105 protein-coding genes and 1 tRNA gene are annotated in these 107,115 nt (G+C 63.8%); 62 read left to right on the top strand and 44 right to left on the bottom strand.

All coding sequences use genetic code 11. From position 1 onward, the window contains the following. Window positions 1-318 precede the first annotated feature (318 nt). Both DM373_RS10560 and DM373_RS10555 read right to left on the bottom strand, forming a co-directional pair. Window positions 319-552, bottom strand: coding sequence for a hypothetical protein (locus DM373_RS10560; RefSeq protein ID WP_110993510.1), 234 nt, complete (start codon window positions 550-552; stop codon window positions 319-321). 543 nt (window positions 553-1,095) lie between these two features. Beyond that, window positions 1,096-1,180, bottom strand: a tRNA-Leu gene (locus DM373_RS10555). Between the two features lie 108 nt (window positions 1,181-1,288). Between DM373_RS10555 and queA the strand changes: the two genes are divergently transcribed. The 6 genes from queA to DM373_RS10525 all read left to right on the top strand — a co-directional run bounded on the left by queA (window position 1,289) and on the right by DM373_RS10525 (window position 7,362). Further along, the gene (gene queA / locus DM373_RS10550) at window positions 1,289-2,338 is read left to right on the top strand and encodes a tRNA preQ1(34) S-adenosylmethionine ribosyltransferase-isomerase QueA (protein ID WP_110993513.1); all 1,050 of its coding nucleotides are present in this window, start codon (window positions 1,289-1,291) and stop codon (window positions 2,336-2,338) included. A 14-nt stretch (window positions 2,339-2,352) separates the two neighbouring features. Continuing rightward, entirely contained in the window at window positions 2,353-3,468 is a 1,116-nt protein-coding gene (gene tgt / locus DM373_RS10545) for a tRNA guanosine(34) transglycosylase Tgt (protein WP_167409821.1), read from the top strand. 43 nt (window positions 3,469-3,511) lie between these two features. Then, complete coding sequence (gene yajC / locus DM373_RS10540) at window positions 3,512-3,847, top strand: preprotein translocase subunit YajC (RefSeq protein WP_008092587.1); 336 nt, start codon at window positions 3,512-3,514, stop codon at window positions 3,845-3,847. A 64-nt stretch (window positions 3,848-3,911) separates the two neighbouring features. Then, a complete protein-coding gene (gene secD, locus DM373_RS10535; RefSeq protein ID WP_110993508.1) occupies window positions 3,912-5,774 on the top strand; it encodes a protein translocase subunit SecD in 1,863 nt (620 codons plus the stop codon). 10 nt (window positions 5,775-5,784) lie between these two features. After that, entirely contained in the window at window positions 5,785-6,693 is a 909-nt protein-coding gene (gene secF / locus DM373_RS10530; protein WP_110993507.1) for a protein translocase subunit SecF, read from the top strand. Between the two features lie 120 nt (window positions 6,694-6,813). Further along, the gene (locus DM373_RS10525; RefSeq protein WP_110993506.1) at window positions 6,814-7,362 is read left to right on the top strand and encodes a glycine zipper 2TM domain-containing protein; all 549 of its coding nucleotides are present in this window, start codon (window positions 6,814-6,816) and stop codon (window positions 7,360-7,362) included. A gap of 234 nt (window positions 7,363-7,596) precedes the next feature. Here the strand turns inward: DM373_RS10525 and suhB are convergent, their stop codons facing one another. Further along, window positions 7,597-8,415, bottom strand: a complete 819-nt coding sequence (suhB, locus tag DM373_RS10520) for a type III secretion system regulator SuhB (protein ID WP_110993505.1) — start codon at window positions 8,413-8,415, stop codon at window positions 7,597-7,599. A gap of 151 nt (window positions 8,416-8,566) precedes the next feature. Between suhB and trmJ the strand changes: the two genes are divergently transcribed. From trmJ to DM373_RS10415, 21 genes are all read left to right on the top strand, one after another. Then, a complete protein-coding gene (gene trmJ, locus DM373_RS10515) occupies window positions 8,567-9,322 on the top strand; it encodes a tRNA (cytosine(32)/uridine(32)-2'-O)-methyltransferase TrmJ (protein WP_110993512.1) in 756 nt (251 codons plus the stop codon). Between the two features lie 3 nt (window positions 9,323-9,325). After that, window positions 9,326-10,114 (top strand): serine O-acetyltransferase, encoded by a 789-nt coding sequence (cysE, locus tag DM373_RS10510; protein WP_110993504.1) that lies wholly within the window; start codon window positions 9,326-9,328, stop codon window positions 10,112-10,114. A 168-nt stretch (window positions 10,115-10,282) separates the two neighbouring features. Next, entirely contained in the window at window positions 10,283-10,774 is a 492-nt protein-coding gene (iscR, locus tag DM373_RS10505) for a Fe-S cluster assembly transcriptional regulator IscR (protein WP_110993503.1), read from the top strand. Between the two features lie 43 nt (window positions 10,775-10,817). Further along, on the top strand, window positions 10,818-12,032 hold the full coding sequence (locus DM373_RS10500; RefSeq protein ID WP_110993502.1) for an IscS subfamily cysteine desulfurase: 1,215 nt from the start codon (window positions 10,818-10,820) through the stop codon (window positions 12,030-12,032). A gap of 46 nt (window positions 12,033-12,078) precedes the next feature. Beyond that, a complete protein-coding gene (gene iscU, locus DM373_RS10495; protein WP_010452756.1) occupies window positions 12,079-12,465 on the top strand; it encodes a Fe-S cluster assembly scaffold IscU in 387 nt (128 codons plus the stop codon). A 28-nt stretch (window positions 12,466-12,493) separates the two neighbouring features. Further along, on the top strand, window positions 12,494-12,817 hold the full coding sequence (iscA, locus tag DM373_RS10490; protein WP_011532338.1) for an iron-sulfur cluster assembly protein IscA: 324 nt from the start codon (window positions 12,494-12,496) through the stop codon (window positions 12,815-12,817). A gap of 8 nt (window positions 12,818-12,825) precedes the next feature. Then, complete coding sequence (hscB, locus tag DM373_RS10485) at window positions 12,826-13,347, top strand: co-chaperone HscB (protein ID WP_110993501.1); 522 nt, start codon at window positions 12,826-12,828, stop codon at window positions 13,345-13,347. 43 nt (window positions 13,348-13,390) lie between these two features. After that, window positions 13,391-15,253 carry a Fe-S protein assembly chaperone HscA gene (hscA, locus tag DM373_RS10480; protein WP_110993500.1) on the top strand — a complete coding sequence of 621 codons (1,863 nt, stop codon included), beginning with the start codon at window positions 13,391-13,393 and terminating at the stop codon, window positions 15,251-15,253. Between the two features lie 3 nt (window positions 15,254-15,256). Further along, window positions 15,257-15,598: an ISC system 2Fe-2S type ferredoxin gene (gene fdx, locus DM373_RS10475; RefSeq protein WP_110735783.1), complete on the top strand. Its 342-nt coding sequence runs from the start codon at window positions 15,257-15,259 to the stop codon at window positions 15,596-15,598. Between the two features lie 11 nt (window positions 15,599-15,609). Further along, the gene (gene iscX, locus DM373_RS10470) at window positions 15,610-15,810 is read left to right on the top strand and encodes a Fe-S cluster assembly protein IscX (RefSeq protein WP_110699949.1); all 201 of its coding nucleotides are present in this window, start codon (window positions 15,610-15,612) and stop codon (window positions 15,808-15,810) included. Window positions 15,811-15,899: 89 nt separating this feature from the next. Then, entirely contained in the window at window positions 15,900-16,325 is a 426-nt protein-coding gene (gene ndk, locus DM373_RS10465; RefSeq protein ID WP_011532343.1) for a nucleoside-diphosphate kinase, read from the top strand. 28 nt (window positions 16,326-16,353) lie between these two features. Then, entirely contained in the window at window positions 16,354-17,496 is a 1,143-nt protein-coding gene (gene rlmN, locus DM373_RS10460) for a dual-specificity RNA methyltransferase RlmN (protein ID WP_110993499.1), read from the top strand. A gap of 14 nt (window positions 17,497-17,510) precedes the next feature. Then, window positions 17,511-18,272, top strand: a complete 762-nt coding sequence (pilW, locus tag DM373_RS10455; protein ID WP_110993498.1) for a type IV pilus biogenesis/stability protein PilW — start codon at window positions 17,511-17,513, stop codon at window positions 18,270-18,272. Continuing rightward, window positions 18,269-19,297 (top strand): RodZ domain-containing protein, encoded by a 1,029-nt coding sequence (locus tag DM373_RS10450; protein ID WP_110993497.1) that lies wholly within the window; start codon window positions 18,269-18,271, stop codon window positions 19,295-19,297. The genes pilW and DM373_RS10450 overlap by 4 nt, the downstream gene beginning before the upstream one ends. 3 nt (window positions 19,298-19,300) lie before the next feature. Next, window positions 19,301-20,410, top strand: a complete 1,110-nt coding sequence (gene ispG / locus DM373_RS10445) for a flavodoxin-dependent (E)-4-hydroxy-3-methylbut-2-enyl-diphosphate synthase (RefSeq protein ID WP_110993496.1) — start codon at window positions 19,301-19,303, stop codon at window positions 20,408-20,410. Between the two features lie 25 nt (window positions 20,411-20,435). Next, on the top strand, window positions 20,436-21,725 hold the full coding sequence (hisS, locus tag DM373_RS10440; RefSeq protein WP_110993495.1) for a histidine--tRNA ligase: 1,290 nt from the start codon (window positions 20,436-20,438) through the stop codon (window positions 21,723-21,725). Window positions 21,726-21,763: 38 nt separating this feature from the next. Then, window positions 21,764-22,405 (top strand): tetratricopeptide repeat protein, encoded by a 642-nt coding sequence (locus DM373_RS10435; RefSeq protein WP_110993494.1) that lies wholly within the window; start codon window positions 21,764-21,766, stop codon window positions 22,403-22,405. After that, window positions 22,380-23,549, top strand: a complete 1,170-nt coding sequence (bamB, locus tag DM373_RS10430) for an outer membrane protein assembly factor BamB (RefSeq protein WP_110993493.1) — start codon at window positions 22,380-22,382, stop codon at window positions 23,547-23,549. Before DM373_RS10435 ends, bamB begins: the two co-directional genes overlap by 26 nt. 117 nt (window positions 23,550-23,666) lie before the next feature. Beyond that, the gene (gene der / locus DM373_RS10425; RefSeq protein ID WP_110993492.1) at window positions 23,667-25,130 is read left to right on the top strand and encodes a ribosome biogenesis GTPase Der; all 1,464 of its coding nucleotides are present in this window, start codon (window positions 23,667-23,669) and stop codon (window positions 25,128-25,130) included. A gap of 203 nt (window positions 25,131-25,333) precedes the next feature. Beyond that, window positions 25,334-26,482, top strand: a complete 1,149-nt coding sequence (locus DM373_RS10420) for a pyridoxal phosphate-dependent aminotransferase (RefSeq protein WP_110993491.1) — start codon at window positions 25,334-25,336, stop codon at window positions 26,480-26,482. Continuing rightward, the gene (locus tag DM373_RS10415) at window positions 26,470-27,261 is read left to right on the top strand and encodes an amidohydrolase (protein ID WP_110993490.1); all 792 of its coding nucleotides are present in this window, start codon (window positions 26,470-26,472) and stop codon (window positions 27,259-27,261) included. Before DM373_RS10420 ends, DM373_RS10415 begins: the two co-directional genes overlap by 13 nt. A gap of 103 nt (window positions 27,262-27,364) precedes the next feature. Here the strand turns inward: DM373_RS10415 and DM373_RS10410 are convergent, their stop codons facing one another. Together DM373_RS10410 and DM373_RS10405 are read right to left on the bottom strand one after the other, a co-directional pair. Then, on the bottom strand, window positions 27,365-29,920 hold the full coding sequence (locus tag DM373_RS10410) for a PepSY domain-containing protein (RefSeq protein ID WP_110993511.1): 2,556 nt from the start codon (window positions 29,918-29,920) through the stop codon (window positions 27,365-27,367). A 99-nt stretch (window positions 29,921-30,019) separates the two neighbouring features. Continuing rightward, on the bottom strand, window positions 30,020-32,323 hold the full coding sequence (locus DM373_RS10405; protein WP_110993489.1) for a TonB-dependent receptor: 2,304 nt from the start codon (window positions 32,321-32,323) through the stop codon (window positions 30,020-30,022). 220 nt (window positions 32,324-32,543) lie between these two features. On the opposite strand from DM373_RS10405, the gene DM373_RS10400 reads away from it, so the two are divergent. The 3 genes from DM373_RS10400 to DM373_RS10390 are packed head-to-tail and all read left to right on the top strand — an operon-like array spanning window position 32,544 to window position 34,573. After that, entirely contained in the window at window positions 32,544-33,224 is a 681-nt protein-coding gene (locus DM373_RS10400; RefSeq protein WP_110993488.1) for a Fe2+-dependent dioxygenase, read from the top strand. A gap of 3 nt (window positions 33,225-33,227) precedes the next feature. Beyond that, window positions 33,228-33,998, top strand: a complete 771-nt coding sequence (locus tag DM373_RS10395) for a tetratricopeptide repeat protein (RefSeq protein WP_110993487.1) — start codon at window positions 33,228-33,230, stop codon at window positions 33,996-33,998. Window positions 33,999-34,051: 53 nt separating this feature from the next. Further along, window positions 34,052-34,573: a hypothetical protein gene (locus DM373_RS10390; protein WP_110993486.1), complete on the top strand. Its 522-nt coding sequence runs from the start codon at window positions 34,052-34,054 to the stop codon at window positions 34,571-34,573. Between the two features lie 47 nt (window positions 34,574-34,620). On the opposite strand, the gene DM373_RS10385 is transcribed toward DM373_RS10390, so the two are convergent. Then, the gene (locus DM373_RS10385; RefSeq protein WP_110993485.1) at window positions 34,621-35,784 is read right to left on the bottom strand and encodes a type III PLP-dependent enzyme; all 1,164 of its coding nucleotides are present in this window, start codon (window positions 35,782-35,784) and stop codon (window positions 34,621-34,623) included. Window positions 35,785-36,368: 584 nt separating this feature from the next. Here DM373_RS10385 and DM373_RS10380 point away from each other — a divergent pair. The 3 genes from DM373_RS10380 (at window position 36,369) to DM373_RS10370 (ending at window position 40,363) form a co-directional block, all read left to right on the top strand. Further along, the gene (locus DM373_RS10380; RefSeq protein ID WP_110993484.1) at window positions 36,369-36,857 is read left to right on the top strand and encodes an RNA polymerase sigma factor; all 489 of its coding nucleotides are present in this window, start codon (window positions 36,369-36,371) and stop codon (window positions 36,855-36,857) included. 17 nt (window positions 36,858-36,874) lie between these two features. Beyond that, window positions 36,875-37,837, top strand: coding sequence for a FecR family protein (locus DM373_RS10375; RefSeq protein ID WP_110993483.1), 963 nt, complete (start codon window positions 36,875-36,877; stop codon window positions 37,835-37,837). Window positions 37,838-37,945: 108 nt separating this feature from the next. After that, window positions 37,946-40,363 (top strand): TonB-dependent siderophore receptor, encoded by a 2,418-nt coding sequence (locus tag DM373_RS10370; protein WP_110993482.1) that lies wholly within the window; start codon window positions 37,946-37,948, stop codon window positions 40,361-40,363. Between the two features lie 134 nt (window positions 40,364-40,497). Here DM373_RS10370 and DM373_RS10365 read toward each other — a convergent pair whose 3' ends face one another. From DM373_RS10365 to DM373_RS10350, 4 genes are read right to left on the bottom strand one after another with little or no spacing between them, the layout of a single operon-like run. After that, on the bottom strand, window positions 40,498-41,655 hold the full coding sequence (locus DM373_RS10365; RefSeq protein WP_110993481.1) for an osmoprotectant ABC transporter ATP-binding protein OsmV: 1,158 nt from the start codon (window positions 41,653-41,655) through the stop codon (window positions 40,498-40,500). After that, on the bottom strand, window positions 41,652-42,305 hold the full coding sequence (locus tag DM373_RS10360) for an ABC transporter permease (RefSeq protein ID WP_110993480.1): 654 nt from the start codon (window positions 42,303-42,305) through the stop codon (window positions 41,652-41,654). Before DM373_RS10360 ends, DM373_RS10365 begins: the two co-directional genes overlap by 4 nt. Further along, on the bottom strand, window positions 42,302-43,213 hold the full coding sequence (locus DM373_RS10355; protein WP_110993479.1) for a glycine betaine ABC transporter substrate-binding protein: 912 nt from the start codon (window positions 43,211-43,213) through the stop codon (window positions 42,302-42,304). The genes DM373_RS10360 and DM373_RS10355 overlap by 4 nt, the downstream gene beginning before the upstream one ends. A gap of 12 nt (window positions 43,214-43,225) precedes the next feature. After that, window positions 43,226-43,939 (bottom strand): ABC transporter permease, encoded by a 714-nt coding sequence (locus DM373_RS10350; RefSeq protein WP_110993478.1) that lies wholly within the window; start codon window positions 43,937-43,939, stop codon window positions 43,226-43,228. A 607-nt stretch (window positions 43,940-44,546) separates the two neighbouring features. Between DM373_RS10350 and DM373_RS10345 the strand changes: the two genes are divergently transcribed. Next, window positions 44,547-46,130, top strand: a complete 1,584-nt coding sequence (locus tag DM373_RS10345) for a peptide chain release factor 3 (RefSeq protein ID WP_110993477.1) — start codon at window positions 44,547-44,549, stop codon at window positions 46,128-46,130. Window positions 46,131-46,248: 118 nt separating this feature from the next. On the opposite strand, the gene DM373_RS10340 is transcribed toward DM373_RS10345, so the two are convergent. From DM373_RS10340 to DM373_RS10280, 13 genes are all read right to left on the bottom strand, one after another. Next, window positions 46,249-47,328, bottom strand: a complete 1,080-nt coding sequence (locus tag DM373_RS10340; protein WP_110993476.1) for a polyamine ABC transporter substrate-binding protein — start codon at window positions 47,326-47,328, stop codon at window positions 46,249-46,251. Window positions 47,329-47,380: 52 nt separating this feature from the next. Continuing rightward, window positions 47,381-47,722 carry a cupin domain-containing protein gene (locus DM373_RS10335; protein ID WP_110993475.1) on the bottom strand — a complete coding sequence of 114 codons (342 nt, stop codon included), beginning with the start codon at window positions 47,720-47,722 and terminating at the stop codon, window positions 47,381-47,383. 32 nt (window positions 47,723-47,754) lie between these two features. Continuing rightward, entirely contained in the window at window positions 47,755-49,161 is a 1,407-nt protein-coding gene (locus DM373_RS10330) for an NAD(P)/FAD-dependent oxidoreductase (protein WP_110993474.1), read from the bottom strand. 64 nt (window positions 49,162-49,225) lie between these two features. Continuing rightward, window positions 49,226-50,035 (bottom strand): helix-turn-helix domain-containing protein, encoded by an 810-nt coding sequence (locus DM373_RS10325; protein WP_110993473.1) that lies wholly within the window; start codon window positions 50,033-50,035, stop codon window positions 49,226-49,228. 355 nt (window positions 50,036-50,390) lie between these two features. After that, the gene (locus DM373_RS10320) at window positions 50,391-51,359 is read right to left on the bottom strand and encodes a peptide ABC transporter ATP-binding protein (RefSeq protein ID WP_110993472.1); all 969 of its coding nucleotides are present in this window, start codon (window positions 51,357-51,359) and stop codon (window positions 50,391-50,393) included. Beyond that, the gene (locus DM373_RS10315; RefSeq protein WP_110993471.1) at window positions 51,359-52,327 is read right to left on the bottom strand and encodes an ABC transporter ATP-binding protein; all 969 of its coding nucleotides are present in this window, start codon (window positions 52,325-52,327) and stop codon (window positions 51,359-51,361) included. The genes DM373_RS10320 and DM373_RS10315 overlap by 1 nt, the downstream gene beginning before the upstream one ends. Window positions 52,328-52,337: 10 nt before the next feature. Beyond that, window positions 52,338-53,264, bottom strand: coding sequence for an ABC transporter permease subunit (locus DM373_RS10310; RefSeq protein ID WP_110993470.1), 927 nt, complete (start codon window positions 53,262-53,264; stop codon window positions 52,338-52,340). Between the two features lie 10 nt (window positions 53,265-53,274). Continuing rightward, window positions 53,275-54,285, bottom strand: a complete 1,011-nt coding sequence (locus DM373_RS10305) for an ABC transporter permease subunit (protein ID WP_110993469.1) — start codon at window positions 54,283-54,285, stop codon at window positions 53,275-53,277. Between the two features lie 74 nt (window positions 54,286-54,359). Then, entirely contained in the window at window positions 54,360-55,955 is a 1,596-nt protein-coding gene (locus DM373_RS10300) for an ABC transporter substrate-binding protein (RefSeq protein WP_110993468.1), read from the bottom strand. Between the two features lie 71 nt (window positions 55,956-56,026). After that, complete coding sequence (locus DM373_RS10295) at window positions 56,027-57,391, bottom strand: OprD family porin (protein ID WP_110993467.1); 1,365 nt, start codon at window positions 57,389-57,391, stop codon at window positions 56,027-56,029. Between the two features lie 175 nt (window positions 57,392-57,566). Then, complete coding sequence (locus DM373_RS10290) at window positions 57,567-59,159, bottom strand: ABC transporter substrate-binding protein (protein WP_110993466.1); 1,593 nt, start codon at window positions 59,157-59,159, stop codon at window positions 57,567-57,569. A 216-nt stretch (window positions 59,160-59,375) separates the two neighbouring features. Further along, complete coding sequence (locus tag DM373_RS10285; protein ID WP_110993465.1) at window positions 59,376-61,001, bottom strand: ABC transporter substrate-binding protein; 1,626 nt, start codon at window positions 60,999-61,001, stop codon at window positions 59,376-59,378. Between the two features lie 312 nt (window positions 61,002-61,313). Beyond that, complete coding sequence (locus DM373_RS10280) at window positions 61,314-62,030, bottom strand: SIMPL domain-containing protein (RefSeq protein ID WP_110993464.1); 717 nt, start codon at window positions 62,028-62,030, stop codon at window positions 61,314-61,316. A gap of 199 nt (window positions 62,031-62,229) precedes the next feature. On the opposite strand from DM373_RS10280, the gene DM373_RS10275 reads away from it, so the two are divergent. Beyond that, complete coding sequence (locus tag DM373_RS10275) at window positions 62,230-63,486, top strand: ATP-binding protein (RefSeq protein WP_110993463.1); 1,257 nt, start codon at window positions 62,230-62,232, stop codon at window positions 63,484-63,486. Then, window positions 63,486-64,046, top strand: a complete 561-nt coding sequence (locus DM373_RS10270; protein ID WP_110993462.1) for a response regulator transcription factor — start codon at window positions 63,486-63,488, stop codon at window positions 64,044-64,046. The genes DM373_RS10275 and DM373_RS10270 overlap by 1 nt, the downstream gene beginning before the upstream one ends. A 73-nt stretch (window positions 64,047-64,119) precedes the next feature. Here the strand turns inward: DM373_RS10270 and DM373_RS10265 are convergent, their stop codons facing one another. Next, entirely contained in the window at window positions 64,120-64,311 is a 192-nt protein-coding gene (locus tag DM373_RS10265; RefSeq protein WP_110993461.1) for a hypothetical protein, read from the bottom strand. Window positions 64,312-64,325: 14 nt separating this feature from the next. After that, window positions 64,326-65,960, bottom strand: a complete 1,635-nt coding sequence (locus tag DM373_RS10260) for a phospholipase (RefSeq protein ID WP_110993460.1) — start codon at window positions 65,958-65,960, stop codon at window positions 64,326-64,328. A 190-nt stretch (window positions 65,961-66,150) separates the two neighbouring features. Here DM373_RS10260 and DM373_RS10255 point away from each other — a divergent pair, with 190 nt between their 5' ends. Next, on the top strand, window positions 66,151-67,092 hold the full coding sequence (locus tag DM373_RS10255) for an AEC family transporter (protein ID WP_110993459.1): 942 nt from the start codon (window positions 66,151-66,153) through the stop codon (window positions 67,090-67,092). 51 nt (window positions 67,093-67,143) lie between these two features. Next, window positions 67,144-68,499 (top strand): amino acid permease, encoded by a 1,356-nt coding sequence (locus tag DM373_RS10250; protein WP_110993458.1) that lies wholly within the window; start codon window positions 67,144-67,146, stop codon window positions 68,497-68,499. A 73-nt stretch (window positions 68,500-68,572) separates the two neighbouring features. On the opposite strand, the gene DM373_RS10245 is transcribed toward DM373_RS10250, so the two are convergent. The 6 genes from DM373_RS10245 to gatC all read right to left on the bottom strand — a co-directional run bounded on the left by DM373_RS10245 (window position 68,573) and on the right by gatC (window position 73,741). Next, window positions 68,573-68,950, bottom strand: coding sequence for a carboxymuconolactone decarboxylase family protein (locus tag DM373_RS10245; protein WP_110993457.1), 378 nt, complete (start codon window positions 68,948-68,950; stop codon window positions 68,573-68,575). Between the two features lie 10 nt (window positions 68,951-68,960). Next, window positions 68,961-70,004, bottom strand: a complete 1,044-nt coding sequence (locus tag DM373_RS10240) for a calcium/sodium antiporter (RefSeq protein WP_110993456.1) — start codon at window positions 70,002-70,004, stop codon at window positions 68,961-68,963. Between the two features lie 61 nt (window positions 70,005-70,065). After that, entirely contained in the window at window positions 70,066-70,440 is a 375-nt protein-coding gene (locus tag DM373_RS10235; protein WP_110993455.1) for a septal ring lytic transglycosylase RlpA family protein, read from the bottom strand. A gap of 89 nt (window positions 70,441-70,529) precedes the next feature. After that, window positions 70,530-71,975, bottom strand: coding sequence for an Asp-tRNA(Asn)/Glu-tRNA(Gln) amidotransferase subunit GatB (gene gatB, locus DM373_RS10230; RefSeq protein WP_110993454.1), 1,446 nt, complete (start codon window positions 71,973-71,975; stop codon window positions 70,530-70,532). A gap of 11 nt (window positions 71,976-71,986) precedes the next feature. Continuing rightward, window positions 71,987-73,438 carry an Asp-tRNA(Asn)/Glu-tRNA(Gln) amidotransferase subunit GatA gene (gatA, locus tag DM373_RS10225; protein WP_110993453.1) on the bottom strand — a complete coding sequence of 484 codons (1,452 nt, stop codon included), beginning with the start codon at window positions 73,436-73,438 and terminating at the stop codon, window positions 71,987-71,989. 15 nt (window positions 73,439-73,453) lie between these two features. Next, window positions 73,454-73,741 carry an Asp-tRNA(Asn)/Glu-tRNA(Gln) amidotransferase subunit GatC gene (gene gatC, locus DM373_RS10220; RefSeq protein ID WP_110993452.1) on the bottom strand — a complete coding sequence of 96 codons (288 nt, stop codon included), beginning with the start codon at window positions 73,739-73,741 and terminating at the stop codon, window positions 73,454-73,456. 207 nt (window positions 73,742-73,948) lie between these two features. Between gatC and mreB the strand changes: the two genes are divergently transcribed. The 8 genes from mreB to tldD all read left to right on the top strand — a co-directional run bounded on the left by mreB (window position 73,949) and on the right by tldD (window position 85,021). Next, entirely contained in the window at window positions 73,949-74,986 is a 1,038-nt protein-coding gene (gene mreB / locus DM373_RS10215; RefSeq protein WP_003255163.1) for a rod shape-determining protein MreB, read from the top strand. A gap of 215 nt (window positions 74,987-75,201) precedes the next feature. Further along, window positions 75,202-76,185, top strand: a complete 984-nt coding sequence (gene mreC / locus DM373_RS10210) for a rod shape-determining protein MreC (protein WP_244215055.1) — start codon at window positions 75,202-75,204, stop codon at window positions 76,183-76,185. Then, on the top strand, window positions 76,185-76,673 hold the full coding sequence (gene mreD / locus DM373_RS10205) for a rod shape-determining protein MreD (protein WP_110993450.1): 489 nt from the start codon (window positions 76,185-76,187) through the stop codon (window positions 76,671-76,673). Before mreC ends, mreD begins: the two co-directional genes overlap by 1 nt. A gap of 32 nt (window positions 76,674-76,705) precedes the next feature. Continuing rightward, entirely contained in the window at window positions 76,706-77,305 is a 600-nt protein-coding gene (locus DM373_RS10200; protein ID WP_110993449.1) for a Maf family protein, read from the top strand. Window positions 77,306-77,358: 53 nt separating this feature from the next. Further along, complete coding sequence (gene rng, locus DM373_RS10195; RefSeq protein ID WP_110993448.1) at window positions 77,359-78,816, top strand: ribonuclease G; 1,458 nt, start codon at window positions 77,359-77,361, stop codon at window positions 78,814-78,816. 88 nt (window positions 78,817-78,904) lie between these two features. Next, window positions 78,905-82,714 carry a YhdP family protein gene (locus DM373_RS10190; protein ID WP_110993447.1) on the top strand — a complete coding sequence of 1,270 codons (3,810 nt, stop codon included), beginning with the start codon at window positions 78,905-78,907 and terminating at the stop codon, window positions 82,712-82,714. A 13-nt stretch (window positions 82,715-82,727) separates the two neighbouring features. Continuing rightward, window positions 82,728-83,579, top strand: coding sequence for a carbon-nitrogen hydrolase family protein (locus DM373_RS10185; RefSeq protein ID WP_110993446.1), 852 nt, complete (start codon window positions 82,728-82,730; stop codon window positions 83,577-83,579). Window positions 83,580-83,581: 2 nt separating this feature from the next. Further along, on the top strand, window positions 83,582-85,021 hold the full coding sequence (gene tldD, locus DM373_RS10180; RefSeq protein WP_110993445.1) for a metalloprotease TldD: 1,440 nt from the start codon (window positions 83,582-83,584) through the stop codon (window positions 85,019-85,021). A gap of 62 nt (window positions 85,022-85,083) precedes the next feature. On the opposite strand, the gene yjgA is transcribed toward tldD, so the two are convergent. After that, entirely contained in the window at window positions 85,084-85,605 is a 522-nt protein-coding gene (yjgA, locus tag DM373_RS10175) for a ribosome biogenesis factor YjgA (RefSeq protein ID WP_110993444.1), read from the bottom strand. A 109-nt stretch (window positions 85,606-85,714) separates the two neighbouring features. On the opposite strand from yjgA, the gene pmbA reads away from it, so the two are divergent. From pmbA to DM373_RS10145, 6 genes are all read left to right on the top strand, one after another. Beyond that, complete coding sequence (gene pmbA / locus DM373_RS10170) at window positions 85,715-87,061, top strand: metalloprotease PmbA (RefSeq protein ID WP_110993443.1); 1,347 nt, start codon at window positions 85,715-85,717, stop codon at window positions 87,059-87,061. A gap of 138 nt (window positions 87,062-87,199) precedes the next feature. Further along, window positions 87,200-87,601 (top strand): FagA protein, encoded by a 402-nt coding sequence (locus DM373_RS10165; RefSeq protein WP_110993442.1) that lies wholly within the window; start codon window positions 87,200-87,202, stop codon window positions 87,599-87,601. Continuing rightward, complete coding sequence (locus DM373_RS10160) at window positions 87,594-88,970, top strand: class II fumarate hydratase (RefSeq protein ID WP_110993441.1); 1,377 nt, start codon at window positions 87,594-87,596, stop codon at window positions 88,968-88,970. The genes DM373_RS10165 and DM373_RS10160 overlap by 8 nt, the downstream gene beginning before the upstream one ends. A 25-nt stretch (window positions 88,971-88,995) precedes the next feature. Next, window positions 88,996-89,457 carry a hypothetical protein gene (locus DM373_RS10155; protein ID WP_110993440.1) on the top strand — a complete coding sequence of 154 codons (462 nt, stop codon included), beginning with the start codon at window positions 88,996-88,998 and terminating at the stop codon, window positions 89,455-89,457. A gap of 1 nt (window position 89,458) precedes the next feature. Continuing rightward, on the top strand, window positions 89,459-90,070 hold the full coding sequence (locus tag DM373_RS10150; protein WP_110993439.1) for a superoxide dismutase: 612 nt from the start codon (window positions 89,459-89,461) through the stop codon (window positions 90,068-90,070). 11 nt (window positions 90,071-90,081) lie between these two features. Continuing rightward, complete coding sequence (locus DM373_RS10145; protein ID WP_110993438.1) at window positions 90,082-90,975, top strand: ZIP family metal transporter; 894 nt, start codon at window positions 90,082-90,084, stop codon at window positions 90,973-90,975. Window positions 90,976-90,978: 3 nt separating this feature from the next. Here DM373_RS10145 and DM373_RS10140 read toward each other — a convergent pair whose 3' ends face one another. From DM373_RS10140 to DM373_RS10085, 12 genes are all read right to left on the bottom strand, one after another. After that, on the bottom strand, window positions 90,979-91,299 hold the full coding sequence (locus DM373_RS10140; protein ID WP_110993437.1) for a helix-turn-helix domain-containing protein: 321 nt from the start codon (window positions 91,297-91,299) through the stop codon (window positions 90,979-90,981). Next, window positions 91,292-91,663 carry a type II toxin-antitoxin system RelE/ParE family toxin gene (locus DM373_RS10135; protein WP_110993436.1) on the bottom strand — a complete coding sequence of 124 codons (372 nt, stop codon included), beginning with the start codon at window positions 91,661-91,663 and terminating at the stop codon, window positions 91,292-91,294. Before DM373_RS10135 ends, DM373_RS10140 begins: the two co-directional genes overlap by 8 nt. Before the next feature lie 92 nt (window positions 91,664-91,755). Then, window positions 91,756-92,028, bottom strand: a complete 273-nt coding sequence (locus tag DM373_RS10130) for an HPr family phosphocarrier protein (RefSeq protein ID WP_110993435.1) — start codon at window positions 92,026-92,028, stop codon at window positions 91,756-91,758. A gap of 20 nt (window positions 92,029-92,048) precedes the next feature. Then, window positions 92,049-92,903: an RNase adapter RapZ gene (rapZ, locus tag DM373_RS10125; protein WP_110993434.1), complete on the bottom strand. Its 855-nt coding sequence runs from the start codon at window positions 92,901-92,903 to the stop codon at window positions 92,049-92,051. A gap of 2 nt (window positions 92,904-92,905) precedes the next feature. Then, complete coding sequence (ptsN, locus tag DM373_RS10120) at window positions 92,906-93,370, bottom strand: PTS IIA-like nitrogen regulatory protein PtsN (protein WP_110993433.1); 465 nt, start codon at window positions 93,368-93,370, stop codon at window positions 92,906-92,908. 12 nt (window positions 93,371-93,382) lie between these two features. Further along, the gene (gene hpf, locus DM373_RS10115) at window positions 93,383-93,691 is read right to left on the bottom strand and encodes a ribosome hibernation-promoting factor, HPF/YfiA family (protein WP_110993432.1); all 309 of its coding nucleotides are present in this window, start codon (window positions 93,689-93,691) and stop codon (window positions 93,383-93,385) included. 78 nt (window positions 93,692-93,769) lie between these two features. Continuing rightward, on the bottom strand, window positions 93,770-95,263 hold the full coding sequence (locus tag DM373_RS10110; RefSeq protein WP_110993431.1) for an RNA polymerase factor sigma-54: 1,494 nt from the start codon (window positions 95,261-95,263) through the stop codon (window positions 93,770-93,772). 184 nt (window positions 95,264-95,447) lie between these two features. Then, complete coding sequence (gene lptB, locus DM373_RS10105) at window positions 95,448-96,173, bottom strand: LPS export ABC transporter ATP-binding protein (protein ID WP_110993430.1); 726 nt, start codon at window positions 96,171-96,173, stop codon at window positions 95,448-95,450. Further along, window positions 96,174-96,698 (bottom strand): lipopolysaccharide transport periplasmic protein LptA, encoded by a 525-nt coding sequence (gene lptA, locus DM373_RS10100; protein ID WP_110993429.1) that lies wholly within the window; start codon window positions 96,696-96,698, stop codon window positions 96,174-96,176. It lies immediately after the preceding gene. Further along, window positions 96,685-97,257 carry an LPS export ABC transporter periplasmic protein LptC gene (lptC, locus tag DM373_RS10095; protein WP_110993428.1) on the bottom strand — a complete coding sequence of 191 codons (573 nt, stop codon included), beginning with the start codon at window positions 97,255-97,257 and terminating at the stop codon, window positions 96,685-96,687. The genes lptA and lptC overlap by 14 nt, the downstream gene beginning before the upstream one ends. An 8-nt stretch (window positions 97,258-97,265) precedes the next feature. Beyond that, window positions 97,266-97,790: a 3-deoxy-manno-octulosonate-8-phosphatase KdsC gene (kdsC, locus tag DM373_RS10090; protein WP_110993427.1), complete on the bottom strand. Its 525-nt coding sequence runs from the start codon at window positions 97,788-97,790 to the stop codon at window positions 97,266-97,268. Then, window positions 97,791-98,765, bottom strand: coding sequence for a KpsF/GutQ family sugar-phosphate isomerase (locus DM373_RS10085; protein ID WP_110993426.1), 975 nt, complete (start codon window positions 98,763-98,765; stop codon window positions 97,791-97,793). A 246-nt stretch (window positions 98,766-99,011) separates the two neighbouring features. On the opposite strand from DM373_RS10085, the gene DM373_RS10080 reads away from it, so the two are divergent. The 10 genes from DM373_RS10080 to hisC all read left to right on the top strand — a co-directional run bounded on the left by DM373_RS10080 (window position 99,012) and on the right by hisC (window position 106,939). Further along, on the top strand, window positions 99,012-99,821 hold the full coding sequence (locus DM373_RS10080) for an ATP-binding cassette domain-containing protein (RefSeq protein ID WP_110993425.1): 810 nt from the start codon (window positions 99,012-99,014) through the stop codon (window positions 99,819-99,821). After that, window positions 99,821-100,618: a lipid asymmetry maintenance ABC transporter permease subunit MlaE gene (gene mlaE / locus DM373_RS10075; RefSeq protein ID WP_110993424.1), complete on the top strand. Its 798-nt coding sequence runs from the start codon at window positions 99,821-99,823 to the stop codon at window positions 100,616-100,618. The genes DM373_RS10080 and mlaE overlap by 1 nt, the downstream gene beginning before the upstream one ends. Then, window positions 100,618-101,103: an outer membrane lipid asymmetry maintenance protein MlaD gene (gene mlaD / locus DM373_RS10070; RefSeq protein ID WP_110993423.1), complete on the top strand. Its 486-nt coding sequence runs from the start codon at window positions 100,618-100,620 to the stop codon at window positions 101,101-101,103. The genes mlaE and mlaD overlap by 1 nt, the downstream gene beginning before the upstream one ends. Window positions 101,104-101,112: 9 nt before the next feature. Further along, window positions 101,113-101,766, top strand: a complete 654-nt coding sequence (locus tag DM373_RS10065; RefSeq protein WP_110993422.1) for an MlaC/ttg2D family ABC transporter substrate-binding protein — start codon at window positions 101,113-101,115, stop codon at window positions 101,764-101,766. Continuing rightward, window positions 101,763-102,065 carry an STAS domain-containing protein gene (locus DM373_RS10060; RefSeq protein WP_110993421.1) on the top strand — a complete coding sequence of 101 codons (303 nt, stop codon included), beginning with the start codon at window positions 101,763-101,765 and terminating at the stop codon, window positions 102,063-102,065. Before DM373_RS10065 ends, DM373_RS10060 begins: the two co-directional genes overlap by 4 nt. 118 nt (window positions 102,066-102,183) lie before the next feature. Beyond that, a complete protein-coding gene (locus DM373_RS10055) occupies window positions 102,184-102,423 on the top strand; it encodes a BolA family protein (protein WP_110993420.1) in 240 nt (79 codons plus the stop codon). 23 nt (window positions 102,424-102,446) lie between these two features. Continuing rightward, the gene (gene murA / locus DM373_RS10050; protein ID WP_110993419.1) at window positions 102,447-103,712 is read left to right on the top strand and encodes a UDP-N-acetylglucosamine 1-carboxyvinyltransferase; all 1,266 of its coding nucleotides are present in this window, start codon (window positions 102,447-102,449) and stop codon (window positions 103,710-103,712) included. 93 nt (window positions 103,713-103,805) lie between these two features. Then, entirely contained in the window at window positions 103,806-104,441 is a 636-nt protein-coding gene (gene hisG / locus DM373_RS10045; protein WP_011532429.1) for an ATP phosphoribosyltransferase, read from the top strand. 126 nt (window positions 104,442-104,567) lie between these two features. Beyond that, on the top strand, window positions 104,568-105,890 hold the full coding sequence (gene hisD / locus DM373_RS10040; RefSeq protein ID WP_110993418.1) for a histidinol dehydrogenase: 1,323 nt from the start codon (window positions 104,568-104,570) through the stop codon (window positions 105,888-105,890). Between the two features lie 2 nt (window positions 105,891-105,892). Next, the gene (gene hisC / locus DM373_RS10035; protein WP_110993417.1) at window positions 105,893-106,939 is read left to right on the top strand and encodes a histidinol-phosphate transaminase; all 1,047 of its coding nucleotides are present in this window, start codon (window positions 105,893-105,895) and stop codon (window positions 106,937-106,939) included. Window positions 106,940-107,115: the final 176 nt, after the last annotated feature.

Below are 107,115 nucleotides of genomic sequence, written 5' to 3'. Positions count from 1 at the left end.
CGTCAAGATTCATTTCGCAAAACCCCTATCTGCGCATGCAGATAGGGGTTTTGTCTTTTCCGCGACCATGCCAGGCTGGCGTAGAGCACTTGTCGGAGCGGGCTTGCCCCGCGATAGCTCTGGTAAGGCAACACTCAGGCAGTGAGGTTAGCTGGGCGGGCCTCATCGCGGGGCAAGCCCGCTCCCACGCTCTATGCATGAGGCGTTGGTGTTGCAGTGGCCAGCAAGGCGTCCAGGAGCCTCATACAGGGCCGTTTAGAGCTTATGCAGCTGTTGCCCCGCGGGGCAGTCCTGTCGTCGCTCACGGTCTCTCCCTGGTCAGTGCTTGACCTGCAGTTTGCTCAATGCCAGTTCCGCCAATTGACGGGCGGCTTCGATCTCGTGGGTGGTCGTCAGCGACAGGCCTCGGCCCAAGGGCGTGACATGGGCCGGCGTGTGCAGGTGGATGATGGAAAGGGCGCAGAAGAGCCTCTCCGAGATCTGGACCAGGAGGTCTTCCAGGGAGTGGGACTTCTCAGGGGAAAGCGGTGGGTCGGGGACAATTTTTATCATGGTGTATCTCTCCGCTAGTTCAGTCGGAGCTACCACCATTGGCTGTCAAACAAATGGGTGGCAGCTATACGCGGGTTGACAGACCGAGAGCAGAGAAACCCGGCGCACACGAGGTGCCCCACGTACAGCCGCCAGAAAGGCGAAGCCATAAGAGGTATCTGCAAGTCAGCCTGTCAAAGCCGGTCGTTGATTTGGCAACGACCGGCCGAGACTAAAACCCGACCCAGACCACCGCAATGGCTTGAAAGGGGTTTGGAGTATGTTTGGGAAATGGACTACAGGGAATGGGGAAAGTCTTAAAGACGTGGGGGCAAGATTGAATCAGTGAAGCGGGCGCCGCTGTCGCAGCGTATCGCTGGCAAGCCAGCTCCCGCCTTGGGCGGTACAGGGTTCAGGCCTGGCGCTCCGGCAAGCCAGCTCCCACAGCGGACGTGCAAGTTCACAGTGTGGGCTTTCCGGCGATGAAGCCGGTACGGTCTGCCCAGCTTTCCCCGAATTCCAGGCACAAAAAAACCGACCATAAGGTCGGTTTTTTCTGGATTTTGGTGCCCCGAGGGAGACTCGAACTCCCACTCCTTTCGAAAACGGATTTTGAATCCGCCGCGTCTACCAATTCCGCCATCAGGGCTTGTCGCGGCGCAGTATAGAGAGGCGCATGAGGTCGGTCAATCGTCTTTCATGGTCAATTTTCATGCATTGGGCTAAACTTCCCGGCCCTGTCGAACCGAACATCATCATGCGCGTCGCCGATTTTTCTTTCGAACTCCCAGACTCCCTCATCGCCCGCCACCCGTTGGCCGAGCGTCACGGCAGCCGCCTGCTCGTGCTCGACGGCCAAAGCGGCGCGCTGGCCCACCAACAGTTCACCGACCTGCTCGACTATCTGCGCCCCGGCGACCTGATGGTGTTCAACAACACCCGGGTGATTCCGGCACGGCTGTTCGGCCAGAAAGCTTCCGGCGGCAAGCTGGAAGTGCTGGTCGAGCGGGTGCTGGACAGCCATCGCGTGCTGGCCCATGTGCGCGCCAGCAAGGCGCCGAAAGAAGGCGCGGTGATCCTCATCGACGGCGGCGGCGAGGCCGAGATGGTCGCGCGCCACGAGACGCTGTTCGAGCTGCGCTTCACCGAAGAGGTGCTGCCCCTGCTCGAACGTGTCGGCCATATGCCGCTGCCGCCCTACATCGACCGCCCGGACGAGGGCGCCGACCGTGAGCGCTACCAGACGGTCTATGCCGAGCGCGCAGGCGCCGTGGCTGCGCCCACCGCCGGGCTGCACTTCGACGAGGCGCTGCTGGAAAAGATCGCTGCCAAGGGCGTCGAGCGCGCCTTCGTCACGCTGCATGTGGGCGCAGGCACCTTCCAGCCGGTGCGGGTCGACAAGATCGAAGACCACCACATGCATAAAGAGTGGCTCGAAGTGAGCCAGGATGTGGTCGATGCCGTCGAAGCCTGCCGTGCTCGTGGTGGCCGGGTGATCGCCGTGGGTACCACCAGCGTGCGTTCGCTGGAAAGCGCAGCGCGCGATGGCGTGCTCAAGGCGTTCAGCGGCGACACCGACATCTTCATCTACCCAGGCCGGCCGTTCCATGTGGTCGACTGCCTGGTGACCAACTTCCACCTGCCGGAGTCCACGCTGCTGATGCTGGTCTCGGCCTTCGCCGGTTACCCCGAGACCATGGCTGCCTATGCGGCGGCGGTGGCGAACGGTTACCGCTTCTTCAGTTACGGTGATGCCATGTTCATCACCCGCAATCCGGCGCCACGCGGCCCAGAGGATCAAGCATGAGTCGCACCTGTCGAATGTCGTTCGAACTGCTGGCCACCGACGGCAAGGCCCGTCGCGGTCGGCTGACCTTCCCCCGTGGCACCGTGGAGACCCCGGCGTTCATGCCGGTGGGTACCTATGGCACGGTCAAGGGCATGCTGCCGCGCGACATCGAGGCCATCGGCGCCGAGATCATCCTTGGCAACACCTTCCACCTGTGGCTGCGCCCGGGCACCGAGGTGATCAAGAAGCACAACGGCCTGCACGATTTCATGCAATGGAAAGGCCCCATCCTCACCGACTCCGGTGGTTTCCAGGTGTTCAGCCTGGGCGCCATGCGCAAGATCAAGGAAGAGGGCGTCACCTTCGCCTCGCCCGTGGATGGCTCGAAAGTGTTCATGGGCCCGGAAGAGTCCATGCAGGTGCAGCGCGACCTGGGCTCGGACATCGTGATGATCTTCGACGAATGCACGCCGTACCCGGCCGAGCACGACGTGGCGCGCACCTCGATGGAGTTGTCGCTGCGTTGGGCACAGCGCTCGAAGAACGCTCACGCCGACAACACCGCGGCGCTGTTCGGCATCGTCCAGGGCGGCATGTATCAGGACCTGCGCATGCGCTCGCTGGAAGGCCTGGACAACATCGGCTTCGATGGCCTGGCCATCGGTGGCCTGTCGGTGGGTGAACCCAAGCACGAGATGATCAAGGTACTGGACTACCTGCCAGGCCAGATGCCGGCTGACAAACCTCGTTACCTTATGGGGGTAGGCAAACCGGAGGATCTTGTAGAGGGTGTGCGCCGCGGCGTCGACATGTTCGACTGCGTGATGCCCACGCGCAATGCGCGCAACGGCCATCTGTTCATCGACACCGGGGTGATCAAGATCCGCAATGCGTTCCATCGTCATGATGAATCGCCGCTGGATCCGACCTGCGATTGCTACACCTGCACCAACTTCTCGCGCGCCTACCTGCACCACCTGGACAAGTGCGGCGAAATGTTGAGCAGCATGCTCAATACCATCCACAACTTGCGCCACTACCAGCGCTTGATGGCCGGTTTACGCGAGGCTATTCAACAGGGTAAATTGGCCGCCTTTGTCGACGCCTTCTACGCCAAACGCGGGCTCCCTGTGCCGCCTTTGGACTGACTGTTTGCATCCATTATTAGAAAATTTGCATTAGGAGTGCACAATGAGCTTCTTGATTCCCGCCGCCTACGCGGACGCTGCAGCCCCTGCCGCCGGTCCAGCCGGTACCGGCTTCGAGTGGATCTTCCTGGTCGGCTTCCTGGTCATCTTCTACCTGATGATCTGGCGCCCGCAGGCCAAGCGTGCCAAAGAGCAGAAGAACCTGCTGAGCAACTTGCAGAAGGGTGACGAAGTTGTCACCAACGGCGGCATCGCCGGCAAGATCGTCAAGGTTTCCGATGATTTCGTGGTTCTGGAAGTGTCCGACACCGTCGAGCTGAAGTTCCAGAAGGGCGCGATTGCCGCGACCCTGCCAAAAGGTACGCTCAAGGCTATCTGAGTTACCGGTTTCATTTTTCCAGTCGGGGCGCGCAAAGCGCCCCGCGTCTTGAACGGGCGGCGTGATGCTGAACAAATACCCTCTGTGGAAATACCTGCTGATCGTGGCGGTACTTGCGATCGGTTTTATTTATTCCGCACCCAACCTCTACCCGGATGATCCGGCGGTGCAGATCAGCGGCGCCAGCTCCGCGCTGCATGTCAGCCAGGCTGACCTCGATCGCGTCACCAAGGCGCTGACCGATGCCGGCATCGCGGTGAAAGGCGGCAACCTGGGCGAGAAGGGCAGTGCGCTGGTGCGCCTGACCAACCAGGAAGACCAGCTGCCAGCCAAGGATGTGGCGCGCAAGGCCCTCGGCGATGACTATGTCGTGGCCCTGAACCTGGCCCAGACCACCCCGCAGTGGCTGCGCAACCTGGGTGCCAGCCCGATGAAGCTGGGCCTGGACCTGTCCGGTGGTGTGCACTTCCTGCTGGAAGTGGACATGGACAAGGCCATGACTGCCCGCATGAAAGTCTACGAAGGCGAGGTCAAGACCTTGCTGCGCAAAGAGCGCGTCCGCTACCGCAGCCTGCCTCAGCAGGATGGCGGCATCATGCTGGGCTTCGCCGACGACGCTACCCGCGAACAGGCCCGCAGCCTGATCCGCAAGAATTTCAATGATTTCGAACTGACCACCACCGAGCGCAACGAGCTCGCCGTGCTGCGCCTGGCGCTGACCCAGGCCAAGGTCGCCGAAATCCGCGAATACTCCATCAAGCAGAACCTGACCACCGTTCGCAACCGTGTGAACGAGCTGGGCGTGGCCGAGCCGCTGGTACAGCGCCAGGGCGCCAACCGCATCGTGGTCGAGCTGCCGGGTGTGCAGGACACCGCCGAAGCCAAGCGTATCCTCGGCAAGACCGCCAACCTGGAGTTCCGCTTCGGCGCCGAGCCGGGTGCGTCCAAAGCCACCACCGAGGTGTTCGAGTTCCGCGAAGGCGGCCGCTCCGCCCCGGTCGAGCGCGGCCTGATCATCACCGGTGACCAGGTCACCGACGCCCAGGCCAGCTTCGACGAGCACGGTCGCCCGCAGGTGAACATTCGCCTTGACGGCCACGGCGGCGAGCTGATGAGCCGCGCTACCCGCTCCAACGTCGGGCGCAGCATGGCGGTGATCTTCATCGAGCAGAAGCCGGTCACTCACTACGAGAAGCAGACGGTCAACGGCGTCGAGAAAGACGTTGCGGTCCAGAGCTTCAAGGAAGAGAAGAAGATCATCAGCCTGGCGACCATCCAGTCGCCGCTGGGCAGCCAGTTCCGCATCACCGGCCTGAACGGCCAGGGCGAATCGTCCGAGCTGGCCCTGCTGCTGCGTGCCGGTGGTCTGGCTGCGCCGATGTACTTCGCCGAAGAACGTACCATTGGCCCGAGCCTGGGTGCCGACAACATCACCAAGGGTATCGATGCATCCCTGTGGGGCATGCTGTTCGTCTCGCTGTTCATCATCGCCATCTACCGTGGCTTCGGCGTGATTGCCACCGTCGCCCTGGCGGGCAACATGGTGCTGCTGCTGGCATTGATGTCGCTGCTGGGCGCCACGCTGACCTTGCCGGGTATCGCCGGTATCGTGCTGACCATGGGTATGGCGGTCGACGCCAACGTGCTGATCTTCTCGCGTATCCGCGAGGAGCTGAACGCCGGCATGTCGGTGCAGCGTGCCATCCACGAAGGCTTCAACCGTGCGTACACCGCGATCATCGACGCCAACCTGACCAGCCTGCTGGTGGGCGGCATCCTGTTCGCCATGGGTACCGGCCCGGTCAAAGGCTTCGCGGTCACCATGTCCCTCGGGATTTTCACCTCGATGTTCACCGCCGTCATGGTGACCCGTGCAATGGTCAACCTGACCTGCGGCGGGCGTGACATCAAGAAGCTGTGGGTTTGAGGGAGCTGCGATGAAAACCATCAACTTCATGGGCGTGCGCAATGTCGCGTTCGCCATTACCGTGCTCCTCACCGTGCTGGCGTTGTTCAGCTGGTGGCAGAAGGGTCTGAACTTCGGTCTGGACTTTACCGGCGGTACGCTGATCGAGCTGACCTACGAGCGCCCTGCGGACCTCAAGGCCGTCCGTGCCGAGCTGGTCGAGTCGGGCTTCCACGAGGCCGTGGTGCAGAGCTTCGGCGCCACCACCGACCTGCTGGTGCGCATGCCGGGCGATGATCCGCTGCTGGGCAACAAGGTCGCGGCGGCGCTGCAGAAGGCCGGCGGTGACAACCCGGCCACCCTCAAGCGCGTCGAGTTCGTCGGCCCCCAGGTGGGTGAAGAGCTGCGTGACCAGGGTGGCATGGGCATGCTCCTGGCCCTGGGCGGCATCCTCATCTACCTGGCGTTCCGCTTCCAGTGGAAGTTCGCCGTGGGTGCCATCGTCTCGCTGATCCACGACGTTGTGGTGACCCTGGGTATCCTGTCGTTCTTCCAGATCACTTTCGACCTGACGGTGCTGGCAGCGGTACTGGCGATCATCGGTTACTCGCTCAATGACACCATCGTCGTGTTCGACCGGGTGCGTGAGAACTTCCGGGTGATGCGCAAGGCTTCGCTGATCGAGAACATCAACGTCTCGACCACCCAGACCCTGCTGCGGACCATCGCCACTTCGGTGTCGACCTTGCTGGCCATCGCGGCGCTGCTGTTCTTCGGTGGCGACAACCTGTTCGGCTTCTCCCTGGCGCTGTTCATCGGCGTCATGGCGGGTACCTACTCGTCGATCTACATCGCCAACGTGGTGCTGATCTGGCTGAACCTGAACAGTGAAGACCTGATCCCGCCGGCCAAGAACGAGGGCGTGGACGAGCGTCCGTAAACGATCGTTCAGCGCCGTTCGGCGTAATGAAAGGCGCGAGTGTTGAACTCGCGCCTTTTTTTTTGCTCCAAGGCTGGGAGAAGGCGGGCTGGAACCCGCAAGGAAGATCAGGAGGTTCAGGTGAATAAATCAATGCTGGTGGGTGCGGTACTGGGTGCTGTCGGTGTGACTGCCGGAGGTGCTGTAGCGACCTACAGCTTGGTGAACAAGGGGCCTGAATACGCCCAGGTCACCGACGTGCAGCCAATCAAGCAGCAGGTGAAGACACCGCGCGAGGTGTGCAAGGAGGTCGCTGTGACCCGCCAGGCACCGGTCAAGGACCAGCATCAGATTGCCGGTACCGTGGTCGGCGCCATTGCCGGCGGTCTGCTGGGTAACCAGATCGGTGGCGGTACCGGCAAGAAGATCGCCACGGTCGCAGGCGCGGTAGGCGGTGGCTATGCGGGCAACAAGACCCAGGAATACATGCAGGAGCGTGACACCACCACGACCATGCAGACGCGTTGCAGCACGGTCAACGACATCAGCGAGAAGGTAGTGGGGTACAACGTCACCTATTCCCTCGGTGACCAGGTGGGCAAGGTGAAGATGAACCACGAGCCGGGCTCAACCATCCCTGTGGACAAGAACGGCAAGTTGATTCTGAGCCAGAACCAGGCGGGGCAGTGAGCCGTATGCCGGCCGCTCTTATGGATTTAATCGGTTAGCAGCAACAGCGTGGGAGCGGGCTTGCCCCGCGATCACCGGCGAAGCCGGTGCCATACATCGATCGCATCGCGGGGCAAGCCCGCTCCCACGCTTTACTCTGCGCGACAGCGCAGTCCAAACAGCTACCGATTTCCCATGAAAACGGCATAAAAAAAGCACCTCGAGAGGTGCTTTTTTGTGCTCCGCAATCGGCGCTTAGCGCTTCATGCTCTCGGGCAGGTGCGGCTGGATGGCAGTCAGCACGGCCTTGAAGCACTTGATGTTGCCGGCAACGATATGACCCTTCTCGAGGAAGTCATGGCCACCGTTGAAGTCGCTCACCAGGCCGCCTGCTTCCTGGATCAGCAGCACGCCTGCGGCCATGTCCCACTCGGACAGGCCCGACTCCCAGAAGGCGTCGAAGCGGCCGGCGGCCACGTAGGCCAGATCCAGGCTGGCGGAGCCGGCGCGGCGGATGCCGGCGGTCTGGCCGGTCAGTGCGCGGAACATGCCCAGGTAGTTGTCCAGGTCGGCCAGCTGGTTGTCACGGAACGGGAAGCCGGTGCCCAGCAGGGCGCCTTCCAGGCTGGTGCGCGAGCTGACGCGCAGGCGACGGCCATTGATCTGGGCGCCACGGCCACGGCTGGCGGTGAATTCTTCCTGGCGAACCGGGTCGAGGACCACGGCGTGTTCCAGGCGGCCGCGGTATTTGCAGGCGATGCTGACGGCGAAGTGCGGGATGCCGCGCAGGAAGTTGGTGGTGCCGTCCAGTGGATCGATGATCCACAGGTAGTCCTTGCCTTCTTCGCCGGTGCCAGCGTGCAGGCCGGTCTCTTCGCCCTGGATCGAGTGGTTCGGGTAGGCTTTGCGCAGGGCCTCGACGATGACCTTCTCGGCGGCACGGTCGACCTCGGACACATAGTCCTTGGCCTGTTTTTCGTCGACTTTGATGCTGTCCAGGCGTTCGATGGAGCGGAAAATCAGTTCACTGGCGCTGCGAGCGGCGCGCAGGGCGATATTCAGCATAGGCTGCATGGGAAGGTCACCTGGAGATGTTAAAGAAGAAAGCCGCACATTCTAGCAGAAATCTTTGACGGAAGAAGTGTCACATTTGCTTTCATGGCGTTACGCTGGTCGGTTCTGTAAGATCGAAACCTTCTTCATCCGCGTCTGTGAGCACAACACCTTGCTGCAAAATATTCGTGTTGTTCTGGTCAATACCAGCCACCCCGGCAACATCGGCGGCGCTGCGCGTGCCATGAAAAACATGGGCCTGGCGCGTCTGGTGCTGGTGCAGCCAAAAGAATTCCCGGCCGCCGATGCCTCGGCGCGCGCCTCGGGGGCCGACGATGTACTCGACAACGCCCAGGTGGTCGACAGCCTCGAGCAGGCACTGGTCGGTTGCAACCTGGTAATGGGCACCAGCGCCCGCGAGCGCAGCATCCCCTGGCCATTGATCGGCCCCCGGGAGTGCGGCACCAAGGCGGTGGAACATGCCCTGGCCGGCGAGGAAATCGCCCTGGTGTTCGGTCGCGAGCACGCCGGGCTGACCAACGAAGAACTGCAGCGATGTCACTTCCACGTGCACATTCCCTCCAATCCCGACTTCAGCTCGCTGAATCTGGCCGCCGCCGTCCAGGTGCTCTCCTACGAGGTGCGCATGGCCTCGCTGGCGGTACCGGGCGTGGCGCCCAAGGTCGAGAAAGCGGACGCCAACGAGCTGGCGACCATGGACGAAATGGAGCTGTTCTATGACCACCTTGAAAAAACCCTGGTGGACATCGGCTTCCTCGACCCCGCCAAGCCCAAGCACCTGATGCCGCGCATGCGCCGGCTGTATGGGCGCAGCTCGGTCGAGCGTACGGAAATGAGCATTTTGCGCGGCATCCTCACCGAGACCCAGAAAGTCGTCCGGGGCGAGCCGCATAAACGGAAGGACTGAACGATGTTCGAGCGTCTGCGTGAAGATATTCAAAGTGTTTTCCATCGTGATCCGGCGGCGCGCAACGCCTTCGAGGTCCTGACCTGCTACCCGGGCATGCACGCCATCTGGCTGCACCGTTTGGGCAATGCCCTGTGGAAGCGCGATTTCAAATGGCTGGCACGCCTGGTGTCCAACTTCGGGCGCTGGATGACCGGTATCGAGATCCACCCGGGTGCGACCATCGGCCGGCGTTTCTTCATCGACCATGGCATGGGCATCGTCATTGGCGAGACCGCCGAGATCGGTGACGACGTGACGCTGTACCAGGGCGTGACCCTGGGAGGCACCAGCTGGAACAAAGGCAAGCGCCACCCGACCCTCGAAAACGGCGTGGTGGTGGGGGCGGGCGCCAAGGTGCTGGGGCCGTTCACGGTCGGGGCCGGGGCCAAGATCGGCTCCAACGCCGTGGTCACCAAGGCGGTGCCGGCCGGCGCCACGGCGGTGGGCATCCCAGGGCGCATCATCGTCAAGAGCGAAGACGATGCCGTCGAAGCCAAGCGCAAGGCCATGGCCGAGAAGATCGGTTTCGACGCCTATGGTGTCAGCGGCGACATGCCTGACCCGGTGGCCAGGGCCATCGGCCAGATGCTCGACCACTTGCAGGCAGTCGACGAGCGCCTGGAGGGGATGTGTGGCGCCCTGACCAGGATGGGCAGTGACTACTGTGCCAAGGAGCTGCCGGCACTGCCCGCCGATGACTTCGCCGATGCGTGCGCAGAGCGCAAGCAGGGCGACACTCAGCCGCATTGATTCCGCCAGCCCGACACAAGGGGCGTGTGCTCGCGCCCCTCGTCTGCTACACTCGCGCCCGCCTCCCGTATGCATACCCGACTAAAGCACTAGGTCTAATAGTTGACTTAAATGCTCGGGAATCGCATACTCGCACACATTCTGTAACTCCCGTGGTAACCATACGCCATGCGACTGACTACCAAAGGCCGATACGCCGTGACCGCCATGCTTGACCTGGCGTTGCACGCGCAGCATGGGCCGGTGTCACTGGCCGATATTTCCGAGCGCCAGGGCATTTCCCTTTCTTATCTGGAGCAGCTGTTCGCCAAGCTGCGCCGCAGCAGCCTGGTATCCAGCGTTCGCGGCCCGGGCGGCGGCTACCAGCTGTCGCGCGGCATGGAAACCATCCAGGTGGCCCAGGTCATCGACGCGGTCAATGAATCGGTCGATGCCACTCGCTGCCAGGGCCTGGGCGACTGCCATGCCGGTGATACCTGCCTGACTCACCACCTGTGGTGCGACCTGAGCCAGCAGATCCATGAATTCCTCAGTGGCATCAGCCTGGCCGACCTCGTCAAGCGCCGTGAGGTGCAAGAAGTCGCCCAGCGCCAGGACCTGCGCCGTGTTGCAGGCCGTACCGCCATGCTGGACAAGATTGAGACGTCCGCCGTCGACTGAAATTCAGCGCCGAGCGACGCCAACGCCTGATAGGAGATACTCAATGAAGTTGCCGATCTACCTCGATTACTCCGCGACCACGCCGGTCGATCCACGTGTGGCCCAGAAAATGGCCGAATGCCTGCTGGTCGACGGGAACTTCGGTAACCCGGCCTCGCGTTCCCACGTGTTCGGCTGGAAAGCCGAAGAAGCGGTCGAGAATGGCCGTCGCCAGGTGGCCGAGCTGATCAACGCCGACCCGCGCGAGATCGTCTGGACCAGCGGTGCCACCGAGTCCGACAACCTCGCCCTCAAAGGCGTGGCGCACTTCTATCAGACCAAGGGCAAGCACATCATCACCTCCAAGATCGAGCACAAGGCGGTCCTGGACACCGCTCGCCAGCTCGAGCGTGAAGGTTTCGAAGTCACCTACCTCGAGCCAGGCGAAGACGGCATCGTCACCCCGGCCATGGTCGAGGCTGCCCTGCGTGACGACACCATCCTGGTTTCGCTGATGCACGTGAACAACGAAGTCGGCTCGATCAACGACATCGCCGCCATCGGTGAGCTGACCCGTTCGCGCGGTGTGCTGTTCCATGTCGATGCCGCGCAGTCGGCCGGCAAGGTCGAGATCGACGTGCAAAAGCTGAAAGTCGACCTGATGTCGTTCTCGGCGCACAAGGTCTACGGCCCCAAAGGCATCGGCGCGCTGTACGTCAGCCGCAAGCCGCGTGTACGCCTGGAAGCCATCATCCACGGTGGTGGCCATGAACGTGGCATGCGTTCGGGCACCCTGCCGACCCACCAGATCGTCGGCATGGGCGAAGCCTTCGCCATTGCCAAGCAGGAAATGGCCAGCGAGAACGCGCGCATCAAGGCCCTGAGCGACCGCTTCTTCAAGCAGGTCTCCGACCTCGAAGAGCTGTACGTCAACGGCAGCCAGACCGCCCGCGTACCGCACAACCTGAACCTGAGCTTCAACTACGTCGAAGGCGAGTCGCTGCTGATGTCGCTCAAGGACATCGCCGTTTCGTCCGGTTCGGCCTGCACCTCCGCTTCGCTCGAGCCGTCCTACGTCCTGCGCGCCCTGGGCCGCAACGACGAACTGGCGCACAGCTCGATCCGCTTCTCTTTCGGCCGCTTCACCAGCGAAGAAGAAGTCGACTACGCCGCGCAGAAAGTCTGCGAGGCCGTCAACAAACTGCGTGAGCTGTCGCCCCTTTGGGACATGTACAAAGACGGCGTCGACATCTCCAAGATCGAGTGGGCCGCCCACTAAGCAGTCGCCGGAAAGAGTGGCTCCCTGATGAGGAAGGAATTGCACCATGGCATACAGTGAAAAGGTCATCGACCACTACGAAAACCCACGCAACGTCGGCAAGATGAACGCCGAGGATCCGGATGTCGGTACCGGCATGGTCGGCGCCCCAGCGTGCGGTGACGTGATGCGTCTGCAGATCAAGGTCAACGAGCAAGGCATCATCGAAGACGCCAAGTTCAAGACCTACGGCTGCGGTTCGGCCATCGCCTCCAGCTCCCTCGCCACCGAGTGGATGAAGGGCAAGACCCTGGACGAAGCCGAAACCATCAAGAACACCCAGCTGGCTGAAGAGCTGGCACTGCCGCCGGTCAAGATCCACTGCTCCGTGCTCGCCGAAGATGCCATCAAGGCAGCCGTTCGCGATTACAAGCAGAAGAAAGGCCTGGTCTAAGTCGCCTGTTGCAAGCTAAGGAGTTCCGATGGCCATCAGCATGACAGAAGCCGCCGCCAACCACATTCGCCGCTCCCTCGACGGGCGCGGCAAAGGTGAAGGCATTCGCCTGGGCGTGCGCACCACCGGTTGCTCGGGCCTGGCCTACGTGCTGGAGTTCGTTGACGAACTGGCCGAAGAAGACCAGGTGTTTGAAAACCACGGCGTGAAGGTCATCATCGACCCGAAAAGCCTGGTGTACCTCGACGGCACCGAGCTGGACTTCGTCAAGGAAGGGTTGAACGAAGGCTTCAAGTTCAACAACCCCAACGTGCGCGGTGAATGTGGCTGCGGCGAAAGCTTCAACGTTTGAGGCTGACCGTGGGTACTCCTTGTCATTACGCACTGTTTGACCTGCAACCGAGCTTTCGCCTGGACCTCGACAAGCTGGCCACTCGCTACCGCGAACTGGCCCGCGAGGTCCATCCGGACCGCTTCGCCGATGCCTCCGAGCGCGAACAGCGCGTTGCCCTGGAAAAGTCGGCGGCCCTGAACGACGCCTACCAGACCTTGCGCAGCGCACCGCGCCGTGCCCGTTACCTGCTGGCCATCGGTGGCCATGAGGTGCCCCAGGAAGTCACCGTGCACGACCCGGCCTTCCTGTTGCAGCAGATGCAGTGGCGCGAAGAGCTCGAAGAGCTGCAGGACGAAGCCGACCTCGACGGCGTGGCCGTGTTCAAGAAGCGGCTCAAGGCCGCCCAGGACACGCTGAACGAAGATTTCGCCGCCTGCTGGAATGTTGCAGCCGAGCGTGACCAGGCCGAACGCCTGATGCGCCGCATGCAGTTCCTCGACAAGCTCGCCCAAGAAGTGCGCCAACTCGAAGAGCGCCTCGACGATTAACCCCGGCGTTACCCGTGATGACGCCTAAGGTACTCAGATAAGCATGGCCCTACTGCAGATCGCCGAACCCGGTCAGAGCCCCCAGCCGCACCAGCGCCGCCTGGCGGTGGGCATCGACCTGGGCACCACCAATTCTCTCGTCGCCGCCGTGCGCAGTGGGCGCAGCGAGCCGCTGCCCGATGCCCTGGGCCGGGTCATCCTGCCCTCCGCGGTGCGCTACCTGGATAACGGCGTCGACGTTGGTCTGAGCGCGCGCGAGGCTGCGCCCAGCGACCCGCTCAACACCATCGTCTCGGTCAAGCGCCTGATGGGGCGCGGCCTGGCCGACGTCAAGCAGCTCGGCGAGCAACTGCCGTACCGTTTTGTCGGTGGTGAGTCGCACATGCCGTTCATCGACACCGTCCAGGGGCCGAAGAGCCCGGTGGAAGTGTCGGCCGACATCCTCAAGGTGCTGCGTGCGCGTGCCGAAGAGACGCTCGGCGGTGAGCTGGTAGGCGCGGTGATCACTGTTCCTGCGTATTTCGACGACGCCCAGCGTCAGGCCACCAAGGATGCCGCCAAGCTGGCTGGCCTCAACGTGCTGCGCCTGCTCAATGAGCCGACCGCTGCTGCCGTGGCCTATGGCCTGGATCAGAACGCCGAAGGCGTCGTGGCGATCTTCGACCTGGGCGGCGGTACCTTCGATATTTCCATCCTGCGCCTGACTGCTGGCGTCTTTGAAGTGCTGGCCACCGGCGGCGACACCGCCCTGGGTGGCGATGACTTCGACCACGCCATTGCCGGCTGGATCATCGAGCAGGCCGGCCTGTCCGCCGATCTCGACCCCGCCACCCAGCGCCTGTTGCTGCAAACCGCCTGCGCGGCCAAGGAAGCCTTGACCGATGCCGACGTGGTCAGCGTGCAGCACGCTGCCTGGCAGGGCGAGCTGACCCGCGCCGCCTTCGACGCCATGATCGAGCCGATGATTGCCCGCAGCCTCAAGGCCTGCCGCCGCGCCGTGCGCGACAGCGGTATCGAGCTGGAGGAAGTGGGTGCGGTGGTGATGGTCGGCGGCTCTACCCGTGTGCCGCGTGTGCGCGACGCCGTGGGTACGTTGTTTGGCCGTACCCCGCTGACCTCCATCGACCCGGACCAGGTGGTCGCCATTGGCGCCGCCATCCAGGCCGACACCCTGGCCGGCAACCGTCGCGAAGGCGGCGAGCTGCTACTGCTCGACGTAATCCCGTTGTCGCTCGGCCTTGAGACCATGGGCGGGCTGATGGAAAAGGTGATTCCGCGCAATACCACCATTCCGGTGGCCCGCGCCCAGGAATTCACCACCTATAAAGACGGCCAGTCGGCCATGATGATCCACGTGCTGCAGGGCGAGCGCGAGCTGATCAGCGACTGCCGCTCGCTGGCGCGCTTCGAGCTGCGCGGCATCCCGGCCATGGTTGCCGGCGCCGCGAAGATCCGCGTCACCTTCCAGGTCGACGCCGATGGCCTGCTCAGCGTCGCCGCGCGAGAGCTGGGTTCGGGCGTGGAGTCGAGCATCCAGGTCAAGCCATCCTACGGCCTGACCGATGGCGAAATCGCCCGCATGCTCAAGGACTCGTTCGAGCACGCAGGCTCCGACAAGCAGGCGCGCCAGCTGCGCGAGCACCAGGTCGATGGTGAGCGTCTGCTCGAAGCGGTACAGGGCGCCCTGGACGCCGATGGCGAGCGCCTGCTCAGCAGCGACGAGCGCGACGCCATCCAATTCCAGATGCAGGAACTACGTGATTTGCTGAGCGGCACCGATGGCGCCGCCATCGAGCAACAGACCAAGCGTCTGTCGCAGGTGACCGATGCATTTGCCGCCCGTCGCCTTGATTCGACGGTCAAAGCCGCACTGGCCGGGCGCAACCTGAATGAGATCGAGGAGTAATCGATGCCGCTGGTGACATTCCTGCCGCATGAAAAATTCTGCCCCGAGGGGCTGACCGTGGAAGTGCCTGCCGGGACCAACATCCTGGAGCTGGCCCACGATCATCACATCGAGATGGAAAGCGCCTGCGGCGGCGTCAAGGCCTGCACCACTTGCCACTGCATCGTGCGCAAGGGTTTCGACTCTCTCGAAGAGGCCGACGAGCTCGAAGAAGACATGCTGGACAAGGCGTGGGGCCTGGAAGCGCAATCGCGCCTGGGTTGCCAGGTGGTGGTGGCCGATGAAGACCTCACCATCGAAATCCCCAAATACTCGCTCAACCACGCCGCCGAAGCGCCGCACTGAGGTTTGTCCCCATGAGCCTGAAATGGATTGATGTACTTGAGATCGCCATCCAGCTTGCAGAAAGCAAGCCCGACGTCGATCCTCGTTACGTGAATTTCGTCGATCTGCACCGCTGGGTGCTGGCACTGCCAGAGTTCAGCGACGATCCGTCACGCGGCGGTGAGAAAGTGCTCGAGGCCATCCAGGCGGCCTGGATCGACGAAGCCGACTAAGCGCACGCTGCAGGTTAGGCAATCCCCTGGAACCCGCGTATAATTCGCGGGTTTAATTTTTCGCAACACTCATATTTCTGGAGTTCTCCATGGCTGTTCAACGTACTTTCTCGATCATCAAGCCTGACGCCGTCGCCAAAAACGTCATCGGCAAGATCACCACTCGCTTCGAAGAAGCCGGCCTGAAAATCGTTGCCTCGAAAATCAAGCAACTGTCCAAAGCCGAAGCCGAAGGCTTCTACGCCGAGCACAGCGCTCGTGGCTTCTTCGGTGACCTGGTTGCCTTCATGACTTCCGGCCCAGTTGTTGTCCAGGTTCTGGAAGGCGAAAACGCCATCGCTCTGAACCGTGAGCTGATGGGCGCCACCAACCCTAAAGAAGCTGCTCCAGGCACCATCCGCGCCGACTTCGCCGAGTCGATCGACGCCAACGCCGTTCACGGCTCGGACTCCGAAGCTGCTGCTGCTCGCGAAATCGCTTACTTCTTCGCTGCTACCGAGGTAACCACTCGCTAAGCGAAAGCTTACGGGTGAGGGTGAATCCATGACGACATCTACTGGCAAGATCAACCTGCTGGGGCTGACCCTGGCGGAAATGGAACAGTTCTTCGACTCAATCGGGGAGAAGCGCTTCCGCGCCGGTCAGGTGATGAAATGGATTCACCATTTTGGCGTCGATGATTTCGCCGCCATGACCAATGTCGGCAAGGTCTTGCGCGAAAAGCTCGAGGCCGTTGCCGAGATTCGGGGCCCGGAAGTGGTCAGTGAAGACATTTCCGCCGACGGCACCCGCAAGTGGGTGGTCCGCGTTGCCTCTGGCAGCTGCGTCGAGACCGTCTACATCCCCACCGACGATCGCGGTACGCTCTGCGTGTCGTCGCAAGCCGGCTGTGCCCTGGACTGCAGCTTCTGCTCCACCGGCAAGCAAGGCTTCAACAGCAACCTCACCGCCGCCGAAGTGATCGGCCAGGTGTGGCTTGCGAACAAATCCTTCGGGACCGTTCCTGCCAAGATCGACCGCGCGATTACCAACGTGGTCATGATGGGCATGGGCGAACCCCTTCTGAATTTCGACAATGTCATCGCCGCCATGAAGATCATGATGGAAGATCTGGGCTATGGCATTTCCAAGCGTCGCGTCACCCTGTCCACCTCGGGCGTGGTGCCGATGATCGACGAACTGGCCAAGCACATCGACGTGTCCCTGGCCCTGTCGCTGCACGCACCGAATGACGAGCTGCGCAACCAGCTGGTACCGATCAACAAGAAGTACCCGCTGAAGATGCTGCTGGAGTCGTGCATGGGCTACATGTCCACGCTCGGCGGCAAGCGCGTGCTGACGATCGAATACACCCTGCTCAAGGACGTCAACGACCAGCCCGAGCACGCGGCCCAGATGATCGAACTGCTGCGCGACGTGCCGTGCAAGATCAACCTGATCCCATTCAACCCGTTCCCGCACTCGGGCTACGAGCGGCCGAGCAACAATGCCATTCGTCGCTTCCAGGACCTGTTGCACCACGGTGGTTTCAACGTCACCACCCGCACCACCCGCGGTGACGACATCGATGCCGCTTGCGGGCAGCTGGTCGGCCAGGTCAATGACCGCACCCGCCGCAGCGAGCGTTACATCGCCGTGCGCCAGCTGGCTGCCGACGAGCCGCAAGACAGCGCCGCGCGCCCCTGACGAGCACCCGCCCCATGACCCTGCGCGCTGCGCTGTCGATCCTCACGCTTGCGCTGCTGGCTGGCTGCGTTTCCAGCGGTGGGGGCGACCCGCTGGCCAGCCGCCAGGGGCGTGACGAGGCTGTGCGGGCTTATGTGCAACTGGGGCTGGGGTATTTGCAACAAGGTTTGACCGGGCAGGCCAAGGCACCATTGGCCAAGGCACTGGCATTGGACAGTACCGATGCCGACGCCCATGCGGCACTGGCGCTGGTGTTCCAGGCCGAGGCTGAGCCGCAACTGGCAAGCCAGCACTTCCGTAAAGCGCTGGCTGCACGCCCGGATGACACGCGAATCCGCAACAACTACGGCAGTTTCCTATATGCTCAGGGCCGTTTTGCCGACGCTGAAGCGATGTTTCGCCAGGCGGCCGCCGATACCTTGTACCCTGAGCGTTCGCGGGTGTACGAGAACCTCGGCCTGACCGCGCGCAAGCTGGGGCAGGGCGAGCAGGCCCGCGAATACCTGGAAAAGGCACTGCGCCTCGATCAGCGGCAACCGAAGGCGTTGCTTGAAATGGCTGAGTTGTCCTACGAAAACAGGCATTATGTGCCGGCCCGGGACTACTACGATCGTTTCAGCCAGCTGAGCGAACAGGACGCCCGCAGCCTGTTGCTGGGCAGCCGCTTGGCCCGCGCCCTTGATCAACAGGGTGATGAGGCCCGGCTGGGCCAGCAATTACAACGACTTTATCCCGGTACGCCGGAATATCAGCAATACCTGTCGGAGCAACGATGAAAGCCGCGCAATCAGAAGTAGCAGCGACTCGCCAGAACCCCGGTGACGTCTTGCGCCAGGCCCGTGAACAGCGGGAATGGAGCCAGGCCGAAGTCGCGCAAAAGCTCAACCTCACGGTATCTTCGCTGAACAACCTGGAATCCGGCGCCTTCGACAAGCTGCCCGGGCACACCTTCGCCCGCGGTTACATCCGTGCCTACGCCAAACTGATGGGCATGGACCAGGCTCCGCTGGTGCAGGCGTTCGACAACATCACCGGTACCCACGCCCAAGGCAGCGACGTGCACGCACTCGGTCGCATCGAAGAGCCGGTCCGCCTGTCGCACAACATCATGCGCGTGGTCAGCCTGCTGTTGCTGGTGGCCGTGGTGGGCGGTGGCTTCTTCTGGTGGCAGGACCAGGGCAGCCTGCGCGGCAAGGACCTGGCCAAGATTGCCCTGGAGCACGTCGAGGTCGAGAGCGCCGACGGCACCACCCAGATTCACCCGCTGGACGAGCCGGAAGACCAGGCTGTCAGCGAAGCCCAGCAACCTGCCAGCGAAGCGCTGCCATTGGAACCTGTGGCCAGCGAACAAGCTCCGGCAGCAGCCGTTGAAACCCCGGCACCGGCAGTGGCCGTGGCTCCGGCCAACAGCGTGCCGGCGCCAGCGCCAAGCACGGCTCCTGCGCCGGCTGCGGCTGCAACCGTCGCCCCGGTCACCCAGCCTGCGCCAGCCAGCCCCGTGGCCGTCGCTCCGGCCCCTGTGGCCCCGGCGGCAGCGGCTCCGGCGCCAGTAGCGGCCGGCAGCGGCAGCGTACACATCCAGTTCACCGCCGATTGCTGGACCCAGGTCTCCGACGGCAACGGCAAGGTGCTGTTCAGCGCCATCAAGCGCAAGGGCGACAGCCTGGAACTGACCGGCAAGCCACCGTTCGCGGTACGCCTCGGGTTCGCCCGCGGCGCCCAGGTGAGCTACAACGGCCAGGCGGTCGATGTCGCCCCGTTCACCAGTGGCGAAACCGCTCGCCTGAAGTTGGGACAGTAAGTCATGCACGGCGAATCTCCGATCAAACGTCGCGAATCCCGCAAAATCTGGGTCGGCAATGTGCCGGTGGGCGGCGATGCGCCCATCGCGGTGCAGAGCATGACCAACACCGACACCAATGACGTCGCCGCCACCGTGGGGCAGATCCAGCGCCTGGTCGATGCCGGCGTCGATATCGTGCGTGTCTCGGTACCGGACATGGACGCCGCCGAGGCGTTCGGCAAGATCAAGAAACTGGTCAGCGTGCCGCTGGTCGCCGACATCCACTTCGACTACAAGATCGCCCTGCGCGTGGCCGAACTGGGCGTCGACTGCCTGCGCATCAACCCGGGCAACATCGGCCGCGAAGACCGCGTGCGTGCGGTGGTCGATGCCGCCCGTGACCGCGGCATCCCGATCCGCATCGGCGTCAACGCCGGTTCCCTCGAGAAAGACCTGCAGAAGAAGTACGGTGAACCGACCCCGGCCGCATTGGTCGAGTCGGCGCTGCGCCATGTCGAGCACCTCGACCGCCTGGATTTCCAGGACTTCAAGGTCAGCGTCAAGGCCTCCGACGTGTTCATGGCCGTCGAAGCCTACCGCCTGCTGGCCAAGCAGATCATCCAGCCGCTGCACTTAGGCATCACCGAAGCCGGTGGCCTGCGCTCGGGGACAGTGAAATCCGCCGTCGGCCTCGGTATGCTGCTGGCCGAAGGTATCGGCGACACCATCCGCATTTCGCTGGCCGCTGACCCGGTCGAAGAAGTGAAGGTCGGCTACGACATCCTCAAGTCGCTGCATCTGCGTTCCCGTGGCATCAACTTCATCGCCTGCCCGAGCTGCTCGCGGCAGAACTTCGATGTGGTCAAGACCATGAACGAGCTGGAAGGGCGCCTGGAAGACCTGCTGGTACCGCTGGACGTGGCAGTGATCGGTTGCGTGGTCAACGGCCCGGGTGAAGCCAAGGAGGCGCACGTCGGCCTCACCGGCGGCACGCCGAACCTGATCTACATCGATGGCAAGCCATCGCAGAAGCTGAACAACGACAACCTGGTTGATGAGCTGGAAAAACTCATCCGCCAGAAAGCGGCCGAGAAGGCCGAGGCCGACGCGGCGCTGATCGCCCGTGGCTGATACACAGAATTCGTAAGGACTACTCGTGAGCAAATCGCTGCAAGCCATCCGTGGCATGAACGACATCCTGCCCGACCAGTCGCCGCTGTGGCGCTACTTCGAGGGCACCGTGGCCGGCCTGCTGGACAGCTACGGCTACAGCCAGATCCGCACGCCGATCGTCGAGTTCACCGAGCTGTTCAAGCGCTCGATCGGTGAAGTCACCGATATCGTCGAAAAAGAGATGTACACCTTCGACGACCGCAACGGCGATTCGCTCACCCTGCGCCCTGAAGGCACCGCCGCCTGCGTGCGTGCGGTACTCGAGCACGGCATCACCGGCAACGGCCAGGTGCAGAAGCTCTGGTACATCGGCCAGATGTTCCGCCACGAGCGCCCGCAGAAGGGCCGCTATCGCCAGTTCCACCAGATTGGCGTGGAGGTGTTCAACCTCGACGGCCCGGACGTCGATGCCGAGCTGATCATGCTGACCTGGCGCCTGTGGGGCCTGCTGGGCATCCAGGACGCCGTGGAGCTCCAGCTCAACAGCCTGGGCACCAGCGAAGCCCGTGCGCGCTACCGCGATGCGCTGGTCGAGTTCCTGTCCGCGCGCCTCGAGCAACTGGACGAAGACAGCCAGCGTCGCCTCAAGAGCAACCCGCTGCGCATCCTCGACAGCAAGGATGCCAACACCCAGGCGGTGCTGGTCGGCGCGCCGAAGCTGGAAGACTACCTGGACGAAGAATCCCGCGTGCACTTCGAGGGCCTCAAGGCTCGCCTGGACGCTGCCGGTATCCCGTTCGTGATCAACACCAAGCTGGTGCGTGGCCTCGATTACTACAGCAAGACCGTGTTCGAGTGGGTCACCGACAAGCTCGGCGCCCAGGGCACCGTCTGCGCCGGTGGCCGCTATGACGGCCTGGTCGAGCAGATGGGCGGCAAGCCGACCCCGGGCGTTGGTTTCGCCATGGGCATCGAACGCCTGATCCTGCTGCTGGAGACCCTGGGCAAGGTGCCCGAGTCGATCAGCCGCACCATCGACGTCTACCTGTGCGCCTTCGGCGAGCAGGCGGAGCTGGCCGGCCTGCGTCTGAGCGAAAGCCTGCGCGACCGTCTGCCGGGCCTGCGCCTGGCGGTCAACGCTGGTGCCGGCAGCTTCAAGAGCCAGTTCAAGAAGGCCGACAAGAGTGGCGCGCTGTTCGCCCTGATCCTCGGCGACGACGAGCTGGCCAAGCAAGAAATCGGTCTGAAGCCCCTGCGTGGCCAGGGTGAACAACAGAACATTGCCTGGGATGCTCTTGCCGAGCACCTGGAAACCGCGATCGCCCAGGCGTAACGCGGTTCAACAACGAATAGGCGAAAAGGAGTATTGGGGTGTCGAGTACCGATGATGACGACCTGGCTGGGGTCAAGGACTGGTGGAACCGCAACGGCAAGCCGCTGCTGACCGGCGCGCTGCTGGCCGGTGTGGTGGTGATGGGCTGGCAGACCTGGCACAAGTACCAGGCCAACCAGTCGCAAGGCGCCTCGGCGCTGTACCAGGCCCTGCTGGAAACCTCGCTGACGCCGTCTGGCCAGCCTGATGCAAGCAAGGTCGCCGAGCTGTCCGGCAAGCTCAAGAGCGAGTTTGGCGGTAGCGCCTACGCCCAGTACGGCAGCCTGTTCGTGGCCAAGGTTGCGGTCGACAGCGGCAAGCTGGACGACGCCGCCGCCGAGCTCAAGGCCGTGATGGACAAGCCGGCCGACGCCACCCTGGGTGAAATCGCCCGTCAGCGCCTGGCCCGCGTGCTCGCGGCACAGGACAAGGCCGAAGAGGCCCTGAAACTGCTCGACGGCGATGCCGACAAAGCCTTCCTGGCCAGCCGCGAGGAGCTCAAGGGCGACCTGCTGGTGCAGCTGGGCCGTGCCGACGACGCGCACGGCGCCTACGAGAAAGCCAAGGCCGCGCTGTCCGACGACGCCGCGATCGGTGGCCTGCAACTGAAGCTGGATGACCTGGCCAAAGGGGACGCCTGAAGTGAAGGGTTGGAAACAAGCAGCAGTGCTCACCCTCGCCGTACTGGCAGCGGGTTGCAGCAGCAACAGCAAGAAGGAACTGCCCCCGGCCGAGCTGACCAAGTTCACCGAGGAAGTGGTGCTGAAGAAGCAGTGGAGCCGTTCGATCGGTGACGGCCAGGGCGAGACGTACAACACCCTGGTACCGGCCATCGAGAACGACCGCATCTACGCTGCCGACGTCACCGGTGAAGTCTTCGCCCTCGACCGCCTCAACGGCGACGTGGTGTGGAAGAAGGACCTCGAGCTGCCGGTTTCCGGCGCGGTTGGTGTGGGCTATGGCCTGGTCATGCTGGGCACGCTCAAGGGTGAGGTGATTGCCCTGGATTCGAGCACCGGCGAAGAGCGTTGGCGTTCGCGCGTCACCAGCGAAGTCCTGGCACCGCCCGCCAACAACGGCGACGTGGTGGTGGTACAGACCCAGGACGACCGCCTGATCGGCCTCGACGCCGCCACCGGCGACCGTCGCTGGATCTACGAAAACACCCCGGCGGTGCTCACCCTGCGTGGTACCGGCGCGCCGATCGTCACCAACCGCCTGGCCGTCGCCGGCCTGTCCACCGGCAAGGTGGTGGCGGTGGACATCAACAACGGTGTACCGGTGTGGGAAAGCCGTGTGGCCATCCCGCAAGGTCGCTCCGAGCTGGATCGTGTGGTGGACATCGACGGCGGCCTGCTGCTGTCCGGTGGCACCTTGTACGTCAGCACCTACCAGGGCCGCGTCGCCGGCCTGGACCTGGAAAGCGGCCGTGTGCTGTGGCAGCGTGATGCCTCCAGCTACGTGGGTGTCGCCCAGGGCTTCGGCAACGTCTACGTGAGCCTGGCTTCGGGCACCGTCGAGGGTGTTGACGAGCGTTCCTCCAGCGCCCTGTGGAGCAACGACAGCATGGCCCGTCGCCAGCTATCGGCGCCGGAAGTGTTTTCCAGCTACGTGGCGGTGGGTGACTTCGAGGGTTACCTGCACCTACTGAGCCAGGTCGATGGCCGCTTCGTCGGCCGTGAGCGTATCGACAGCGATGGCCTGCGCGCCCGCCCCCTCGTGGTCGGCGACACCATCTACGTCTTCGGCAACAGCGGCAAGCTCGAGGCACTGACCATCCGCTGAAGCTATGCTTGAGCCCGTTCGCGGGCTCAGGTAGCGGCGTAGGAAACGCCGCCCGAACTCCGGCCGCTGCCTTGCAGCGGCCTTTGCATTTTCAAGAATTCAAGAGTGGAGAGCCGCATGGTTCCCGTAATCGCCCTGGTGGGCCGCCCGAACGTCGGCAAATCCACCATGTTCAACCGCCTGACCAAGACCCGCGATGCCATCGTCGGTGACCTGTCGGGTTTGACCCGTGACCGCCAGTACGGCGATGCCAGCTGGCAGGGTCGTTCCTTCATCCTGATCGACACCGGCGGTATCACCGGTGACGAAGTGGGGATGGACGAGAAGATGGCCGAGCAGTCGCTGATGGCCATCGAAGAAGCCGACTACGTCCTGTTCCTGGTGGATGCCCGCGCCGGCATGACCGCCGCCGACCAGATGATCGCCGACCACCTGCGCAAGCGGAACAAGGCGGCCGTGCTGGTGGCCAACAAGATCGACAACATCGACCCCGACATTGCCCGCGCCGAGTTCTCGCCGCTGGGCATGGGCAACGCCATCCCGGTGGCCGGCTCCCAGGGCCGTGGCATCAACGCCCTGATGGAATCGCTGCTTGGCCACATCCCGCGTGATGCCGAGGAAGAAGCCCTCGACCTGAACGTCGCCGAAGGCGAAGAGGCCGTGCGCATTCCCGGCCCGAGCGAGAAGGACGGCATCAAGATCGCCATCATCGGCCGCCCGAACGTGGGCAAGTCGACCCTGGTCAACCGCATGCTCGGCGAAGAGCGCGTGGTGGTGTACGACCAGCCGGGTACCACCCGCGACAGTATCTACATCCCGTTCGAGCGTGATGGCGAGAAGTACACCTTCATCGACACCGCCGGCGTGCGCAAGCGCGGCAAGATCCACGAGGAAGTCGAAAAGTTCTCGGTGGTGAAGACCCTGCAGGCGATCAAGGACGCCAACGTGGTGGTCTTCGTCATGGACGCCCGCGAAGGCGTGGTCGACCACGACCTCAACCTGCTGGGCTTCGCCCTCGAAGCCGGCCGGGCCATCGTCATCGCGCTGAACAAGTGGGATGGCATGGAAGCGGGCGAGCGCGATTACGTGAAGACCGAGCTGGAGCGCCGGCTGTTCTTCGTCGACTTCTGCGACATCCACTTCATCTCCGCCCTGCATGGCACCGGCGTTGGCCACCTGTACAAGTCGGTGCAGGCCGCGTTCAAGTCGGCGGTCACCCGCTGGCCGACCAGCCGCCTGACGCAGATCCTCGAGGACGCCATCAGCGAGCACCAGCCGCCGCTGGTCAACGGCCGCCGCATCAAGCTGCGCTATGCCCACCTCGGTGGCGCCAACCCGCCGCTGATCGTGATCCACGGCAACCAGACCGAGAAGGTGCCCAAGTCCTACTCGCGTTACTTGGAGAACACCTACCGCCGGGTGCTCAAGCTGGTCGGCACGCCGATCCGCATCGAGTACAAGGGCGGTGAGAACCCGTACGAGGGCAACAAGAACACCCTCACCGATCGCCAGGTCAACAAGAAGCGCCGCTTGATGTCGCACCACAAGAAGGCCGAGAAGAAGCGCCGCGACAAGCGCTAGTCAACGCCGGGCTTCATGATGGCCTTTCGCGGGTAAACCCGCTCCCACAGGTACAGCGCTGTACCTGTGGGAGCGGGTTTACCCGCGAAGAGGTCCGTTGATCCAACGCAATGCCCCTATTGTTTCAACCTTTTTCCTGACTGCTTGATCCGCTATGCTCGGGCTCCACCCCGTGCCGGACAAACCCCAGGAAAGAGGGCTCCATGATCCGCAGCAAACTGCCGAACGTCGGCACGACCATCTTCACCACCATGTCGCAGCTCGCCATGCAGACCGGTGCGCTCAACCTGTCCCAGGGCTTCCCTGACTTCAACGGCCCCCAGGCCCTGCTCGATGCCGTTGGCCGCCATGTAGCCGCCGGGCACAACCAGTATTCGCCGATGACCGGCCTGCCAGCCCTGCGCCAGCAAGTGGCGGCCAAGATCGCCCGGCTGTACGGCGTGGCGGTGGACGCGGACCAGGAAGTGACCATTACCCCCGGCGCCACCGAAGCGATCTTCTGTGCCATCCAGGCGGTGATCCACCCCGGCGACGAGGTGATCGTCTTCGACCCGTGCTACGACAGCTACGAACCCTCGGTGGAGCTGGCCGGTGGCCGCTGCGTGCACGTGCCGCTCGCCGACGGCAGCTTCAGCATCGACTGGCAGAAGTTCAGCGACGCCCTCAGCCCGCGCACGCGCATGGTCATACTCAACTCGCCGCACAACCCCAGCGGCGCGCTGATCAGCCGCGACGACCTGGACCAGCTGGCCGCGCTGATTGCCAACCGCGACATCTACCTGGTCAGCGACGAAGTCTACGAGCACCTGATCTACGACGGCGTGCGCCACGCCAGCGTGCTGGCCCACGAACAGCTGTACAGCAGGGCCTTCGTCATCAGCTCGTTCGGCAAGACCTATCACGTCACCGGCTGGAAGACCGGCTACGTGGTCGCGCCACCGGCGCTCAGCGCCGAACTGCGCAAGGTTCACCAGTACGTCAACTTCTGCGGCGTCACGCCCTTGCAGTGCGCCCTGGCCGACTTCATGGCCGAGCACCCGGAACACATCGACGAGTTGCCGGCCTTCTACCAGGCCAAGCGTGACCTGTTCTGCGACCTGTTGCAGGCCTCGCGGTTCAGCTTCACCCGCACCCCGGGCACCTATTTCCAATTGGTGGACTATTCGCAGATCCGCCCCGACCTGAACGACGTCGACATGGCCCTTTGGCTGACCCGCGAACACGGCGTGGCCAGCATCCCGGTGTCGGTGTTCTACCAGCAACCCATCCCCGAGCAACGCCTGGTGCGCCTGTGCTTTGCCAAACGTGAGGAGACGCTGCGACACGCGGCGCAAAGACTATGCGCGATCTGAGTGAACTGCCGAACCTGAAAATCGCCCTGGTGCAGACCACCCTGGCCTGGCACGACCGCGAAGCCAACTATGCCCATTTCGAGGAACTGATCGGCCAGGCCGGCGATGTCGACCTGGTGATCCTGCCGGAGATGTTCACCACTGGTTTTTCGATGGAGTCGCAAAGCCTGGCGGAGCCGGAGAACGGCCCGACCTACAAATGGCTCAAGGCCCAGGCGAAGAAACGCAATGCCGTGATCACCGGCAGCGTGATCATCCAGGCCGCCGATGGCAGCCACCGCAACCGCCTGCTGTGGGCGCGGCCCGATGGCGAGATCCTGCACTACGACAAGCGCCACCTGTTCCGCATGGCCGGCGAACACAAGCACTACACCCCCGGCGAACGCCAGGTGCAGTTCGAGCTCAAGGGCTGGCGCATTCGCCCGCTGATCTGCTACGACCTGCGCTTCCCGGTGTGGAGCCGCGACGCCCAGGACACCGACCTGCTGCTGTACACGGCGAACTGGCCCGCGGCACGGCGCACCCATTGGAACCGGCTGCTGCCGGCGCGGGGGATCGAGAACCTGTGCTTCGTGGCGGCGGTGAACCGGGTGGGCACCGATGGCAAGGGCTTTGCCTATTCCGGCGACAGCCAGGTGCTGGATTTCCAGGGCGAGAGCCTGTTGAGCGCGGGCGAGGCCGACGGGGTGTTCACCGTGGTGCTGCGTGCCGCGGAACTGGCGGCGTACCGGGCGCGATTCCCGGCCAACCTGGACGCCGATACCTTCGAATTACATTGAGGGCCAATCGCGGGGCAAGCCCGCTCCCACGCTACGGGCTGCCTCCAAGGATTGGGGCAGTTCACAGCGTGGGAGCGGGCTTGCCCCGCGATGTTTTCAGGCTTCAGTACACATCCCGCCGGTAGCGCCCATCCTCGATCAGCTGCTGCACCTGCGTTTCACCGAGCATGCCCTGCAGCGCCGCATCCACCCCTGCAGCCATGCCGTGCAAACTGCCGCACACATACACACAGGCGCCCTCATCAATCCAGCGCTTGAACTCGGCGGCCTGCTGCAGCAGCACATCCTGCACATAGACCTTCTCGGCCTGGTCGCGTGAAAACGCCAGGTCCAGCCGCTGCAGGTCGCCCTTGGCCAACCAGCCCTGCAACTCTTCGCCGCACAGCAGGTCGTGGGCACGATTGCGCTCGCCAAACAGCAGCCAGTTGCGCTGCTCGCCTGCGCCAATACGTGCCTTCAAGAGGCTGCGCAAACCGGCAAGGCCAGTGCCGTTGCCGATCAGTACCATCGGCGCGGCGGCGTCGGGCAAGTGGAAGCCGCCGTTACGGCGCAGACGAGCGCTGACCGTGCCGTCCAGCGCCAGGTACTCGGTCAGCCAGCCGGAACCCAGGCCCAGGTTGCCATCGGGGTGGCGTTCCTGGCGCACGATCAACTCCAGCTCGCCATCGCTGGCAATGGAGGCGATCGAATATTCACGGGCACTCAGCGGGATCAGCGCATCGACCAGCGCCTGGGCATGCAGGCCCACCAGGTGCTCGCGGCTGGCCGGCAGCTGTCGGCTGGCCAAGGCCTGGGCCAGCGTTTCTTCGAGGCCGCCCAGTTGCACCGGGCTGTGCGGATCGAGCCCGAGGCCTGCCAGCAACGCCGCCACGCGGTGCTGGCCATTGCGCGGCAGGATCTCTACCAGGTCGCCGGCCGCCCAGCTTGCCGGGGTTTGCGCCTGCAACCCCAGCAGGAACACCGGTGCGCCCTGGCTGCCCGGGTTGAGCAGTTCACGGCGGGTCAGGCGCCAATTGCCGAAACTGGCGGGCTGCCACGCGGCTACCGGATGCGCGCCGGTCAGTTGGGCCAGCTCTTGTTGCCACAGTTGCAGCGCGGCGGGGTCTGCGTTATCCACTTCGATCGCGCTGAAGGCGCTGCTGGCGCCACGCTCACTGAGCCAGGCCTGCAGGCGGCGGGCAAAGCCGCAGAAGTGCGGGTACTGGCGGTCGCCCAGTGCCAGCACGGCATAGTCCAGGTGTTCCAGTGCCCAAGGCTTGCCGATTACCTTGCGCTCGAAGGCCCGAGCGCTGTCCGGCGCTTCGCCGTCGCCGAAGGTACTCACCACGAACAGCGCGCGGTTGGCCTGGCGCAGTTCGGCTTCGCCCAACTGGGCCAGCGGGCGCACCTGCACCGGCAAGCCGGCGGCCTGCAGCTGGCCGGCGCTCTGCCAGGCCAGTTGCTCGGCGAAGCCGCTCTGGCTGGCGAAACCGATCAGCCAGCTGTCGCCGTTGCCGGCGGCGGCAGATACCGCGCCGCGGGCGGCACGCACCTGGCGCTTCTTGCGCCGACGGTCGAGGTACAGCAGCCAGCCGGTGACGAAGAACAGCGGCATGGTCAGGCTGGCCACGGTGACGATGATTCGCCCCGGCAAGCCAAAGTAGCTGCCCACGTGCAGGGCGTAGACGCTCTGCAGCAGTTGGGCCTTGAACGAGCTGTCGCTGTAGCGCTGGTGGCGCTTGATCTGGCCGGTGGCTGGGTCGAGGGTGAGGGTGTTGAAGGCGCGCTCGTGGTCGGCGCCCTGCAACAGGTAGAACAGGGTCGCCGGCTGGCCGCCGGCCGAGGGCAGGCGCAAGTTGTAGCTGGACAGGCCAGGGCCCGCCGCGTCCTTGAGGTTGGCCCAGATGGCGTCGTAGTCGACCACCAGTGGCGGGGCGTCCTTGTCGACCTTGGGCGGGCCATGGCGGCCACCGCGGCCTTCACCGCGCTTCTGCTCGCCGGCCGCCGGTGGGTCGGCCAGCAACTTGTTCAGGCCCGCGCGGTACCACTCATAGGACCAGAACAGCCCGGTCAGGGCGAACAGCAAGTAGAACAGCAGGCACCAGGTGCCGAACACCGCATGCAGGTCCCAGTTGAACGCGCGGCCTTTCTTGGCCCAGTCCAGGGTCAGCCAGGTCCGCCAGTTCAGAGCCTTGCGCGGCCAGCGCAGGTACAGGCCGGACAGGCAGAAGAAGATCAGCATCAGGGTGCAGGCACCGGTGATCTGCCGGCCGGTGTCGCCCACGGCGAGGAAGCGGTGCAGCTGCAATACGAAGTTGAAGAAGCCCAGCCCGCTCACTTCGCCCTTGAGCTCGCCGGTGTAGGGGTCGGCATAGCGCAACTCGCCACGGCGCTCACCGGGCGCGGGGGTGAAGAAGATCCGCGCGGCATTGCCCTCGCGGGTGTCCACCCACAGCATCGAGACCTTGTCGCCTTGCGCGGTTTCGACCCGGCGCACCAGCTCGGCCGGCGGCAACACGCCCTCCTGGCGAACCTCGACCTTGAGCACCTCGGCGTTGAACGCGCGCAGCAGCTCCTCCTGGAACGACCAGATCGCCCCGGTGATGCCCATCAGCGCCAGCACCAGGCCAGCGGTGATGCCGAACAACCAGTGCACCTGGAACAGCGTCTTCTTCAACACATCGATCACCTTGTCTGGCCGCCTACCGCGCGGCGTGCATTATGCCTTGATACGCAAAAGCCCCGTTCAAGCAAATGAACGGGGCTTGGGCTGCATCCTTTAGAAGTGGACGCTGGTGGTCAGCAATGCGGTCCGGCCCGCCGCCTGGTTGGCGAAGTGGGTGGAGAACGCCTTGTCGTAGTAGACCTCGTTGGTGAGGTTCTGCACGTTCAACTGCAGGTCGATGTTCTTGGTCAGCTTGTAGGCGGCCATGGCGTCGTAACGTACGTAGCTGTCGACCATAGTAGTGTTGGCCACGCTGCCGAATACGTCATCGACGTAGAAGGCGCCGCCGCCGACGGTGAACTTAGGCGTGACCTGGTAGGTGGTCCACAGGCTGGCACTGTTGTTCGGGGTGTTCGGCAGCTGATTGCCGTCGTTGGCCTTGCCCAGCGGGCCGCCGTCGATCTGGCGGGCCTGCATGTAGGTGTAGCCGGCGAATACCTGCCACTTGTTGGTCAGCTTGCCGCTGGCCGACAGCTCGATGCCTTGCACGCGGGTTTCGCCGACGTTCTCGTAGCTGGTGGTACCCACCTGCACACGGGCGTTTTCTTTCTCGGTGCGGAACAGCGCGGCGGTGAGGGACAGACGCTCTTCGAGCAGGTCCCACTTGGTGCCGATCTCGTAGTTGGTGGTTTCTTCCGGCTCCATGTCGCTGGAGAGCAGGTTGCCGGAGCGGTCGGTGCTGTTGCCCAGCGGGTTGGCTTCCATGCCCTCGTTGAGCAGTGCGCCTGGTGGCGTTGCGGAGGTAGCGTAGGAGACATAGATACTGCCGTTGTCGGCCGGTTTCCACACCAGGCCCAGTTGGCCGGTGATGAACTCGCTGGTGTCCTTGCCCTTGGCGGCGACACCCTTGCTGTTCACCGTGGTGGTGCCGTTGGCGTTGTAGCCACGGTACTCGGTGTCGAAGTGGTCGTAGCGCAGGCCCATGTTCAACAGCCAGGCCGGGGTCAGCTCAAGGGTGTCGAACACGTAAAGGGCACGGGTGTTGCTTTTGGTGTCGGTGCCGGCGTAGTTGCGCGAGATGGCGCCGTTCCACGGATCATCCGGGTTCGGGTTGCCCAGTGAGGTGCAGTTGTAGCCACTGCCAGGGCCGATCAGGCCTGGGTTGCAGGTGGTAGCGGTTGCGCCTTTGGTATTGGTGTCGACGTTGTAGCTTTCGCGCTTGCTCTCTTCGCGGCTCAGTTCAATGCCGGTAGAGAAGCTGTTCTTCAGGCCACCCAGGTAGAACTCACCGAACAGGTCGGTCTGGTTGGTAGTGGTGGCGGTGTTACCAACTCGGGTGTTGGCGCGGCGCCAGACGCTGCCATTGTTGACGTTACGCTGGCTGTCATCCGGCTGGGTCAGGATGTAGTCCTGCATGCTGTTGCCGTGGCGCAGCGTGTTCTTGATGGTCAGCGCGTCGGTCAGGTCGTGCTCGATGGCGAAGGTGGCGATGTCCACCCGCGACTTGCGGAAGTCACGGTCGGTCAGGCCATAGAAATTGTCGCTGTCGCCACCGTCATACGGCTTGCTCGGGTGCGCCGAGGTGCGAGCGTTGCCGCCGCCGGCTGGGATAGTGTACGGAATACCCGAATCCGGCAGGTCGTCGCTTTCCAGGTGGTAGTAGTCGAGGTTGACGCGGGTCGGCGTACCCAGGCCGAAGGCCAGCGACGGGGCGATACCCCAACGGTCGTAGTTGACCTTGTCGCGGCCGGCGACGTTGCTTTCGTGGGTCATCAGGTTCAGGCGCCCGGCAACGGTATCGCTGAACTGGTAGTTGCCGTCGAAGGTGTAGCGCTGGGTCTGGTCGCTGCCCCAGGTCCAGGCACCGTCCAGCGAGTTGCCCAGGTGCGCGCGCTTGCTCACCAGGTTGATGGTGCCGCCCGCCGCGCCGCGGCCACCGATGGCCGAGTTCGGGCCCTTGGCCACTTCCACCGATTCGATGGCGAAGATCTCACGGGTTTGCGCGCCAGTGTCACGCACGCCGTCCAGGTAGGTATCGCCCTGGGCGTCGAAGCCACGGATGAACGGGCGGTCGCCTTGCGGGTTGCCGCCTTCGCCAGCGCCGAAGGTGATGCCGGGCACTGTGCGCAGGGCGTCCTGCAGGTTCAGGGCGTTGGTGTCCTTGATCACCTGCTGCGGGATCACGGTGACCGAACGCGGCGTGTCCACCAAGGGTGCGGTGTACTTCTGCGAAGAGACTTTCTCGACCTTGTATTCGGTGTTCGCCTGCTCGGCCTTGCCGTTGACGCTGGTGGCGTCGAGGGTGATGGCGGTGTTGGCGGCCGGGTCGGCAGCGTAAGCGGAAGTGGCAGTGATCGCCAGGCCGATGGCGGAGGCGAGCAGACGTGGTGAACTGACGGCGGTTGGCACGTGACGCATTGTTATTGACCTTCCCCAAGGTTTGAAGGCCGCGGATGTTAATGTAAGCGAATGTAAGGAACAATTGAGAAGCGTTACCATTCGTTAGAAATTTACATTCTTTACATTTTCACCTTACGGTTTTTACGGGTTCGTGCGTTGATTGGTCCGAAAGGGGCTTGTGATTGGTAAAAGGGAATCAATATCATTGGCGCCCCTAACCCGCGCCAGGTGCCACCCCATGCTGCTTCACATTCCCGGGCTGTTCGACGCCGACGAAATCTCGCGTATTCGCCAGGCCCTGGAGCAGGCCGACTGGGCCGACGGCAAGGTCACGGCGGGTTACCAGTCGGCCAAGGCCAAGCACAACCTGCAGTTGGCCGAAGGCCATCCGCTGGCCAAGGAGATCGGCAGCGCGCTGATCGAGCGGCTGTGGCGCAACCCGCTGTTCATGTCGGCGGCGCTGCCGCACAAGGTGTTCCCGCCGCTGGTCAACTGCTACCGCGAAGGCGGCAATTTCGATTTCCACATCGATAACGCCTTGCGCCAGCCCAAGGGCAGCGCGGAGCGGGTGCGCACCGATCTGTCCTCGACGCTGTTCCTCAGCGACCCGGGCAGTTACGACGGCGGCGAACTGGTGATCCAGGACACCTATGGCGTGCAACAGGTCAAGCTGGCGGCGGGCGACATGGTGCTGTACCCCGGCACCAGCCTGCACAAGGTCAACCCGGTCACCCGTGGCGAACGCTACGCGGCGTTCTTCTGGACCCAGAGCCTGGTGCGCGAGGACAGCCAGCGCACCTTGCTGTTCGAGATGGACAATGCCATCCGCCAGCTCACCGCCGATGTGCCGGAGCACCCGTCGCTGCTGCAACTGACCGGCACCTACCACAACCTGCTGCGCCGCTGGGCCGAGGTCTGAGCCGTGTCCTATCAGTTGCGTCGTGAACAGGTGGTGGACCTGGCCGGGCTGCAGGCCATGCTCGAACACAGCCCAGGCCAGGCCGCCCAGGCCATTCTCGCGGCGGCAGGGCAGGGCGTGGTCGAGGCACAGTTGCTGCTGGGGCAGATACTGCTCGACGGGCGTGGTATCGAACAGGATGCCGAAGTAGCCCGGCGCTGGTTCGGCATCGCCGCCCAAGGGAGCAGTGCGATGGCCCACAACATGCTCGGACGTTGCCTGGAGCATGGCTGGGGTGGCGAGGTGAACCTTGCCCAGGCGGCCATTCATTACGCGCGCGCAGCTGACGCTGGCCTGGACTGGGGCCTCTACAACCTGGGGAATCTGCTGGCCACCGGGCGGGGATTGCCGGCAGACCAAGTCCAGGCATTGGCCTGCTACGAGAAGGCCGCGCAACAGGGCCATGCCAAGTCGATGAACCTGTACGGGCGCTACCTGGAACAGGGCATCGCCACGGCGGCGAGCCCGGCCCGTGCCGTGCGCTGGTACCGGCGTTCGGCGCAGGCGGGGGATTTTCGCGGCATGTTCAGCCTGGCGATGGTGCTGGTGGAGCGTGGCCAGATGGACGAGGCGCAGCCCTGGTTCGAACGAGCCTGCCGTGAGGGCAACCTGAACTTCCTGCGCAGCAGCCAGGCGCTCCTGCTGGCGGCCGGACCGCTGCTGTCTGCTCAGGCGGCCCGTTATACCGGCGAGCTCGAGCTGCGTGCCGGTGCAGGGGAAAACCTTCGATCTTAAGTGTGCGTGGGGTGACGAGCATGCTGAGGCGACTTTCCCACAGGAGTTGCACCATGGCTGAACCCTACATCATCGAACACTCCTTCATTGCCCGTCTGAACGTGCTCAACACCAAGTATCCGGGGCCTGTAGGGCGCTGGGAGTACAGCCCGGGCTACAACGGCAGCGTCCGCTGGCATCAGAACACCTGGCTGACCACCTCCCGCCAGGACCGCGATGCGCTGAAGCTGTGGTTCGGCGCCGTGGAGTACGGCGACGAAGGGCATGTCTACGAGGTCCGTCTGTGGAGCAGCAACAGTGCGCATCCGATGTACAACCAGCGGGTCGACATCAGCACCAACGGTTACCTCGGCTTCTATGAGCTCACCCCCATCGTGGGCCCACTTTGGCGCGTGGCGCAGACCGATGACGGCAAGGTGCGTATGACCACCCTCGATGGCACAGGGGTGGGGGTGCGCTGGGACAAGGCTGCCTGGACCACCGGGCGCATGGGCAGCTACCTGTGCACGGGCGCGGGTCCGTCTGCCCTGTTCGATGTGGAAATTCTGCAGATGGGTGTCGAAGAGCCGCTTTAAGTCTTTATCGCACATGTGAAAACGGGGCCTTGCGGCCCCGTTTTCAGTTACAGGTAGTAAGCCTTCAGCGGCGGGAAGCCGTTGAATTCCACCGCGCTGTAGCTGGTGGTGTAGGCACCGGTGGACAGCCAGTACAGGCGGTCGCCGATGGCCAGGTTCAGTGGCAGGCCGTACTTGTAGTTCTCGTACATGATGTCGGCGCTGTCGCAGGTCGGGCCGGCGATGACCACTTCTTCGGTTTCGCCTTTCTTCTCGGTCCAGATCGGGAACTTGATGGCCTCGTCCATGGTTTCGATCAGGCCGGAGAACTTGCCCACGTCGGTGTAGATCCAGCGCTCGACCGCGGTGCGCGACTTGCGTGCCACCAGCACCACTTCGCTGACCAGGATGCCGGCGTTGGCGATCAGCGAGCGGCCTGGCTCGAGGATGATTTCCGGCAGGTCGTCACCGAAGTCTTCCTTGAGGAAGCGAATGATCTCTTCGGCATAGGTCTCGAGGCTGTTGGTGCGGGTGATGTAGTTGGCCGGGAAGCCGCCACCCATGTTGATCAGCTTCAGCTCGATGCCGTCTTCTTCCTTCAGGCGCTCGAAGATCACCTTGACCTTGGCGATGGCGGCGTCCCACACGCTGATGTCGCGCTGCTGCGAGCCAACGTGGAAGGAGATGCCGTACGGCACCAGGCCCAGGTCGCGGGCGAGGATCAGCAGGTCCATGGCCATGTCGGTCTGGCAGCCGAACTTGCGCGACAGCGGCCAGTCGGCGGTGGTGGAGCCCTCAGTGAGGATACGCACGTAGACTTTCGAGCCCGGCGCGGCCTTGGCGATGTTGCGCAGGTCGGCTTCGGAGTCGGTGGCGAACAGGCGCACGCCTTTATCGAAGAAGTAGCGGATGTCCTTGGACTTCTTGATGGTGTTGCCGTAGCTGATGCGGTCGGGGCTGACGCCACGGCCAAGCACTTTGTCCAGCTCGTAGATCGAGGCGATGTCGAAGCTCGAGCCTTTCTCTTTGAGCAGGTCGATGATCTCGACGGCCGGGTTGGCCTTGACTGCGTAGTAGACCTTGGCGAATTCGAACCCGGCGCGCAGGTCGTCGTAGGCCTGGCTGATCATCTGGGTGTCGATGAGTACGAACGGGGTTTCCTGCTTGTCGGCGAACGCCTTCATTTTCTGGAAGGTGTCACGCGCGAAATAGTCTTCGACCTGGATCGACATGCTCAAGGGCTCCATGGGCAAACTGAAAGAATAAGTGGCTGCAAACTGAACGTCCTCCGTATCCCCACTTTGGTTCGCCTACTTCCCAAGGCATGTCGCCGAAAGCAAAAAGGTCAACCGTGCCAGGGTGTGGCTGCGGGTGACCTTGCTGTCTCGTCGTCAGTACTTGAGCCGGATGGATCGTTTCCAGCATGGACGTTCGGCGCGCACTTTAGGGCGTGATTCCAGCAAGATCAACAGGCAATCCCGGTGGGTTCGCCGTGGATCGACGAGCAGCTACCTGAATAACCGACTCGTGTGACCGGCAGATGTTCCCCGGGATGTTTGAAGCGTTAAATATTGTGGAATAGACCGGGTTGGTCCCTTCGCGGGTGAACCCGCTCCCACAGGGATTGCGCGATTACTGTGGGAGCGGGTTTACCCGCGAAGGGGGCCGAGGTGTTCATATTTATGGCCACGGTTTCCTGGCACTCACGTGCATGAAACTCGTAATAAATTTTTTGTTACCGACTGGTGGAATTGCCGCTTTTGATGAGAAACATTACTATTCGCACCCTTATCTGCCTGCCTGATGATCACCTACCGTGTCCGGACACAAAGGCTTCCTCGACCACTATCACGAGCTGATCGGCACCTGGACGCGCAAGTTGCGCAGTCGTCAGCAGGCCGAGGACCTCACCCATGATGCCTTCGTGCGGGTTCTGGAAAATCCGCGCGATCAGGTCGAGCAACCACGCGCCTACCTGCACCAGACCGCACGCAATATCGCTGTCGATGGCTATCGCCGCGAAGACCGCCGCCAGGCCCTGGTGCTGGAAGGTTTCGACGACGAAGCGGCGGCGGGTGATGATCCGGAAGCCTACGTGCATGCCCTGGAGCTGGCCGACAGTGTCGAGCGGGCGCTGGCCGAGCTGCCACTCAACTGCCGGCAGGTGTTCGTCTGGCAGAAGCTCGAAGGCCTGAGCCAGGCCGAGATCGCCGAGCGCATGGGCTTGAGCAAGAACATGGTCGAAAAGTATATGATCCGCACGCTCCGACATCTGCGTGAGCACCTGGATGTGTCGGCCAGATGAGTCAGGAGACCCCATTGATGAAACAGCACGTTATCGATCCCGTGCGCGAGCAGGCCGCGGCATGGTTTGCCCGCGTCCAGGATGCGCCGGGCGATGGCGATATGCTGGCGGCCCTGGGTGCGTGGCTGGAGCAGGATGCCCGGCATCGCGAGGAATACCAGTTGCTGGTGCGGCTATGGGGCGCGGCCGACTTTATTCCCCGTCAGCGCCTTGAAGCGTTGTGCGCTGCCGAGCCGGTGCGCCAGTTGCCACGCCGACGGGTGCTGCGCCAGGCCTTGGCGGCCGGCGTGGCGATCGCCGCCCTGGGCCTGGGTTGGAGCGGCTGGCAGTACCAGCGGCTCAATCATCACGAAATCTTGCAGACCACCCTGGGCGAGCGACGTCAGTTCGAGTTGCCGGATGGTTCGCATCTGGAGCTCAACAGCGCGACCCGGGTGGACGTGGCGTTCAGCCCAGGCCGCCGACAGGTGCGACTGAGCCAGGGTGAGGCGATGTTCATCGTTGCCCACGACAGCAGCCGACCTTTCGTGGTCGGTACGGCCCAGGGTGAGGTGACCGTGACCGGTACCCGTTTCGACGTGCGTCAGGATCCGGGCAGCACTCGGGTGGCGGTGGAGCAGGGCTCGGTGCGGGTTCAGGGCACGGGCGGTTCGCTGGCACAGCTGGGCGCCGGCCAGGGTTCTCACATCGATACCCAGGGTCATGTCGCCGCGCCCTACGCCATCGACGCCAATGCGCTCACCGCCTGGCGGCAGGGCAAGCTGGTGTTCGACAACGCCCCGCTCAGCGAGGTGGTCAAGGAAGTCTCGCGCTACCGGGCCCAGCCCTTGAAGGTTGCACCGGGGAAAGTGGCCGGCCTGCGCCTGTCCAGCACCTTCAGCATCGACGATCCGGACGCCCTGCTGCGCGCCTTGCCGAGCATCCTGCCGGTGGCGATCAAGCAGCACCCGGACGGCTCCAGCGAAATAATTTCAAAATAGATTCAGGTTTTTTTTCGCCCGTTCGTCTTCCCCGCCAGCTGCAACTGCCAAGCATTTACATTTGCATGCGGTTGGCGTTTATCCGACCTTTCAGGATTTCTCGAAGACGTGAACAACAACAAGCCCCTTCTCCAGCTCCGCCGTCTGGCGCTGGCCCTGGCGGTCAGCGCTGCCGCCACCAACAGCTACGCCGACAGTATCCAGATCCAGGCCCAGCCGCTGGCGACCGCCCTCAAGCAACTGGGCCAGCAAACCAACCTGCAGCTGTTCTTCAGCCCCGAACTGGTGGCGGGCAAAGAGGCCCCGGCGGTGTCCGGCGACCTGGCCCCGGAACAGGCTCTGCAGCAGCTGCTGCAAGGCAGCGGGCTGACCTTCGAGCAGTCGGCCGATACCGTGGTGGTCAAGCCGGCGGCAGTCGCCGGGACACTGACAACCGGCACCCTGGAGCTGGCGCCCACCGATGTGAAAGTGGTCGGTGACTGGCTGGGCGATGCCCAGCAGAGCGTGGTGCAGAACCACCCCGGCGCGCGCACCGTGGTACGCCGCGAGGCGATGGTGGAGCAGGGCACCATGAACGTGCGCGATGCCCTGCGTGGCATCCCCGGGGTGCAGGTGCAGGACTCCAACGGCACCGGCGGCAGCGACCTGTCGCTGAACGTCGGCGTGCGTGGCCTCACCTCGCGCCTGTCGCCGCGCTCGACCGTGCTGATCGACGGCGTTCCGGCCGCCTTCGCGCCCTATGGCCAGCCGCAGTTGTCGATGGCGCCGATCTCCTCGGGCAACCTCGACAGCATCGACGTGGTGCGTGGTGCAGGCTCGGTGCGCTATGGCCCGCAGAACGTCGGCGGGGTGATCAACTTCGTCACCCGGGCGATCCCCGAAAAGGCCAGCGGCGAGCTGGCGACCACCCTTGAAACTTCGCGTTACGGCGGCTGGAAACACACCGAGTCGGCCTTCCTCGGCGGCACCGCCGACAACGGCATCGGCGTCGCGCTGCTGTACAGCGGCGTCAACGGCAACGGTTACCGGCGCAGCAACAACGACAACGACATCGACGATGTGCTGCTCAAGACCCACTGGGCGCCGACCGATGTCGACGAGTTCTGGCTGAACTTCCACTACTACGATGGCCGCGCCGACATGCCCGGCGGCCTGACCCAGGCCCAGTACGACCAGGACCCCTACCAGTCGCTGCGTGACTACGACTACTTCGCCGGCCGGCGCAAGGACGTGTCGTTCAAGTGGCAGCGCCAGCTCGACGACGCCACTCAGTTCGAGGTGTTGACCTACTACACCGACAGTTTCCGTGGCAGCACCATCGCCTCCAGCGAAATGACGACCCTGTCGTCGTACCCGCGCAACTACCACACCTTCGCCGTCGAGCCGCGCTTGTCGCGGGTGTTCTTCGTCGGCCCGACCACCCAGGAGGTCAGCGTTGGCTACCGCTACCTGAAGGAGGCCATGCGCGAGCAATCGACCCGATTGTCGTTGATCAACAATGTGCCGACCCAGACGGCCAAGTCCGACGGCCATGTGTTCCAGGACCGCAGCGGCGGCACCGAAGCCAGCGCCTACTACATCGATGACAAGATCGACGTGGGCAACTGGACCATCACCCCGGGTATCCGCTTCGAGCACATCAACACCGACTGGCGCGACCGCCCGGTGCTGGACGACAGCCGCAAGCCGGTGCCAGAGAAGAACCGCAGCATCACCAGCAACGAGCCGCTGCCAGCGCTGAGCGTGATGTACCACCTGTCCGATGCGTGGAAGCTGTTCGCCAACTACGAGACCTCGTTCGGCAGCCTGCAGTACTTCCAGCTGGGCCAGGGCGGTAGCGGCGACAGCACTGCCAATGGCCTGCAACCGGAGAAGGCCAAGACCTACGAGCTTGGCACGCGCTATGACGATGGTCATTTCGCCGGTGAGCTGACGGCGTTCTACATCGACTTCGATGACGAGTTGCAGTACATCAGCAACACGGTGGGCTGGACCAACCTCGGCGCCACCACGCACCAGGGGATCGAGGCGTCGGCGCGCTATGACCTGGCCGGGCTGGACCCGCGCCTGCAAGGGTTGTCGGTGAATGCTGGGTACACTTACACCCGTGCCACCTACGAGGGTGAAATCCCCGGCTTCGAAGGCCGCGACCTGCCGTTCTACTCGCGTCAGGTGGCGACTGCCGGGCTGCGTTACCAGGTCGATCGCTGGACCTGGAACCTCGATGCGTTCGCCCAGTCCGGGCAGCGCGCACCGGGTACCGGCATGACCAAGACCGGCCAGTTCACCGGCAACTACATCACCGAACCGAGTGCCGATGGGCAGTACGGCGATATCCCGGGCTACGTCACCTGGCATGCCCGGGGTGGCTATGACTTCGGGCCGCAGCTGTCCAACCTGAAGCTGGCCGCCGGGGTGAAGAACCTGTTCGACAAGCAGTACTTCACCCGCTCCAGCGACAACAACTCGGGGATCTATGTGGGTGAGCCGCGCACGTTCTATGTGCAGGCCAGTGTAGGGTTCTGATCCGACGTTGCCTTCATCGCGGGGCAAGCCCGCTCCCACAGGGATCGCGCCAGGTCTTTAAGTTGTGAGCAAGACAGTTGCTCCCACGCCAGGTCGCAGATCGTGGGAGCGGGCTTGCCCCGCGATTGGGCGTATCAGGAGGCCACGGCCTCAGCCGGCGATACGATGCTGGTCTTGGCCCCCCGCGAGCGGCCCGAGCTCAGGTAGGCGGCAATCGACTCCTGCGTCACCTCCCCGAGGAACACCTGCTCGGCATCCAGCACCGGCAACCACGCGCGGTTGAACTCGTACATCCGCGACAGCAGGATGCGCAGATGTTCATCGTGCGATGCCGTGGCGTTGAACGGTCGCAGGAAGTCCCCGCAGGTGCCCTGCTGGCGATGCATGTCGCGCCGGCGCACATAGCCCAGCGCCTTGTTCTGCCCGTCGGTCACCACCACATAGCGGCGGTCGTGCTCATCCAGCAGCTCGAGCGCATCGGCCACCGGCGTTTGTGGGCTCACCGACGGCGCGTTGTCCGCCGCATCTTCGGCGCGCACCAGCAGCAGGCGCTTGAGCGTGCTGTCCTGGCCGACGAAGTTGCTGACGAAGTCGTCCACCGGATGCGCCAGCAGGGTGTCCGGGTGATCCAGCTGCAACAGCTTGCCGGCGCGGAAGATGGCGATCTTGTCACCCAGCTTGATTGCCTCGTCGATGTCGTGGCTGACCATGATCACGGTCTTGTTCAGCGCCCGCTGCATCTCGAAGAACTCGTTCTGGATCAGCTCGCGGTTGATCGGGTCGACCGCACCGAATGGTTCGTCCATCAATAGCACCGGCGCCTCGGCGGCCAGTGCGCGGATCACCCCGATGCGCTGTTGCTGGCCACCGGACAGCTCGCGCGGGTAGCGCTGCAGGTACTGCTTGGGCTCCAGCTTGATCATGCTCATCAGTTCGCGGGCGCGGTCGTGGCATTTATGTTTGTCCCAGCCAAGCAGGCGCGGCACCACGGTGATGTTTTCCTCGATGGTCATGTTGGGGAACAGGCCGATTTGCTGGATCACGTAACCGATATGGCGGCGCAGGGTCACTTCGTCCAGCCCGCTGGTGTCCTCGCCATTGATGAACACCTGGCCCGAGGTGGGGGTGATCAGGCGGTTGATCATTTTCAGCGTGGTGCTCTTGCCGCAGCCCGAGGGGCCGAGGAACACGCAGATCTCGCCTTCGTTGACGGTGAGGCTCACGGCATCGACGGCTTTGACCTCCTTGCCGTTGGCGTGGAAGGTCTTGCTGAGGTTCTTCAGTTCGATCATGGGCGCAGTCCTTCTGGAGTCAGGGCACGTTGTAGGGTTTGCAGGAGCAGGTCGGCGATGATCGCCAGCAGGCTGACCAGCACGGCGCCGACCAGCAGCATCGACATGTCGCTGCGGCTGATGGAGGTGAGGATGAGCACGCCCAGGCCGCCGGCGCCGATAGTGGCGGCGATGGTCATCACGCCGATGTTCATCACCACGGCGGTGCGCACGCCGGCGAGGATCACCGGCACGGCGATGGGCAGTTCGACCATGCGCAGGCGCTGGCCGAAGGTCATGCCGATGCCGCGCGCAGCCTCACGGATACCCGGCTCGACATTGGTCAGGGCCAGGTAGGTGTTGCGCAGGATCGGCAGCAGTGAGTAAAGAAACACCGCGGTGATGGCCGGCAGCGGGCCGAGGCCCTGGCCGAACTTCGAGTAGAACGGCAGCAGCAGGCCGAACAGGGCGATCGACGGGATGGTCAGCAGCACCGTGGCACTGGCCTGCAGCGGGCCGGCCAGTGACGGGAAACGGGTCATCAGGATGCCCAGCGGCACGCCGACCAGGATCGCCAGGCCCACTGCGACGCCGACCAGAGTGATGTGCTGCCCGGTCAGTTGCAGGACCTGGGCCCAGTCCAGGTGGGCGAAGGTGTCGAGCAGGTTCATGGGGTGACCTCGCTGAGTGGGTGCGCTTGCAGGAACGCAGCGGCGACCACGGTCGGGCTCTGGTGCTCGACATCGACCTTGGCGTTGAGCTGGCGCATGGTCTCGTCATCGAGCTGTTCGGCCAGTGGCTTGAGCAGCGTGGCCAGTTGCGGGTGGGCGTCGAGCACGGCCTGGCGCAGCACCGGGGCGGCGGTGTAGTCGGGGAAGTAGTGCTTGTCGTCTTCGAGCAGCTTGAGGTTGAACGCGTTCAGGCGCCCGTCGGTGGTATAGACCAGGCCGGCGAATACCTGGTTATTGCGCATCGCGGTGTACACCAGGCCGCCGTCCATCTGACGGATGTTGCGCCGGTCCAGCGGCAGGCCGTACAGCTCGCGCAGGCCGACCAGGCCATCGGGGCGGTTGGCGAACTCGGTGTCCAGCGCGACCAGGTGCAGGCGTTGGTGCTCGTCGTGCAGTACCCGGTTGAGGTCGCTGATCGTGTTGATCTGCGGATAGGCCTCGGCAACCTGCTTGGGCAGGCCCAGGGCATAGGTGTTGCTGAACTTCGACGGGGTCAGCCAGACCAGGCCCTTTTTGGCATCGAGTGCTTTCACCCGGTCGTAGGTGGCGTCTGCGTTGGGCATGCGCTCGTCGATATGGTTGTAGGACACCAGCGACACGCCGGTGTATTCCCACATCAGGTCGAGCTGGCCGGTCTCCTGCGCCTGGCGTGCGATGTTGCTGCCAAGGCCGGTGGTTACGCGTACCTCGAAGCCGTGGGCACGCAGGTACTGGGCGGTGATTTCGGCGAGCACGGTCTGTTCGGTGAACATCCGCGCGCCGACGTGGATCAGCGGTTTTTCCGCTGCCTGGGCAAATCCTGCGTACAGCAGGGCCGCGCCCAGCAGCAAGGCGATTGTCTTGTTCATGGGTTCCCTTTTTTAGTGGGCCAGGCCACGTTCCAGCCAGCGCTTGCTGGAGGCACTCACCAACGCGTCAAGCACCAAGGCCAGCAGTGCCGTGCATGCGGCACCGAGCAACAGCTGCGGTTGGTTGTTCAGGGCGATGCCGGGGAAGATCAAACTGCCCAGGCTGTTGGCGCCGATCAGGAACGCCAGGGGCGCGGTGCCCACGTTCAAGGCCAGGGCCACCCGCACGCCGCCGACGATGATCGGCACGGCGTTGGGCAGCTCCACCTGCCACAACTGCTGGCGCGGGGTCATGCCGATGCCGGTGGCGGCTTCCTTGAGCGAGGCAGGGACGTTTTTCAGGCCCTCGTAGGTGTTGCGCACGATGGGCAGCAGCGAGGCGAGGAACAGCGCGAAGATCGCAGGCCCTGCGCCGATGCCCAGAACGCTCAGGGCGATGGCCAGGACGGCCAGGGGAGGAATGGTGTTGCCAATGTTGAAAAACTGCATGAAGCGTTCGGCTTTGTCGACCCGATGCGGTCGACTCAGGGCAATGCCGGCGGGGATGCCCACGGCCAACGCCGCCGCCATCGAAGCCAGCACCAGGACCAGGTGCGCTTGCAGGTAGAAAGCAAGATCGTCGCGGTAGCGGGCGATCGTATCGATGCCGATCCAGTGGACCAGCAGGGCCAGGATGACGAGCACGGCGGCCCATCCCAACAGCCCTTTTCCGTAGCGTGCAGCCACAGGCGGACTCCTTCTTGTAGTCGGCGCTCGCACCCCCGTGTGGCCGGCCATTCCTGGCGGCGGGCGGTGTGAACGCGAGTAGCAGCGTGAGGCGGGCAGAACGCCGCGATCACGCCATGAGCCGAACCCCGTCGGGCCCGAAAATGCTGATGAAACCAATCCCCCAACCGAAGCGGGTTGCAGGGGAGTGGACGTCTCCGTGGGCGTAAAGGTTCCCATCTGAGGCGGCATTTGGCCAGTGTTAATCACTGGGGTGAGGGGATTTTGGCGAGATAAAACAGCATGTTAATGCGCCACAGGCGTTGAAATAACTGTGCTGTGGCTATTTGTCGTGATGAAGCGGTTGCCTGATGAATTTGTTGTGGCAGTGCCGGCCCTTTCGCGGGTAAACCCGCTCCCACAGGGTTCTGCATTGCCCCAAGCCTTGTGCGATACCCATGCAGCGCCTGAGCTTTTCACTGACCTCCGGCCAAGTGCAGTACCTGTGGGAGCGGGTTTACCCGCGAATGGGCCGGAACGGGTGCCGCTGGTTCCGCAGATTTTGGTCCCAGCCCAACTTCAGGTATGATACGGCCCCTTTTTTAATCCCCCAGTCAGGCGATTTCCCATGACCAACCAGGCCGCCGAAGTCGCGAAGCGCCGCACTTTCGCAATCATTTCCCACCCCGACGCCGGTAAGACCACCATCACCGAGAAGCTCCTGCTAATGGGCAAGGCGATCTCCGTCGCGGGCACCGTGAAGTCGCGCAAGTCCGACCGCCACGCCACCTCCGACTGGATGGAAATGGAGAAGCAGCGCGGCATTTCCATCACCACCTCGGTGATGCAGTTCCCTTACCGCGAGCACATGATCAACCTGCTCGACACCCCCGGCCACGAAGACTTCTCGGAAGACACCTACCGTACCCTGACCGCGGTGGACTCGGCGCTGATGGTGCTCGACGGCGGTAAGGGTGTAGAGCCGCGCACCATCGCCCTGATGGACGTCTGCCGTCTGCGCGACACGCCCATCGTCAGCTTCATCAACAAACTCGACCGTGATATCCGCGACCCGATCGAACTGCTCGACGAAATCGAGGCGGTCTTGAAGATCAAGGCCGCGCCGATCACCTGGCCGATCGGTTGCTACCGCGACTTCAAGGGCGTGTACCACCTGGCGGGCGACTACATCATCGTCTACACCCCGGGCCACGGCCACGAGCGTACCGCGGTGAAGATCATCGAAAAGCTCGACTCCGATGAAGCCCGCGCGCACCTGGGTGACGAATACGAACGCTTCCTCGAGCAACTTGAGCTGGTGCAGGGCGCCTGCCACGAGTTCGACCAGGACGAGTTCATCAACGGCCAGCTCACCCCGGTGTTCTTCGGTACCGCATTGGGCAACTTCGGTGTCGACCATGTGCTCGACGCGGTGGTCGACTGGGCGCCGCGCCCGCTGGCACGTGTGGCCCACGAGCGTACCGTGGAGCCGGTGGAAGAGAAATTCTCGGGCTTCGTGTTCAAGATCCAGGCGAACATGGACCCGAAACACCGCGACCGTATCGCCTTCATGCGCATCTGCTCGGGCAAGTACGAAAAGGGCATGAAGATGCGCCACGTGCGTACCGGCAAGGACCTGCGCATCGGCGATGCGCTGACCTTCTTCTCCTCCGAGCGTGAACAGCTCGAAGAAGCCTTCGCCGGCGACATCATCGGCCTGCACAACCACGGCACCATCCAGATCGGCGACACCTTCACCGAAGGCGAGGCGCTGGGCTTCACCGGTATCCCGCACTTCGCCCCGGAGCTGTTCCGCCGCGTGCGCCTGAAGGACCCGCTGAAATCCAAGCAGCTGCGCCAAGGCCTGCAGCAGTTGGCCGAAGAGGGTGCGACCCAGGTGTTCTTCCCCCAGCGCAGCAACGACATCATCCTGGGTGCGGTCGGTGTGCTGCAGTTCGACGTGGTCGCCAGCCGCTTGAAGGAAGAGTACAAGGTCGAGTGCGCCTACGAGCCCATCACCGTGTGGTCGGCGCGCTGGATCAGCTGCGATGACAAGAAGAAGCTCGAGGACTTCCAGAACAAGGCCATGGAGAACCTGGCCATCGACGGCGGCGGGCACCTGACCTACCTGGCGCCGACCCGGGTCAACCTGTCGCTGATGGAAGAGCGCTGGCCGGATGTGAAGTTCCGCGCGACCCGCGAGCATCACTGATACTGAAGGCCCAAGCCTGACTCTGTGGGAGCGGGCTTGCCCCGCGATGGCGTCAATCCAGGCAGAGGCAATGCCTGATCGGACGCTATCGCGGGGCAAGCCCGCTCCCACGTAGTTTCTAGTTGCCGGCTTTGATGCTGGTCCAGATCCGCGTGCGAATGCGGTCGATCTTCGCCGGCATCGCCTCCAGGGCATACAGCTTGCCCATCACATCCTCGCTCGGGTAGATCATCGTGTTGCCCTTGATGGCCGGGTCCACCTTCGCGTCGGCCTGCTGGTTGCCATTGGCGTACTGCACGAAATTGCTGATGCCCGCCATCACCTCAGGCTGCAGCAGGTAGTTCATGTAGGCGTAGCCGGCCTTTTCGTCCGGGGCATCGGCCGGCATGGCGACCATGTCGAACCACAACGGTGCGCCTTCCTTGGGGATCGAATACCCCACCTTCACCCCGTTCTTCGCCTCTTCGGCGCGGTTCTTCGCCTGCAGCACGTCGCCCGAGAAACCCACCACCACGCACACATCGCCATTGGCCAGGTCGCCGGTGTACTTCGATGAATGGAAGTAGCTGATGTACGGGCGCACCTTCATCAGCAGCGCCTTGGCCTTGTCGTAATCGGCGGGGTCCTGGCTGTGTTGCGGCAAGCCCAGGTAATGCAGGGCGATCGGCAGCAGTTCGGGGCCGTTGTCCAGCACCGCCACGCCGCAGCTTTTCAGCTTGCCGATGTACTCGGGCTTGAAGATCAGGTCCCAGGAGTCGACCGGGGCGTTGTCGCCCAGTACCGCCTTGACCTTGTCGATGTTGTAGCCGATGCCAGTGCTGCCCCACAGGTACGGAAAACCGTACTGGTTGCCCGGGTCGTTGACTTCCAGGGCCTTGAGCAGCACCGGGTTGAGGTTCTTCCAGTTGGGCAACTGCGACTTGTCGAGCTTCTTCAGGGCCTTGCCCTGGATCTGCCGGGCCATGAAGTGGTTGGAGGGGAACACCACGTCGTAGCCGGAGTTGCCGGTCATCAGCTTGCCGTCGAGGGTCTCGTTGCTGTCGAACACGTCGTAGGTCGGCACGATGCCACTGGCCTGCTGGAAGTTCTTCAGGGTGTCGGGGGCGATGTAGCTCGACCAGTTGTAGATCTTCACCGAGTCGGCGGCGCTGGCCACGCTGGCGGCCAGCATCAGGGGAGCGAGAAGGAGCGTGCGCATGTCGGGGTTACCTTGCTTTGTCTGTTGTTATCGAAGGCAGGCGATCAGCGGATCAGAAGATCAGAACGTAGGTCTTGCGCACGGTCTCCTGGATGTCCCAGGTGCCGACGCTGTTGGCCGGTAGCATCAGTGCGTCTCCGGCTTCTATGACCAGGGGCTCGCCACCGTCGGGGGTGAAGGTGCAGCGGCCCTTGATGAAATGGCAGAACTCCTGTTGCACGATCTGCCGCCGCCAGCGCCCTGGGGTGCATTCCCAGATGCCGGTCTCGACCCCGTCGCTGCGCTCGACGCAGGTGACCGAGGTGACGGCGACCGGCTCGCCGAGGGGCACGGCGACCGGGTTGCTGCTCTCCAGGATGGCGCTGTCGGTGTGCTTGAACTGGGTGATGCTCATGACCGGTGGATCCTGTTGTGGTGGAGGGGAAGTCAGTGCATGAAGCCTTCCATGAAGTCGGCCAGCCCACTGGCCAGGCGCCGCCGCCAGGGGGCGCTGGCCGGGCTGGCGAGGGTCCGGTCCTCGTGGACGAAACTCTGGATGATCGCGTTGTAGCCGAGCCAGCGGCATGGCTCGGGCGGCCAGCTGGCCAGGCTGGCCAGCGGGCGGTTGTCGTGTACCCAGGGCTGGGCGGTGAGGGCGTTGTGCTGGCCGAGAATCAGCGCCGCCAGGGTGCGCCCGCCGAGGTTGGTGGCACCGACGCCTTCGCCGCCGTAGCCGCCCGACAGGGCGATGCCACGCTGGCGGTCGCACAGCATGTGCGGCCTGAAGCGCCGGGCCATGCCCAGGTTGCCGCCCCAGGAATGGGTGATGCGCACGTGCTTGAGTTGCGGGAACAGCTCGCCGAACAGGTAGCGACGCAGTTCGACTTCGCTGTCGGTGAGGGTGAAGTCTTCGCGTAGCCGGCCGCCGAAGCGGTAGCCACCGCGGGCGCCGAACACCAGGCGGTTATCGGCGCTGCGCTGGCCGTAGGTGACCTGGCGGCTGTTTTCGCTGAAAGCCTGCCCCTGGCTCAGGCCGATCTGCTCCCAGGTCGATTCCGGCAGCGGCTCGGTGGCCACCAGCAGGCTCTGCACCGGCAACTGATGGCGCCCCAGCGGCGGCAGGCTGGCGGCATAGCCCTCCACTGCCGGCACGACCCAGTGGCTGCGGATGCGCGCCAAGGGTGTGCGCACCTCGCCGGTTTGCCAGTCGATGGCCGGGGTGTTTTCGTAGATGGCTACACCCAGGTTTTCCACGGCTCGGGCCAGCCCGCGCACCAGCTTGGCCGGCTGGATGGTCGCGGTGTGCGGGCTGAAGATCGCGCCGTAGGGGTTGCTGATGCGCAACTGCGCATCCAGCTGCTCGGGGCGCAGCCAGTGGTAGTCGTCCTCGGTCATGCCCTGGCGATACAGGTCGTCCAGCCAGGCGCGCAGGCTGCGTTCCTGCTCCGGGTAGCGGGCCGCACAGTAGAGCACGCCGCCTTTGCGGTAGTCGCAGTCGATGCCTTCGCGCTGCAGCACGCTGTGCACTTCGTCGGGGACGCCGTGCAGCAGGTCGATGCTGGCGCGGCGCTGTTGCGGTGACAGGCTGGCCAGCAGGCGGTCTTCGCCCAGCAGGTTGCCCATCAGCCAGCCGCCGTTGCGCCCGGAGGCACCGAAACCGGCGATGTTGGCCTCGATCACCGCGATGTTCAGCTGCGGCGCCTGGCGCTTGAGGTAGTAGGCGGTCCACAGCCCGGTGTAGCCGGCGCCGATGATGCACACATCGAGGTCCAGGTCTTCGCGCAGTGCCGGGCGTGCGCACAGCGGCTCGTCGAGCTGGTCCATCCACAGGCTGATCGTGCGCAGGGGTTGCATCGGGTCGGGCTCCACATCCGGTTGGGTCTGTGGCCGATGCTAGTGAAGGGCGGGGAGGGCTGTCTTACGTGCGTGCACGCAGGGAAATTTGCTTGAGATAGGCCTTGGGCGACAGGCCGGTGTGCTCGCGGAAGCATTTGTAGAAGGCCGACAGCGAGTTGAAACCGGCATTGAACGCCAACTCGTCGATGGGCGCTTTGACACTGCCGTCGTCGAGGCTGGCCATCAGGTGCTGCAGGCGCGCCTGGTTGACGTAGCGGTAGAAGCTCTGGCCCAGCACCTGGTTGAGCAGGTAGGAAATCTGGTTGCGGCTGTAGCCGCTTTCGTCAGCCACTTGTTGCAGATCAAGCTCGGGGTCCAGGTAGGGGCGCTGGTGATTGAAGTAGTGCTCCAGATCCTGGGCCATGGTCGACAGCTGGCGCGGCGACAGGCCCAGGCGGCTGGTGGCCGGGCGCGGGCCGCTTGCCTGGCGGCCCTTGGCGTGCTGGCGCACCAGCGTTGCGTATTCGTTGATCCGCCAGATCAACCCGTCCTTGACCGTGATCGCCTCGCTGGACTGGAACGCCACCAACCCTTCGCCACCCTGCACGGTGACCTGGTACTGGATGAACGCGGTGCAGCCGTCGACGCGGATGCGGTCGCTGTGGACGATGTCCTCGCCGGCCTCATGGGGCAGGCAGGCGCGCACGTAGTCGCGCAGCTCGTCATGGCCGAGTACGCGGTTCTGGAAGAAGTCGTGGTACTGGATATCCGGGTGGTACAGCGCCATCACCCCGTCCAGGTCGCGATGCTTCCAGCACAGGTGGTAGCGCATGACGGTGTCGGCGGTGAGCGGGGTTTGCCCGGGGCCGTCGGGGAGGGTGTTAGAGGTCATGGAAGTGATAGTGCATTGGCCCGCTTGCGGGTGACAAGGCCAGGCATTGCAGAACGCCTTCGGGGCCAAGCGGTGATCCGGCATTTTGCACGGCGAATCAAAGCGGCTTAACAGCTAAGGCCTTGTTTCATATGGCTGTCATTTTTTGACACAACTGGCACGGGCGCTGCACGGACCTTGGTAGACCACGAACGAGGAGAAGCATCATGCGCTCGATACTGCTGTGGATGATTGGCGTGCCGATTCCGGTGATCATCCTGATCTGGTTCTTCATGCATTGAAAAAATCGCGGGGCAAGCCCGCTCCCACGAGGCCTGTGCAAACTCGTGGGAGCGGGCTTGCCCCGCGATAAGGTTTAAAGGAACTGCTCGGCGTAGTGGCAGGCCACCTGTCTTGTACCCACCTGCCGCAGCGCCGGCACCTCCTTGGCGCAACGCTCGGTGGCATACGGGCAACGCTTGTGGAACGCGCAGCCATCCGGCGGATTCAGCGGGTTGGGCAGTTCACCGGCGATGCGGATCTTCGGCTTCAGCGGGTCCGGATGGATCGCCGGTGTCGCCGACAACAGTGCCTGGGTGTACGGATGCAGGGGCTTTTCGTAGATATCCTCCTTCGGCCCCATCTCCGCCGGCCGGCCCAGGTACATCACCAGCACCTGATCAGCCACATGGCGCACCACCGCCAGGTTGTGGGAGATGAACACGTAGGCGGTGTTGAACTCCTTCTGCAAATCCATGAACAGGTTCAGCACCTGGGCCTGGATCGACACGTCGAGCGCCGAGGTCGGCTCATCCGCCACCAGCACCTTGGGCTGCAGCATCATCGCCCGGGCCAGGGCGATGCGCTGGCGCTGGCCACCGGAAAACATGTGCGGGTAGCGCTGGTAGTGCTCGGGGCGCAGGCCCACCTGCTCCATCATCTTCTGCACTTTTTCGCGGCGCTCGGCCTTGCTCAGCGAGGTGTTGATCAGCAGTGGCTCGGCCAACTGGTCGCCGATCTTCTGCCGCGGGTTGAGCGAGGCGTAGGGGCTCTGGAACACCATCTGCACATCGCGGCGCAGTTGCTTGCGCTCGGCCTTGCCGGCGCCGTTGACCTCGGTGCCGGCGATCTGCAGCGAGCCGGACGACGGCTCCTCGATCAAGGTCAAGGCACGGGCCAGGGTCGACTTGCCGCAACCCGATTCGCCGACCACGGCCAGGGTCTTGCCAGCCTCCAGTTCGAACGATACGCCGTTCAGCGCGCGCACCAGGGCATGGCCCTTGAACAGGCCGCGGGACACTTCGTAATGACGGGTCAGCTCACGGGCTGAAAGAACGACGGCCATCACGCCACCTCCTGGTTGAGCGGGTAGAAGCAACGCACCAGGCTATGGGCCTGTGGGTCGAGGGCGGGGCGTTGGCGGCGGCAGTTGTCCTGCACGTAAGGGCAGCGCGGCGACAGCAGGCAACCCTGCGGGCGGTCGTAGCGGCCGGGGACGATGCCGGGCAAGGTGGCCAGGCGTTCGGCACCGATGCTGTGCTCGGGGATGGCCGCCAGCAGCGCTTCGCTGTAAGGGTGGGCGGGGATGTCGAACAGTTCCGGCACCTGGCCGACCTCGACGGCCTGGCCTGCATACATCACACACACGCGTTTGGCGGTCTCGGCGACCACGGCCAGGTCGTGGGTGATCAGGATGAGCGCCATGTTGCGCTCTTTCTGCAGGTTGACCAGCAGCTCCATGATCTGCGCCTGGATGGTCACATCCAGCGCGGTGGTCGGTTCGTCGGCGATCAGCAGCTTGGGTTCACCGGCGATGGCCATGGCGATCGCCACCCGTTGGCTCATGCCACCGGACAGTTGGTGCGGGTAGGCGTCCAGACGGCTTTCGGCGCCCGGGATCTCGACTTTTTTCAGCAACTCCAGGGCACGCTGGCGGGCGGCCTTGCCCTTGAGCCCGAGGTGTTGGCGCAGCACTTCCTCGATCTGGTAGCCCACGGTGTAACTGGGGTTGAGCGCGGTCATCGGGTCCTGGAAGACCATGGCGATGTCCTTGCCCACCACCTTGCGCCGTTGCCGGCCGCTGAGCTTGAGCATGTCGGTGCCGTCGAAGGTGAGGGCATCGGCGGTGATGCGCCCGGGGGCGTCGATCAGCCCCATCAGGGCCATCATGGTGACCGATTTGCCGGAGCCGGACTCGCCGACGATGGCGAGGATCTCGCCGGCGTCCACCTTCAGGTCGAGACCGTCCACCACCGGTACCGCATTGGCGTCGCCGAAGCGCACGTTCAGGTTGTTGATCTGCAACAGTGACATGGCGTTCTCCTCAGGCGGCGTTCTTGAGTTTCGGGTCCAGCGCATCGCGCAGGCCGTCGCCCATCAGGTTGATGGCCAGGACACTGAGCAGGATGGTCAGGCCAGGCAGGCTCACCACCCACCAGGCGCGCTCGATGTAGTCGCGCGCCGAGGCCAGCATGGTGCCCCACTCGGGGGTGGGCGGCTGCACGCCAAGGCCGAGGAAGCCCAGGGCGGCGGCGTCGAGGATCGCCGAGGAGAAACTCAAGGTGGCCTGCACGATCAGCGGCGCCATGCAGTTGGGCAGCACGGTGACGAACATCAGCCGTGGCAAGCTGGCGCCGGCCAGGCGTGCGGCGGTCACGTAGTCACGGTTCAGCTCGCCCATCACCGCGGCGCGGGTCAGGCGCACGTAGGAAGGCAGCGAGACGATGGCGATGGCGATCACCGTGTTGATCAGGCCTGGGCCGAGGATGGCGACGATGGCCACGGCCAGCAGCAGCGAGGGCAGGGCGAGCATGACGTCCATCAGGCGCATGATCGACGGGCCGAGGATCTGCGGGAAGAACCCGGCCAACAGGCCCATCAGGATGCCGGGGATCAGCGACATCACCACCGACGACAGGCCGATCAGCAGCGACAGGCGTGCGCCCTGGATAAGCCGCGAAAGCAGGTCGCGGCCCAGTTCGTCGGTGCCGAGGATGAACTGCCAGGTGCCGCCTTCGAGCCACACCGGTGGCGTGAGCAGGAAGTCGCGGTACTGCTCGCTGGGGTTGTGCGGTGCCACCCAGGGGGCGAACAGTGCGCAGAACACCACCAGGGTCATGAAGGCTAGGCCGGCCACCGCGCCTTTGTTGCGCGAGAAGGCCTGCCAGAACTCCTTGTAGGGCGAGGGGTAGAGCAAACTTTGGTCAACCGCGGCTGGCGGGGTGACGGATTTTGGAATCGGGCTGGTCATGACGAAGTCCTCAGCGCTGATGGCGGATGCGTGGGTTGACCAGGCCGTAGAGGATGTCCACGACGAAGTTGACCAGGATCACCAGGCAGGCGATCAGCAGAATGCCGTTCTGCACCACAGGGTAGTCACGGGCGCCGATGGCTTCGATCAGCCATTTGCCGATGCCCGGCCAGGAGAAGATGGTTTCGGTGAGCACGGCGCCGGCCAGCAGCGTGCCGACCTGCAGGCCGAACACGGTCAGCACCGGGATCAGGGCGTTGCGCAGGCCGTGGATGAACACCACGCGGGCGGGCGACAGGCCTTTGGCGCGGGCGGTGCGGATGTAGTCCTCGCGCAACACTTCGAGCATCGACGAGCGGGTCATGCGGGCGATTACCGCCAGCGGGATGGTGCCCAGCACGATGGCCGGCAGGATCAGGTGCATCAGCGCGTCCTTGAACGACCCTTCTTCGTCGCTGAGCAGGGTGTCGATGAGCATGAAGCCGGTCTTCGGCTCGATGTCGTAAAGCAGGTCGATGCGCCCGGAGACGGGCGTCCAGCCCAGGCTCACGGAGAAGAACATGATGAGAATCAGGCCCCACCAGAAGATCGGCATGGAGTAGCCGGCCAGCGAGATGCCCATGACGCCGTGGTCGAACAGCGAGCCGCGCTTGAGCGCGGCGATCACCCCGGCCAGCAGGCCGATGATGCCGGCGAACAGCAGGGCGGCAAAGGCCAGTTCGAGGGTCGCCGGGAACAGCGTGGTGAACTCGTGCCAGACGCTTTCGCGGGTGCGTAGTGACTCACCGAGATCGCCCTGGGCAAGCTTGCCGACGTAGTCCAGGTACTGCACCGGGAGGGGTTTGTTCAGGCCCAGGCGCTCCATGGCCTGGGCGTGCATTTCGGGGTCGACCCTGCGTTCGCCCATCATCACTTCGACAGGGTCGCCGGGGATCAGGCGTATGAGCGCGAAGGTCAGCAGGGTGATACCGAAGAAGGTCGGGATCAGCAGGCCCAGACGCCGGGCAATGAAACTCAACATGTTTGGGGTACCTCATCAGCCACTAAGGGCACAGCCGCCGGCTGCCTTGCAGATTGCCGGCGGTCGTTGTTGTTCTACTTCACCTTGGTGGTGGCGAAGTTATTGTTGGTCAGTGGGTTGATCACGTAGCCCTCGACGTTCTCGCGCATCGCAGTGAACATCTTCGGGTGGGCCATGCTGATCCACGGTTGGTCCTCATCGTACACCGCCAGCGCTTCGCTATAGAGCTTGGCGCGTTCGTCGTTGTCGATGGCTTCACGGGCGCGGGTGATCAACTGCTGGAACTTGGGGTTGCACCAGCGCGCATAGTTCTCGCCGGATTTTGCCGCATCGCAGCTGAGCAGCGGGCTGAGGAAGTTGTCCGGGTCGCCGTTGTCACCGGCCCAGCCGGTCGACACGAGGTCGGCCTCGCCGTTCTTGGCTCGGCGCAACATTTCGGCCCATTCCATCACGCGAATATCGAGCTTGATACCGACCTTGGCCAGGTCGGCCTGCAGCATTTCCGCAGACAGGCGTGGGTTGGGGTTGGTCGCGCCACCACCATTGCGGGTGAACAGGGTGATCACGGTGCCTTCCGGTACGCCGGCTTCCTTGAGCAGGGCGCGGGCCTTGTCCAGATCGTGGGGCGGGTTCTGGTTGGCACTGTTGTAGCCGAGCATGGTCGGTGGATACGGGTTGACCCCTACCATCGCGTTGCCCTTGCCGAACAACTGGTCGACATGGGTCTGGCGGTCGAAGGCCATGTTGATCGCCCTGCGCACGCGAACGTCGCTCAGGTACTTGTGCTCGGTGTTCATCGCGATGTAGCCGGTGACCAGCGCTTCGATCTCGGCGACCTTGAGTTTCGGGTCGGCCTTGATCGAGGACACGTCGTCAGGCTTGGGGTACAGCGCCACCTGGCACTCGTTGGCACGCAGTTTTTGCAGGCGCACATTGCTGTCGGTGGCGATGGCGAAGATCAGGGCGTCGGCCGGTGGCTTGCCACGGAAGTAGTCCGGGTTGGGCTTGTAGCGGACCTGGGCGTCCTTGTTGTAGCGCTGAAAGACGAACGGGCCGGTGCCGATGGGCTTGCTGTTGAGCTCGGCGGTTTTGCCGGCCTTGAGCAACTGGTCGCCGTATTCGGCGGAGTAGATCGAGGTGAAGGCCATGCCCAGGTCATGCAGGAAGGGTGCTTCCGGGCGGGTCAGGGTGATCACCACGGTGTGCTCGTCGGTCTTCTCCACCGATTTGAGCAGGTCCTTGAAGGCCATGCTCTCGAAATAGGGGTAGCCGACGCTGCTCTTGTCGTGCCACGGGTGGTCTGGCCTGAGCTGGCGGTTCAGGCTCCACAGCACGTCGTCGGCGTTGAAGTCGCGGGTGGGGGTGAAGTAATCGGTGCTGTGGAACTTCACGCCTTCACGCAGGTGGAAGGTGTAGACCAGGCCGTCCGGGCTGATGTCCCAGTGGGTGGCCAGGGCCGGCTGGATATCCGTGGTGCCTGGTTTGAAGTCGACCAGGCGATTGAAGACGGTCTCGGCCGAGGCGTCGGCGGTGACGGCGGTGGTGTACTGGACAATGTCGAAGCCCTCGGGGCTGGCCTCGGTGCACACCACCAGCGGCTTGGCCGCAACCGTGGATGCAGCGCCCAGGATGACCGCTGCCAGGGCAGCGCGTAGCGGTAACGATTTCATGAAACCTCCCTGCAGTGCTATTCCAGCGTAGCCGCCACGGCCCGTGGGGAGTCGGGCCGTGGCGCCAGCGGTCAGAGGATGTTGAATGGAATGGTGGTGACCAGGCGGAACTCGTCGAGGCTGCCATCGCCCTGGGCCTTGCTGGCGCGGTGGGCGGTGTAGGTGGCACGGATGCTGGTGTCTTTCAGCGGGCCGCTCTGCACCGCATAGCTGGTGCCGAAGCCCCACTCGTAGTGGGTTTCGCCGTCCAGGCCTTTCACGTCGTAGACGTTACCCTTGTAGTGGGTGCCGTCGATGCCCCAGCCGCGGGCGTTGTACAGGTTGAACTTGAGGCCCGGCACACCGTAGGGCGCCATGTTCAGCACATAGCTGATCTGCAGCGATTTCTCGTTGGGGCCGTTGAAGTCCGACAGCAGCGAGTTGGCCAGGTAGATGCCGTTGGTTTCATGCAGGTAGTCGAAGTACTCGTTGCCATTCACCTGCTGCCACGACGCGCTCAGGGTGTGGGCCTGATGGGTCAGGCCGAACGACAGGCTGTAGGTGTCGTTGTCGATCTCGCCCATCTTCTTGCTGCCGGCGTCTACGGTCTTGTAGTAGTTCAAGCCGGTAGTCAGGCTCAGCACTGCGCTGTCGCCCAGCACATGGTTGGCGCCGAAGTAGTACTGGTTCCAGAAGTCGTCGACCTTGGTCGCGTACAGGCTGGTGCTCAGGCTTTTCAGCGGCTGGTAGTTGATACCGGCGGTGCTGGCGCGGTCGGTTTCCACGCCATTGCCGTATTCGCTGCGGAACTTGCTCAGGCTCTGCTCGGTACGTGGCGAGACGCGGTCGAAGGTCCCCAGGTCGAACGACAGGTTGTCGAATTCGGCACTGTGCAGGAAGGCACCCTGGAAGCTCGACGGCAGCGCACGGTTGCCGATGTAGGCGATCATTGGGGTGTCGACCGACTGGCGGCCGACGGTGAGGGTGGTGTTGGACACCCGCGCCTTGACGTTGCCCAGGCCCATCTTGCTCCATTGGCCGATCACGTCGCCGTCGCTGTGGGTGAGCGTGCGGTTGTTGGGGCCGGCCACGGCGGCACGGCCGCGCTCCAGCGCAACGGCGTTGTAGGCGGCGGCTTCGACGGCGAAGCCCACGGTGCCCTCGGTGAAGCCAGAGCTGTAGTTGAGGATGGTGCCCTGCACCCAGTTGTCGCGGCTGTGGGTGGGTTTGCGAGTACCGTCGCTCTTGTAGTACTTCCACAGTGGCGCGCGGGTGGCGCGTTCGTGGGCATACCAGTTGCGGGTACTGCCGGACAGGCTCTGGCCATCGATGAAGCCCTTGGCCTCGGCTTGTTCGCTGCTGGATTTGAGCGTGGTGGGGACGAAGTCCTGGCTCATCGGTTCGGCCTGGGCCAAGGCGCTGAAGGCGCCGATGGACAAGGCCAGTGCGGTTTTCATGGTGCGTTTCAAGTGCAAAGCTCCCTTTCTATTCTTTTAGTTATCACCCGTGCCTCGTGGGCCGGGCCTGCAACGGTGACGCGGTACTGCAGGTATTCGCCTGGGGTCGCCAGGCAAATCCAGGCTGCACGCGGCCGCGGGAGTGGGTCGCACTCCCGGCCAGGCAATGCAGGGGTCAATCGATACTGACGCCGGAGAAAACGTTGCGTCCGAAGGGGCTGACCTTGAAATCGTTGACGTTGCTGCTCAGCGGTTGGTTGACCGTGGAGTGGGCCACGGGCGTGATCGGTACCTGTTGCTTGAGGAGTTGCTGGGCCTGCTGGTAGAGGGCGCTGCGTTGTTCGCGGTCGGTGACCTGTTTGGCTTGCTTGACCAGCGCGTCGTACTGCGGGTCGCACCACAGCGAGTAGTTGTTGCTGCCGATGGCGTCGCAGCTGTAGAGCGTGCCCAGCCAGTTGTCGGGGTCGCCGTTGTCGCCGGTCCAGCCGATCAGGGCGATATCGTGTTCACCGCTCTTCATGCGCTTGAGGTATTCACCCCACTCGTAGCTGACGATGCGCACTTTGAAACCGAGCTTGCTCCAGTCGGCCTGGAGCATTTCGGCCATGAGCTTGGCGTTGGGGTTGTAGGGGCGCTGCACGGGCATGGCCCAGAGGGTGACCTCGGTGCCTTCCTTGACCCCGGCCTGCTTGAGCAGGGCCTTGGCCTTTTGCGGGTCGAAAGGCGCGTCCTTGAGCGAGTCGTCGTAGGACCACTGAGTCGGCGGCATGGCGTTGACCGCAGGTTGCCCGGCTTCCTGGTAGACGGCCTGGATGATCGCCTGCTTGTTCACCGCCATGTCCATGGCCTGGCGTACTTCGAGGCGGTCGAAGGGCGGGTGCTGGGTGTTGTAGGCGATGTAGCCGAGGTTGAAGCCGGGCTGCTGCTGCACCTGCAGCTTGCCGTCCTGCCTGAGTGCGGGCAGGTCGGCCGGGCGCGGGTGCAGGGTGACCTGGCATTCGTTGCGGCGCAGCTTCTGGATGCGTACCGACGGGTCGATGTTGATGGAGAACACCAGGTTGTCGAGCTTCACCTGGTCGGGTGCCCAATAGTCCTTGTTGCCCTTGTAGCGAATCTGCGCGTCTTTCTGGTAACGCTGGAACACGAACGGGCCGGTGCCGATCGGTTTCTGGTTGATGTCGCTCGGCCTGCCCTCGGCCAGCAGGTGCTCGGCGTACTCGGCGGAGAGGATCGCGGCGAACGCCATGGCGAGGTTCTGGATGAACGCGGCATCGACCTTGTTGAGGGTGAACGTCACGGTCAGCGGGGCAGTCTTTTCGACCTTGGCGATGTTCTTGTCCAGCCCCATGCTGATGAAGTACGGAAATTCGGTGGGGTAGGCCTGGCGGAACGGGTGCTGCTTGTCGAGCATGCGGTTGAAGGTGAACAGCACGTCGTCGGCGTTGAAATCGCGGGTGGGCTTGAAGCCCTTGTTAGCGTGGAACTTCACCCCGGGCCGCAGGTGGAAGGTGTAGCGCAGGCCGTCGTCGGAGACCTGCCAGTCGGTGGCCAGGGCCGGATGCACGGCGGTGCCGCCGCGCTCGAACTCGACCAGGCGGTTGTAGATCGGCTCGGCGGCATCGTTGTCGGTGGCCGAGGTGTACTGGGCGGTGTCGAAGCCTGCCGGGCTGCCTTCGGAGCAGAACACCAGGTTGTTGGCCAGTGTCAGCGGCGCTTGGCTCAGCAGGCCGAGTGCAAAGAGGGTGGAGCACAGCGTGGTAGGGCGCATGGCAAATCCTTTGTCCTGGTTTTTCTGGCCGCGACAGGCAAAGCGCGGCGATGACATCCCGGCCCTGACGATAGAGTCGTCAAGGCGTGGGAGCCATGCTTCAGAGGCTGATATGGGAGCGGGAGCATTCCGGCGGCTGCGGTGGAAAAGTCCTACGCGCCGCCCGGTCATGTAGTCGCCCCGCCGCAAACCCTGCGGGCGGGGCGAGCATGGCCGTTACTTGTCCACGCTTACCCCGTAGAAGGAGTTCAGGCCGAAGGGGCTGATCTTGAAGTCCTTCACGGACGTGCTCATGGGCTGATACACGGTGGAGTGGGCGATCGGGGTGATCGGCACCTGTTCCTTGAGGATGTGTTGCGCCTGCTTGTACAGCTCGGTGCGTTTGGCCTGGTCGGAGGTGGCCTTGGCTTGCTTGATCAGGTCGTCGTACGGCTTGTAGCACCACTTGGAGAAGTTGTTGCCGTCCATGGCGTCGCAGCCATAGAGGGTGCCCAGCCAGTTGTCGGGGTCACCGTTGTCGCCGCTCCAGCCAATCAGCATGGCACCCTGCTCGCCGCCCTTGGAACGCTTGATGTACTCACCCCATTCGTAGCTGACGATCTTGGCCTTGATGCCGATCTTGGCCCAGTCGGATTGCAGCATTTCGGCCATCAGCTTGGCATTGGGGTTGTACGGGCGTTGCACCGGCATGGCCCACAGGGTGATCTCGGTGCCTTCCTTGATGCCGGCCTCCTTGAGCAGCTGCTTGGCCTTTTCGGGGTCGTACTTGGCATCCTTGATGGTGGTGTCGTAGGACCACTGCGTTGGCGGCATGGCGTTGACCGCCAGCTGGCCTGCGCCCTGGTACACCGACTCGATGATCTGCTGCTTGTTCACCGCCATGTCCAGGGCTTCACGCACCTTGAGTTGCGACAGCGGGTTAGGCTCGTTGCTGCCCTTGACCTTGTCCATCACGTTGTAGGCGATGTAGCCGAGGTTGAAGCCGGCCTGGTCGGGCATCTTCAGCTTCGGGTCCTGCTTCAGCGGCTGGATGTCGGCGGGGCGGGGGAACAGGGTGACCTGGCACTCGTTCTTCTTGAGCTTCTGCATGCGTACCGAGGCGTCGGTGCTGATGGCGAAGATCAGGTTGTCGATCTTCACGTCCTCGGGCTTCCAGTAGTCCTTGTTGCCCTTGTAGCGGATCTGCGCGTCCTTCTGGTACTTGCTGAACACGAACGGGCCGGTGCCGATCGGCTTCTGGTTGATGTCGGCAGGCTTGCCTTGCTTGAGCAACTGGTCGGCGTATTCGGCCGACTGGATCGACGCGAAGCTCATGGCCAGGTTCTGGATGAACGCGGCGTCGACCTCGTTGAGGGTGAACTTCACGGTGTGGTCATCGACCTTCTCGACCTTGGCGATGTTCTTATCCATGCCCATGTCGGTGAAGTACGGGAATTCGGTGGGGTACGCCTTGCGGAACGGCTGGTCCTTGTCGAGCATGCGGTTGAAGGTGAACAGCACGTCGTCGGCGTTGAATTCGCGGGTCGGCTTGAAGTAGTCGGTGGTGTGGAACTTGACGCCTTCACGCAGGTGGAAGACGTAGGCCTTGCCGTCGTCGGACACTTCCCACTTGGTGGCCAGGCCCGGAATGACCGCGGTACCGCCACGTTCGAATTGCGTGAGCCGGTTGAAGATGGTCTCCGCCGAGGCGTCGAAGTCGGTTCCGGTGGTGTACTGGCCTGGGTCGAAGCCGGCCGGGCTGCCTTCGGAGCAGAACACCAGGTTGGTCGCGGCGAGGGCGGAGGGAGCGCCGGCTAGCAAGCCTGCGCCGACCAGGAACGGAATGACTGCGTGTTTGAGCATGGTGGCCTCATTGTTGTCATTTTTTTAGAGTGAGGCGGCCTCGTGAGCCGACCTGCGGATACTTATGCAGGGGCTATTCCCAATGCAACACTCAGCAGAGTGGTTGGCGGCAAAACGTGGGACGGTCGTACATGGATGTCGCAAAAATATAACTTTGCCGACTGTTGATCGTTTGCGCGGCTTGAAATGTCAGGATTTTCAAGATGTTTCGCATCTACGGTGACAGACGGGCGCACCTGATTGGTGCGTAGGAATAGTCGGAAAGTGCTGTCCGTAGCGGATTTCACCGCCACGGACATCCACTTGGAGGGATCAGGGCACCTGGACTTCGATCAGGCCATCGGCGCTCATGCTGACTTCGCTGGTGCCGGCCTCGATATCAGGCGCTGGCGCCGCTTCGTCGGCAGCCTTGGCCATCATCGCCATCGGTGCGCTACGCAGGTACGGGCGCGGGTAGCCGCTGCTGTTGAGGTTCAGGCTGACCACCTTGTAGCCCTTGCCGCCGAGCGCTTCGGTGGCCAATTGGGCGCGGGCCTTGAACGCGGCCACGGCATCCTTGAGCAGCTCGTCTTCGCTGGTCTTGCGGGTGGCCGGGGCGATGGAGAAGTCCATGCCGCCCATCTTCAGGTCCTGCAGCAGTTCGCCGGTGAGCTTGGACAGGGCCGGGAAATCGGCACTTTCCAGGCGCAGCTCGGCGCGCTCACGCCAGCCGGTGATCTTCTGGCCCTTGGTGTCGTAGATCGGGTAGCTGTTGCGGCTGCCCTGGCTGATCTTCACGTCCTTCACGTCACGGGCCTGCTGTACGGCCTTGTTCATGGTTTCGGTGATCTGCTTGGCGAGCTTGCCTGGGTCGCTGTTCTGCGCTTCGCTGTACAGCGTCACGACCATCAGGTCGCGGGCGACTTCCTTGCTGACTTCGGCGCGCAGCGACACCTGGTTGTAGCGGGGCTCGTCGGCGGCCACGGCGGGCAGGGTGGCGAGCAGGCCGCAGGACAGGGCGAGGGCTTTGCCGCGACGGGAAATGTGCATGTGTAGCTCCTTGGCAATGAAAAGCGTGGTTGGAACGTTCGTGCCACGCATGGCCGATCAGACCGGGGACAGTGTAGTGGGTTCAAAAATGCCATCATGAATCTGTGACAAAGTGTGGCGCTTTGCCGCATCGCTGCAGCGAGGCGCCTGGCTTCGGTATACTCCAGCCGATTTTTCTGGAGCCTCATCGGGAGAGCTCATGCTCGCCGCCGCACATCCGCTGTCCGCTACACGCCAGAACCTCTGGCGCCTGACCTTCATCCGCATCCTTGTGCTGGCTGCCCAGGCCGGCTCCGTGGGCGTGGCCTACTGGACCGAGTTGCTGCCGCTGCCATGGTTCTCGCTGGTGGTCACCCTGGCCCTGTCGTCGCTGCTGTGCGCGTTCACCGCCGTGCGCTTGCGCCTGTCACTGCCGGTCACCGAACTCGAGTACGCGCTGCAGCTGGCCTGCGACCTGCTGATCCACAGCGCGCTGCTGTATTACTCCGGTGGATCGACCAACCCCTTCGTCTCTTATTACCTGGTGCCGCTGGCGATCGCCGCCGTGACGCTGCCGTGGATCTACTCGCTGGTGCTGTCGGGCATCGCTCTGGTGGCGTACAGCCTGCTGTTGGTGCAGTTCTACCCGCTGGAAACCTTGCCGCAGTCGCGCGACACCATGCAGGTCTACGGCATGTGGCTGAGTATCGCCCTGGCCGCGGCGGTGATTACTTTCTTTGCCGCACGCATGGCCGAAGAGTTGCGCCGCCAGGAGCACCTGCGTGCCGAGCGCCGTGAAGAGAGCCTGCGCGACGAACAATTGCTGGCGGTGGCCACCCAGGCCGCCGGCGCCGCCCATGAGCTGGGCACGCCGTTGGCGACCATGAGCGTGCTGCTCAATGAAATGCGCCAGGACCACACCGATCCGCTGCTGCAGGAAGACCTGCAGATCCTTCAGGACCAGGTCAAGCTGTGCAAGGAAACCCTGCAGCAACTGGTGCGCGCTGCCGAAGCCAACCGCCGCCTGGCCATCGTCGAGCAGGACGTCACGGCCTGGCTCGACGAAGCGCTCAACCGCTGGCACCTGATGCGCCCGGAAGCCAGCTACCGTTTCCAGCGCCTGCGTGACGGCCAGGTACCGCGGCTGGCGCCGCCGCCCGACCTGACCCAGGCCCTGCTGAACCTGTTGAACAATGCCGCCGATGCCTGCCCGGACGACCTGGAGGTGCGCCTTGACTGGGACGCCCAGGACATCGTCATCAGCATCCGCGACCATGGCCCCGGCATGCCGCCGGCCATTGCCGAAGCGATCGGCAAACCCTTTATTACCACCAAGGGCAAAGGCTTCGGCCTGGGCCTGTTCTTGAGCAAGGCCAGCGTGACGCGTGCGGGCGGTTCGGTGAAACTCTATAGTCATGAGCAGGGTGGCACCCTGACCGAATTGCGCCTGCCCCATGGCAAGCGAGGAGATGAATGATGAGCGAAGAAAACCAGGTCGAAGGCGAAGAACTGCCGCACCTGCTGCTGGTGGATGACGATGCCACCTTCACCCGGGTCATGGCGCGGGCCATGAGCCGCCGCGGTTTCCGCGTGAGTACCGCAAGCTCTGCCGAGGAGGGCCTGAAGCTGGCCGAGCAGGACCTGCCGGACTACGCCACGCTGGACCTGAAGATGGAAGGCGATTCGGGCCTGGTGCTGCTGCCCAAGCTGCTGGAGCTGGACCCGGAGATGCGCGTGGTGATCCTGACCGGTTATTCGAGCATCGCCACTGCGGTCGAAGCGGTGAAGCGCGGTGCCTGCAACTACCTGTGCAAACCTGCAGATGCCGATGATGTGCTGGCTGCACTGCTGTCGGAGCACACCGACCTGGATGCCCTGGTGCCGGAAAACCCGATGTCGGTGGATCGCTTGCAGTGGGAGCATATCCAGCGCGTGCTCGGCGAGCATGAAGGCAATATCTCCGCCACCGCGCGGGCGCTGGGCATGCACCGGCGCACCTTGCAGCGCAAATTGCAGAAGCGCCCGGTACGGCGCTAAAGGCATCGCGGGGCAAGCCCGCTCCCACGCACACACACTCTCTCGTGGGAGCGGGCTTGCCCCGCGATTGTTTTTAGAAGGCGCTTACCCCCGAGCGGTCAACCCGCACCGCCAGTGGCCCTGCACCAGCAGGTGCCTCGAACGCCACCAGCCCTCCAGCCGGCACCTTGGCCCGGCCAATGACCTTGCCATCACGCAGCAACTCCAGCGGCATGCCTGCCAGCGACTGACCCGAAGCCAGCTCCAGTTTGATCCTGATGTTCATCGGTGACCTCCTTGTCACGCATTGCGATCGATGTAAGTGGATGCCACGCCGTTCAGGCTGGCGATCAGCTCCGGCGAGCCGCCGCGGAACTGGCGGAACAGGTTGCGCCCGCGCTGCTTGCCGTCCAGCGGCACCTGTACGGTCGGGTGGAACTGCTCGCCCAGTTCGGCATAGGCGCTCCACGGCCCGATATAGGATTCGTTGAACTGCTCGCTCACGCTGAAGGCGTAACGTACCGAGTTGCCCCGCTGCCAGTTGAGGCCATCCGGTTCGCTACTTTGCCAGCCGATGATGGCCGGTGACGCGCTCGGTGCCGCGATGAATCCGCTGGGGGTATTGGGCTTGTAGTCCTTGAGCAGCAGATAAGTGCTCCAGCCCCACCAGTCGGCGATGCGCTCGCGGTCGTTGAGGTTGTTGACGTCCTTGCGCCGCAACACGGTCTTGCCGTCCTGGAAATACAGCGGGGCAAAGTTGCCCGGTACCAGGTCCTGCTCGGCGGCGTGCAGGTCCGGCGCCAGGCGCAGGGCTGCATAGTCCTTGGCCAGGGGCAGGCGGCCATCGACAAAGGCCTGGAACACCTCGTCGGCCGAGCGCTGCACGGCCCGGCCGACCTGGCGACGGTTGGCTACATCGACGCTGTCGAAGTAGCGCTTGTCGCCATAGGCGCGCCATTGCTCGCCTTCGGCGTTGCGTACCAGCAGGCCGTACTTGCTGTCTTCATCGTGCATGAAGCGCGAAATCAGCGAGCCGACGTCGCTCGGGGTGACGCTGTCGGCCAGCGCCTTGCGTGGCACCCGCAAATGCCCGGCGGAGAACAGGTCGGTGAGGAAGTGGTCGGCGAAGGCATTCATGGCGTAGGCCAGTTGCAGGTCGCGCTCTTCGCCACTGGCACGCGCCTTCACGGCTTGCTGCAAGGCTGCGGCGTGGCCGGCCTGGTAGGCCAGCAGTGCCCAGGGGCCGAAATGGTCCCAGTTGCTGGCGGCCAGCTTCAGGTAGCGGCCAAGCGGGAACAGGTCGGAAGCGAAACTGCCGCCGCCGGTGATGCGATTCCAGCGTGCCGACAGGCTGTCGCCCAGTGCATCGTAGGCTTCATGGGGCTGGCGGCCGTCCTGGATGGCCTGGTTGGCGGCGGAGATTTCTTCCTGCATCACGGCGAGGATCTGCCCGGCCTCGTCCTTGGCCGCCGGCAGGCGGGCCAGGGAGTCGAAGGCCTGGGTGAAGCGTGTGATGCGTTCGGCCTCGCTGGCTCCATCGGCGATGGGCCGCTCGGGGACGCCATAGAAGTCGCCGCCCAGGGCGATGACCTGGCCGTAGGTCAGGCTCAGGCCGTTGGGCAGCGGCAGGGGCGACTGGTGGGCGGGGATGCCCGGCTGGCCAGCTTCATAACGCAGCAGGGTGTTGTCACCGATAGCGGTGTGCTCACCCCCTTCGAAGAACAGCTCGGGTTTGCGTTTGGGCGCTTGGCCTGCGCCTTGCGGCACGGCGAAGCGATGGTACTTGAGGGTGTGGTGGCCGTGCATGACCAGCATCAGCTGGCTGTTGGGGCCGGGAAGTTCGATGCCCTGCGGGTCGAACAGTTGATCGAGGTCGGCAACGACCTGTTTGGCCTGGGCTTGGTTGGCCACGGGCGCGGTTTGCATTCCTGACATGATCAGCTCCTTGCGATGTCGGGATAATCCATTTTTTAACTGTATGCATATACAGTTGTCACCATCATATTCGGGAAATCTCCTACGTCAAGCTCAGTTTGTGCTGCCAACTGACACCTTCGATGGGCGCAAGGGGCTGGCACTGACGTATGATTAGCCCCCTAACGGCAACCCCCCAGGATCAGGCTGCATGCTCGCCCTTCTTATCCAGACACTGAACATCACGGCGCCCGTGTTCGCCATGCTGTTCATGGGCGTGCTGCTCAAGCGCATTCGCGTGATCGACGACAACTTCAGCAAGGTCGCGTCATCGCTGGTGTTCAACGTCTGCATGCCGGCGCTATTGTTCCTTGGCATCTACCACGCCGACCTGGCCGCCGCGGTCAAGCCCGGGGTCATCCTCTACTTCATCGTTGCCACCCTGGCGGGGTTCGGCCTGGCCTGGGGCCTGGCGATCTGGCGCTGCCCGCAGGCGGACCGCGGCATCTACACCCAGGGCGCATTTCGCGGCAACAATGGCGTGATCGGCCTGGCGCTGGCCGCCAGCCTCTATGGCGACTACGGCATCTCCCTCGGCGCGGTGCTGGCCGGGCTGGTCATCCTCATGTACAACTCGCTGTCGGCTGTGGTGCTGGCGGTGTACAGCCCGGACCTGAAGTCCGACCCGTGGAGCATCTGCAAGAGCATTTTCAGCAACCCGCTGATCATCAGCGTGCTGGTCGCAACGCCCATGGCCTATGGCCAGGTGCCGCTGCCCAACTGGCTGCTGACGTCTGCCGACTACCTGGCGCAGATGACCTTGCCGCTGGCGCTGATCTGCATCGGTGGCACCTTGTCGCTGGCGGCGCTGCGCGACAGTGGCAGGCTGGCGTTCGATGTGAGCCTGGTGAAGATGGTCTGGCTGCCGCTGCTGGGTACCCTGGGTGCCTGGCTGTGCGGATTCCGCGGGGCCGAACTGGGCATCCTGTTCCTGTACATCGGCAGCCCCACCGCGGCAGCGAGCTATGTGATGGCGCGGGCGGCCAACGGCAACCACGAACTGGCCGCCTCGATCATCGTGATCACTACACTGATGGCGGCCATCACCACCAATATCGGAATTTTCGTCTTGCAGTGGGGCGGCTGGATCTAGAGCTTCACTGCACACAACACCAACAACACGGCCTCACCTAAAGGACACTTCATGCAAGACCAGAGCACGCCCGAGCGCTTGCAGCGCGGGCTGAAGAATCGCCATATCCAGCTGATCGCGCTGGGCGGTGCCATCGGCACCGGGCTGTTCCTGGGCATCGCCCAGACCATCCAGCTGGCCGGCCCCTCCGTGCTGTTGGGCTATGCCGTCGCCGGCCTGATGGCCTTCCTGATCATGCGCCAGCTTGGCGAGATGGTGGTCGAGGAGCCGGTGGCCGGCAGCTTCAGCCACTTCGCGCACCACTACTGGAGCGAGTTCGCAGGCTTCGTCTCGGGTTGGAACTACTGGGTGGTCTACGTGCTGGTCGGCATGGCCGAGCTCACCGCCGTGGGCATCTACGTGCAGTACTGGTGGCCGGACTTCCCCACCTGGGCCACGGCGGCGATCTTCTTCGTGGCCATCAACGCCATCAACCTGACCCAGGTGAAGGTGTATGGCGAGATGGAGTTCTGGTTCGCCCTGATCAAGGTGGTGGCCATCGTCAGCATGATCGGCTTTGGCGCCTGGCTGCTGGGCAGCGGCCACGGCGGGCCGGACGCCAGCGTTGCCAACCTGTGGCAATACGGCGGCTTCTTCCCCAATGGCGTGACCGGGCTGATCATGGCGCTGGCGGTGATCATGTTCTCCTTCGGCGGCCTTGAGTTGGTCGGCATCACGGCCGCTGAAGCCGAAAACCCGCGCGAGAGCATCCCCAAAGCCACCAACCAGGTGGTGTATCGCATCCTGATCTTCTACATCGGTGCCCTGGCGGTGCTGCTGTCGCTGTATCCGTGGCAGAAGGTGGTGCAGGGCGGCAGCCCGTTCGTGATGATCTTCCACGAGCTGGACAGCGACCTGGTGGCGACCATCCTCAACGTGGTGGTGCTGACCGCCGCGCTGTCGGTGTACAACAGCTGTGTCTACGCCAACAGCCGCATGCTGTTCGGCCTGGCCTCCCAGGGTGATGCGCCGCGCCAGTTGCTCAAGGTCAGCCGCCGTGGCGTGCCGCTCACTGCCTTGGGTGTGTCGGCATTCGCCACGGGGATGTGCGTGCTGATCAACTACCTGATGCCCGGTGAAGCCTTCGGCCTGTTGATGGCCCTGGCTGTTTCGGCGCTGGTGATCAACTGGGCGAGCATCAGCATCACCCACCTGAAGTTCCGCAAGGCCAAGCTGGCGGTCGGCATCACGCCGTCCTACCGCAGTTGGGGGCACCCGGTGAGCAACTACCTGTGCCTGGCGTTCATCGTGCTGATTCTGGTGGTGATGTACCTGACGCCGCCGATTCGCATCTCGGTGATGCTGATCCCGGCGTGGATCCTGGTGCTGTGGGTGGCGTTCAAACTGAAGAAGAAGCGTCAGGGGTGAGGCCCAATCGCGGGGCAAGCCCGCTCCCACGACCTGAACCGGTTCGTGGGAGCGGGCTTGCCCCGCGATGCTTTCAGCTGCCCTGGTAGCTGTCGATCACTTCCTGCGCCGCGCGGAACGCATCGATCGCCGCCGGCACGCCGGCATACACGGCGCAATGCAGCAACGCCTCGCGAATCTCCTCCACCGTGCAGCCATTGTTCAACGCCCCGCGCACATGCCCCTTGAGCTCTTGCGGGCACTTGAGCGCGGTCAGCGTGGCCAGGGTGATCAGGCTGCGGGTCTTCAGCGGCAGCCCGTCGCGGGCCCAGACGCTGCCCCAGGCATGTTCGTTGACGAAGTCCTGCAGCGGTTGGGTGAACGCGGTGGCATTGCCCAGGGCGCGGTCGACGAAGGCGTCGCCCATCACCTGGCGGCGAATGCTTTCGCCGGTCTGTTTCGTGTCAGCCATGTTGTTTTCCTTAGTGTTGGCGGCGCCAGGCGCGCAACGTCGTGTACAGCAGCACGACGCCGAGCGCTGGCAGAACGTAGAACAGCATCAGGTTTTCCAGGCGCCCGGCCAGGGGCAACCCGGTGGTGAACGTCACCACGTGCAGGCCGTAGGCCAGGTACAGGCAGAGGAACACCAAGCCCTCGGCGCGGGTCACCCGAAAGCCCGAATAGAACACCGGCAGGCACAGCGCCGCGACCCCGAGCATCACCGGCAGGTCGAAATCCAGGGCGTTGGGCGAGATCGACAGCGGTTCGGGTGCAACCACGGCGGTCAGCCCCAGCACCGCCAGCAGGTTGAACAGGTTGCTGCCGATCACCGTGCCCACGGCCACCTCGCGTTCGCCGCGCAGCGCGGCAATTAGGGCGGCGGCCAACTCTGGCAGCGAGGTGCACACCGCGACCACGGTCAGGCCGATGACCCGTTCGGAGAGCCCGAGGTCGGTGGCGACCTCGACGGCGGCCTGCAGCAGCAGGTGCCCGGCCAGGCTCAGCAGGCCGAGGCCTAGAAAGACTTGCAGCAAGACGCCGCTCCAGAAGCGCCCGGCGCCTGTGACCGGTGTATTCGCCGCCGGATAGGTGCGCGCATGGTGGCGCGACTGGTGCCGGAGCATCAGCAGGTAGCCGAACAAGCCAAGCAGCAGCAGCGCACCTTCGAAGCGCCCCAGCTGGCCATTGCCGGCCAGCAGATAGACCAGGCCGCTGGCGGCGATCATCAAGGGAATGTCCAGGCGCACCAGCTGGCGCGACACGCGCAGCGGAATGATCAGCGCGGCCAGGCCGAGAATCACCAGCACGTTGAAGATATTGCTGCCGATCACGCTGCCCACCGCCACATCAGGCGCGCCTTGATAGGCAGCCTGCAGGCTGACGGTGAGTTGCGGCGCGGTGCTGCCGAACGCCACCAGGCTCAGGCCGATGATCAGCGGGCGTACATGCAGGCGGGTGGCCAGGCGCAGCGCCGCGCGTACCAGCAGCTCGGCGCCGAGAATCAGCAACAGCAGGCCCAGGCCCAGTTGCAGCAGGCTGAAGGTGGGGAGGGTGGCCAGGTCGAAAATGGCGAGGGCTCCAGTCAGGTCAATCGCTCAGACCTTGTACCCGGACTCGCGCCGTTCCGCTACGGAGCATGCCGATTTTTTCTGCTGCGGCGCGTGACAGGTCGATCAGCCGGCCGCGTGTGTGCGGGCCGCGGTCGTTGATGCGTACCACCACGCTGCGCTGGTTGGCGAGGTTGGTCACCAGCACCCGGCTGCCGAAGGGCAGGCTGCGGTGGGCGGCGGTGAGGCCATGCTGGTTGAACGGTTCGCCACTGGCGGTACGTTTGCCGTGGTGGCGGCTGCCGTAGTAGGAGGCGGTGCCGGTTTCGTTGTAACCGCGGGGGTCGATGTCGTGGCTGGCGCAGCCGGCCAGGACGGAGAAGAGGGTGAGGGTGGTGAGGGATCGTTTTAGCAAGTCGGACACTCCGGTGTTGCCGCAGACGATCGCGGGGCAAGCCCGCTCCCACCATCTGGCGTGGGAGCGGGCTTGCCCCGCGATTGGGTTCACCCTTCGAGCTTGGACTTGAGCAATTGGTTCACTTGCCCCGGGTTGGCCTTGCCTTTGGAGGCCTTCATCGCCTGGCCGACGAAGAAGCCGAACATCTTGCCGCGCTTGGCTTCGTCAGCGGCGCGGTACTGTTCGACCTGGTCGGCGTTGGCGGCGAGCATCTCGTCGAGCATCTTGTCGATCGCGCCGGTGTCAGTGACCTGCTTCAGGCCTTTGCTTTCGATGATGCTGTCGGCATCGCCTTCGCCAGCGGCCATGGCCTCGAACACGGTCTTGGCAATCTTGCCGCTGATGGTGTTGTCACGGATGCGCAGCAGCATGGCGCCCAGTTGCTCGGCGCTGACCGGCGACTGGTCGATCTCCAGGCCCAGCTTGTTCAGCAGGCTGCCGAGTTCGACCATGACCCAGTTGGCGGCCAGCTTGGCGTCACCGCCGATCTTCACCACCTGCTCGAAGTAGTCGGCCTGCTCGCGGCTGGAGGCCAGCACGTTGGCGTCGTAGGCCGACAGGCCGTACTGGCTCTGGAAGCGTTCGACTTTCTGCGGTGGCAGCTCCGGCAGGCCGGCGCGCACGCTGTCGAGGAACGCGGGCTCGATGACCACCGGCAGCAGGTCCGGGTCGGGGAAGTAACGGTAGTCGTTGGCTTCCTCCTTGCTGCGCATGGAGCGGGTCTCGTCCTTGTTCGGGTCGTACAGACGGGTTTCCTGCACCACCTTGCCGCCGTCTTCGATCAGGTCGATCTGGCGCTGGATTTCGCTGTTGATCGCACGCTCGATGAAGCGGAACGAGTTGACGTTCTTGATCTCGCAGCGGGTGCCGAACTCGGCCTGGCCTTTCGGGCGGATCGACACGTTGCAGTCGCAGCGCAGCGAACCTTCGGCCATGTTGCCGTCGCAGATGCCCAGGTAGCGCACCAGGGCATGGATCGCCTTGACGTAGGCCACGGCCTCTTTGGCGCTGCGCATGTCCGGCTCGGAGACGATCTCCAGCAGCGGCGTGCCGGCGCGGTTCAGGTCGATGCCGGTGGCGCCGTTGAAGTCTTCGTGCAGGCTTTTGCCGGCGTCTTCTTCAAGGTGCGCGCGGGTCACGCCAATACGCTTGACGGTGCCGTCTTCCAGGGCGATGTCCAGGTGGCCCTTGCCGACGATCGGCAGGTCCATCTGGCTGATCTGGTAGCCCTTGGGCAGGTCAGGGTAGAAGTAGTTCTTGCGCGCGAACACGTTGCGCGGGCCGATTTCGGCGTCGATCGCCAGGCCGAACATGCACGCCATGCGCACGGCTTCCTGGTTGAGCACCGGCAGTACGCCGGGCATGCCCAGATCGACCAGGCTGGCCTGGGTGTTCGGTTCGGAACCGAAGGTGGTGGCGCTGCCGGAGAAAATCTTCGACTGGGTGGCGAGCTGGGTATGAATTTCCAGCCCGATCACAACTTCCCATTGCATGTGTGAATTCCTCAGAAGCCGTTGGGGGCGCGGGTGTGCCAGTCGGTGACTTGCTGGTAACGGTGCGCGATGTTGAGCAGGCGGCCTTCCTGGAAATACGGGGCCAGCAGTTGCACGCCCACCGGCAGGCCATCGACGAAGCCGGCCGGCATCGACAGGCCCGGCAGGCCCGCCAGGTTGGCGGTGATGGTGTAGACGTCTTCCAGGTAGGCGGCGACCGGGTCGCTGCTCTTGGCGCCGAGCTTCCAGGCCGGGTTTGGCGTGGTCGGGCCGAGGATCACGTCGACGTCGTGGAAGGCGGCCACGAAGTCGTTCTTGATCAGGCGGCGGATCTGCTGCGCCTTGACGTAGTAGGCATCGTAGTAGCCGGCCGACAGGGCGTAGGTGCCGACCATGATCCGGCGCTGCACTTCGACGCCGAAGCCTTCACCGCGCGAGCGCTTGTACAGGTCGGTGAGGTCCTTGGGGTTTTCGCAGCGATAGCCGAAGCGCACGCCGTCGAAACGCGACAGGTTGGAGGAAGCTTCCGCCGGGGCGATCACGTAGTAGGCCGGGATGGCGTGCTGCATGTTCGGCAGGCTGATTTGCTTGACCACTGCGCCGAGCTTTTCCAGCTCCTTGACGCTGGCATGCACCAGTTCGGCGATGCGCGGGTCGAGGCCGGCACCGAAGTATTCCTTCGGCAGGCCGATGCGCAGGCCTTGCAGCGAGCCGTTCAGGTTGGCGCTGAAGTCCGGCACTGGCTCGTCGACCGAGGTCGAGTCCTTGGCATCGAAACCGGCCATGCCTTGCAGCAGCAGGGCGCAGTCTTCCGCGGTACGGGCCAGTGGGCCACCCTGGTCGAGGCTGGAGGCATAGGCAATCATGCCCCAACGTGAAACACGGCCGTAGGTCGGCTTCAAACCGGTGAGGTTGGTGAAGGCCGCCGGCTGGCGGATCGAACCGCCGGTGTCGGTGCCGGTGGTGGCTGGCAGCAGGCGCGCGGCCACGGCTGCGGCCGAACCGCCGGACGAGCCGCCTGGCACGTGTTTCAGGTTCCACGGGTTCTTCACCGCGCCGTAGTGGCTGGACTCGTTGGCCGAGCCCATGGCGAACTCGTCCATGTTGGTCTTGCCCAGGCTGACCATGCCGGCGGCGGCCAGCTTGGCGACCACGGTGGCGTCATACGGGGCGGTGAAGTTGTCGAGCATCTTCGAGCCGCAGCTGGTGCGGGTGCCGTTGGTACAGAACAGGTCCTTGTGGGCGATCGGCGCGCCCAGCAGCGCACCGGTTTCACCGGCGGCGCGGCGGGCATCGGCGGCGCGCGCCTGCTCCAGGGCCTGCTCTTCGGTGACGGTGATGAAGCTGTTGAGCTGCGGGTCGAGCTGCTTGATGCGCGACAGCAGCGCGCCGGTCAGTTCTGCCGAGGAGAACGACTTGTCAGCGAGGCCGCGGGCGATCTCGGCCAGAGTGAATTGATGCATGGCAGGCGCTATCCCTTAATCGATGACTTTCGGAACCAGGTACAGACCGTTCTCGGTCGACGGGGCGACGGCTTGATACTGGTCGCGCTGATTGCTCTCGGTGACCTGGTCGGGACGCAGGCGCTGGGTGGTTTCCAGCGGGTGGGCGAGGGGCTCGATGCCTGTGGTGTCGACGGCTTGCATCTGGTCGACCAGCCCGAGAATGCTGTTCAAGGCGTCGGTAATGCGTGGCAGCTCGCCTTCATTCAGGCCCAGACGGGCCAGATGGGCGATCTTTTCCACGTCGGAGCGTTGCAGCGCCATGGGGATCTCCAGGGGAACGATAAACGGAATTGTCCGCTAACAAAATGAGGAACATGTCAGGATTCTGGCGGTCAAAGGGCCGCGATCATCGGTAGGCATGCTCGGAAAAACAGCCAATTTAACATATTGGCTCCTTGCCCAAAATCCCTGCCATTGTTAGAGTTTGCCGCACTTTTTTACCCACGCTTTCCCCAGGGTCACTTTCCCATGTTCAAGAAACTGCGTGGCATGTTTTCCAGCGATCTGTCTATCGACCTGGGTACTGCCAACACCCTTATTTACGTGCGTGAGCGCGGTATCGTCCTGAATGAGCCCTCGGTTGTTGCCATCCGTACCCACGGCAACCAGAAAAGCGTCGTCGCTGTCGGTACCGAGGCCAAGCGCATGCTGGGCCGTACGCCCGGTAACATCGCGGCCATTCGTCCGATGAAGGATGGCGTGATCGCCGACTTCAGCGTTTGTGAAAAAATGTTGCAGTACTTCATCAACAAGGTTCACGAAAACAGCTTCCTGCAGCCCAGCCCTCGCGTGCTGATCTGCGTGCCGTGCAAGTCGACCCAGGTAGAGCGTCGCGCCATTCGCGAGTCGGCCCTGGGTGCCGGTGCCCGTGAAGTGTTCCTGATCGAAGAGCCGATGGCCGCTGCCATCGGTGCCGGCCTGCCGGTCGAAGAGGCCCGCGGTTCGATGGTCGTCGATATTGGTGGCGGTACCACCGAAATCGCGCTGATCTCGCTCAACGGCGTGGTCTATGCCGAGTCCGTGCGTGTTGGCGGCGACCGCTTCGACGAAGCCATCGTCACCTATGTGCGCCGCAACTACGGCAGCCTGATCGGCGAATCCACCGCCGAGCGCATCAAGCAGGAAATCGGCACCGCCTACCCAGGCGGCGAAGTGCGCGAAGTCGACGTCCGTGGCCGCAACCTGGCCGAGGGCGTGCCACGTGCCTTCACCCTGAACTCCAACGAAGTGCTCGAAGCCCTGCAAGAGTCGCTGGCGACCATCGTCCAGGCGGTCAAGAGCGCCCTGGAGCAATCGCCACCCGAGCTGGCCTCGGACATCGCCGAGCGTGGCCTGGTGCTGACCGGTGGCGGCGCGCTGCTGCGTGACCTGGACAAGCTGCTGGCCCAGGAAACCGGCCTGCCGGTGATCGTCGCCGAAGACCCGCTGACCTGCGTCGCCCGTGGCGGCGGCCGCGCCCTGGAAATGATGGACAAGCACGCGATGGACCTGCTCTCCAGCGAGTGAGCCCTGACGCTGCCGTTTCATCGCCCGGTTTACAGGTAGCACGCGCAGTGCTACCTGTATGCGCTGGGTTGGCGCCCGTGAGGGCGTCGTTTTCCGTCAATTCGCAAGCAGGCCGGTGCGTTGCCCCATGTTCAGTGACTTCCTGAGTCGTCCGCGAGGAACGGCCCATTAAACCGCTTTTCTCCAAAGGCCCCTCGCTGGGCGTGCGCCTGCTCGTGCTGGTGGTGATGTCGATCGCACTGATGGTGGTCGACTCGCGTTTCGACCTGCTCAAGCCCGTGCGCAGCCAGATGGGCCTGGTGTTGATGGAGTCCTACTGGATCACCGACCTGCCGCAGCGCATGTGGCAGGGTGTGGCTGGCCAGTTCGGCAGCCGCACCGAGCTGATCGCCGAAAACGAGAAACTCAAGACCGAAGCCTTGCTGCTGCAAGGGCGCCTGCAAAAGCTGGCGGCCTTGACCGAGCAGAACGTGCGCCTGCGTGAGCTGCTCAATTCCTCGGCGCTGGTCAACGAGAAGGTCGAGGTTGCCGAGCTGATCGGTGTCGACCCCAACCCGTTCACCCACCGCATCCTGATCAACAAGGGCGAGCGCGACGGCGTGTTCCTCGGCCAGCCGGTGCTCGATGCCCGTGGCCTGATGGGCCAGGTGGTCGAGCTGATGCCGTACACCTCGCGGGTGCTGCTGCTCACCGATACCACCCACAGCATTCCGGTACAGGTCAACCGCAACGGGCTGCGCGCCATCGCCAGCGGCACCGGCAACCCGGAACGCCTGGAACTTCGCCACGTGGCCGACACCGCCGACGTCAAGGAAGGCGACCTGCTGGTCAGCTCCGGCATGGGCCAACGCTTCCCGGCCGGCTACCCGGTGGCCACGGTCAACGAAGTGATCCACGATTCCGGCCAGCCATTCGCCATCGTCCGCGCCATCCCGACCGCCGCGCTCAACCGCAGCCGCTACATGCTGCTGGTGTTCAGCGACCGACGTACCCCGGAAGAGCGTGCAACGGAAGCTGCGATTGCCCAGGAAGAAGCCGACCGTCAGGGTGCCGGGCATGGCCAGGCACCTGCGGCCCCGGCAACGCCACCCGCGGCCAACGCCGCGCAGCCTGCGCCCGCCGCGGCTCCGGCCCCTGCCGCAAACGTTACGGCCCCGGCCCACCCGGCCGCGGCGCCCGCTCAACCCCGGAGGCAATAATGGCCAGCACCCGTAGCAGAAACGGCTGGGCCATCTGGCTGACCTTTGCGGTCGGCCTGTTGCTCAGCGTCTCGCCGATGCCTCAGTTCATGGAAGTGTTCCGGCCCATGTGGCTGGCGTTGCTGCTGGCGTTCTGGACCCTCACTGTGCCCACTAAGGTCGGCATGACCACCGCCTTCGTGCTGGGCCTGGCCGAAGACGTGCTGTACGGCACCTTGCTGGGGCAGAACGCACTCATCCTTACCCTCATCACGTTCCTCGTGCTGTCGCTGCAGCAGCGCCTGCGCATGTTCCCCATGTGGCAGCAGAGCCTGGTGATCCTGGTGATCTTCGGTATCGCCCAACTGATCCAGCTATGGCTCAGCGCCCTGACCGGCAACCGCCTGCCAACGCTGGCGCTGGTCTGGTCGGCGGTGATCAGTGCCTTGCTCTGGCCGTGGGTCAGCTTCGCCCTGCGCGGCTTGCGCGTGCGCTTGCATATTCATTGACGCTGCGCCACCACTGACAGGGAGATGTCCATATGCCTCAACTTTACCTGGCCTCCGGTTCGCCGCGCCGTCGTGAGCTGCTGACCCAGATCGGCGTGCCGTTCACTGTCGTCAGTGCCCCCATCGATGAAACCCCATTGCCCGGCGAAGCCCCGGCAGCCTATGTCGAGCGCCTGGCCCAGGCCAAGGCGGTGGCCGGTTTCGCCCACACCGACGGCAACGGCGTGGTGCTGGGCGCGGACACCACGGTGGTGCTCGACGATGAAATCCTCGGCAAGCCAGAAGACCGCGAACACTTCCTGGCCATGCTCGGCGACCTGTCCAAGCGCGAGCACCAGGTGCTCACCGCGGTGGCGCTGACCGACGGCCAGCGCAGCATCAGCCGTTGCGTCAGCACCAGCGTGCGTTTTCGTGCCATCTCCTTCGAAGAAGCCCTGCGCTACTGGGCCAGCGGCGAACCGCTGGACAAGGCCGGTGGCTATGCCATCCAGGGCTTGGGCGCGGTGTTCGTCAGCGGCATCGAGGGCAGCTATTCGGCCGTGGTCGGCCTGCCCCTGAGCGAGACCGCCGAGCTGCTGGAGCAATTCGCCGTTGCCGTCTGGCAGCCGCAAGAGGGTTCGAAACCGCGCTAGCCAGCCATCGCGCAGCGATCCATCATTACCGAAAACCTTGACGAGAGCCTGCCATGAGTGAAGAGATCCTGATCAACATCACCCCGATGGAATCACGCGTGGCAGTGGTGGAGAACGGTGTCCTGCAGGAGGTGCACGTAGAGCGCACCCAGCGCCGCGGCATCGTCGGCAACATCTATAAAGGCAAGGTGGTCAGGGTGTTGCCGGGCATGCAGGCGGCGTTCGTCGATATCGGCCTTGAGCGTGCGGCGTTCATCCATGCCTCGGAAATTTCCCTGCGCGAAGGGTCGGCGGTAGAGACCATCACTGCACTGGTGCATGAAGGGCAGGCACTGGTGGTGCAGGTGACCAAGGACCCCATCGGTACCAAGGGCGCGCGCCTCACCACCCAGTTGTCGATCCCTTCGCGCTACCTGGTGTACATGCCGCGCAGCAGCCATGTCGGCATCTCGCTGAAAATCGAGGAAGAAGCCGAGCGTGATCGCCTCAAGCAGGTGGTCACCGATTGCATGGCCCAGGAAGAGATGAAGGACGCCGGCGGGTTCATCCTGCGCACCGCCGCCGAGGGCGCGCGTGCCGAAGACATTCTCCAGGACATCCGCTACCTGCGCCGCCTGTGGGAGCAGATCGGCTCGCAGATCAAGACCTGTGGCGCCCCTACCGTGATCTATGAAGACCTGGGCCTGGCGCTGCGAACGCTGCGCGACCTGGTCAACGCCAAGATCGAGAAGATCCGCATCGATTCGCGGGAAACCTTCCAGAAGACCACGCAGTTCGTCGGCGAACTGATGCCGGAAATCGCCGATCGCCTCGAGCACTACCCGGGCGAGCGGCCGATCTTCGACCTGTATGGCGTGGAGGATGAAATCCAGCGTGCCCTGGAGCGCAAGGTGCCGCTCAAGTCCGGCGGCTACCTGGTGGTCGACCCGGCGGAGGCCATGACCACCATCGACGTCAACACCGGCGCGTTCGTTGGCCATCGCAACCTTGAAGAGACCATTTTCAAGACCAACCTGGAAGCGGCCACAGCCATTGCCCGTCAACTGCGCCTGCGCAACATCGGCGGGATCATCATCATCGACTTCATCGACATGGAAGACGAAGAGCACCAACGCCAGGTGCTGCGCACGCTGGAAAAGCAGTTGGAGCGCGATCACGCCAAGACCAACATCATCGGCATCACCGAGCTGGGCTTGGTGCAGATGACCCGCAAACGCACCCGCGAGAGCCTTGAACAGGTGCTGTGCGAGCCGTGCGCCGCCTGCCAGGGGCGCGGCAAGCTGAAGACGCCCGAGACCATTTGCTATGAGATCTTCCGTGAGATCCTTCGCGAAGCCCGCGCCTACCAGGCAGAGGGCTATCGGGTACTGGCCAACCAGAAGGTGGTCGACCGGCTGCTGGACGAAGAGTCGGGTAACGTCGCCGAACTTGAGGCTTTCATCGGGCGAACCATCCGCTTCCAGGTCGAGTCCATGTATTCCCAGGAACAATATGATGTGGTGCTGCTCTGACCGTCATTGAACGTATCTGTCCCAGGGGCGGGCTGGCAAAGCGCTATTCAGCGGCCATAGTTAGTGGACGACTTGGAGGGCCTTGGCCATGGAGCGTCTGACCCGCGTTCTGAGCGCCTTGACCCGCTGGGGGTTGGCAATTTGCGCCCTGCTGGCGGTGCTGGTGGCGCTGTACGTCAGCCTCGGTCGGCAACTGATACCGCTGGTCGCCGAATACCGTGCGGACGCTGAGCTCAAGGCCGAACAGGCCTTGGGCCTGCCTGTGCACGTAGGGGCGCTGGAAGGCCGCTGGAGCGGCCTGGCCCCGGTCCTGCGGGTGCGCGACCTGCAACTGGGCGAAGGCACCGCCGCGCTGCGCCTGGACGACGTCAAGCTGGTGCCGGACCTGTGGGCCAGCCTCAAGGCGCGCGAAGTGCGCCTGGCGCGCATCCAGCTCGGTGGCCTGCAGTTGATCCTGCGTGAAAACGAGCAGGGCGCCTGGGCCCTGGAAGGCTTGCCGCACAAGGATGATGCGCCGCTCGACCTGGCAGATGCCCTCAAGCGCCTGCGTCAGTTGGGCCGGGTCGACCTGTTCGACAGCCAGGTTACCTTGCACCCGTGGCAGCGCGATCCCCTCACCCTCACCTATGTCAGCCTCGGCCTGCAGGCCGGTGCCTCGCGCCAGAGCCTGGACCTGCGCGCCACCTTGCCCGATGGCCAGCCGCTGGCCGTTAGCCTGCGCAGCCGGGCCACGGCCAAGGCCTGGCGCGATGGCCAGGTCGAAGCCTATTTCAGCCTGCCGCAGAGCGACTGGGCGCGCTGGCTGCCGCCGCGCCTGCTGGGCCAGTGGCAAGCCGATACCCTGCGGGCCGGCGGGGAATTCTGGGTGGACTGGAGCCAGGGCCAATTGCAACGCGCCGTGGTGCGTCTGAATGCACCGCAACTCAAGGGCGCCTACAGCGAGCGTAAAGCGGTCGCCCTGGACAACCTGGCGTTGTCGGCCTGGTTCCAGCGTCGTAGCGAAGGTTTCGATGTAGCCGTGGACTCGCTCGCCGCGAGCATCGGCAAGACCCGCTGGGAATCTCACCTGCAATTGGCGCAGCGTGCCGGACAGACGCCGGCCGAGGAGTCCTGGCAGGTCCAGGCCGATCGCCTCGAGCTGACGCCCCTGACCCCCTTGATCGACGCCCTGGCGCCGCTGCCGGACAACCTCAAGGCCGTGGTCGATGCCCTCAAGGTCACGGGTGCCTTGCGCAATGTGCGCCTGGACATCCGCCCCAAGGCCGAAGGCGACCAGCGTGTGCAGTTCGCCGCCAACCTGGAGAAGGTCGGCTTCGACGCCTACCACGGAGCGCCTGCGGCCGGGAATGTCAGCGGCGCCATCAGCGGCGACCTGGGGCAGGGCGAGCTGCGCCTGGATACCGAAGCGTTCATGCTGCACTTGTACCCGATCTTCGCCAAACCCTGGCATTACCAGAAGGCCAACGCCCGCCTGACCTGGAAGCTCGACAAGGAAGGATTCACGCTGATCGCCCCCTACATCAAGGTGCTGGGCGAGGAGGGCAAGATCGCGGCTGACTTCCTGATCCGGCTGCTGTTCGAAGAGGGCCGCGAAGACTACATGGACCTGCGGGTCGGCATGACCGAAGGTGACGGCCGCTACACCGCCAAGTACCTGCCCGAGGTGCTCAGCCCGGCGCTCGACGAATGGCTGCGCAGTGCCATCGTCAAGGGCAACGTCGACGAGGGCTACTTCCAGTACCAGGGCTCGCTCAACCATGGCGCGCCGCCACATGCCCGCGACATCAGCCTGTTCTTCAAGGTGCATGACGCGGCATTGGACTTCCAGCCGGGCTGGCCGCAGGTGCAGCAGGTGGACGGCGAGGTCTTCATCGAAGACACCGGTGTTCGCGTCAATGCCCGAAGCGGCATGCTGCTCGACACCAAGGTCAGTGATGTGCGCGTCAACATTCCACATGTCGACGCGGGGCAGCACAGCCACCTTTACCTGGATGGCGATTTCGACGGCAGCCTCGGCGATGGCCTGAAGATTCTCAAGGAAGCCCCCATCGGCACCGGGGCGATCTTCGCCGGCTGGGAAGGCGAGGGGCCGCTCAAGGGCAAGGTCAAGCTGGACATTCCTCTGGAGCATGGCCAGCGGCCCAAGGTGCTGGTGGACTTTGCTACCGCGAACGCCACGCTCAAGGTGGCGCCGCCAACCCTGGAACTGAGCCGCCTCAAAGGTGATTTCAGCTTCGATTACGACAAGGGGCTGAGCGGCAAGGACATTGCTTTGCAGGCGTTCGGCAAGCCGGTCACGGCGCAGATTGCCGCCGAAGGCAAGGACGGGCAGATCCAGAGCCGCATCACCGCCAATGGCCAGGTGGGCCTCAAGGCGCTGACCGACTGGCTGCAGTTCCAGCAGGCGCTGCCTGTTTCGGGTGAGCTGCCCTATCAGTTGCAATTGCTGCTGGGCAGCCGCGATAACCGGCTGACCGTCAACTCCTCGCTCAAAGGCCTGGCCATCGACTTGCCGGCGCCATTCGGCAAGGCGGCCTCGGATATCCGCGACAGCCGCTTCAGCTTGACGTTGCAAGGCCCGGAGCGGCGTATCGATGCAGGTTATGCAGACCTGGCCCGCTTTGCCTATGCCGCGCCCGCCGACAAACTTGGCCAGGGCCGTGGCGAACTGCTGCTGGGCAGCGGTGAGGCCAACCCGCCCGGCGGCCAGGGCTTGCGGGTCCGTGGACACCTCGAAACGCTGGACCTGGCCCCCTGGCAGGCACAGATGTCGAGCCTGGCCGGCCAGGACCCAGGCGGCAGTGCCCGGCAGAACCTGCAAGGCGTCGACCTGAGCATCGGCCAGCTCAAGGCTTTCGGCATGGACCTCAACCAGGCCGTGGTGCGCCTGTCGCGCAGCGGCCCAGCCTGGGACCTGCGTCTGGACAGCAAGGAAGTGATCGGCAATGCACGTATTCCCGATGCCAAAGGTGTGCCGCTCACCATCCGCCTGCCATCGCTGCGCCTGCCGCCCGCCGATCCAGGCGTGACCGCGCCGGAGAACGCCCCGGACCCGTTGGCCGGCGTCGACCCACGCAACGTGCCGCCGCTGGACCTGACCATCGACAAGCTGTATCGGGGCGACGACCTGTTCGGCAGTGCAACCCTGAAACTGCGCCAGGTGCCCCGTGGTATCGCCCTCAGCGACGTCGATCTGGACCTCAAGGGCCTGCACATCGATGGCAGTGGCGGTTGGGAAGGTGAACCGGGCAGCACGTCGAGCTGGTACAAGGGCCGCCTGGACGGCAAGAACCTGAGCGATGTGCTCAAGGCCTGGGGCTTTGCGCCCACCGTGACCAGCCGTGACTTCCGCATGGACGTGGATGGCCGCTGGCCGGGCTCGCCGGCCTGGGTGAGCCTCAATCGCTATTCGGGCAGCCTCGACGCGGCGCTGCGTTCCGGCCAGTTCATCGAGGTCGAAGGCAGCGCCCAGGCCCTGCGGGTGTTCGGCCTGCTCAATTTCAACTCGATTGGCCGGCGCTTGCGCCTGGACTTCTCCGACCTGTTCAGCAAGGGCCTGGCCTACGACCGGGTGAAAGGCCTGCTGGTGGCGAGCGAGGGGGTGTACGTGACCCGCGAGCCGATCACCGTCACTGGCCCGTCGAGCAACTTCGAGCTCGATGGCACCCTGGATCTGGCGCGCGATCGGATCGACGCCAACCTGATGGTGACGCTGCCGGTGACCAACAACCTGCCGCTCGCCGCGCTGATCATCGGTGCGCCGGCGGTGGGTGGGGCGCTGTTCCTGGTCGACCGCCTGATCGGCGACCGTGTGGCGCGTTTTGCCAGCGTGCATTACCGCGTCGAGGGGCCGGTGAAAGAGCCTAAAATCACCTTTGTGAAACCTTTTGATAAATAAGCCCGGGGTTGCGATGACGTCAGCAGTGATCCAGATGGTCAGCCAGGACGATGTGCTGGCCAACCTGCAACGTGCTGCTGCGCTGCTCGAGCAGGCCGCTGCCGGCGGCGCGCGGCTGGCGGTGCTGCCAGAGAACTTCGCGGCCATGGGCCGGCGCGACGCTGCCGCCATCGGGCGGGCCGAGGCCCTGGGCGAGGGGCCGATCCTGCCGTGGTTGAAACGCACGGCCCGCGACCTCAAGTTATGGATTGTCGCCGGCACGTTGCCGCTGCCACCGGTCGGCCAGCCTGAGGCAAAGTCCCACGCCTGCTCGCTGCTGATCGATGAGCACGGCGAGATCGCCGCGCGCTACGACAAGCTGCACCTGTTCGACGTGGATGTGGCCGACAACCGTGGCCGCTACCGCGAGTCGGACGATTACGCCCATGGCAGCCAGGTGGTGGTCGCCGATACGCCAGTGGGGCGCCTGGGCTTGTCGGTGTGCTACGACCTGCGCTTCCCCGAGCTGTACAGCGCCCTGCGCGCTGCCGGTGCCGAGCTGATCAGTGCACCGGCGGCGTTCACCGCGGTGACCGGCGCGGCGCACTGGGAGGTGCTGATCCGTGCGCGGGCCATCGAGACCCAGTGCTATGTACTGGCCGCCGCCCAGGGCGGCATGCATCCAGGGCCGCGGGAAACCCACGGCCAGGCGGCGATCGTCGACCCTTGGGGGCGGATCGTCGCGCAACAGGCGCGCGGCGAAGCGGTCTTGCTGGCCACGCGCGACAGCGAAGAACAGGCGTCCATCCGGGCGCGCATGCCGGTGCTTACCCACCGGCGCTTTTTCCCGCAGGACGCTTTGCGGCCTGCGCAGACCTCGGAGTGACTATGAGCCAGATGTTATCCACCGTCAGTGAGCAGCTCCTGGCCCCGGGCGGATTGACCCTCGACAGCTTGCAGACGGTGCTCGGCGAGTTGGCGGGCCCCGGTATCGACGCGGCAGACCTGTATTTCCAGGGCCAGATTTCGGAAACCTGGGCGCTGGAAGATGGCATCGTCAAAGAAGGCAGTTTCAACCTCGACCAAGGCGTGGGCGTGCGTGCCCAGTCCGGCGAGAAAACCGGCTTTGCCTACAGCAATGCGATCAACCTTGAAGCCCTGACGTCGGCCGCTCGCGCCGCCCGCTCGATCTCCCGCGCCGGGCAGAACGGCACGGTGCAGGCGTTCCGCAGCCAGGACGTGACCGCGCTGTATGCGCCGGACAACCCTCTGGACGTGCTCAGCCGTGCCGAGAAGGTCGAGTTGCTCAAGCGCGTCGATGCCGCCACCCGTGCGCTCGATCCGCGGATCCAGCAGGTCAGCGTGAGCATGGCCGGGGTGTGGGAGCGCATCCTGATTGCCGCCGCCGATGGCAGCCTGGCTGCCGACATTCGGCCGCTGGTGCGTTTCAACGTCAGCGTGATCGTCGAGCAGAACGGCCGTCGCGAGCGCGGCGGGCAGGGCGGTGGCGGGCGTACCGACTACCGCTATTTCACCGAGGAGCGGGTGATGGGCTACGCCCGCGAGGCGCTGCGCCAGGCGCTGGTCAACCTCGAAGCGATCCCTGCGCCTGCCGGTACCCTGCCGGTGGTGCTGGGCTCTGGCTGGTCCGGCGTGCTGCTGCATGAAGCGGTCGGCCATGGCCTGGAGGGCGACTTCAACCGCAAGGGCAGCTCGGCGTTCAGCGGGCGCATCGGTGAGAAAGTGGCGTCGAGCCTGTGCACCATCGTCGACGACGGCACCCTGCAAGGGCGCCGCGGTTCGCTGAGCGTCGATGACGAAGGTACCCCGACCGAGTGCACCACGCTGATCGAGAACGGCATCCTCAAGGGCTACATGCAGGACAAGCTCAACGCCCGCCTGATGGGCATGGCGGTGACCGGTAACGGCCGTCGCGAATCCTACGCCCACCTGCCGATGCCGCGCATGACCAACACCTACATGCGTGCTGGCGACAGCGACCCGCAGGAGATCATCGCCTCGGTGAAGAAGGGCATCTATTGCGCCAACCTCGGCGGTGGCCAGGTGGACATCACCAGCGGCAAGTTCGTGTTCTCCACCAGCGAGGCCTACCTGATCGAGGACGGCAAGATCACCGCGCCGGTCAAGGGCGCCACGTTGATCGGCAATGGTCCGGAGGCGATGAGCCGGGTGTCGATGGTCGGCAATGACCTGGCACTGGACAGCGGTGTGGGGACGTGCGGGAAGGATGGGCAGTCGGTGCCGGTGGGCGTTGGCCAGCCGACCCTGAAGCTGGACGCCATTACCGTGGGCGGTACGGGCGCTTGATGAACGATCGCGGGGCAAGCCCGCTCCCACGTTTGTGGGAGCGGGCTTGCCCCGCGATGGGCTCAACGCAGGCCGCGCTGAGTCTCGTCGAGCTCGCGGATGTACTTGAACACTTTACGCATGGCAGCAGGCGGCTTGTTCCGCGCCTTCTCGTGCTGGGCATGACGGATCAGCGAGCGCAGTTGCTGGCGGTCGGTGTCGGGGTACTCGTTGACGAAGCGCTCGAGGTCCTCGTCGTTACCGTCGATCAGGCGGTCGCGCCAGCGCTCGAGGTTGTGGAAGCGCTCGTTGTACTGACGGGTCGAGCTGTCGATCTGGTCGAGCACGGCATGGATGGCGTCCAGGTCCTGCACGCGCATCAGCTTGCCGACGAACGACATGTGGCGTTTACGGGCGCCATGGGCAACGTGCTTGCTGGCCTCGGCCAGCGCCTTGCGCAGCTCGTCGGTCAGCGGCAGGCGCGCCAGGGTGTCGGCCTTGAGGGTGGTGAGGCGCTCACCGAGTTCGACCAGCGCATGCAGCTCGCGCTTGATCTGGGTTTTGCTTTTTTCGCCATCGAAGGCGTCGTCGTAAGAATCAACCATGGGGGCCGTCCGCAAGAAATCGCCGCCATGATAACCAGTCGGGGGCCGCTTGTCCGGCCCGGTCGTAGAATGACCCAAGCCGTACGCAGAATTTTCAGTGGAGAGAACCATGAGTGCAGTCCAGAGCGTAGGCCCCAAGGACCTGCCGGCGTTGCAGGAACAGGTCGAAGCGATCGTCGCCGAAGCGCGTCGCCAGGGCGCCAGCGCCTGCGAAGTGGCGGTGTCGCTGGAGCAGGGCCTGTCCACCAGCGTGCGCCAGCGCGAAGTCGAGACCGTCGAGTTCAACCGCGATCAGGGCTTCGGCATCACCCTCTACGTTGGCCAGCGCAAAGGCTCGGCCAGCACCTCGGCCAGCGGCCCTGAGGCGATCCGCGAGACCGTCGCGGCGGCACTGGCCATCGCCAAGCATACTTCCGAAGACGATTGCTCGGGCCTGGCCGATGCGGCGCTGATGGCCCGGGAGCTGCCCGACCTCGATCTGTACCACGATTGGGACATCGAGCCGGAAAAGGCCATCGAGATGGCGTTGGCCTGCGAGGCTGCCGCCTTCGATGCCGACAAGCGCATCCTCAATGCCGATGGCACCACGCTCAATACCCACCAAGGCGTGCGGGTGTACGGCAACAGCCATGGCTTCATCGGCGGCTACGCCTCCACCCGCCACAGCCTGAGCTGCGTGATGATCGCCGAGGGTGACGGGCAGATGCAGCGTGACTACTGGTACGACGTCAATCGCCAGGGCCATTTGCTGGCCGACCCGAGCAGCATTGGCGTGCGCGCCGCCCAGCGCGCCGCCAGCCGCCTGGGGGCCCGACCGGTGCCGACCTGCGAAGTGCCGGTGCTGTTCAGTGCCGAGTTGGCGGGCGGGCTGTTCGGCAGCTTCCTTTCGGCGATCTCCGGCGGCAACCTGTACCGCAAGTCGTCTTTCCTCGAAGGTACCCTTGGCCAGCGCCTGTTCCCCACCTGGCTGACCCTGGATGAGCGCCCGCACATTCCGCGAGCGCTGGGCAGTGCCTCGTTTGACGGTGATGGTCTGGCTACCTACGCCAAGCCATTCGTCGACAAGGGTGAGCTGGTCTCCTACATCCTCGGCACCTATTCCGGGCGCAAGCTGGGGCTGCCGAGCACCGCCAACTCCGGCGGTGTGCACAACCTGTTCGTCACCCATGGGGTCGAGGACCAGGCGGCGTTGATCCGTCGCATGGGGCGCGGCCTGCTGGTGACCGAGCTGATGGGGCACGGCCTGAACATGGTCACCGGCGACTATTCCCGTGGTGCGGCCGGCTTCTGGGTAGAAAACGGCGAGATCCAGCATGCGGTGCAGGAAGTGACCATCGCCGGCAATATGAAAGACATGTTCCAGCAAATCGTGGCGATTGGCAGCGATATCGAAACCCGCAGCAATATCCACAGTGGCTCGGTACTGATCGAGCGGATGACGGTGGCGGGCAGCTGATCTGCCGCTCCCACGGGCCTGATTGCAAAGCCTGATAAAAACCCGGCCATCGCGCCGGGTTTTTATTTGCCTTTCGGCTACCTTGAATTGATTCTATTTATCAATTAATAATGAATATCATTACCCAGTCATCCGGCGATGATCTTCATGAAAACCGTCCTCCACGAACTGCCCTACCTGGAAAACTGGTGCTGGCTCAGCCGGCGTATTCGTTGCGCCCTGGAGCCTGACGAGCCACGCCTGATCGAGCACTACCTGGCCGAAGGCCGTTACCTGGTGTGCTGCACCGAGACCTCGCCATGGACGGTGGCAATGACCTCTTTCCGCCTGCTGCTGGATACCGCCTGCGACCGCATGCTGCCCTGGCACTGGCGCTGCCTGTGCCTCGACCAGGCGTGGCGCCCGTTGCTCGACCTGCGCAACCTCGATCGCCAGGCGCACAACGAGCGCTGGCAACCCTTTGCGATGCAACTGGCCACCTGTGTGCTGTTGCCGTCGATTTCTCCCGAAGAACTGATGCAAGGACTTGAAGATGAGTGATACCCGTATCGAGCGTGACAGCATGGGTGAACTGCAGGTGCCGGCCCAGGCCCTGTACGGCGCCCAGACCCAGCGCGCGGTCGACAACTTCCCGGTCAGCGGCAAGCCGATGCCGGCCCAGTTCATCCGCGCCCTGCTGCTGGCCAAGGCGGCCGCGGCCAAGGCCAACGTCGAACTGCAGCAACTGAGCCCGGAGCAGGGCGGGGCGATCGTCAAGGCCGTGGAGCAACTGCTGGCCGAGGATTTCATCCAGCACTTCCCGGTCGATGTGTTCCAGACCGGCTCCGGCACCAGTTCGAACATGAACGCCAACGAGGTGATCGCCACGCTGGCCAGCCGTGTGCTCGGCGAGCAGGTCAATGCCAACGACCACGTCAATTGCGGCCAGAGCAGCAACGACATCATCCCCACCACCATCCACGTCAGCGCTGCCCTGGCCCTGCATGAGCAATTGCTGCCGGCCTTGCGTCACCTGACGCAGGTGATCGAGCGCAAAGCCGTCGAAGTGCACAAGTACGTCAAGACCGGCCGCACCCACCTGATGGATGCCATGCCGGTGCGCATGAGCCAGGTGCTCGATGGCTGGGCGGCGCAGATCAAAGGCGCCCAGGCCCATGTCGAGGCCACGCTGCCGAGCTTGCAGGCGTTGGCCCAGGGTGGCACCGCAGTCGGCACCGGGATCAATGCCCACCCGCAATTCGCGGCTGGCTTCGCTCGCCAGCTCAGTGGCCTGACCAAGGTCGAGTTCACTCCAGGCCAGAACCTGTTCGCCCTGATCGGCTCTCAGGACACTGCCGTGGCGTTGTCCGGCCAGCTCAAGACCACCGCGGTGGCGCTGATGAAGATCGCCAACGACCTGCGCTGGATGAACTCCGGCCCGCTGGCCGGCCTCGGTGAAATCGAACTGCAGGGCCTGCAGCCGGGCTCGTCGATCATGCCGGGCAAGGTCAACCCGGTGATCCCGGAAGCCACCGCGATGGTTGCCGCCCAGGTGATCGGCAACGACGCCACCATCGCCGTGGCGGGGCAGTCGGGCAACTTCGAGCTCAACGTGATGCTGCCGGTGATCGCCCGCAACCTGCTGGAAAGCATCGAGCTGATGGCCAACGTCAGCCGCTTGCTGGCCGACAAGGCCATCGCGACCTTCAAGGTCAACGAAGGCAAGCTCAAGGAAGCGTTGTCGCGCAACCCGATCCTGGTTACCGCGTTGAACCCGATCATCGGTTACCTCAAGGCTGCCGAAATCGCCAAGACCGCCTACAAGCAGGGGCGGCCGGTGATCGACGTGGCGCTGGAGCACACCGACCTGTCCCGCGACCAGCTCGAAGCGCTGCTGGACCCGGAAAAACTCACCGCCGGCGGCATCTGAGCCAAGGCTGCCCAGGAGGCACGTCATGCAGCACTGGAGACGCACCACGCAAAACGCCAATCGCCTGTTCGACCAGGGCGAGCTGGTCGATGCCCGGGAACACTACCTGCAAGCGCTGGCCTTGGCCCAGGTGCTGTTCGAGCGCTGGCATGACGTCGATGAGGCGGTGGCCGCGCTGGTCATCGCCCATCACAACCTGGCCGACCTGCACCTGCGGCTGAACCAGCCGCACGAAAGCGCCGACTACCTGTGCGCTGCGCACCAGGCATTGCTCCAGGCCAGCCAGGAGCAACGTCTGCCCCAGGCGTTGCGCGATGCCGCGCTGCGCCACAGCGCACGCACCTACACCGAGTTGCTGAGTTTCATCGCCGACTATGGCCAGTACCCGCGCACCGAGCGCCTGCTCAATCGCCAGGCGCCGGCTACCAGTGAACTGGTCGCACAAACGGACCTCACACTTCGTACACCTGCTCATGGAATCCACTGACATGCCCCATACCTTGCCTGCACTGCCTTATGCCTACGATGCGCTGGAGCCGCACATCGATACCCAGACCATGGAGATCCACCACAGCAAGCACCACCAGACCTACATCAACAACCTCAATGCCGCCATCGAGGGCACCGAGTGGGCCGAATGGCCGGTGGAGCGGTTGGTTGGCGCGGTCAAGCAGTTGCCCGAGAAGCTGCAAGGGGCAGTGATCAACCAAGGTGGCGGCCACGCCAACCACAGCCTGTTCTGGACCGTCATGTCGCCCAAGGGCGGAGGCGAGCCACAGGGTGAGGTGGCCAAGGCCATCGATGCACAACTGGGTGGTTTCGCGGCGTTCAAGGAAGCGTTCACCAAGGCCGCGTTGAGCCGCTTCGGCAGTGGCTGGGCCTGGCTCAGCGTCACGCCGGCAAAAACACTGGTGGTGGAAAGCAGTGGCAACCAGGACAGCCCGCTGATGCACGGCAATACGCCGATCCTGGGGCTCGACGTGTGGGAGCATGCCTACTACCTGAAGTACCAGAACCGTCGCCCGGAATACATTGGTGCTTTCTACAACGTGGTCGACTGGGCCGAAGTGGAACGCCGCTACCTTGAAACCCTGAAGTGAGTCGAACCGGTATGCGCTCCGAGGTGATGTCTGTCAGCAGTGTGCGCCTGTTCCGCCTGGCGCTTGGGACCTTGCTGTTGCTGGTTGGCACCGCGCTGCTGGTGGCGCGCGGCATCGCCTGGCTGGACCTGGAGCCGCGCATGTTGCGCGCGCTGGAGGGCGGTGCATTGTGCGCACTGGGCACGGCGTTGGGCGCGGTACCGGTGCTGGTGATTCGCAACATGCCTGTGGCGCTGGCGGATACCTTGCTTGGCTTTGGCGCCGGGGTGATGTTGGCCGCTACCGCGTTCTCGTTGATCATCCCGGGGCTGGAGGCGGCCCAGGCCATCGGCTACAGCCCCTGGGGCGCCGGTGGCTTGATCAGCAGCGGGCTGTTGTTCGGGGCGTTGTGCCTGTTCCTGGTCGATCTCAGGGTTTCCGGGGCCTCGCCGGAGGCCCTGGTCGGCAGTGATCGACAGCCGGTGATTGCGGCACGGATCTGGTTGTTCGTCATCGCCATCATTGCCCACAACATCCCTGAAGGGATGGCCATCGGCGTGTCCGCCGGCGGTGGCATGCCCGATGCCGACAGCCTGGCCATGGGCATCGCGCTGCAGGATGTGCCCGAAGGCCTGGTGATCGCGCTGGTGCTGGCCGGGGCCGGGATGTCGCGCTTCAAGGCGTTCCTGATTGGCGCTGCGTCGGGGCTGGTCGAGCCGCTGGCGGCGGTCATCTGCGCCTGGCTGGTGAACATCGCCGAACTGCTGTTGCCGCTGGGCCTGGCCTGTGCGGCGGGGGCGATGCTGCTGGTGGTGACCCAGGAAATCATCCCCGAGTCACGCAGCAATGGGCATCATCGCCTGGCGAGCCTGGGGTTGTGCGTGGGCTTCTGCCTGATGATGGTGATGGATACGGCGATGTCCTGAGTGTCAGGCGAAAATCACTTCCACCCGGCCTTCGCGCCGGGTCTGGGGGGCTTCCTTGACCACGATCTGTATGTCCCGGCCCAGGCGGGCGAGGCAATCGATCATCTTGCTTTCGCTGATGCCACGGAATTTGCCGCGGGTCAGGGCGGAGACCTTGGGTTGGCTCAGGCCGAGCAGCTCAGCGGCCTGTAGCTGAGTGAGCTGGCGTGCCTTGATGATGCTGCAGATCTTGCTGGCCAGGCGGGCCTTGACCAGCATCTCGCTGGCGTCGGCAAGGTGCAGGTCGGCATAGACGTTGTCTGTGCCTTCTTCGATTTCAATCATGTGTTTTCCCCTTCGCGTGAGCCTGTGCCAGTTTCAGGCGGGCATGGATCAAATCCACATCATGCCTTGAGGTTTTGATGCCGCTGCGGGATTTCTTCTGGAAGCAGTGCAGCACGTAAACCGCGTCGACCAGGCTGATGGTGTAGACCGCACGATAGGTGTCGCCGTGATGGTCTTCGACCACCTCGAGCACGCCGCCGCCTGAAAACCCTTTAAGCGCCTTTGCCTGCCAGTGCTTGCCGCCCTCCTGTGCTTGGTACAGGGCAAAACCGAACACATCCTGGACATCAGCCGGGAGTGCCTGGATATCCTTTCGGGAGCTGCCAACCCAGAACAGGCGTTTGACATTCTTGATCGCTTCCATGAGATCGCCTCGAATCTATACCCATATTGGTATGGTGGCAACCAGCCGATCATTCACACCGACAATTGGTAGCGGATGTTACACGGGGAGAGTTACTCGCCTTCGTCGAAGAAGTTGTTGATCAGCGCCACCAGCGCATCCATGGCATCGTTGTCCTGCTCGCCTTCGGTGAGCAGATGCACCTGGGTACCCTTGCCGGCGGCGAGCATCATCACTGCCATGATGCTCTTGCCGTCCACCAGTTTGTCCGGTGCGCGGCCGACCCGCACCTGGCAGGGGAAGCGCCCGGCCACGCCGACGAACTTGGCTGCCGCGCGGGCATGCAGGCCCAGCTTGTTGATGATGGTTATTTCGCGGGCGGGCATCGTGGGGCGGATCCTGTGGGCTAGAGGTCGCGGTGGCGGACCTGGACGTTTTTCAGGGATTGCTGGAGCAACTGGCCGAGCCGTTCGGTGATGTACACCGAGCGGTGATGGCCGCCGGTGCAGCCGATGGCGATGGTGACATAGGCACGGTTGCTGGCGGCGAAGCGGGGCAGCCATTTGAGCAGGTAGCTGGAGATGTCCTGGAACATCTCGTCGACGTCCGGCTGGGCGGCCAGGTAGTCGATCACCGGCTGTTCGAGCCCGGAGTGGTTACGAAGTTCCGGTTTCCAGTAGGGGTTGGGCAGGCAGCGCACGTCGAATACCACGTCGGCGTCCACTGGCATGCCTCGCTTGAAACCGAAGGATTCGACCAGGAAGGCGGTGCCGGGCTCCGGCTGGTTGAGCAGCCGCAGCTTGATCGAGTCGCGCAACTGGTACAGGTTCAGCCGGGTGGTGTCGATCTTCAGGTCGGCCAGGTCGGCGATGGGGCCCAGCAGCTCGCTTTCTACCCGGATGGCCTCGGCCAGCGAACGGTTGGCGTTGGTCAGCGGGTGGCGGCGGCGGGTTTCGGAAAAGCGCTTGAGCAGGGTTTCTTCGTCAGCGTCCAGGTACAGCACATCGCACTGGATATGCCGGGAGCGTGCCTCTTCCAGTAGTTCGGGGAAGCGCGTCAGGTGGCTGGGCAGGTTGCGCGCGTCGATGGAGACAGCCACCTTGGGCTGTTGCAGCTCGGTGTTGATCAGCGCGTTTTCCGCCAGCTGCGGCAACAACCCGGCAGGCAGGTTGTCGATGCAGTAGTAGCCGTTGTCTTCCAGCACGTCGAGGGCGGTGCTTTTACCCGAGCCGGAGCGGCCGCTGACGATGATCAGGCGCATGTTCAGGCCTCGTTCTGGACGTCCAGGACCACCTGGTAGAGCGCTTCGTTGCTGTTGGCAGCACGCAGGCGCTTACGCACATCCTCGCGATCGAGCATGCTGGCGATCTGGCGCAGCAATTCAAGGTGCGCATCGGTCGCGGCTTCAGGGACCAGCAGGACGAACAGCAGGTCCACGGGCGCGCCATCGATGGCGTCGTAATCGATGGGAGCTTCCAGGTGCAGCAGGGCACTGACGGGCGCTGAGCAACCCTCGAGCCTGCAGTGGGGAATGGCAATGCCATTGCCAAAACCGGTGGAGCCGAGTTTCTCGCGGGCAATCAGCTTTTCGAAGACGTCTTGCATCTCGAGCTCTGGGATTTGCTCGGCAATTACAGTGGCGACCTTTTCGAGGGCGCGCTTCTTACTGCCGCCCGGCACGTTCACGAGGGAACGGCCGGGGGTCAGGATGGTTTCAAGTCGGATCATGGATGAGGGGGATCAGCGGGCGGCTGCGCCTTGCAGCAGGCTTTGCTGTTTTTCCTTGTGTTTTTTCAGTTGGCGGTCGAGCTTGTCGGCAAGCGCGTCGATCGCGGCATACATGTCTTGGTGTTCGGCATTGGCAACGACTTCGCCACCGGGTATCTGGAGCGTGGCTTCAACCTTTTGCTGCAGCTTCTCGACTTTCATGATCACCGTCACGTTGGTGATCTTGTCGAAATGACCCTCCAGTCGGGCGAGCTTCTCGAGCACGTAATCGCGCAGTGGTTGGGTGACTTCTACATGCTGTCCACTGATGTTGACTTGCATACAGCTTCTCCTTTGTTGCCCGTGCATAAAGAGGCAGGTATTGCACCTGCCACTGAAACGCTATGGCTTGCCCAGGGGCTACATCAGTCGCTTGCGTTCACTCGAAGGGGCGATGCCCAACGATTCACGGTACTTGGCGACGGTGCGACGGGCTACCTGGATGCCTTGTGCCTCCAGTAAACCAGCGATCTTGCTGTCACTCAATGGCTTTTTCTGATTTTCCGCGGCGACCAGTTTCTTGATGATCGCGCGGATCGCCGTGGACGAGCATTCGCCGCCTTCGGCGGTGCTCACGTGGCTCGAGAAAAAGTACTTGAGCTCGTAGATGCCGCGTGGCGTGTGCATGTATTTCTGCGTGGTGACCCGGGAAATGGTCGACTCGTGCATGCCCACCGCCTCGGCGATGTCGTGCAGCACCAGCGGCTTCATGGCCTCGTCGCCGTGGTCAAGGAAGCCGCGCTGGTGCTCGACGATCTGGGTCGCCACTTTCATCAGGGTTTCGTTGCGGCTTTGCAGGCTCTTGATGAACCAGCGCGCTTCCTGCAACTGGTTGCGCATGAAGGTGTTGTCGGCGCTGGTGTCGGCACGGCGCACGAAGCCTGCGTACTGCGGGTTGACCCGCAGGCGCGGCACGGCTTCCTGGTTGAGCTCGACCAGCCAGCGATCGCTGTCCTTGCGCACGATGACGTCCGGCACCACGTATTCGGGCTCGCTCGACTCGATCTGTGAGCCTGGGCGCGGATTGAGCGTCTGCACCAGCTCGATGACCTGGCGCAGTTCGTCTTCCTTGAGCTTCATGCGCCGCATCAGCTGGCTGTAGTCGCGGCTGCCGAGCAGGTCGATATAGTCGCTGACCAGGCGCTGGGCTTCGCTCATCCACGGCGTCGAGGCCGGCAGCTGGCGCAGTTGCAACAGCAGGCACTCACCCAGGGAGCGGGCGCCGATGCCGGCGGGCTCGAACTGCTGGATGCGGTGCAGCACCGCCTCTACCTCATCCAGCTCGATGTCGAGCTCGGGGTCGAAGCCGGCGCAAATTTCTTCGAGGGTATCTTCCAGGTAGCCCTGGCCGTTGATGCTGTCGATCAGGGTGACGGCAATCAGCCTGTCGGTGTCGGACATCGGCGCGAGGTTGAGCTGCCAGAGCAGGTGGCTTTGCAGGCTCTCGCCCACGGACGTGCGAGTGGTGAAGTCCCACTCGTCATCATCGTTGCTGGGCAGGCTGCTGGCGCTGGTCTGGTAGATGTCTTCCCAGGCGGTGTCGACAGGCAGCTCGTTGGGGATGCGCTCGGCCCACTCGCCTTCTTCCAGGGTTTCGCTGTTGCTGGTGGTTTCCTGGAAGCTGGTGTCCTGGGCTTCGGCGACCGGTTTGCTTTCGGCGTTGTCCGCCATCGGGTCGCTGTTGTCGAAGTCGTCGCCGTCTTCCTGGCGTTCGAGCATCGGATTGGATTCCAGCGCCTCCTGGATTTCCTGCTGTAGGTCCAGGGTGGAAAGCTGAAGCAGACGAATGGCCTGTTGCAACTGCGGGGTCATCGTCAGTTGCTGGCCCATTTTTAGGACGAGCGATGGTTTCATGGCAGGGGCTTAATACCTTGTTAGCCGGCGCACATGCGCCATCTACTACCTGTAGGGCGCTGGGCGCCGATTTTAAGCAAGTTCTTATGCAACTCGTATGCCTGAAATTCTAGCGCTTGCCTAGAGCACAGTAACACTTAAGCCCTGAACGGGCGTGTGCGCCAGTGCTCCAGGCGGGCCTGGATCAGAGGCGGAACTCGTGACCCAGGTAGACCTCCTTGACCAACTGGTTGGCCAGGATGGTCTCGGCATCGCCCTCGGCGATCAGTTGACCATCGTTGACGATGTAGGCCGTCTCACAGATGTCCAGCGTCTCGCGAACGTTGTGGTCGGTGATCAGTACGCCGATCCCCTTGTTCTTGAGGTGGTGGATGATCTGCTTGATGTCGCCCACCGAGATCGGGTCGACGCCGGCGAACGGTTCATCCAGCAGGATGAACTTGGGCGCGGTGGCCAGGGCGCGGGCGATTTCGACACGGCGGCGTTCACCACCGGAGAGGCTCATGCCGAGGTTGTCGCGGATGTGGCTGATGTGGAATTCCTGCAGCAGGCTTTCCAGCTCCTTGCGCCGGCCGTCGCGGTCGAGGTCCTTGCGGGTCTCGAGGATGGCCATGATGTTGTCGGCCACCGACAGCTTGCGGAAGATCGAGGCTTCCTGCGGCAGGTAGCCGATACCGGACTGGGCGCGGCCGTGCATGGGCTGGTGGCTGACGTCGAGGCTGTCGATCAGTACCCGGCCCTGATCGGCCTGGACCAGGCCGACGATCATGTAGAAGCAGGTGGTCTTGCCGGCGCCGTTAGGGCCGAGCAGACCGACGATCTGGCCGCTGTCGATGGACAGGCTGACGTCGCGAACGACTTGCCGGCCTTTGTAGCTCTTGGCCAGGTGCTGGGCTTTGAGGGTTGCCATTTACTCGGCCTTTTTCTTCGGTTGAATGACCATGTCGATACGCTGACGTGGTGCAGTCACGTTGCCGCCGCGGCCGGCGGTCGCCACCTGGGTTTTGGTGTTGTAGACGATTTTCTCGCCTTCGGTGGTGTTGCCTTCGTTCTCGACCTTGGCGCGGTCGGTCAGGATGACCATTTCTTTTTGCGCCTGGTACTGGATGGTCACGGCCCAGCCTTTCATCTTGTCCGGCTTGGCAGCGCTCTGCTGCTGCTCGAAGTAGGCCAGGTTGCCCACCGAGGTGACCACGTCGATGTCGCCATTGGCGGCGCGGGTCATGGTCACGGTGTTGCCTTTGATCACCATCGAACCCTGAGTGATGATCACGTCGCCGGTGTAGGTGGCCACACCCTGCTTGTCGTCCAGGTGCGCGTTGTCGGCCTGGATGCGGATTGGCTGGTCACGGTCGTTCGGCAGGGCGAAGGCGCTCGCGCTTCCCAGTGCTACGCCCAGGCTGAGCAGAAGGGGGATGGTTTTAACGAGCCTCATACTGTCCTCTTACGTTAGAGAGCAGGTCCATCCTGCCTTCTTTCAAATACGCTTTCATTCCTTTGCCCGTAGTCGTGCCACCGGCGCCGTCGATTCTAACGGCTTGCTCGGTCTGCGCATATTGCTTCTGCGGGAACACGGTCATGCGTGTGCTGGTAATGATGGTTTCACGCTGTTTTTCGTCGGTGCGGGCAACCCGCACATTGTCGATCAATTCGACTTCGGTGCCGTCCGGGTTGACCTCGGCGCGCGTGCTCTGCACATGCCAGGGGTACTCGGTGCCACGGTACATGTGCAGGTCTGGCGTGGTCACCAGGGTGACTTCGCTGGCCTTGAGGTGCTCGACCTTGTCGGCGGTCATTTCGTATTGCAGCTTGCCGTCAGGCAGGAACTGCACGCTGTGAGCGTTGATCGCGTAATAGTCGATGGCACTCTCGTCGGTCTGCGCGACCGGCTTGTCGAGGAAGCTCTCGGGGCTGATGTTCCAGTACCCGACGGCCGCCAGCACGGCGGCTATCACGCCAAACAGCGCGAAATTTCTGATCTTCTTGCTGAACATGGGGGGCCTTACAGGTAGTGGGCGTTGGCAGCGTCCAGGATGCCCTGGGCCTGCATGATCAGTTCGCAGAACTCGCGGGCAGCGCCTTCGCCGCCGCGTGCCTGGGTAACGCCGTGGGCATGCTGGCGAACGAACGGCGCGGCATTGCTTACCGCCATGCCCAGGCCTACCCGGCGAATCACCGGCAGGTCGGGCAGGTCGTCACCCAGATAAGCGACCTGTTCGTAGCTTAGATTGAGTTCGGCCAGCAGGTCGTCCAGCACCACCAGCTTGTCCTCGCGGCCCTGGAACAGGTGCGGGATGCCGAGGTTCTTCGCCCGGCGCTCGACCACCGGCGTCTTGCGCCCGCTGATGATCGCCGTGGTGACGCCTGCGGCCATGAGCATCTTGATGCCGTGGCCGTCGAGGGTGTTGAAGGTCTTGAATTCGCTGCCGTCTTCAAGGAAGTACAGGCGGCCATCGGTAAGCACGCCGTCAACGTCGAACACCGCCAGTTTGATGGCCTTGGCGCGTTGCATGAGGTCCTGGTTCATTTACATCACTCCGGCACGCAGCAGGTCGTGCATGTTCAGGGCGCCGGTCGGCCGGTCGCTCTGATCGACAACGACAAGCGCGCTGATCTTGTGGTCTTCCATGATTTTGAGCGCCTCGGCGGCGAGCATCTCGGCGCGGGCGGTCTTGCCATGCACGGTCATGACTTCGTCGATGAGGGTCTTGTGCACGTCGATGTTGCGATCGAGGCTGCGGCGCAGGTCGCCGTCGGTGAAGATCCCGGCCAGCGCGCCGTCGTGCTCCAGCACCACGGTCATGCCCAGGCCCTTGCGCGACATTTCGATCAGCGCGTCCTTGAGCAGGGTGCCGCGCTGCACCTGGGGCAGTTCGTCGCCAGAGTGCATCACGTTCTCGACCTTCAGCAACAAGCGGCGGCCCAGAGCCCCACCAGGGTGGGAGAAGGCGAAGTCTTCGGCGGTGAACCCGCGCGCTTCCAGCAGGGCGATGGCCAGTGCATCGCCCAGGGCCAGCGAGGCGGTGGTGGAGGAGGTCGGTGCCAGGTTGAGCGGGCAGGCTTCCTGGGCGACGCTGGCGTCGAGATTGACCTCGGCGGCCTGCGCCAGCGGCGAGTCCGGGTTGCCGGTCAGGCTGATCAGCTGGATCCCCAGGCGCTTGATCAGCGGCAGCAGGGTGACGATCTCGGCGGTGCTGCCCGAGTTGGACAGGGCGAGGATGACATCGTCACGGGTGATCATGCCCATGTCGCCATGGCTGGCTTCGGCCGGGTGCACGAAGAAAGCCGGCGTGCCGGTGCTGGCGAGGGTGGCGGCGATCTTGTTGCCGATATGCCCGGATTTGCCCATGCCGACCACGACCACCCGGCCCTTGCTCGCCAGGATCAGCTCGCAGGCCTTGACGAAGTCACCGTCGATGCGGGCCAGCAGTGCCTGCACAGCCTCGAGTTCCAGGCGCAAGGTGCGCTGGGCGGATTGGATCAGCTCGCTGGATTGGCTCATGTCGAAAACGCAATGCCTGATGAAAAGGCGGCGATTATAGCCGCAATGTGTGAAAGGCTCATCCATTCGATTGTCGTAAGAAACGACTACAAGGCTGTCGCCTGCCTGAACAGCCGGATTTGCGCCCTTGGGGGCGTGCCATCTGCGGTGCTATAGTTCGCCGCTGTTCGGCCCGCCAGGGACCAGTGTGCCTTCAAGATGAGGGCAGGCGTCCATGAAGACGAGGCTGCATTGCAAGGAGTCTAGATGAGTGTGGATAGCGCCTGCGCGGTCGAGCTGAAGGGAGTCACCTTCAAGCGTGGTTCGCGCAGCATTTTCAGCAACGTGGACATTCGCATTCCCCGCGGCAAGGTCACCGGCATCATGGGGCCCTCGGGGTGCGGCAAGACGACATTGCTGCGTCTGATGGGCGCACAGTTGCGGCCGTCCAGCGGGGAAGTCTGGGTCAATGGCCAGAACCTGCCCGCGTTGTCGCGGGGCGACCTGTTCGATGCGCGCAAGCAGATGGGCGTGCTGTTCCAGAGCGGGGCCCTGTTCACCGACCTCGATGTCTTCGAGAACGTCGCCTTCCCGCTGCGCGTACACACCGAGCTGCCGGACGATCTGATTCGTGACATCGTCCTGATGAAGTTGCAGGCCGTGGGCCTGCGCGGTGCCATCGACCTGATGCCCGACGAGCTCTCCGGCGGCATGAAACGCCGCGTGGCCCTGGCCCGGGCGATTGCCCTCGACCCGCAGATCCTCATGTACGACGAGCCGTTCGTCGGCCAGGACCCGATTGCCATGGGCGTGCTGGTCCGCCTGATCCGCCTGCTCAACGACGCCCTGGGTATCACCAGCATCGTGGTTTCCCACGACCTGGCGGAAACCGCCAGCATCGCCGACTACATCTATGTGGTGGGTGATGGCCAGGTGCTGGGGCAGGGCACGCCTGCCGAGCTGATGGGTTCGGACAACCCGCGTATCCGCCAGTTCATGAAGGGCGACCCGGACGGCCCGGTACCCTTCCACTTCCCTGCGCCAGACTACCGCGCCGATTTGCTGGGGGCGCGTTGATGCGCAGAAAATCCTTACTCGAACGTATCCGTCTGTTTGGCCGCTCGGCCATCGACGTGCTGGCGGTGCTGGGCCGCTCCTGCCTGTTCCTTGGTCACGCGCTGAGCGGTCGAGGCGGCGTCGGCGGCGGCTTCCAGTTGCTGGTCAAGCAGCTCTATTCGGTTGGCGTGCTGTCGCTGGCGATCATCGTCGTGTCCGGGGTGTTCATCGGCATGGTGCTGGCGCTGCAGGGCTACAGCATCCTCGCCCGCTATGGTTCGGAGCAGGCCGTGGGGCAGATGGTCGCCCTGACCTTGCTGCGTGAGCTCGGGCCGGTGGTGACCGGCCTGCTGTTCGCCGGCCGCGCGGGTTCCGCGCTGACGGCCGAAATCGGCAACATGAAGTCCACCGAGCAGTTGTCGAGCCTGGAAATGATCGGTGTCGACCCGCTCAAGTACATCGTCGCGCCACGCCTGTGGGCCGGCTTCATCTCGCTGCCGCTGCTGGCGCTGATCTTCAGCGTGGTCGGCATCTGGGGTGGGTCGTGGGTCGCGGTCGACTGGCTGGGCGTCTACGAAGGCTCGTTCTGGGCCAACATGCAGAACAGCGTTTCTTTCACCGACGACGTGATCAACGGGCTGATCAAGAGCCTGGTGTTTGCCTTCGTCGTCACCTGGATCGCCGTATTCCAGGGGTATGACTGCGAGCCCACCTCAGAAGGGATCAGCCGTGCCACCACCAAGACCGTGGTCTATGCCTCGTTGGCAGTCCTGGGTCTGGACTTTATTCTGACCGCCTTGATGTTTGGAGATTTCTGATGCAAAACCGCACCCTGGAAATCGGTGTCGGCCTGTTCCTCCTGGCCGGGATCCTGGCGCTGCTGCTGCTGGCCCTGCGTGTCAGCGGGCTGTCGGCCAGCCCGAGCAGCGACACGTACAAAGTTTATGCCTACTTCGACAATATCGCCGGTTTGACGGTCAGAGCTAAAGTGACCATGGCCGGTGTGACCATCGGCAAGGTCACGGCCATCGATCTGGACCGCGATTCGTATACCGGTCGGGTCACGTTGCAGCTGGACAAGAACGTCGACAACCTGCCGACCGACTCCACTGCCTCGATCCTGACCGCCGGCCTGCTGGGCGAGAAGTACATCGGCATCAGCGTGGGCGGCGAAGAAGCGGTTCTCAAAGACGGCAGCACCATCCACGACACCCAGTCGGCGCTGGTGCTGGAAGACCTGATCGGCAAATTCCTGCTCAATACCGTGGGCAAGGAACCCAAAGAAGCGCAACCGGCTAATTAAGGAGTTTCCATGATTTCGATCCTGCGACGTGGCCTGCTGGTTCTGCTGGCGGCCTTCCCCCTGCTGGCCATGGCGGCGCCGGGGCAGTCCGCCCGTGACGTCATCCAGGGCACCACGACCCAGTTGCTGAACGACCTCAAGGCCAACAAGGCGCAGTACAAGGCCAACCCCGAGGCGTTCTATGCCGCACTCAACGGCAACCTTGGCCCGGTGGTCGATGCCGACGGCATCTCCAAGAGCATCATGACCGTCAAGTATTCGCGCAAGGCCACCCCGGAGCAGATGCAACGCTTCCAGGAGAACTTCAAGCGCAGCCTGATGCAGTTCTATGGCAACGCCCTGCTCGAGTACAACAACCAAGGCATCACCGTCGACCCGGCCAAGGCCGAGGACGGCGACCGCACCAGCGTCGGCATGAAGATCACCGGCAACAACGGTGCGGTCTATCCGGTGCAGTACACCATGCAGAAGATCGACGGCGAGTGGAAAGTGCGCAACGTCATCGTCAACGGCATCAACATCGGCAAGCTGTTCCGCGATCAGTTCGCCGACGCCATGCAGCGCAACGGCAACAGCCTGGACAAGACCATCGACGGCTGGGCCGGCGAGGTGGCCAAGGCCAAGGAAGCCGCCGACAACTCGCCGGATAAGGAAGTCAAATGAGCGATGCCGTCGTGAGCATGCCCGAGCCCGGCGTTCTGTGCCTGGCCGGGGTGCTCGACTACCGCAGCGGGCCGGCCCTGCGCCAGCAGGGCAAGGCGCTGATCGCCGGCAGTGGCGAGCAGCGGCTGGTGCTCGACTGCAGCGCGGTGGTCAAGTCGAGCAGCGTCGGGCTGTCGCTGCTGCTGGCCTTCATGCGCGATGCGCAGGCGGCCGGCAAGGCCTGCGAAGTGCGCGGCATGCCTGCCGACATGCGGGAAATTGCCGGGGTCTATGACCTCGATGAAGTGCTGGCCGGTTGATGGCTTGCACGAAGGTGAAGGCCCCTCGGTCAGCGCATCCCGTCATGGGCTTCGCAGGCGAGGGGCTTTTTTGTATGATGGCCGACCCGCGCGCGTTGGGCGCCGATCGAGGTTGAGCATGCAGGCCGTAGAAGTCAAAAGCTTTCTGGAAGAGAAATTGCCGGGATCCCGGGTCGAAGTTGAAGGCGAAGGCTGCAACTTCCAGTTGAACGTGATCAGCGACGAGCTGGCCGGCCTGAGCCCGGTCAAGCGTCAGCAGGCGATCTATGCTCACCTCAATCCGTGGATCGCCAACGGCGCCATTCACGCGGTAACCATGAAATTCTTCAGCAGCGCAGCCTGGGCTGAGCGCACCTGAGCCAACTTGGCGGCGAGACACAAATGGACAAACTGATTATCACTGGCGGCCCACGCCTCGACGGCGAAATTCGCATTTCCGGCGCGAAAAACGCGGCCCTGCCGATTCTGGCGGCAACCCTGCTGGCCGACGGCCCGGTTACCGTGGGCAACCTGCCACACCTGCACGACATCACCACCATGATCGAGCTGTTCGGTCGCATGGGCATCGAGCCTGTGATCGACGAAAAGCTGGCCGTGGAGATCGACCCACGCACCATCAAGACCCTGGTTGCTCCCTACGAGCTGGTCAAGACCATGCGTGCCTCGATCCTGGTCCTCGGCCCGATGGTCGCCCGTTTCGGTGAAGCCGAAGTGGCCCTGCCTGGCGGCTGCGCCATCGGCTCTCGCCCGGTAGACCTGCACATCCGCGGCCTGGAAGCCATGGGCGCGAAGATCGAGGTCGAAGGCGGCTACATCAAGGCCAAGGCCCCCGAGGGCGGCCTGCGCGGTGCGCACTTCTTCTTCGATACCGTCAGCGTGACCGGTACCGAGAACATCATGATGGCCGCAGCGCTGGCCAAGGGCCGCAGCGTGCTGCAAAACGCCGCTCGCGAGCCTGAAGTGGTCGACCTGGCCAACTTCATCAACGCCATGGGCGGCAAGGTTCAGGGCGCCGGCACCGACACCATCACCATCGATGGCGTCGAGCGCCTGGCCTCGGCCAACTACCGCGTCATGCCCGACCGTATCGAGACCGGTACCTACCTGGTGGCCGCTGCCGTTACCGGTGGTCGCGTCAAGGTCAAGGACACCGATCCGACCATCCTCGAAGCCGTGCTTGAGAAACTCAAGGAAGCCGGCGCCGACATCACCACCGGTGAAGACTGGATCGAGCTGGACATGCACGGCAAGCGGCCCAAGGCCGTCAACCTGCGTACCGCTCCGTACCCGGCGTTCCCGACCGACATGCAGGCGCAGTTCATTTCGCTCAACGCCATCGCCGAAGGCACTGGCGCAGTGATCGAGACCATCTTCGAAAACCGCTTCATGCACGTCTACGAGATGCACCGCATGGGCGCGCAGATCCAGGTTGAAGGCAACACCGCCATCGTGACCGGCGTCAAGGCGCTCAAGGGCGCTCCGGTGATGGCCACCGACCTGCGTGCTTCCGCCAGCCTGGTGCTGTCGGCGCTGGTCGCCGAGGGTGACACCCTGATCGATCGCATCTACCACATCGACCGTGGTTACGAGTGCATCGAGGAGAAACTGCAGATGCTGGGCGCGAAGATCCGTCGCGTACCGGGCTAGCAGCCCGCAGGCGCACGGACGCGCCTACCGAATCGAATACCGGCCAGGCTCACTGCCTGGCCGGCTGTAGCCGCTTAAGGACCGACGTTTCCCATGTTGACCATCGCGCTATCCAAAGGCCGTATTCTCGACGATACCCTGCCACTGCTGGCCGAAGCCGGTATCGTGCCGACCGAGAACCCGGACAAGAGCCGCAAGCTGATCATCCCCACCACGCAGGACGATGTGCGCCTGCTCATCGTGCGGGCCACCGATGTGCCGACCTATGTCGAGCATGGCGCCGCCGACCTCGGTGTAGCCGGCAAGGACGTGCTGATGGAATACGGCGGCCAGGGCCTGTACGAGCCGCTGGACCTGCAGATTGCCCAATGCAAGCTGATGACCGCTGGTGTCACCGGAGCCCCCGAGCCCAAGGGCCGTCTGCGTGTGGCGACCAAGTTCGTCAACGTGGCCAAGCGTTATTACGCCGAACAGGGCCGCCAGGTCGACATCATCAAGCTGTACGGCTCAATGGAGCTGGCCCCGCTGATCAACCTCGCCGACAAGATCATCGACGTGGTCGACACCGGCAACACCCTGCGTGCCAATGGCCTCGAACCCCAGGAGCTGATCGCCACGATCAGTTCGCGCCTGGTGGTCAACAAGGCCTCCATGAAAATGCAGCACGCCCGTATTCAAAGCCTGATCGACACCCTGCGCAACGCTGTCGAATCGCGACACCGCGGCTGACTTCTGCGCGCGACCTTCGCTGTCGCGCCCGTCTATCCGCGTCATAGCCTTCTTTCTCAGGTGCCCGCGCGGATGGACTGGTAGCCTAGGGCGCCTGAGCATTCGCTAATAATCGAGGCCCTCGCCATGACCGTGTCCACTGCAATTGCCCGTCTCAACGCCGCTGACCAGGATTTCGCCCGACATCTGGATCATCTGCTGAGCTGGGAAAGTGTGTCCGATGACGCGGTCAACCAGCGCGTGCTCGACATCATCAAGGCTGTGCGCGAGCGCGGTGACGCAGCGCTGGTTGAATTCACCCAGCGTTTCGACGGTGTCGACGCCAAGACCATCGATGACCTGATCCTCGACCGTGCCCGCCTGGAGCTGGCGCTGACCCGCATCACCCCGGTGCAGCGTGAAGCGCTGGAGAAAGCCGCCAACCGCGTGCGCCTGTACCACGAGCGGCAGAAGCAGGACTCCTGGCAGTACACCGAAGCCGACGGCACCGTGCTCGGCCAGAAGGTCACCCCGCTGGATCGTGCCGGCCTGTACGTGCCGGGCGGCAAGGCGTCGTACCCTTCGTCGGTGCTGATGAACGCGATTCCAGCCAAGGTCGCGGGTGTCGGTGAAGTGGTCATGGTGGTGCCGACCCCGCGTGGCGAGGTCAATGAGCTGGTGCTGGCCGCTGCCTGCATCGCCGGCGTCGACCGGGTGTTCACCGTTGGTGGCGCCCAGGCCGTCGCGGCCCTGGCCTACGGCACCGAAAGCGTGCCGCAGGTGGACAAGATCGTCGGCCCGGGCAACATCTACGTGGCCACCGCCAAGCGCCATGTATTTGGCCAGGTGGGTATCGATATGATCGCCGGCCCGTCGGAGATCCTGGTGGTGTGCGATGGCCATACCGATCCGGACTGGATTGCCATGGACCTGTTCTCCCAGGCCGAACACGATGAAGATGCCCAGGCCATCCTGGTCAGCCCCGATGCCGAATTCCTCGATCGCGTTGCCGCCAGCATCGACAAGCTGCTGCCAACCATGGAGCGCGCCGAGATCATCGAAAAGTCGATCAATGGCCGTGGCGCCCTGATTCAGGTGCGCGACATGCAGCAGGCCATCGAGGTGGCCAACCGCATCGCCCCTGAACACCTGGAGTTGTCGGTGGCCGACCCGCAGGCCTGGCTGCCGCACATCCGCCACGCCGGCGCGATCTTCATGGGCCGTCACACCAGCGAGGCACTGGGCGACTACTGCGCGGGCCCCAACCACGTACTGCCGACCTCCGGCACGGCGCGCTTCTCTTCGCCACTGGGCGTGTATGACTTCCAGAAGCGCTCGTCGATCATCTTCTGTTCCGAGCAGGGCGCATCCGAGCTTGGTCACACCGCTTCGGTACTGGCCCGTGGCGAGTCGTTGACCGCCCACGCCCGCAGCGCCGAATACCGCATCCTCACCGAGAAGGGGAATTGAGCATGAGTCGTTTCTGGAGTCCCTTCGTCAAGGACTTGGTGCCCTACGTGCCGGGCGAGCAGCCCAAGCTGGCCAAACTGGTCAAGCTCAACACCAACGAGAACCCCTATGGCCCATCGCCCAAGGCGCTGGAGGCCATGCGTGGCGAGTTGAACGACAACCTGCGCCTGTACCCGGACCCGAATGGTGACCGGCTCAAGCAGGCGGTGGCCGAGTACTACGGCGTCACCCCGGCGCAGGTGTTTGTCGGCAACGGCTCGGACGAGGTGCTGGCGCACATCTTCCACGGCCTGTTCCAGCACGATGCTCCGTTGCTGTTCCCGGACGTCAGCTACAGCTTCTACCCGGTGTACTGCGGCCTGTACGGCATTCCGTACGAGCAGGTGGCGCTGGACGAGCAGTTCCAGATTCGCGTTTCGGACTACAACAAGCCAAACGCCGGGATCATCTTCCCCAACCCCAATGCACCGACCGGTTGCCTGTTGCCGCTCGAGGCCGTGGAGCAGCTACTGCAGGCCAATCGGGATTCGGTGGTGGTGGTGGACGAGGCGTACATCGACTTCGGTGGCGAGACGGCCATCAGCCTGGTTGATCGCTATGACAACCTGCTGGTGACCCAGACGCTGTCCAAGTCGCGCTCGCTGGCTGGCCTGCGGGTTGGCTTGGCGGTGGGGCATCCGGACCTGATCGAGGCGTTGGAGCGGATCAAGAACAGCTTCAACTCCTACCCGTTGGACCGTGCCGCGATTGTCGGGGCTGCGGTGGCGTTCGAAGATCGCGCGTACTTTGACGAGGCGTGCCGCAAGGTGATCGACAGCCGTGAGGTGTTGGTTTCTGCGTTGCGGGCGCGTGGGTTCGAGGTGTTGCCTTCGGCGGCGAACTTCATCTTTGCCCGGCATCCGCAGCAGGATGCGGCGGGGATCGCGGCGCGGCTGCGGGAGCAGGGGGTTATTGTGCGGCACTTCAAGCAAGAGCGGATTGCGCAGTTCTTGCGGATTACGGTTGGGACGCCGGAGATGAATCAGGCGTTGCTTGATGCGCTTGATTGATTTGAGTTGATTTGAGTTGTTGGTGTTGGGGCGAATTGGGGGTTGGTTTTCTCCTGATTCGCCCTTTGTTGTTGTTGTTGTTGTTGTTGTTGTTGTTGTTGTTGTTGTTGTTGTTGTTGTTGTTGTTGTTGTTGTTGTTGTTGTTTTGAAAGTTTTATGCGCATTCATTTGCGATG

The organism is Pseudomonas sichuanensis (genome assembly GCF_003231305.1).
Lineage (GTDB): Bacteria > Pseudomonadota > Gammaproteobacteria > Pseudomonadales > Pseudomonadaceae > Aquipseudomonas > Aquipseudomonas sichuanensis.
This window is presented reverse-complemented; position numbering and strand designations above follow the sequence as displayed.

What these genes read in the sequence shown, in the direction of transcription:
- DM373_RS10300 (WP_110993468.1), bottom strand. Translation starts at nt 55,955, where the DNA reads ATGAAATCGTTACCGCTACGCGCTGCCCTGGCAGCGGTCATCCTGGGC.
- kdsC (WP_110993427.1), bottom strand. Translation starts at nt 97,790, where the DNA reads ATGAACCAGGACCTCATGCAACGCGCCAAGGCCATCAAACTGGCGGTG.
- DM373_RS10080 (WP_110993425.1), top strand. Translation starts at nt 99,012, where the DNA reads ATGAGTGTGGATAGCGCCTGCGCGGTCGAGCTGAAGGGAGTCACCTTC.
- DM373_RS10260 (WP_110993460.1), bottom strand. Translation starts at nt 65,960, where the DNA reads ATGTCAGGAATGCAAACCGCGCCCGTGGCCAACCAAGCCCAGGCCAAA.
- DM373_RS10295 (WP_110993467.1), bottom strand. Translation starts at nt 57,391, where the DNA reads ATGAAAACCGCACTGGCCTTGTCCATCGGCGCCTTCAGCGCCTTGGCC.
- DM373_RS10400 (WP_110993488.1), top strand. Translation starts at nt 32,544, where the DNA reads ATGCTGCTTCACATTCCCGGGCTGTTCGACGCCGACGAAATCTCGCGT.
- DM373_RS10285 (WP_110993465.1), bottom strand. Translation starts at nt 61,001, where the DNA reads ATGCTCAAACACGCAGTCATTCCGTTCCTGGTCGGCGCAGGCTTGCTA.
- DM373_RS10365 (WP_110993481.1), bottom strand. Translation starts at nt 41,655, where the DNA reads ATGATCGAACTGAAGAACCTCAGCAAGACCTTCCACGCCAACGGCAAG.
- iscU (WP_010452756.1), top strand. Translation starts at nt 12,079, where the DNA reads ATGGCATACAGTGAAAAGGTCATCGACCACTACGAAAACCCACGCAAC.
- DM373_RS10360 (WP_110993480.1), bottom strand. Translation starts at nt 42,305, where the DNA reads ATGAACCTGCTCGACACCTTCGCCCACCTGGACTGGGCCCAGGTCCTG.
- DM373_RS10155 (WP_110993440.1), top strand. Translation starts at nt 88,996, where the DNA reads ATGCAGCACTGGAGACGCACCACGCAAAACGCCAATCGCCTGTTCGAC.
- DM373_RS10450 (WP_110993497.1), top strand. Translation starts at nt 18,269, where the DNA reads ATGAAAGCCGCGCAATCAGAAGTAGCAGCGACTCGCCAGAACCCCGGT.
- DM373_RS10315 (WP_110993471.1), bottom strand. Translation starts at nt 52,327, where the DNA reads ATGTCACTGTTGCAGATCAACAACCTGAACGTGCGCTTCGGCGACGCC.
- gatB (WP_110993454.1), bottom strand. Translation starts at nt 71,975, where the DNA reads ATGCAATGGGAAGTTGTGATCGGGCTGGAAATTCATACCCAGCTCGCC.
- DM373_RS10135 (WP_110993436.1), bottom strand. Translation starts at nt 91,663, where the DNA reads ATGGAAGCGATCAAGAATGTCAAACGCCTGTTCTGGGTTGGCAGCTCC.
- pmbA (WP_110993443.1), top strand. Translation starts at nt 85,715, where the DNA reads ATGAGTGCAGTCCAGAGCGTAGGCCCCAAGGACCTGCCGGCGTTGCAG.
- ndk (WP_011532343.1), top strand. Translation starts at nt 15,900, where the DNA reads ATGGCTGTTCAACGTACTTTCTCGATCATCAAGCCTGACGCCGTCGCC.
- yjgA (WP_110993444.1), bottom strand. Translation starts at nt 85,605, where the DNA reads ATGGTTGATTCTTACGACGACGCCTTCGATGGCGAAAAAAGCAAAACC.
- rapZ (WP_110993434.1), bottom strand. Translation starts at nt 92,903, where the DNA reads ATGCGCCTGATCATCGTCAGCGGCCGCTCCGGCTCGGGTAAAAGCACC.
- DM373_RS10390 (WP_110993486.1), top strand. Translation starts at nt 34,052, where the DNA reads ATGGCTGAACCCTACATCATCGAACACTCCTTCATTGCCCGTCTGAAC.
- DM373_RS10405 (WP_110993489.1), bottom strand. Translation starts at nt 32,323, where the DNA reads ATGCGTCACGTGCCAACCGCCGTCAGTTCACCACGTCTGCTCGCCTCC.
- DM373_RS10345 (WP_110993477.1), top strand. Translation starts at nt 44,547, where the DNA reads ATGACCAACCAGGCCGCCGAAGTCGCGAAGCGCCGCACTTTCGCAATC.
- DM373_RS10265 (WP_110993461.1), bottom strand. Translation starts at nt 64,311, where the DNA reads ATGAACATCAGGATCAAACTGGAGCTGGCTTCGGGTCAGTCGCTGGCA.
- rng (WP_110993448.1), top strand. Translation starts at nt 77,359, where the DNA reads ATGAGTGAAGAGATCCTGATCAACATCACCCCGATGGAATCACGCGTG.
- hpf (WP_110993432.1), bottom strand. Translation starts at nt 93,691, where the DNA reads ATGCAAGTCAACATCAGTGGACAGCATGTAGAAGTCACCCAACCACTG.
- DM373_RS10140 (WP_110993437.1), bottom strand. Translation starts at nt 91,299, where the DNA reads ATGATTGAAATCGAAGAAGGCACAGACAACGTCTATGCCGACCTGCAC.
- iscA (WP_011532338.1), top strand. Translation starts at nt 12,494, where the DNA reads ATGGCCATCAGCATGACAGAAGCCGCCGCCAACCACATTCGCCGCTCC.
- DM373_RS10375 (WP_110993483.1), top strand. Translation starts at nt 36,875, where the DNA reads ATGAAACAGCACGTTATCGATCCCGTGCGCGAGCAGGCCGCGGCATGG.
- tgt (WP_167409821.1), top strand. Translation starts at nt 2,353, where the DNA reads ATGTCGTTCGAACTGCTGGCCACCGACGGCAAGGCCCGTCGCGGTCGG.
- DM373_RS10500 (WP_110993502.1), top strand. Translation starts at nt 10,818, where the DNA reads ATGAAGTTGCCGATCTACCTCGATTACTCCGCGACCACGCCGGTCGAT.
- DM373_RS10330 (WP_110993474.1), bottom strand. Translation starts at nt 49,161, where the DNA reads ATGCAACCCCTGCGCACGATCAGCCTGTGGATGGACCAGCTCGACGAG.
- lptB (WP_110993430.1), bottom strand. Translation starts at nt 96,173, where the DNA reads ATGGCAACCCTCAAAGCCCAGCACCTGGCCAAGAGCTACAAAGGCCGG.
- cysE (WP_110993504.1), top strand. Translation starts at nt 9,326, where the DNA reads ATGTTCGAGCGTCTGCGTGAAGATATTCAAAGTGTTTTCCATCGTGAT.
- DM373_RS10275 (WP_110993463.1), top strand. Translation starts at nt 62,230, where the DNA reads ATGCTCGCCGCCGCACATCCGCTGTCCGCTACACGCCAGAACCTCTGG.
- DM373_RS10145 (WP_110993438.1), top strand. Translation starts at nt 90,082, where the DNA reads ATGCGCTCCGAGGTGATGTCTGTCAGCAGTGTGCGCCTGTTCCGCCTG.
- DM373_RS10420 (WP_110993491.1), top strand. Translation starts at nt 25,334, where the DNA reads ATGATCCGCAGCAAACTGCCGAACGTCGGCACGACCATCTTCACCACC.
- murA (WP_110993419.1), top strand. Translation starts at nt 102,447, where the DNA reads ATGGACAAACTGATTATCACTGGCGGCCCACGCCTCGACGGCGAAATT.
- hisG (WP_011532429.1), top strand. Translation starts at nt 103,806, where the DNA reads ATGTTGACCATCGCGCTATCCAAAGGCCGTATTCTCGACGATACCCTG.
- gatC (WP_110993452.1), bottom strand. Translation starts at nt 73,741, where the DNA reads ATGGCGCTGCAACGCTCCGACGTGGAAAAGATCGCCCATCTGGCCCGT.
- lptA (WP_110993429.1), bottom strand. Translation starts at nt 96,698, where the DNA reads ATGAGGCTCGTTAAAACCATCCCCCTTCTGCTCAGCCTGGGCGTAGCA.
- bamB (WP_110993493.1), top strand. Translation starts at nt 22,380, where the DNA reads ATGACCTGGCCAAAGGGGACGCCTGAAGTGAAGGGTTGGAAACAAGCA.
- DM373_RS10065 (WP_110993422.1), top strand. Translation starts at nt 101,113, where the DNA reads ATGATTTCGATCCTGCGACGTGGCCTGCTGGTTCTGCTGGCGGCCTTC.
- lptC (WP_110993428.1), bottom strand. Translation starts at nt 97,257, where the DNA reads ATGTTCAGCAAGAAGATCAGAAATTTCGCGCTGTTTGGCGTGATAGCC.
- mreD (WP_110993450.1), top strand. Translation starts at nt 76,185, where the DNA reads ATGGCCAGCACCCGTAGCAGAAACGGCTGGGCCATCTGGCTGACCTTT.
- DM373_RS10160 (WP_110993441.1), top strand. Translation starts at nt 87,594, where the DNA reads ATGAGTGATACCCGTATCGAGCGTGACAGCATGGGTGAACTGCAGGTG.
- DM373_RS10250 (WP_110993458.1), top strand. Translation starts at nt 67,144, where the DNA reads ATGCAAGACCAGAGCACGCCCGAGCGCTTGCAGCGCGGGCTGAAGAAT.
- mreB (WP_003255163.1), top strand. Translation starts at nt 73,949, where the DNA reads ATGTTCAAGAAACTGCGTGGCATGTTTTCCAGCGATCTGTCTATCGAC.
- DM373_RS10130 (WP_110993435.1), bottom strand. Translation starts at nt 92,028, where the DNA reads ATGCCCGCCCGCGAAATAACCATCATCAACAAGCTGGGCCTGCATGCC.
- mlaE (WP_110993424.1), top strand. Translation starts at nt 99,821, where the DNA reads ATGCGCAGAAAATCCTTACTCGAACGTATCCGTCTGTTTGGCCGCTCG.
- DM373_RS10200 (WP_110993449.1), top strand. Translation starts at nt 76,706, where the DNA reads ATGCCTCAACTTTACCTGGCCTCCGGTTCGCCGCGCCGTCGTGAGCTG.
- tldD (WP_110993445.1), top strand. Translation starts at nt 83,582, where the DNA reads ATGAGCCAGATGTTATCCACCGTCAGTGAGCAGCTCCTGGCCCCGGGC.
- yajC (WP_008092587.1), top strand. Translation starts at nt 3,512, where the DNA reads ATGAGCTTCTTGATTCCCGCCGCCTACGCGGACGCTGCAGCCCCTGCC.
- DM373_RS10190 (WP_110993447.1), top strand. Translation starts at nt 78,905, where the DNA reads ATGGAGCGTCTGACCCGCGTTCTGAGCGCCTTGACCCGCTGGGGGTTG.
- DM373_RS10150 (WP_110993439.1), top strand. Translation starts at nt 89,459, where the DNA reads ATGCCCCATACCTTGCCTGCACTGCCTTATGCCTACGATGCGCTGGAG.
- DM373_RS10185 (WP_110993446.1), top strand. Translation starts at nt 82,728, where the DNA reads ATGACGTCAGCAGTGATCCAGATGGTCAGCCAGGACGATGTGCTGGCC.
- DM373_RS10385 (WP_110993485.1), bottom strand. Translation starts at nt 35,784, where the DNA reads ATGTCGATCCAGGTCGAAGACTATTTCGCGCGTGACACCTTCCAGAAA.
- DM373_RS10085 (WP_110993426.1), bottom strand. Translation starts at nt 98,765, where the DNA reads ATGAGCCAATCCAGCGAGCTGATCCAATCCGCCCAGCGCACCTTGCGC.
- DM373_RS10325 (WP_110993473.1), bottom strand. Translation starts at nt 50,035, where the DNA reads ATGACCTCTAACACCCTCCCCGACGGCCCCGGGCAAACCCCGCTCACC.
- secD (WP_110993508.1), top strand. Translation starts at nt 3,912, where the DNA reads ATGCTGAACAAATACCCTCTGTGGAAATACCTGCTGATCGTGGCGGTA.
- DM373_RS10335 (WP_110993475.1), bottom strand. Translation starts at nt 47,722, where the DNA reads ATGAGCATCACCCAGTTCAAGCACACCGACAGCGCCATCCTGGAGAGC.
- DM373_RS10320 (WP_110993472.1), bottom strand. Translation starts at nt 51,359, where the DNA reads ATGGCCGTCGTTCTTTCAGCCCGTGAGCTGACCCGTCATTACGAAGTG.
- gatA (WP_110993453.1), bottom strand. Translation starts at nt 73,438, where the DNA reads ATGCATCAATTCACTCTGGCCGAGATCGCCCGCGGCCTCGCTGACAAG.
- DM373_RS10415 (WP_110993490.1), top strand. Translation starts at nt 26,470, where the DNA reads ATGCGCGATCTGAGTGAACTGCCGAACCTGAAAATCGCCCTGGTGCAG.
- DM373_RS10280 (WP_110993464.1), bottom strand. Translation starts at nt 62,030, where the DNA reads ATGCACATTTCCCGTCGCGGCAAAGCCCTCGCCCTGTCCTGCGGCCTG.
- DM373_RS10060 (WP_110993421.1), top strand. Translation starts at nt 101,763, where the DNA reads ATGAGCGATGCCGTCGTGAGCATGCCCGAGCCCGGCGTTCTGTGCCTG.
- hisD (WP_110993418.1), top strand. Translation starts at nt 104,568, where the DNA reads ATGACCGTGTCCACTGCAATTGCCCGTCTCAACGCCGCTGACCAGGAT.
- hisC (WP_110993417.1), top strand. Translation starts at nt 105,893, where the DNA reads ATGAGTCGTTTCTGGAGTCCCTTCGTCAAGGACTTGGTGCCCTACGTG.
- pilW (WP_110993498.1), top strand. Translation starts at nt 17,511, where the DNA reads ATGACCCTGCGCGCTGCGCTGTCGATCCTCACGCTTGCGCTGCTGGCT.
- DM373_RS10560 (WP_110993510.1), bottom strand. Translation starts at nt 552, where the DNA reads ATGATAAAAATTGTCCCCGACCCACCGCTTTCCCCTGAGAAGTCCCAC.
- DM373_RS10270 (WP_110993462.1), top strand. Translation starts at nt 63,486, where the DNA reads ATGAGCGAAGAAAACCAGGTCGAAGGCGAAGAACTGCCGCACCTGCTG.
- DM373_RS10255 (WP_110993459.1), top strand. Translation starts at nt 66,151, where the DNA reads ATGCTCGCCCTTCTTATCCAGACACTGAACATCACGGCGCCCGTGTTC.
- DM373_RS10165 (WP_110993442.1), top strand. Translation starts at nt 87,200, where the DNA reads ATGATCTTCATGAAAACCGTCCTCCACGAACTGCCCTACCTGGAAAAC.
- DM373_RS10305 (WP_110993469.1), bottom strand. Translation starts at nt 54,285, where the DNA reads ATGTTGAGTTTCATTGCCCGGCGTCTGGGCCTGCTGATCCCGACCTTC.
- mlaD (WP_110993423.1), top strand. Translation starts at nt 100,618, where the DNA reads ATGCAAAACCGCACCCTGGAAATCGGTGTCGGCCTGTTCCTCCTGGCC.
- rlmN (WP_110993499.1), top strand. Translation starts at nt 16,354, where the DNA reads ATGACGACATCTACTGGCAAGATCAACCTGCTGGGGCTGACCCTGGCG.
- fdx (WP_110735783.1), top strand. Translation starts at nt 15,257, where the DNA reads ATGCCGCTGGTGACATTCCTGCCGCATGAAAAATTCTGCCCCGAGGGG.
- DM373_RS10290 (WP_110993466.1), bottom strand. Translation starts at nt 59,159, where the DNA reads ATGCGCCCTACCACGCTGTGCTCCACCCTCTTTGCACTCGGCCTGCTG.
- DM373_RS10055 (WP_110993420.1), top strand. Translation starts at nt 102,184, where the DNA reads ATGCAGGCCGTAGAAGTCAAAAGCTTTCTGGAAGAGAAATTGCCGGGA.
- DM373_RS10310 (WP_110993470.1), bottom strand. Translation starts at nt 53,264, where the DNA reads ATGACCAGCCCGATTCCAAAATCCGTCACCCCGCCAGCCGCGGTTGAC.
- secF (WP_110993507.1), top strand. Translation starts at nt 5,785, where the DNA reads ATGAAAACCATCAACTTCATGGGCGTGCGCAATGTCGCGTTCGCCATT.
- DM373_RS10340 (WP_110993476.1), bottom strand. Translation starts at nt 47,328, where the DNA reads ATGCGCACGCTCCTTCTCGCTCCCCTGATGCTGGCCGCCAGCGTGGCC.
- queA (WP_110993513.1), top strand. Translation starts at nt 1,289, where the DNA reads ATGCGCGTCGCCGATTTTTCTTTCGAACTCCCAGACTCCCTCATCGCC.
- ispG (WP_110993496.1), top strand. Translation starts at nt 19,301, where the DNA reads ATGCACGGCGAATCTCCGATCAAACGTCGCGAATCCCGCAAAATCTGG.
- DM373_RS10245 (WP_110993457.1), bottom strand. Translation starts at nt 68,950, where the DNA reads ATGGCTGACACGAAACAGACCGGCGAAAGCATTCGCCGCCAGGTGATG.
- iscX (WP_110699949.1), top strand. Translation starts at nt 15,610, where the DNA reads ATGAGCCTGAAATGGATTGATGTACTTGAGATCGCCATCCAGCTTGCA.
- ptsN (WP_110993433.1), bottom strand. Translation starts at nt 93,370, where the DNA reads ATGATCCGACTTGAAACCATCCTGACCCCCGGCCGTTCCCTCGTGAAC.
- DM373_RS10355 (WP_110993479.1), bottom strand. Translation starts at nt 43,213, where the DNA reads ATGAACAAGACAATCGCCTTGCTGCTGGGCGCGGCCCTGCTGTACGCA.
- der (WP_110993492.1), top strand. Translation starts at nt 23,667, where the DNA reads ATGGTTCCCGTAATCGCCCTGGTGGGCCGCCCGAACGTCGGCAAATCC.
- iscR (WP_110993503.1), top strand. Translation starts at nt 10,283, where the DNA reads ATGCGACTGACTACCAAAGGCCGATACGCCGTGACCGCCATGCTTGAC.
- DM373_RS10110 (WP_110993431.1), bottom strand. Translation starts at nt 95,263, where the DNA reads ATGAAACCATCGCTCGTCCTAAAAATGGGCCAGCAACTGACGATGACC.
- suhB (WP_110993505.1), bottom strand. Translation starts at nt 8,415, where the DNA reads ATGCAGCCTATGCTGAATATCGCCCTGCGCGCCGCTCGCAGCGCCAGT.
- hscA (WP_110993500.1), top strand. Translation starts at nt 13,391, where the DNA reads ATGGCCCTACTGCAGATCGCCGAACCCGGTCAGAGCCCCCAGCCGCAC.